We start from the raw sequence: 114,586 nt of genomic DNA, 5'->3' as shown, positions 1-114,586 counted from the left end.
ATTCGCCGCCGCCGGCACCGTCGTCGTCGCCGTCCTCGTCGCACTCACCCTGATCCCCGCCCTGCTCGGCATCGCCCGGCGCCGGGTGCGCCCCGCAGGCGCCAAGAGCAAGCGCAAGGAACACAAGGCCCAGCGCACGGCGCAGGAACAGGGCCACGTCCACGGGGAGCACGCCGAACCCAAGCCCGCCCTGGGCACCCGCTGGGCGCGCCTCGTCGTGAAGCACCCGGTCGCCGTGCTGCTGCTCGGCGTGATCGCCCTGGGCACGGCCGCCGTACCGGCGCTGGACCTCGAACTCGGCCTGCCCGACGACGGGTCGCAGCCCACCGACACCACGCAGCGCAAGGCGTACGACCTGCTCTCCGAGGGCTTCGGCCCCGGCTTCAACGGGCCGCTGATGGTCGTCGTCGACGCCAAGGGCAGCGACCAGCCGAAGTCCGCCGTCGCCGATGTCACCAAGACCGTCAAGGGGCTCGGCGACGTCGCCGTGGTGACCCCGGCGACGTTCAACAAGTCCGGTGACACCGCGATGCTCAGCGTCGTCCCGAAGTCGAAGCCGACCTCCACGGACACCGAGGACCTGGTGCAGAACATCCGCGACGCGGGTGACGGCATCAAGGCCGACTCGGGCGCCGAGCTCATGGTCACCGGCTCCACCGCGATGAACATCGACGTGTCGCAGAAGCTCAACGACGCGCTGCTTCCGTATCTCGCGCTCGTCGTCGGACTCGCCTTCCTGCTCCTGATCGTCGTCTTCCGCTCGATTCTGGTGCCCCTGAAGGCCGCGCTCGGCTTCCTGCTGTCCGTCCTCGCCGCGCTCGGCGCCGTCGTCGCCGTGTTCCAGTGGGGCTGGCTCGCCGACCTCATGGGCGTCGAGGTGACCGGCCCGGTCATGTCGATGATGCCCATCTTCATGGTGGGTGTCGTCTTCGGACTCGCGATGGACTACGAGGTCTTCCTCGTGACGCGGATGCGCGAGGCATACGTCCACGGGGAGACGGCCAAGGAGGCGATCGTCACCGGGTTCCGGTACAGCGCCCGTGTGGTCACGGCGGCCGCGGTCATCATGATGGCCGTGTTCGCGGGCTTCATCGGCTCGACCGAATCCATGATCAAGATGATCGGCTTCGGACTCGCCGTCGCCGTCTTCTTCGACGCGTTCATCGTGCGCATGGCGATCGTCCCGGCCGTCCTCGCGCTCATCGGACGCGGCGCCTGGTGGCTGCCCAAGTGGCTGGACCGCGCGCTGCCGAACGTCGACGTCGAGGGCGAGGGCCTGCGCGAGCTCGACGAGGCCCGCTCGGCGCGGCCCGCCGACGCGGTGCCCGACGGCGCGCTGCCCCACCCGACCGAGCCGGAGCGCGAACTCGTGACGGCCTCGGTCCTCGCTCAGGGCGCCGCACCGTCGCAGAAGCACCTGACGACGGCGTCGGCCGCCGAACTCGGCGGCAGCGGGCGCTCGTTCACCCCGACCGGCAACGGCATCCTCGGCACCGTCCGTACCGGCGGCGGCGAGGCCGTGCCCCGCGCCGCGATCACACTGATCTCGACCGGCGGCCGGCAGATCAGCCGCTCCGTCACCGACCCCGCAGGCGCCTACAGCCTCGACGTACCCGGCGCGGGCACCTACGTGCTGATCGTCGCGGCCGACGGCCACCAGCCGCAGGCCTCGACGGTCACCGTGGACGGCGAACTCCTCTCCCACGACATCCTGCTCACCGGCACCGGCGGACTCGCGGGACTGGTGCGCGAGTCCGGCGGCCGCCCGGTGCCCGAGGCACTGGTCGTCGTGACGGACGTCCGCGGCGAGGTCGTGGCCACCGCGCGCACCGGACTGCACGGCGACTTCGCCTGCGGCGGCCTGGTGAACGGCATGTTCACGCTCGCCGTCAACGCGCCGGGCTTCAGGCCCACGGCGCAGCAGGTGGAGACCGGCGCGCAAGGCGTGACCCAGGTCGAGATCGTGCTCGGCGCCGGCAAGCGGGTGCAGGGCGTGGTCCGGGCAGGCACGGAGGACGGCCCGTTGGCCGACGCGCGCGTCACGTTGGTGGACGCGGCGGGCAATGTGATCGCCACGACCACGACCGGCTCGGACGGCGCGTACGCCTTCACCGACCTGGACGCGGGCGACTACTCGGTCATCGCCACCGGCTACCCGCCGGCCGCGCAGACGCTGCGGGTGGGCGACGCGGAGCCGGGCGATCTCGACATCAGGCTGACGCACCCGGAGGCGTAACCCACCTCCAAGGGCTGCCCAGGGGCGGCACCCGCCATGGACGGCGGGTGCCGCCCCTACTGATGCGCTCCCCGGATGTGGGAGCGTGACGATGATCCTTTACTCGATCTCCACGCAAGAGAGAGCGCGCTACCGATGGACCTGGACACCCGCCGCAGACGGACGGCACTGTTTCTCTTCTTCCTGATACCCGGCCTGTCGATGTCGTCATGGGTGACACGCACACCCGACGTACGCGACCAACTGGACGCGTCGACCGCGCAGATGGGGCTCATCCTCTTCGGGCTCTCGGTCGGCTCGATGATCGGCATCCTGTGCTCCGGCACCCTCGTCAGCCGGTACGGCTCGCGGCCCGTCATGGCCGTGGGGACCGTGCTGATCACCTTCAGCATGGCGGTCATCGGCCTCGGCGCGATGGCGTCCTCCGCGCCCCTCGTCACCACCGGACTGCTGCTCTTCGGCGCCGGAATGGGCGGGGGAGAGGTCGCCATCAACATCGACGGCGCCGAGGTGGAACGGATCACCGCGCGCACGATCCTGCCGACGCTCCACGGCTTCTTCAGCCTGGGGACCGTCGTGGGAGCGGCCATCGGCATCCTGTGCACGGCAGTCGAGGTGCCGGTGCAGTGGCACTTGATCGCCGTCGCCGTGGTCACCACCGCCATGTTCGGCTACGCGATCCGGGCCGTCCCCTCCGGCGTCGGAAAGGCAACCAGCGGCTCAACGGCGGAGGGCTCCGCGGACGGCGCGTCCAAGGCGAAGGTGTGGCGGGACCGGCAGTTGCTGCTCCTCGGCGGCATCATCCTCGCGATGGCCCTCGCCGAAGGCGCCGCGAACGACTGGCTGCCGCTGCTCATGGTCGACGGCCACGACATGGACCCCGCGGTCGGCTCGGCCGTCTACACCGGATTCGCCGCCGCGATGACCATCGGCCGGTTCGTCGGCGGGTACTTCATCGGACGGCTCGGCCGCAAGCCCGTCGTGCGAGCCAGCGCCGTGTCGGCGACGCTCGGCATCGCCCTGGTCGTCTTCTCCGACTCCGCGGCCCTCGCCAGCGCGGCCGTGCTGTTCTGGGGGCTCGGCGCCTCGCTCGGCTTCCCCGTCGCGCTCTCGGCGGCCGGCGACTCGGGTGAGAACCCGGCGGCGCGGGTGAGCCTGGTGGCGATGCTCGGCTACGTCGCGTTCCTCGTCGGCCCGCCGTGCCTCGGCTTCCTCGGCGACCACTACGGACTGCGGACGGCCATGCTGGTCGTGCTCGCGTTCACCACGGTGGCCGTCTTCCTCGCTCCGGCCGTAGGGGCACGCTCCTCGGCGACGGTGGCCGCACAGCCCGAAGGGGAGCGGCCGCGGCAGCACTGCGAGTGACCGCCGTGGGCCCCGCCCTTGGCGGCGGGGCCCGTGACGGCTACGGCAGCGTGTGACCCGCCGCGCGGAACAGGCGGTACCACTCCTCGCGGGTCAGCGGGATCTCCGAGCCCGCCGCGGACTCGGCGACCCGCCCCGGGTTGGTGGTGCCGAGCACGACCTGCATGTCGGCCGGGTGCCGGGTGATCCAGGCGACCGCGATGCCGGTCGGTGTCACCTCGTACTTCGCGGCCAGCTCGTCGAGCGCGGTGTTGAGCTCCGCGTAGTTCTCACGGTCGCCGATGAAGACACCGTCGAAGAAGCCCTTCTGGAACGGCGACCACGCCTGCAGGGTCATCTTGTGCAGGCGCGAGTAGTCGAGCAGCCCGTTGTCGCGGCTCACCGACTGGTCGAGCCCGGCCATGTTGGCGGCGACACCGGAGGCGATCAACGGGGCGTGCGTGATGCTCAGTTGCACCTGGTTGGCGACGAGCGGCTGACGCACCGATGCCTTCAGCAGCTCCACCTGGCCGGGCGTGTGGTTGGAGACGCCGAAGTTCACGACCTTGCCCGCAGTGTGCAGCTCGTCGAAGGCCGCCGCGACCTCCTCCGGCTCGACGAGGGTGTCGGGACGGTGCAGGAGGAGCATGTCGAGGTAGTCGGTGCGCAGCGCCGCGAGTGACTCGTCGACGGTGGCCACGATGTGCTCGTGCGAGAAGTCGAAGAAGCCGGGCCGGATGCCGACCTTGCTCTGGATGACGATCGACTCGCGCTCCGCGGCGCCCAGCGTGACCGCCTGCCCGAAGCGCTCCTCGCAGGCGTGCCGTGTCGGACCGTAGATGTCGGCGTGGTCGAAGCTGTTGATCCCGGCGTCACGGGCGCTGTCGTAGAGCGCACGGACGTCCTTGTCGCCGAGCTCGGCGATGCGCATCAGGCCGAGCACGACGTTGGAGGACGGCGCCTTGGCCCCGGGGAAGGAGATCGATTTCATGGGGCCATCCTCGCAGAGCCGGCTACGCGTCGTCCGGATCCGAAAGCGCGTACAGCTTCGGCAGGTTGACCACGATGGCCTCCTGCGTACTGCGGGCGATGACGACCACCGCCTCGTCCGAGGGGTCCGGGTTCTCCTCGCGGTGCGGAACGTAGGGCGGGACGAAGATGTAGTCGCCGGGTGAGGTGCGCAGCCTGACCTCCTCCTCGCGCGTGCCCGAGTCGTCGAGGAACACGAACTCCGGGTGCCCGCTCACCACGTAGATCGCGGTCTCGGACTCGCCGTGGTGGTGATCGGAGGACGCGGTCGACGGCGCGACATGGGTCTGGCCCATCCACAGCTTCTCCGACCCCACCGTGTTCCCGCTCACCGCGGCGAAGCGCCGCATGCCGCCGCTCTGTGCGGTGTCACCGTCCAAGGCGTCGGCGCGGATGTGGTGCAGCCGCGAACGCAGGGGAACGGACGGGGAGTTCGGGGTGTCGTGGAGATGGGGGTGGAAGCCCTCACCGGGTGTCGTCAACGGCTCGGTCATGGTGGCGACGCTAGAGCGGAGACAGAAAAGATGTCAAGAGGTGTCCATTGGCTCTCACCTGCGGCAATGTTCCCGCAATGTTCGGAGAGAGGGGTACGCGGACCTTGCCCCGCCGATGTCTTCGGGCATCATGTGGCCATGCATATCTCCGCGAAGGCGGACTACGCCACGCGCGCGCTCCTGGAGCTTGCCCGCGCCCCCGAACAGCCGCTCACCTGCGAGGCCATCGCCGACGCCCAGGGGATCCCGTTCCGGTTCCTCAAATCGGTGGTGGGCGAGCTGCGCAGGGCCGGGCTCGTGCGCAGCCAGCGCGGCTGCGTGGGCGGGTACTGGCTCGGTGTGCCGGCCGACGCCATCACGCTGCTCGACGTCACCCGCGCCGTCGACGGCGAGCTGATCACCCTGCGCGGCGAACCACTGTCCGGGCTCGGCTACGCCGGCGCGGCGCGCGGGTTGCCGGAGGTGTGGCGGCGGATCGAGGCGGACGCCGCCGCCGTGCTCGGCGGGGTGACCGTGGCGGCGCTCCTGGCCGAGGCTGAAGGCGGGGCGGAGCCCGTCGCCGCGCAGGGCGCCGCGTGAGCGGCGATCCGGCGGCTCCGCGGCTCGAAGTCGTCGAGTACACCGACCCGTTGTGCCCCTGGGCCTGGGGATCGGAGCCGACCTTCCGCCGGCTGCGGCAGGCGCTGGAGGGGCGGGCCCGCTGGCGCCGCGTGTACTGCGTCCTCTTCGACGACGACGATGACCCGGCCCCCGACCCGGCCGCGGAGACCGCCTGGTACGCGCGCTACATCGAGGAGATCGGCGTGCACACCCGGGCCCCGTACGCCGCCCGGCTGAGCCGGGTCGCGGCGAGCTCCTGGCCCGCGTCCCTGGTGGCGAAGGCGGCGGAGGCCCAGGGGGAGGAGGTCGCCGCGCGGGCGCTGCGCCGCTTGCGCGAGACGGTGTTCGTCCTGGGGGAGCCCGCCGACACACTCGACCTCGCCCTGAGCGCCGTACGTGACATCCCCGGGCTCGACCTCGTCCGGCTGTACGGTGACGCCTTGTCAGGAACCGTACGGGAGAAGGTCCTTGCGGACCGCGCCGAGGCCCGGCGGCCGGTGGCCGAGGTGCTTGCGCCGCCGTCCGGTGACTCGCCGCATCCCGGTGCGGCCAAGGAGACGGACGACGGGACGGGGTTGCGGTACGCCCTGCCCACCGTGCTGTTGCGAGGGGAGGTAGGGCATCGGGCGGTGCCGGGATGGCGGCCGTATCACGAGTACCTCGCGGCCGTGGAGGAGTTGAGCCCCGGCCTCACGGAGCCGGTGCGGCCGCTGCCCGCCGGTGAGGCGCTGCGCCGCCACCGCACCCTGACCGAACCCGAGCGGACGGCCCTGGCCTGCGGGCCGTGGCCGCCCCCGGACGCGGTCCGTGCGGACACCGCGAACGGGCCGCTGTGGCTCTGTCCCGGCGAGGCCGAGGTGCATCCGGCGACGCGGGCCGCGACAACTCCGGTTCGCTGACACCGCGTTGACCAGCGACATCGAGGTGTCCCGCGTGATGAGACACCAATTGGTGTCCATTGACAGCCGGGGGCCGGGCAGGTCAGGATGTGCAGCATGCTGACGACGCACCCCGGCGTGGTGTGCCGCTACGTGGACCTGCGGCGCACGTGTAGCGCACTCTGTCGCTGAACACCTTCCTCTCCACGTAGCTCCCCGCGTGCCTGAACCTTCTCCCCGGATCTCCCCGGGAGCCCAGGACGTCCCGGACGCTGCTTCCTGACGGCCGGCTCATCGAGCCCCTCTTCCGTCATGCCTTCCTTCACCGCGTTCCGCCCTGCCCACCGGTGTGCCCACACGCATTCCGCGGGGTGGTGGCCGCGCGTGCCTTGTCCTTCGCTCCTTCGCGCTGCCCTCGATGCGCGGGAGCCGTCGCAGAGAGACACTCATGCCCGGACGCCCCATGCCCAGAACGCGCCGACGACACCTGAAGGCCGCCGCCCCGGCCGCCGGGGCCGCCCTCCTCCTCGTCTCCACCCTCAGCGGATGCGGTGGCGACGGCGCCTCGGCGGCAGCCGGGGGCTCCACCTTGAAGTGGACGTCCACCTACTTCCCGACCCACTGGGACCCGGTGGTCGGCGGCAGCGGCGCCCAGTTCCGTGAACTCTCCATGGTCTACGCCTCGTTGACCCGCACCGACGAGAAGGGCGACGCCGTCCCCGACCTCGCCAAGAGCTGGGACTACAACAAGCGCGGCGACCAGATCACCTTCCACCTGCGCCCGGGACAGAAGTTCAGCGACGGCGAACCCGTCGACGGGGCCGCGGTCAAGGCCGCGATCGAGCGGGCCAAGAAGCAGAAGAACTCCGCGCTGTTCGGTGACCTCACATCGATCGAATCGGTGCGGGCGAAGGGGCTCGACGCGATCGTCGACCTCACACAAGTCGACTACCAGATACCGCAGTTGCTCGGACAGCGCGTCCTCCAGATAGCCAGCCCCAAGGCGGCCGGGTCGCCCGGGAAGCTCGACCAGCGGCCCGTCGGCGCCGGACCGTTCACCGTCACCCAGCTCATCCCCGGCACCAAGGCCGTCCTGAAGAAGAACCCGACGTACTGGGACGCCAAGAACATCCACATCGACCAGGTCGAACTGACCTCGGCGCCCGACACCTCCACCGTCGTCTCCGGCCTGCAGACCGGCGTCTACAACTTCGCCGACATCGAACCCAGCCAGGCCGACGCCGCAAAGAAGGCCGGACTCGACGTCTTCGTACAGCCCGGCTTCAACGCCTCCAACATCAGCCTCAACGTCAACAAGAAGCCGTTCGACAACGACAAGGTCGTCGACGCGGTCCGCCACGCGGTCGACCGCAAGGAGTTCGTGGACAAGCTGACCTTCGGCTACGGGGAGGAGACCGACCAGCCGTTCCCCAAGGGATACACGGCCTATGACCCCACGTCGGCCGACGCCTACCCGTACGACCCGGCGAAGTCGAAGAAGCTGCTCGCCCAGGCCGGCTACGAAGCAGGTGACATCAAGCTCGACCTCGTCATCCCGGAGGAACAGCCCGAGGCAGAGATCGTCCAGTCGCAGCTCGCGAAGGTCGGCATCAGGGTCGACATCAAGATTGACAAGAACTGGGCGACACCGTTCTTCGCCAAGGACCTGACGTTCTCCCTGTACTCGACGACCGGACGCGACTCCGCAGCGCAGACCCTCACCGCGCACTTCGGCCCCGACGGACCGCTCAACCTCAGCACCCCGTACGAGCCGAAGGGCTTCGCGGACGCCATCGCGAAGGTCCGCGAGACCCGCATCGACGACCCGGACTACCCGAAGGTCCTGCGGGCCGCGACCCGCGCAGGGCTGCACAGCAAGGCGCTCGTCTTCACGTACTCGCAGCCGAACCTCATCGCCAAGAGCAAGACGGTCTCCGGCCTCCCGAAGAACCCGGCCCACATCGACTGGACCGGCGTCACCATCAAGCCCGGGGCGTGAGCGGCATGCCTGACACGCGCAAAGAAGCTCACCCGCGCAAAGAAGCCCACACGCACAAGAGGACCGCGCACATCCTGGGCCGCGTCCTGGCCACCGTCGGACGCTCCGTGGCGATCTTCATCCCGGTCTTCGTGGTGGCGACGTTCGTGACGTTCGCGCTGCGTCAGATGAGCGGACTCAGCCCGGCCCGCATCCAGTTGGGGGAGAAGGCGACCCCGGAGGCCATCGCACGCGTCGAGGCCCAGTGGGGACTCGACCGGCCCTTCCTCGCCCAGTACGGCGACTGGTTCAACGGCATCCTGCACGGACAGTTGGGCACCAGCTGGACCAACGGCTCCGACATCTCCACCCTCATCGGGACCGGCCTCGGCGTGAGCCTGTCCGTGGCGGGCGCCGCGCTCGTCATCGGCGTGGTCCTCGGCTTCCTCCTCGGCACGGTGGCCGCGCTGCGCCGCACCACCTGGATCGACCGGGCGGTCACCGGCTTCGTCACCGTGATCTCGGTGATGCCGGCGTTCGTCGTCGGCATCGTCCTGGTCACCGTGTTCGCTGTCGGCCTCGGCTGGTTCCCTTCCGCCGGATACGTACCGCCGGCGCAGGGATTCGGACCGTGGTCCCTGCACATCCTGCTGCCCGCCCTCGCGCTCAGCTGCGACGTCGTCGCCGACGTGGCCCGCCAACTGCGCACCAGCCTGATCGCCGCCGCCCGCGAGAACTACGTCACCGGGGCCGTGGTCCGGGGCCTGAGCCCCCGGCGGATCTTCCTCGGACACGTCCTGCGCAACGCCCTCGGCCCGACGCTCGCGACGCTCGGCCTGAAGTTCCCCGCCCTCGTGGGCGCCTCGGTCGTCACCGAATGGATCTTCGGCCTCCAGGGTTTCGGCCGGTTCGCCAACGACGCCGCGCAGGCCGGCGACGTACCCGCCGTACAAGGAGTGCTCGTGGTGTCGATCGTCCTCGTCGTCGGCTTCAACCTGATCGTCAACCTGGTCCTGGCGCGCGTGACGCCGGCCGCCCAGCGGGGGGTGTGACCGTCCATGACCCGCCGCGTACTCGCCCTCACCACGGGCCGCACCGCCGTCGTCATCCTCGCCGTCGTCGCCCTGCTGGCGGTGTTCGGCCCGCTGCTCGCCCCGCGGAGCCCCCTCGCGACGAGCGGTGACACCCTCGCCGCCGCCTCGGGGGAGCACTGGCTGGGCACCGACTACCTCGGCCGCGACGTACTCAGCCGACTCCTCGACGGATCCCGTGTCAGCGTCCTCGGCTCGCTCGAAGTCGCCCTGACCGCACTGGTCGTGGGGTCGATACCCGGCATCCTGTCGGTGTACCTCGGCCGGGTCTTCGAGTGGCTGACGCTGCGCCTCGCCGACACCCTCGTCGCGCTGCCGTTCCTGCTCTTCGCTGTCGCGGTGATCGCACTGCTCGGCAACGGCATCACCCAGGCGATGCTCGTGACCGGTGTGCTGGTGTCTCCGCTGTTCTACCGGGTGTCCCGCGCCGCTACGCTGGCGGTGGCCCGATCCCCGTACGTAGAAGCCGCGTTGATCTCCGGGGCCTCTATCGGCTGGATCGTGCGACGCCATGTCTGGGCGAAGGTGCTGCCGCCGCTCGCGGTCGCCCTCGCGCAGACCATCGGCACCGGCTTCGTGATCGTGTCCAGCCTGACGTTCCTCGGCATCGGCGTCCAGCCGCCCGAACCCACCTGGGGCGGGCTGCTCGCCTCCGACCTCGGCTACCTCGGCCAGCAGCCCTGGGCGCCGCTCCCGCCCGCCCTCCTGATCATGGCGACCGTCTGGGCCGCGAACCTGCTCGCCGACGCGATCCGCGACGTGTCCGGCACGACCGCGAGCGGCCCGGCCCCCGCCGGCGCCGGCCGGAACCGCCTCGACGAGACCGCCCCCGCCGGAGGTACGACATGACCACAGCGCCCACCGCTCTCGCCCGCGAGCAGCACCACGACGACGACATCCGGGCCGAACCCGTGCTGTCCCTGCGTGACGTACACATCGCCGACACTGCCACCGGCCGGGAGATCGTGCACGGCGTCAGCTTCGACCTCAGGCCCGGCACGACGATCGGCGTCGTCGGCGAGTCCGGCAGCGGAAAGACCCTCACCTGCCGGGCGGCGCTCGGCATCCTGCCACCGAACGTCGAGATCACCGGCGGCCACGTCGCACTCGACGGCACCGACACCGCCACCCTGACCCCGAAACAGTGGACCCGGCTGCGCGGCACCACCATCGCCGCCGTCTTCCAGGACCCGGCCTCCTACCTCAATCCCTCGATCCGCGTCGGCGCACAGCTCGCCGAGGTGCTCCGCGTGAAGAAGGGCCTGAACAGGCGCGAGGCACGGGCGAAGGCGACCGAGCTGCTCCGCACCGTGCACCTGCGCGACCCCGAACTCAGCTACGACCAGTACCCCCACGAACTCTCCGGCGGCATGCTCCAACGCGTCCTGATCGCCACCGCCATCGCCGCGGAGCCCCGCGTCCTCATCGCCGACGAGGCCACGACAGCGCTCGACGTCACGGTCCAGGCGGAGATCCTCGACCTCCTCGCTGACCTGCGCGACCGGGCGGGCCTGGCCCTCGTCGTCGTCTCCCACGACCTCGCCGTGGTGGCCCAGCTGTGCGACGAGGTGCTGGTCATGAAGGAGGGCACCGTCGTCGAACAGGGTCCGAAGAGCGAGGTGTTGCACGCCCCGCGGCACGAGTACACCCGGCTGCTCATCGCCGAACACGAGCTGTACGGCCTCGAACGGTTCCGCACGGCGACGTCGACCGCTTCCGCCAAGGGGGACGCATGAGTGACAACGACCGTACGCAGTCGGCGAGTTCGGTCCTCGACATCGCCTCGCTCGACGTCCACTACGGCCCCCGCAGGCGCCGCCGACAAGCCCTGCGCGGAGTCTCGCTCAACGTCGCGCCCGGCGAGACGCTCGGGCTCATCGGCGAGACAGGATCGGGAAAGTCCACGCTCGCCCGCGCCGTCCTCGGCCTCGTCCCCACCACATCCGGCACGATCACCGTCGGGGGAGAGGACGTCACCTCCCACAGCCGCCGCCAATGGCGCGGCCTGCGCCGCCGAGGCGTCATCCAGTACGTCTTCCAGGACCCGCTGCGCAGCCTCGACCCGGACCTGACCATCGAGGAGTCCCTCAGTGAGCCACTGCGGGTCGGCGGCGTGCCGCGCGCCGAGGCGGCCGAGCGGATCCGCGCGTACCTCGAACGGGTAAGGCTGAGCGAGGAGTTGCTGGGCCGACTGCCCGGCGAGCTCTCCGGCGGACAGCGCCAACGCGTCGCCGTGGCAAGGGCGTTGGTGACACACCCCCGCCTGGTCATCCTCGACGAACCAGTCAGCGCCCTCGACTCCGCCAACCGCGTCCAGATCCTGGAGATCCTCAAGGAACTGCGGGCGGACGGCACGGCGCTGGTGTTCATCTCCCACGACCTGGGCTCCGTCGCGGGCGCCGCCGACCGCGTCGCCGTCCTGTACCGCGGTGAACTCGTCGAGATCAGCGCGACGGACACCGTCGTCAACGAACCGCAACACCCCTACACGCGCCTCCTGCTCGGCTCCGCACCCACCCTGCACGGCGCCCCCGCCGACCGGGCCGAACGCGAGGCACTGCGCGCCCTTCTGCCCGCCTGAGCCACCCGTCGCCCGCCACCACAGAGAGGCACACCCATGCCCCGCAAGAAGATCCACCTCGCGCTGCACCCCTACGGCGTCGGCGGCCCCGGCCAGCACGGCCTGTGGAAGGACCCGCGCGTCGCCAACAACGCCAGCACCGACATCAACTACTACATACGACAGGCCCAGGCCGCCGAACACGCCCTGTTCGACGCCCTGTTCGTCGTCGACAGTCAGTTCATCAACGCCACCTACCCCTCCCACTACCTCAACCGGCTCGAACCCCTCACCCTGCTCTCCGCCGTGGCCACACACACCCGCCACCTCGGCCTCGTGGGCACGGCCAGCTCGACGTACAACTCGCCGTTCAACCTGGCCCGCCGCTTCGCGTCCCTCGACCACATCAGCGGCGGCCGGGCCGGCTGGAACGTCGTCACGAGCTTCGACACCGGCACCTCGCGCAACTACGGATTCGAGGAACACCTCGACTACACCACCCGCTACGGCAGGGCCCTCGAATGCGTCGAGGTCGCCCGCGGCCTGTGGGACTCGTACGAGGACGACGCCTTCCCCGCCGACGTCGAACGCAACGTGTTCCTCGACCCGGCCAAGCTGCACGAACTGAACCATGTGGGCGAGCACTTCAGGGTCGCGGGACCGCTCAACCTGTCGCGCTCCCCGCAGGGCCAGCCGGTCATCTTCCAGGCAGGTGTCTCCGAGGAAGGCCGCGACCTGGCCGCCCGCGTCGCCGAGGGTATCTACGCACCCGGCGGCTCCCTCCAGCAGGCCCAGGAGTACTACGCCGACATCAAGCGCCGCACCGCCGCCCACGGCCGCGACCCCGAACACATCAAGATCTTCATCCACGGCGGCCCGGTCGTCGCCGCCACCGACGAGGCCGCCCGCCGCCGCGAGCGCGAGATCTTCGAGGAGGACAACGAGTTCGACCGCCACCTCGCCCTGCTCGGCCGCTCCTTCGGCGCGTACGACTTCAGCGTCCACGACCTCGACGCCCCCTTCCCCGACGTCGCCCACCTCGCCGAGAAGGGCGGCAGGACAGGGGCGGCCAAAATCATCGAACGGGCACGGACCGAGAACCTCACCCTGCGCCAAGTCGCCCAGTCCCTGGCCGAGTTCCGCCGCTCGCCGTTCGTCGGAGCGCCTGAGACGGTCGCCGACAGGATCCAGGAGTGGTTCGACGCCGGCGCCTTCGACGGCATCAACCTCGCCTTCCGCACCGAGGAGGAACTGGAGCTCTTCGTCGACGGCGTCGTCCCGATCCTCCAGAAGCGCGACCTGTTCCGCACCGCGTACGAGGCCGACACCCTGCGCGGCCACCTCGGCCTGCCGATCCCGGCCAACCGCCACACCACCGAGACCGTCCCCGAGACCGCCCCCCTTGGAGCCCTGCGATGAGCAGCCAGTACACCGACCACCTCGCCCCCGAGGGCCTGCTCACCCGCGGCACCGTCATCGTGGTGCCCGGCCGCGGCGAGACACGTGCCGTGTACGAGCGGTTCGGCAGGCGCCTCGCCGCGGACGCCTACCGCGTACGGGTCGTGGACACCCCGGACCTGAGCGGCGACTCCCTCGACACTGCCCTCGACACCCTGGTCGAGCAGCTCGCCGAAGCGGCCGGAGGAACGGCTTCCGAGCCCGGGGGCACCGCGGTCGCCCCGCTGGTCCTGGTGGGCGCCGACAGCGGCGCCGCCGCGGTCGCCGCCCTCGTCGCGGACCCGGGACGAGCGCGCAGGCTGCGCGCGGACGCCGTGATCCTGGCGGGACTGCCGGGCCGGGCGGCCGCCACCACCGAGGCGTGGGACGAGGAACTCGACGTCCGCACCTCGTGCCCCACACACCGTGGCGTGCTCACGGACGACACCCTCGTACGCCGCGGGGAGCTCAACACACCTGTTCCGGAACCGGTGTTGGAGCTGGCCCACGGCAGCGCGGCGGACCTCCCGCAGCTGCTCCTGGTCGGCGACGCCGACCCGCTGGCGGACCGCGACGCCCTCGCGCTCACGGCCCAGAAGCTGGCGTCCGCCCGCCTGGCGGTGGTCCAAGGCGCCCACCACGACGTACTCAACGACAAGCAGCACCGCTCGGTGGCCGCGGAGGTGGTGGGTTTCCTCGAAGCGCTGCGCGAAGGCCTGACGCCCGCGGTCACGGTCGTGTCGAGCGCGTGGTGAACACCGCCGCCCAGCGGCGACCGTGACCACCCGCCCTCTCCCGCCCCTCACCTCTCACGAAAGGCCCCACCATGGCCACCATCCTTTCCGTGTCCGGCAGTCCCTCCGCCACGTCCCGCACCGCGCGACTCCTGGAACATCTCGACGAACGACTGCGCGGCCAGGGACACGACGTGACCTCGTTGCAGGTACGCACCCTGCCGGCCGACGCGCTGCTGGGCGCGGAGTTCGGGCACCCGGCCATCGTCGAGGCCGTCGCCCGGTTCCAGCGGGCGGACGGCATCGTCATCGGCACACCCGTCTACAAGGCCGCCTACTCGGGCCTGCTGAAGTCGCTCCTGGACCTGCTCCCGCAGTACGCCCTCGCCGGAAAGACCGTGCTGCCCCTGGCGACGGGCGGCACGACGGCCCACGTCCTGGCGCTCGACTACGCCCTGCGCCCCGTCCTGAACTCGATGGGCCCCCACCACATCCTCCCCGGCTGGTTCACCCTCGACCGGGACGTCACGGTCGGCGAGGACGGGGAACTGGTCGTCGCCGACGCGTCCGCCGAGGCACTCGCCGAGGTCACGGACCGCTTCTCCGCGGCGCTCGGCGGACGGACGGTGGCACTCGCTCAGGCGGGGTGACCGCTTCAGCTCTGCAGCGCCGCCTTGCGGTGCCGCTCCGTCAACCGGGACCCGGATTCGCGGCGGGCGGCGCGGCGCAGCAGGGGGATCGCGAGGAGGAAGCCGAGGACGGCCCAGGTGGTCAGGACCAGGGCGACCAGGGGAAGTTCCCAGGAACCCGCGGGCTCGGCGGCCCGTGCCGCATCCGGCAGCAGCGCCGAACGCAGGCCCTGCGCCATCCACTTGAGCGGGAAGACCGACGCCACCTGCTGCACCGGAACGGGCAGCACCGTGATCGGGAACACCGCCCCGGACGTGACAAGGAGTCCCATCACCGGCAGCATGATCAGGGCCAGTGCCTCACGCGGATTGGGCAGCACCGCGCCGATGGCGGCGCCGAGCGGCACGACGGCCAGCAGCCCCAGCGTCGTGACCCACACCAGCGTCAGCCAGCCGGCCGGCCCCTGCGGCACGGGACCGTCGGCCAGCAGCGCGGCGGCCGCCAGCAGCAGGGCAAGGGTGGCGACCGAAACGACCACGATCAGCAGGCACTTGGCGACCAGGTAGGCGGGAATCCCGCCTGGCGTGGCGCGCAGCCGCAGCAGGGCGCCCTCCTCCCGTTCGGTCACGAGGATCTGCGGGAGCGTGACAAGACCGACCTGGAAGAGGAGGTACGCGGCGAAGCCCGCCACCACCAGGTGGGCCATCGGTGTCCGCGTGCCCGGCACGTCACTGCTGATGTACCCGGCGATGAGCAGCGCGACGACCACGTTGGTCAGGTGGCCGGACATCTCCTTGCCGTTGCGCACGAGGTGCCGCAGCTCGATGCCGCCGCGCTGGATCCCGGCACGCCAGCCGTTCGTCATGGGTGTCGTCCTCATGCGACCCGTGCCTCCTCGTCCTTGCCCTTGTCCGTGTCATCCTCCGACTCAGGGGTCATGTCCGTGCCGTCGGCCGCCAGGTTCACCATGTGCAGATACGTGTCCTCCAGCGTCGGCCGCAGGACCTCCAGGTCGGCGATCGGTCCCGGCGCCTGCCGGTGCAGATCCCAGACGAGCTGCGAGGGGTCCGCGGTGCGCTCGCGGCGGGGCGTCCCGTCCTCGGACGTCCAGCGGACCTCGGCGCGTGCGGCGGCCCGCCGGGCCAGTTCCGCGGGTGTGCCGCAGGCCCGGATCCGGCCGCCGACCAGCATGGCGATCCGGTCGGCGAGCCGCTCTGCCTCCACCAGGTCGTGGGTCGTGAGCAGGATGGTGACACCGTCGTCCCTGGCCAGACGCTCGACCAGGGCGTGGAACTCGTACCGCGCCTCCGGGTCGAAACCGGTGGTCGGCTCGTCCAGGAAGAGGAGTTCGGGGCGGCCGACGATGCCGAGCGCCACGTCGAGGCGCCGTCGCTGTCCGCCCGAAAGACGGGCCACCTGCCGGTCGGCCTGGTCGGTGAGTCCCACGAGGGCCAGCAGCTCGGCCGGGTCGCGCGGGTCGGGGTAGTACGTGGCGAAGTGGTTCAGCAGCTCGCCGACCCGCCAGCGTCCGTGATCGCGCCAGGACTGCAGGACGAGGCCGATCCGCGCGCGCCACGCGTCGTCGCCCCGCTCCGGGTCCGTGTCGAGCACGCTCACTTCCCCCGCGGAACGGCGCCGGAAGCCCTCCAGGATCTCGACGGTGGTCGTCTTCCCCGCCCCGTTGGGGCCGAGCAGCGCGAAGACCTCGCCGCGGTGGATGTCGAGGTCCACGCCGTGCAGGACGTCGATGTCGCCGTACGTCATCGTGATGTCGCGGGCGTGGACGACGGGTCGTCCGGATGTGTGCCCTGCCGTCATTGCCGCGCCCCCTGTGTGCTCCGCTGTGTGCTCCGCGGTCATCTCTGCGCCCCCGAAGGTGTGGGTACCGCCGAACCGGCGCCCTCGACGATCGCCCGGAGCGCCGAGACATGACCCTCGAAGGCGGTGCGCCCATGCTCCGTCAGCCGCACCCGGGTGCGGCGATTGCGGCCGCCGCCCTCCTTGTGGAGCTCCAGATACCCGGCCTCCTCAAGAGTGTGCAGCTGCTTGGAGAGCGCGGAGTCGCTGAGCGAGAGACTGTCGCGGACGAAGGAGAACTCCGCCCACTCGGTGGCGGCGAGCAGTGACACCACCGAAAGCCGGGTGGCGGGATGGATCAACTCGTCGAAGCCTGCGGGAACACTCATCGGCCACGCGCCGACCTGGCGGCCCAGCGGCTCGTCGGTCCGACGAACAGCACGAACACCGCAGCCGAGACCGTGGCCTGGATCAGGCTCCCGGACATCGGTTCCAGCGAGTCGACCAAGTGGCCGGAGAGAAGCACCGTCCCGCCGGTCACCACCGCCCCCGCCACAAAGGTGGCGAACATGCGCGGCGTACACCGGGTGTGGTGCAGCCGCACCCGGCTGCGCCGCTGATGGCGCACGGCGAGACCGCCCAGCACCGCGACATACGCGGCCATGACCAGACCCACGCCCCATCCGGGCAGGTCCAGACCCAGGCCCGCCAGGAACAGCCACATGATCGCGGCCGTGGCCCAGGGGCTGCCCGAGCCGGCCGCGGCGGACCGCTCCACCTCGTCGTACACCCGCTCCTGCGGCACGCGAATGCGCTGAAGATCTCTCCATGCCTGTTCGGCATCGACCGGCGTACTCACGCGTCTCGCCCTCCCGTCCCCGCTTTACTTTCCCAGCAGGAAAGTTACGCGAGGAAAGCTACGCGTTACTTTCCTGGTGGGCAAGTCGAACCAGGTAAGTCGAACCAGGTAAGTCGAAGACGTGCCGAAGCCGGTGTCGGTCACCGTGTCACTGGTCAGTCCCCTGTCGGCTCCACCGCGTTGGCCAGCGGTTGGCCGCCCGCCCAGCGTCGTACCTGCTCGACGATCAGGCGCTCGGCGCGTGGCCGGAACGTCGCCGAGCCGCCGCCCACGTGCGGTGTGATGAGGACGCCCGGCAGCGCGCGCAGCGGGTGGTCGGAGGGGAGCGGCTCGGGGGACGTGACGTCGAGGGCCGCGCGGAGCCGGCCGGTGCGGGTCTCGGTGAGCAGCGCGTCGGGGTCGAGGGTGCGGCCGCGGCCGATGTTGACGACGAGCGCGTCGTCGGGGAGCGCGGCGAGTTCGGCCGGGCCGAACAGGCCCACCGTGGACGGGTTCTCGGGCAGCACGAGTACCACGATGTCCACCTGCGGCAGCAGTTCCGGCAGGTCCGTGACCGGGTGGACGTCGCTGTCGGGGCGGGCGCGGCGGGCCACGCGCACGACGGTGGCCTCGCACGCGAGCAGGCGCTGTTCGAGCGCCGCGCCGATGGACCCGTAGCCCACGATCGCCACCCGCGAGTCCGCGAGGGAGCGCGTGAAGTGCGGCTCCCAGCGGCCCCCGTCCTGATCGCGCACCCAGCGCGGCAGGTCACGCTGCGCGGCGAGGGTCAGCGCGAGAGCGTGCTCGGCGGCGCTCGCGTCGTGCAGCCCACGCCCGTTGTGCAGCGCCACCCCCTCGGGCAGCAGCGGCCGCAGCTTCTCCACGCCCGCGCTCAACGACTGCACGGCGCGCAGTCCGGGGAGCTGGGGGAGCAGCTTCTCGGCGCCCGGTGTCGCGTACGGCATCACCCAATAGCCGATCCGGGCGAGCTGCTCCGCGTCGAGGTCGACCGGCGCCACTCCGTCCCACACCTGGACGCGCACCGCGTCCGGCCAGGGGCCGTGCGCGCGGTCGAGGCCGGGCCAGGGCACCAGTACGTCCGGCGCCTCGGAACCGGGTCCGGTTCGGGCGGACATGTGGGTGGAGTCATGGCTGGGCATACATGCACCTCTTTCCGGGCGGCATCGCCCGAAGCGCGGCAATTCACGGACCCGCCACGGCTGTTGACCTGGCGGCGCGACGACCCTAACGTCTTTCCGTCCCGCAGAACACTTTCCACCCCACGGAAAAGTGGCTCGGAAAACCCTCACGGAAACAGGAGGTGTGACGGATGACAGTGACGTCGTCCCGCGCCGCACGCGGCAGTGGATTCTGGTCGTCCACGCGGACCAAGCACATGATCCCGATCGCGTTCGTCACCTATTCGCTGGCGTACCTGGACCGGTCGAACTACTCGATCGGCTCGGCCGGCGGCATGGCCGATGACCTCAACATGTCCAGCAGCATGGACGCGTTGGTCGCCGCCTCCTTCTTCCTGGGCTACTTCCTCTTCCAGATCCCCGGCACCATCTACGCCGAACGCCGCAGCGCCCGCCGCCTCGTCGCGTACTCGACCATCGCCTGGGGACTGCTCGCCGCCGTCCAGGGGCTGCTGCACAGCCCGACGTGGCTGGTCGTCGTGCGCTTCCTGCTCGGTGTGGTCGAGGGCGCCGTCATGCCGTCCATGGTGATGCTGCTCGGCCGCTGGTTCACGCAGCGCGAGCGCGGACGGGCCAACACCTTCCTGATCCTGGGCAACCCGGTCACCGTGATGTGGCTCTCCGCCGTCTCCGGACTGATCATCGAGGCCACCAGTTGGCGCGAGATGTTCATCATCGAGGGCCTTCCCGCGGTGCTGTGGGGCCTGCTCTGCCTCAAGATGATCAAGGATCACCCGGCGGAGGCCACATGGCTCCCCGAGAACGAACGGGCCGCGCTGGACGCCGAGTTGGCGAAGGAGCCGACCGTCGCCGTCGCTCGCACCGCCGAGTACCGCAAGGTGCTCTCCTCGCGTCCGGTGCTCATCCTGGCCGCCCAGTACTTCTGCTGGTCGATCGGCGTGTACGGCTTCGTGTTCTGGCTGCCCTCGATCATCAAGGACGCGTCCGGGCAGGGCATCGGCGCCACCGGCCTCCTCTCGGCGGTCCCGTACCTCTTCGCCTCGATCGCGATGCTCGTCAACTCCCAGCTCTCCGACCGCAGCGGAAAGCGCCGTCTGGCGATCTGGCCGTGGCTGGTGGTCGCCGCCCTCACGCTGTACGGCTCGTACCTCGCGCACTCCTCGTTCGCGATGTCGTTCGTGCTCCTGATCGTCGCCGGACTGTGTCTGTACGCGCCCTACGGGCCGTATTTCGCGCTCGTCGCCGACCAGGCGCCCAAGAACGTCTCCGGCGCGGCCATCGCCCTCGTCAACTCCTTCGGCGCGCTCGGCTCGTTCGTCGGCACGTACCTCGTCGGCTGGATCCGCGGCAGCTCCATGGGTGACATGGGCGCCTTCGCCGTCATGGCGATCGGCACGCTGATCTCCGCCGCGCTGATGGCCTTCGTACGACGGCCATCGGAGCTGGAGACACCGGCGGCCAAGGTCGGCGAACAGCACGCCGCGTAAGCTTCGGCAGCGACCAATCAAGTGAGCAATCAAGCGACTCGGCGACGAAGACACAGGTGGGGGCGGGCGTGAACCATGGGCGATGACATGCTCGGCCGCGGGCTCAGGCTGCTGACCACGCTCTCCCGGCACCCCGAGGGCCTCGGCGTCAGCGCCGCCGCGCGCGCCGCGCGGCTGCCGGTGAGCAGTGCCCACCGGCTGCTCGCCCGGATGGCCGACGAGGGTTTCGTCGTCCACGACCCCACCGCACGCACCTACGCCCTGGGGCTGCGCGCCCTGGAGCTGGCGCACGGCTTCCACCGGACCCCGGCCGGGTTCAACCATCTCCTCGGCCCCATGCGGCAGTTGGCGGAGCGCACGGGCCTGGTCGTCATCGCGGGCATCCTCGACGGCGACCAGGTCCTCCTCGTCCGCTCCGTCCAGGGCAGCCAGCACCTGCAACTGCGCAGCGACGAGGGCACCCGCAACCCCTGGCACGCCACCTCGATGGGCAAGGCCCTCGTCGCGGCCAGGCCCGAGGCCGACCAGGAACACCTGCTGGCCGGTCCGCTGCCCCGCAGCTCTCCCAACACGATCAGCGATCCGGACGAGCTGCGCGCGGAACTGGCCCGCGTCCAAAAGCTCGGTTGGGCGGAGGCCGAGGAGGAGAACGAGCGCGGGGTCCGCTCCATCGCCGTGTGCGTCCCCGCCACCGACCCGGACGGCGGGCCGCCCCAGCTCGCCCTCTCCCTCGGCGCCACCGTCGTCCTCACGGGCCGCGAGGAACTCCACGCCATGCTTCCGCTGTTGCGGACGACGGCGCGGGAGGCGGCGGCGTACGGCAGGTGACCGCGCGAGTCACCCCGCTCGGCGCAGGTCCTTCAACTGGGCCGACTGCGCTCGCAGCTTCCCGAGCATCCAGCCCTGGAAGAGACCGACGGCGAGACCGGCGGCGACCGGACCGTACTTGGCGAGGACAGGCCCCGCGACGAGCGACAGACCGTCGAGTTCGGCGGGCGCGGTGGTGGCGGCCGTGGTTCCCCCCGGCTGTGACGCGGCAGCGGGGGAGGCGGCGCGGGCCGGCCCCTGATCCAGCAGCAGATTCCCCAGGTTCTGCGCGAACTGCTGGAGGATCCTGTCCGAGACCGTGGCGATCGCGCCCTTGCCGAACTGGGCCAGCTTGCCGCGGATCAGCAGATCCGTGCTCAGCTCAAGGCGCGCGCCCTCCGGTGCCTCGACGATGTCCAGGATCACCTCGGCCTCGGCGTCCCCGTTGCCGTGGGTGTCGGCGCCGCTGGCGTGCACGCGCAGGCGGCGCTTCTCGGCGTCGACCTCAAGGAAGCGCACCGTGCCCGCGTACGCGGCGCTGATCGGGCCGACCTTGACCTTCACGGCGCCCCGCCAGGCATCGCCGTCCCGGCCCTCAAGAGCCGCGCCCGGCATGCAGGACGCCACCTTCTCCACGTCGCTGACGAGCGCGAACACCGCGTCCGGAGCGGCGCCTACGACGACGGTGTTGGTCAGCTGCATGCTGTCTCCTCGATTGCGGTACAGGTCTTGGCGCAGCCGGCTCGGCGGGCCGTGGCGCAGGAGTCGATCGCCTCGACGATGGTCTGGTAGCCGGTGCACCGGCACAGGTTCGCGGCCACGACCTCGCGGATCTCCTCCTTGGTGGCCTCCGGGCGCTCGGCGAGGAACCCGTCCGCGAGCATCAGGAAACCGGGAGTGCAGAAGCCGCACTGGAGGCCGTGATGTTCGGTGAACGACCTTTGCAGATCGCTGAGTTCACCGGTCGCCGGGTCCGCGAGGGACTCGACCGTACGGATTCGCGCCCCCTCGGCCTGCGCGGCGAACATCAGACACGCCCGCGCGGGCCGGTCGTCGACCAGGACCGTGCACGCCCCGCAGATGCCGTGCTCGCAGCCGACATGTGTGCCGGTCAGGCGCAGGTCGTGGCGGAGCACGTCGACGAGGGTGCGGCGCGGCTCGGTGATCACCTCGTGCTCCTCGCCGTTGACGTCCAGGGTGAGCAGCAGCAGATTGTCGGAGCTGTTCATGGGGCTGGTCATACGGAGGGCTCCAAGTCCGAGGACTCCAGGTTCAGGGCGCGGTGCACCGTCTCCGGGGTGATCGGGGTGTTGTCGAGTTCCGTGCCGGTGGGGCGCAGCGCGTCGTTGACGGCGTTGAGGACCGCGGCGGGCGCGCCGATGGTGCCGCCCTCACCCGCGCCCTTGGCGCCGGTCTCGTTGAACGTGCACGGCGTCTCGAGGTGGTGGATGAGCACGTCGGGGATCTCGTGGGCGGTCGGCACCTTGTAGTCCATGAAGCTGGTCGCCGAGGGCTCGCCCTGCGCGTCGTACGTCACCTGCTCGAAGAGCGCGCCCGCGATGCCCTGGGCGATGCCACCACGGCACTGCCCCTCCACGACCTGCGGGTTGATGGCGACACCGCAGTCCTCGACGCACACGTACCGCAGGATCTCCACCTGCCCTGTGCCCTGGTGGAGTTCGACGACGACGGCGTGGGTGGCGTTGGAGAAGGTGCCGTCGTTGAACACGTCGAAGGTCGCGGTCGCGCTGAGTCCCGGCTCGATGTCACGGGGCAGCAGGTGCGCGCGCAGGTACGCGACGTCGGCCAGCTCCTCGTACGTGAGGACGCTGCCGTCCGCGCGCCGCACGCCGCCGCGCGCCAGCTCCACCTCGCCCGGGTCGCTCTCCCAGAGCGCCGCAGCGATCCGGCACAGCTTCTCGCCGAGCTTGGCCGCGGCGAGCCGCACCGCGCTGCCGCCGATGGTGACGGAGCGGCTGGCGAACGTCCCGTAGCCGTACGTGATCCGGTCGGTGTCGCCCTGATGCAGCTTCACCTTCCGCAATTCCAGGCCGAGTTCGTCGGCGGCGATCTGCGCGAGGGTCGTCTCGTGGCTCTGCCCGTGGCTCATCGTGCCGCTGGTGACGGTGATGGCTCCGCTGGTGTCCATCCGCACCTCGGAGATGTCGAAGCCGGGGACGACCTGCATCTTTCGCTGGGCGAAGGCCGTGGACCCGTAGCCGGTGCGCTCGCTGAAGCAGGAGTACCCGATGCCGAGGTAGCGGCCCTCGGCCGTGGCGGCGGCCTGCTTCTCGTACCAGCCCTCGTCCTTGACGAGCCGCTCGCACAGGTCGAGCGACTCCAGGTAGGAGCCCGGGTCGTACGTGATGTTGTTGATGCCCGTGTACGGGAACTCGGTGATGACGTTGCGGCGGCGGATCTCCACCGCGTCCAGGTCCAACTCGCGGGCCGCGCGCTCGAAGAGACGCTCCATCACCATCACGTACTGCGGGCGGCTCACCCCGCGATACGGAGCGGTGGGCGCCTTGTTGGTGGTGACCGCCCGGCCGCGCACCCGGTAGGCGGGCACCTTGTAGACACCGGGCATCTCCGCCGAAGCCATCAGCGGCTCGATGCCGGCGGTGAACGGATAGCAGGAGTACGCGCCCATGTCGCACACCACGTCCGCGTCGAGCCCCAGGATGTGCCCGTCCGCGTCGAAGGCGGCCCGCACGTCGTAGTGCTGCTCGCGGGCGAGGAACGAGGCGGAGAGCGCGTCCTTGCGGTCCTCGATCCACTTCACCGGGCGGCGCAGGCGCAGCGCCGCGGCGGCAGCCGCGATCTCCTCGCGGCCCACGACACACTTCTGGCCGAAGCCCCCGCCCATGTCGGGCACGACGACCCGCACCGCCCGCTCGTCCAGGCGCAGACAGCGCGAGGCCACCGTCCTGACCTGGTGCGGGACCTGGGTGCACGTATCGAGGACGAGCTGCTCCTCCCGGTCGTCCCAATGGGCGACAGCGCCGCGTGTTTCGAGGGGGAGAGCGTTCTGCCGGCCGGTCCGCGACTCGACCCGCACGACGCACGAAGCGGCGTCGAAGACCTCGTCGATGCCCTCCGTGGCGAACAGGGACACGTCCACCAAGGTGTTGCGCGCGGCCTCCTCGTGGACGCGCGGGGCGCCGGACGCCAGGGCGTCGGCCTCGGAGGTGACCGGGGGCAGCGTCGTGTAGCGGACCTTGGCCGCCTCCAGGCCGTCCTCGGCGGCGTACGCGTCGCGCGCTACCACGATCGCGACCGGCTCGCCGACGTAACGCACCCGGTCGCGGGCGAGCACCGGCATGGCGGTGGGAACGAACTCCGTTGCTGGGCGGCCGAGTTCGGCGGTGATGTCGGTGAGGTCCAGGTCCTCGGCGGTGAAGGCCGCGACCACGCCCGGCACCTCACGCACCGCCGTCAGATCGACGGAGGCGATCTCGCCGTGCGCGACGGTACTGCGCACGAACTGGGCGTGCAGCATGCCGGGCAGCGCGATGTCGTCGACGAACCGGCCGCGCCCGGACAGCAGCCGCGGATCCTCACGGCGCGCCACCGACCGCCCGGTCAACTGCCCCTCGGTGTCTGCCGAATGTGTCACCGAATGTGTCATCGGCTCATCGCCTCCTCACAGGCACGCAGGACCAGCGTGCGGACAAGCTGCTTGCGGTAGTGCGCGCTGCCCGAGGCGTCCGACGGGGGCTCGATAGCCTCGGACGCCGCCTGCGCGCACTCGGCGAAGGTGCCACCGCCCGCGAGCACCGACTCCGCCTCCGGCACCCGGACCACCGAGGCCGCGACCCCGCCGAGCGCCACCCGGCCACCGCGTACGGAACCGTCCGTCACGTCGAGGTCCACGGCGGCGGCCACCAGCGCGAAGTCGCCCTGGCGCTCGGCGAACTCGGTGAGCGCGGCGTGCGGGGCCGGGCGCGGGAAGACGACCTCGACCAGCAGCTCGTCGGGATCGAGCACGCTCGTGTAGTAGCCGAGGAAGAAGTCTCCGGCCGCGATCCGACGTTCACCGCGTGGCCCGCGTGCGACGAACTCCGCCCGGAGCGCGAGGGCGAGCAGACACCACTCGGCGGTGGCGTCGGCGTGCGCGATGCTGCCGCCGATCGTGCCGCGCGTACGGATGGGCAGGTGCCCGATCCACCGCATGGCCTCGCGCAGCACCGCGAACTCGCGGCCGAGCACACCCTCCGGGTCGCTCTCCACCGTGCGATGGGTGGTGAGCGCCCCGATGTGCAGCGCGCCCGCGGTGTCGCGGTGCATCCCGTCGAGTTCACGCAGGCCGGCGATGTCGACCAGGTGTCCGGGCCGTGCGAGCCGGAAGTTCATCATGGCGACCAGGCTCTGGCCGCCGGCGATGACCTTCGCGTCATCGCCGAGCTCGGCAAGGAGACGCGTGGCGCCGTCGACGTCACGAGCCCTGTGGTAGCCGAAGGGCGCTGGTTTCATGGTTCTCCTGGTCTTTCTGGTTTTCCTGTCCCGGGGGAAGGTCGCCGTCGCTGTCGTGGGCCGGATCGTCCAGTTCCCGCCCCTTCGTCTCCGGCGCCGCCACGGCCATCCAGCCGACGGCGAGGAGCACGGCCGCGCCGAGCACCGCGAACGTCAGCGGAAGGCCCAGCAGGGGCCACAGCACCGAGCCGAAGAACAGCGGGGCGAAACCGGTGAGCGCCCGGCTGACCGAGGACGCCCAGCCGAAACCGCTGGCCCGCAGCTCGGTCGGGTACAGCTCGGAGACGTACGCGTACAGGGCGGGGATGGCGAGTTGGGCGAGGAAGCCGAACACACCGATGGTCACGACCGAGCCCGTCGGCATGTCCCGCACGATCGCGAAGATCACGAGGGCGAGCGAGGCGACCGGGGCCGAGACACCGATCAGCCACTTGCGGCCGACCAGGTCCACGAGGGCCGTCGAGACGAGGACACCGACGATGCCCACGCCGCTCATCAGCGTCGTGCTCATGAAGGCGGCCGTGTCACCCTGCCCCTCCTCCTTGAGGATCGACGGCATCCAGCTCAGCGCCGCGTAGTACACGAGCATGATGGTGGCGAACAACAGCCACGCCGCCGAGGTGATGCGCGGGCTGAACTTCCAGATGTTGCGCAGCTGTTGGGCCGCGGCGGCCACCCCGCGCGGACCGTCGTCAGGGACCGGCTCCGGGATCACGTACGGCTCGACTGTCGCGCCCGTGCGGGCCACCAGGTCGTCGATGACGACCCGTGCCTCGGCCTCGCGGCCCTTCTTCGTCAGGTAGATGGGTGACTCGGGGATGCCGCGGCGCGCCCAGAACAGCAGCAGCGCGGGCAGCACCATGGTGGCGAGCATCCACCGCCAGTTGCCGTCGAGGGACAGCATGCCCGTGCACACGAGCCCGCACAGGGTCACCCCCACCGGCCACCACGCGTCGAGCGCGGTGAGGACCCGGCCCCGGTACTTGCGCGGCGAGAACTCGCCCACCAGCGCGTAGTCGACGGGGATACAGCCACCGAGCCCGACTCCCGCGAGGAAGCGAAGCAGCAGGAAGACCGGGTACGTGGGGGAGAGTGCGCCCAGGACCGAGAACAGGGCGAAGATCAGCAGGGTGACACTGAACGCCTTCTTGCGGCCGATCCGGTCCGCGACCGCTCCCCAGGCGATGGCACCGACGGCCATGCCCACCAGGTTGGCGGTGGCGACGAGCCCTCGTGCGCCGAGGGACAGGTCGAAGTGCTGGCCCAGGAGCGGCATGAGGAAGCCGTTCAGGGCGATGTCGTACGCGTCGAAGAGGTAGCCGAGACCTCCGATGATGAAGATCTTTCCCTGGACGTTCCATCTCCAGGGGAGATCCTGAACGATCTGATCGCCTGTTCTCACGTGCGCTCCACAAGGTCGTGTCGGGGACGAACTGCGACGGGAGGTGCCTGAGTTGCTGATGAGGCGGGGGAGCGGGAATGGAGTTAATCCGAGCACGTACGATTGTGCTTGGCAAGGGGTCGGGCATGGAGTTAACGCGGTGGTTTCACGGCGCGGTCGGGCCGGCCAGCAGGCTGCCCGCGTTCGGCGCCACCGGCGGCAGGCCAAGATCGGACAGGATCCGGAACGCGGTGGCGGTGGCCGCCGACAGGACCGGGAGCCCCAGCTCGTCCTCGACCGGCTGGATCGCCGGCAGGGACGGCATCTGCACGCACGCGGACAGCACCAGCGCCTCCGCGTCGCCGAGCTTCAGGCGCTTGTAGTGCTCACGCAGGTCCTGCGGGTCGAGCCGGGCGACGGCCAGATTGTCCGGCACCTCCAGGCTCAGCGCGTCCACCACCTCGACACCCGCGTCCTCGATGTAGTCGGCGACCTTGCGGGTCAGCGGCTTCATGTACGGCGTGACGATGGCGACCTTCTTCGCGCCCAGCGCGGCGATCCCGTCGAGCAGCGCACCGGCGCTGGACACCACGGGGACCAGCGCATCCTGGGCGCGCAGCACATCCTTGATCTCGTCCTCGGCCGTGCAGTGATGTCCTGGACCCTGCGCCATGATGGCGACGAGGCAAGCAGTGGCCACGACGTCGGGCCGGGCGTCGGCCAGCTCCAGGACGGCGCGCTCCGTCTGCGCGTTCATCGCCCGCAGCTCTTCGGGGGTGACGTGTTTCATGCGCATCCGGCTGCTGTGGAAGACGAAGCGGTCCTCGGGTGAGACGGCCTCGCGCGCCCGCATCAGGCGGGGGAGTTCGGTCTCCATCGTGAGGTTCGAACTGGGGACGATCATCCCTATGTGGTGGTCCGGCACGGTTCGCTCCAAGTTTTGAGGCATGCCTGCTGAAGGCGGGGGCCTGCGGATGCTCTTCGGACGGGTCGGTTACGGAGGTCAGTGCTCCTGGCCGAGCCGCTCCCAGTGATCGGCGAGGACGGCCAGGTGCCGCAGGACGTCCGCGCGCTGCTCCGCCGGGATCGGCCGCAGCAGCTCCTCGTCGAGCTTGCGGGCCCGCAGGTTCGCGTCGTGCACGGTGGCGCGGCCCTCATCGGTGAGGTTGAGGAGCTTGCGCCGGGCGTCGGCGGGGGAGGGGGTACGGGACAGCAGGCCCCGGTTCTCCAGGCGCCGGGCGACATCGGCCATCGTCGAGGTGTCGAGCGCGACCAGGTCGGCGATGGAGCGCTGGTCGCAGCCGGGGTTCTCGCCGGTGATCTGTAGGACGGCGAACTGCGGTCCGGTCAGCGTCGCGTCGACGTCGTGCAGCCAGGCGGCGAGGTAGGCCTGGTACATGCGGCGGGCCAGGAAGCCCGGGGCGTGGGTGAGCTCGTCGGGCGTGGCGACGTCGTCGGCCCGGTCGGGGGTGGAGGGCGAGGTCATGGCACCGCTGTCGTGTGGAGGGGGCATGGCAGGGTCCGGCTCCGGGGCGAGGGTCTGCCGCAGCGCGGTGCGCAGCAGGTCCAGGGCCGGTGCCGGGTTGTCCCAGAAGACCATATGTCCCGCGTCCGGGATGCGGACCATGCGCGCCGCCGGGTTCGCGGCGGCGGCCTCGGCGGCGCCTTCGGCGGTGACGACCGGGCTGTTCGCCCCGTACAGCAGCGTCGTGGGACCCGGCACCCGGGGCCACCAGGTGAAGAAGTCCTCGCTCTCGAAGCCCTGGTGGGCGCGCTCGATCGCCTCCAGGCCGCAGCTCGCGAGCCAGCGGGCCCGCAGCTCCAGCTCGCGGCGCGGCCAGGTCGGCCAGAAGCCGCCGACCTCGTCGGCATCCGTGCCGCGGCGGGCCTGCGAGAGCTGCCGCGTGAACGCCGCGAGCGTCGTCGGGTACGGTCCCCGGCCGGGGCCGCTCATCGGCGGGTCCACCAACAGCGTTCCACCGAGCGGGACATGGCCGCGTACCGCGGTGGCGGCGGCGATCCGGGCACCCATGGAGTGGCCGAACAGGACGGGGTCCGCCAGTTCCAGCTGCTCGATCACGGCTTCCGTGTCGGCGGCGAGGGCGTCCAGGCAGTGGTCATCGGCGTCGTCACTGAGGCCGCGGCCGCGGATGTCGAGGACCAACGGCCGTGCCACATCCGTCAGTTCACGGGCGACGAAGTCCATGGTGACAGCAGGGCTGGTGATGCCGGGCAGGATCAGCAGGGGGACCCCGTCGCCGCCGTAGTCCAGGACGTGCAGCCGCACGTCCCCGCTGCGGGCCCAGCGGCTGACGGCCGGGATGTCGGCGAGGTCGGCGAGGCCGGGCTGCGTCAGGAAACGCTCCGGCCGTCGAGCCTCGCGGTCGTGTCCGGCATCCTGCACGGCTCCGGAAGACGCGTCCATGATCTCAAACTCCCTTCGTCGTCAGGTACTTCACCATGTCCTCGTGGCCCACGACATCCCCGTACTTGGCCTGGATGTCGAAAAGGGCCGCCTCGTGCGGCCCCGCGGCCCGGTCGCCGCAGGCCTCGGCCGGCACGAGCACCGGCCGGCCGTACTGCACCGCGTCCACCGCCGTGGCGCGCACACAACCGCTCGTCGTGGCGCCGCAGACGACCGCCGTGTCGCAGCCGAGGCCGGTGAGCAGGGAGGCGAGCGCGGTGCCGAAGAACGCGGACGCGCCCTTCTTCACGATGAACTGGTCCCCGTCCTCGTACGGCAGTCGGGGGTCGAGCGCGACGGCCTCGCTGCCCTCGCGCAGGGCGCGCATGCCGGGTGCCTTGGCGAGCCAGGTGATCGCGTCGCCCTCCGCCTCGGCCGGTGTGTAGGCGATGACCGTCCACACCACGGGTACGCCGCCTACGCGGGCCGCGCGCACCAGTTCCGCCGTGGCCTCGACGGGGGCGGTCAGATCGCTGCCGGTGGCGAAGCCCGGCTCGGTGAAACCGCGCGTCAGGTCGACCACGATGAGTGCGGGACGACGGCCGCGGGTGACGGCGGCGCCGAATCCGGCGCGCTCGTAGACGCGGTCGGTGGCGGGGTCGTACGGGGTGGGCACGGGACCTCCGAAGGTGGTCGGCTCAGTGGTGGTGGCGGTAGGCGAAGGACTCGTCGTCGGAGGTGTCCAGAGGGGTGCCGCGCCACAGCCAGTCGTAGGAGACGTCGGACTCGCCGTCGTAGCGCTCACCGAGCTGGGTGTCGCGGGCCTGCTGGTCCGGGCCGTCGGGGAAGCGGTAGAAGACCTGGTTGCGCAGCGAGGCCTGCTGGACCATCCCGGCGTGCCGTGCGCGGCGGTTGACGTAGCGCTGTAGCGCCCCGGCGATGCCCTCGCGGGTCACCGCGCCGAGCTCCTCGGCGAGCACGGCCCCGTCCTCCATGGCCTGCGAGGCACCCTGCGCCTGGTAGGGGAGCATCGCGTGGCAGGCGTCGCCGAGGAGGGCCACGCGGCCGTCGACCCAGTTCGGGTCGCGGCGGCGGTGGTAGAGCGGGAAGCAGGTGATGTCACCCTTGGCCTTGGCGAGCATGGCCGGGGCGCGGTCGTCCCACTCGGCGTAGGCGTCGACGAGCATCTCGGTGGTGCCCGAGAAGGTCGCCTTGTCGCCGTACTCGTCCTTCCACGGGACGCAGCCGACGATGTTGAGCCACTCGCCGCCGCGGATCAGGTAGTGGACGAGGTGGCGCCCGGGGCCGTACCAGATGGTGCTCTGGTAGCGGTCGAAGAGGAAGCGGGTCGCCGGATCGGCCTGCAGCAGCTCGCCGGGTATCAGGGTGCGGAAGGCCATGTCACCGGAGAAGACCAGCGTGTCATCGGCACCGATGAGGTCGCGGACGCGGGAGTGGATGCCGTCGGCGCCGACCAGGACGTCCGCCTCGTGCCGGACGCCTTCGTCGGTGACCGCGACGGGACGGTCCGGGGACGTACGGTCCAGTTCCACGACGCGCGCGCCGGTGACGATCTCGACGGTGGGGCCAGGGCCCAGCGGGTCGGTGCAGGCGTCGAGGATGGTGCGGTGCAGATCGGCGCGATGGTAGTGCCAGTAGGGGGCGTTGAACTCCTCCTGGACGCGGCGGCCCAGTGGCGTGAGTCCGATGATGCTGCCGTCCTGCCAGCGGCGGCGCACCTGGTCCTGCGGCTCGGTGCGGATGGCCTCCAGCTGCTTGCGCAGGCCGAGGCGCATCAGGACACGGCTGGCGTTCGGCGCGGTCTGGATGCCGGCGCCCACCTCGCCGAGCTCGGCGGCCTGTTCGAGGACGGTGACGCGCAGTCCCTTGTGGCGCAGGGCCAGGGCGGCGGTGAGGCCGCCGAGACCGCCGCCGACGACGGTGACTTCGTAGGACTGGCTGAGAGGCAAGACTCCTCCAGGGATGCGGCGTTGGGGGTGGGGGACCGGGGGTCAGCCTTCGACGAGGTGTCCTGCGGTGACGACGTCCGTGCCGTCCAGGCTGACCGTGCAGCCGCGCATCGCGATGTCGAGGTGGGCGTAGGAGTCGCGCTGGAGGTGCGGGTGCGGGCCTGTGGACCACAGGAAGTTGCCGGCGAAGGCGCGGGCGTCCATGCCCATCAGCTCGTCCTTGCCGTACATCGCGGTGGCGAACCAGTCGGCGGACTTCATCAGGCCCCAGCCCATGTGGGAGAGGCTGCGGGCCCACTTGTCGTGCGAGTCGTCGAAGAAGGTGTTCAGGAGCTTGGCCTCGGCGCCGCCGGTGACCTCCTGGATGTGTCCGCCCGCGACATGAAGAGTGACGGGACGCTGCACGTACTCCTTGAACGGCAGCAGGATGTCTCCCTCGGCGAGCACGATCCGCCCGTCGGAGATCTCCGGCCAGCACAGCACCATGGTGCTCGGCCAGTGGTCCCAGCGGCCCGGGTCGTCGGCGAAGCCGGTCTGGAACTCCGGGTGGGAATCGGCCAGTTGGACCGTCAGGTCGGTGCCGGCCTCGGAGGTCACACGCATGACGGACGAGGCGCGGACCCGGTCCACGCCCTCTTGGACGCGTACCTTGTCCTGCGCGGTCGGCAGGTTGCGGACGAGGACGTCGGGCGCGTCGCAGACGAAGATGATGCGGGTGCCGGTCTTGAGGATGTCCTGCTGCAACGGGGCGTGGATGAAACCCTCGCGGGTCAGGTCCACGACCAGGTCGGCCGCCTTCAACAGCTCTTGTGCGGCAGTGTCGTTGAGGACGGACACGAGGCCGGGGCCCGCGCCGGTGTGGGTGCTGGGCAGGGGGGCCGGGCTGCCGCCGGGGACCGTGGCGGACACGACGTGGGCGCCGAGGCTCTTGGCGGCGCCGAACGCGGCGGCGACGTAGTCGCCACGGCTGCCGGGCTCGGAGAGCACGACGACGTGCTCTCCCTCGCGGACCTTGCACAGCTGTAGTTCACGGGTGAAGGCGTCGAGGACGTCGACGGACGAGAAGTCGAACATCGGGTGTTCCTCCGGGGTGCGAGCGCGGACGTACATGGCACGTGCGGGTGGTGCGGAGGGTGCGAAGACATGCGGGATCGCTGCGGCGGACGCCTTTCGGGGGCGGCACCGGAGGTTCTCGCGAACCCGCCTGCCGAGATAATCCGAGCACGTACGATCCAGGAAATCAAGGGGTCGGGTGGCGGGGGTGCGGGCTCGGCGACGTCCGGAGGGGCGGCAGGGTGCTTGTCGTAACCCGACAATGTCTCGCAGAGGAATCGGTCGATCCCTCGCCTGAAAGCCGCGGTGGTAACTGGCATGATCGCCGGGAGGTCGGACAGGTCAGACAGATAGCTATGTAGCATCTGAACAATGCAAGGAGGCTCAGATGACTCGGAACGGTCATGTGCAGGTGACGGGCGTCGGCGCCATGACACCGCTGGGAGCCGACGCACCGACGTCGTGGGCGGGGCTCCTGGACGGCACCTCGGGGGTGCGGCTCCTGGAGGAGGAGTGGGCCGCGGAGCTGCCCGTGCACGTCGCGGCCGGGCTCACGGTGGACCCGGCCTCGCTGCTTCCGCGGCCCGAGGCCAGGAAGCTGGACCGCGGCGAGCAGCTGGCCCTCCTCAGCGCGCGCGAGGCGTGGCAGGACGCGGGCGCCCCGCGGGTCGAGCCGGAGCGCCTCGCGGTCGTCATCGGCACCGGGACCGGTGGTGTGCTCACCACGCTGGGGCAGGACGACATCTTCGAAGCCTCCGGGATCCGCCGGCTCTCACCCTTCACCGTCCCCATGCTGATGCCGAACGGACCCGCGGCCTGGGTGAGCATGGACCTGGGCGCGAAGGGCGGCGCACGGACCCCGGTGAGCGCGTGCGCGTCCGGGGCGGAGGCACTCGCCATGGGGCAGGACCTGATCCGCGCCGGGCGGGCGGACGTGGTGGTCGCCGGTGGTGTGGAGGCATGTCTGCACCCCTTCACCCTCGCGGCGTTCGCCCAGATGAAGGCCCTGTCGACGCGGTCCGAAGACCCGGAGACGCTGTCCCGCCCCTTCGACGTCGAGCGGTCCGGGTTCGTCATGGGCGAGGGCGCGGGGATGATGGTGCTCGAACGCCCCGAGTTCGCGCGGGCCCGCGGTGCACGCGCCCACGGCACACTGGCGGGCAGCGCCGTGAGTTCGAGCGCCGGGCACATCACCGCGTCCGACGCGGACGGTCAGTCCTTCGCCATGGAACTGGCGCTGCGCGACGCGGACGTGGCTCCGGCGGACATCGGGGTCGTGCACGCCCATGCCACGTCCACGGAGTCCGGTGACGTGGCGGAGGCCGAGGCGATCGGCCGCGTGATCGGCAGGCACGCCGCGGTGACGGCGACCAAGTCGATGACCGGTCACATGCTGGGCGCCTCAGGGGCGGTGGGCGCCATGGCCGCGCTGTTCGCCCTCAGGGACGGTACGTTGCCTGCCACGCGCAACCTCGACACACTCGACCCGCGAGTGGACCTGGACGTGGTCCGCGGAGAGCGGCGCTCCGGGCAGTGGCCGGCGGCGCTGGCCAACTCGTTCGGCTTCGGCGGGCACAACGTCAGCCTGGTCTTCACCGGTTGAGCGGCTCCCGTGTCATGTGGGATCTCAAGTCCCGTGTCGGAATCTCACGGTCGATGTCGGATGGAAGTCGGATCCGACATCGACCGTGAGACACCGCAGTTCGGCGGGTTGCGCCGTCGCAGCCGCTCGCCATCATCGGAGCTTTCCGACACGGAGCAGAGACGCCGAGCGTCCGACATGGCGTGAGACAGAGGGCGAACCCGCAGGCCACAGGACCGGCATCCGACACAGGCCGCGAGACCCTACATGTCACCCCTGCCGCCGGAGCCACTGTCCGAAGGCCCGGCGCGGGGGACGGACCACCACGCTGCCGTGGGTCTTGTGGCCGACGAGCTGGATGCGCAGGGTGACGGGCCCGCCCGGATCCGCGGGCCGGTGCCGCTGCTTGACCTTGCAGTGCGCGAGTTGAAGGCCGTCGGTGTCGACCACGATGCCCGGCCCCGTGACCAGCGTCAGCCGCTTCCCGACCATCTGCGAGTCGATCACCAACGTGTCGTGGGTGTGGACGGCGTCGGTGAAGTCGAGCGTCACCGCGCAGAAGGTCACCGCGAGTTCCAGCCTGCGCGGCACCACCCAGCGCCCCAGGCGTTCGATCGCGCCGCTGTGCGCCTGCTCGATCCGGACGACGTCCTTGGCCTCGGGCGCGGGCCGCAAGTCGGCGGTGAGCGGGGCCAGTTCCGCGAGCGTCCGCGCCGACAGGGCGACGTCGAGCCGCTCGTCCAGCTCCTCCGCCGTCAGCATGCCGTCCCCCGCCGCGACGCGCAGCACGTCCACGACCCGGTCCCGGTCGGCGTGCGAGGCACGCGGCCCGGACGAGGACGGCCCGGCACCGGAGTTGCCCCCGGCGGACGAGATCTCTCCCGACATGATTCCCTCCTGACGGCAGCCGTGGGTCGGCCGCCGGTGCTCCACCCGTGGCACCGTACCGTGACCTTCGCGAGGCGCCCACTCTCCCGGACACCGCAGACCGCACACCGCGCGCAGCCCTCGCCATTCCCCGCCAGTCCCCGCCAGTGACAGGAGACCTTTCCCATGGCCGACAGAACCGATCCGGTCTGGACCCTGATCCATCAGGAACGCGCCGCGCTCGCCGCCGACCTCGACGGCATCACGAGTGCCCGGTGGGCGACGCCGTCGCTGTGCGCCGGTCTCAGTGTCCGTGAGGTGCTGGCGCACCTCGCCGCGGGCGCGAGCCTCAACACGGTGCGGTGGCTGGCGGGTGTGATCCGCTGCCGGTTCGACTTCGACAAGCAGGTGGCCGTGCGGCTGGCCGAGCAGTTGGGCGGGAGCCCGGCCGAGACGCTGGAGCGGTTCCGCGGCGTCGTCCAGAGCACGACGAAGCCTCCGCTGCCCGTCATCGCGATGCTGGGGGAGACGCTCGTGCACGGGGAGGACATCCGGCGGCCGCTGGGCATCAGTCGCGACTATCCGGTCGAGATGGTGACGAGGGTGGCCGAGTACTACCAGGGTACGGATCAGGTGGTGGTGGCGAAGGGGCGCATCGGCGGACTCGAACTCGTCGCCACCGACGGCCCCTTCACGACCGGCGCCGGGTCACTGGTCACCGGCAGCACCGTGGCCCTCGTGATGGCGATGACGGGACGCGCGGCTCACTGCGACGACCTGGAGGGCGACGGAGTCGAGGTGCTGCGCGGGCGCTGCGGAGCCGCGTGAGGTCGCGGTGCGGCCTCCCGCGAGGGAGAGGCGACACATCCACGTATCTCGCCGGCGTGCCGCCCCGCGCCCTGAACAGCCCCTACGCGAGCTCCGGTTGAGGGTCCGCCGTGCCCGCCTTCGGCCGGGGCGACGGGGGAGGCGGAGGCGTGGCCTTCGGGGCCCACTGCCTCGTCGTCCGTACGTAGAGGAGGACCACGGAACCCGCCAGCAGGAGGAGCAGGGGGCCGAACGCCCAGGGGTGTGCGGCCATGTGGGTCGGCAGGTAGCGGTAGGACACGAGGAGCAGGGTGAGGACGGCCGCCCCGTAGCTCACCATCAGCGTGGCCTGACGGTCCCAGCCTCGGGCGAAGGCGCGCATGGCGGCCTCGATGGACAGGGCGAAGACCGTGCCGGCGAGCAGGTCGACGCCGTAGTGGTAGCCGAAGCCCAGGGTCGCGGTGAGCGTGCCGACCAGCCAGAAGGTGCCCGCCCAGCGCATGGCTCGGGAGCCCTCGCGGGTGTGGATGAAGAGAGAGATGGCCCACGCGGTGTGCAGGCTCGGCATGCAGTTGCGCGGGGTGATCTCGTCGAACGGGACGGGGTGCGGGACGCCCAGTGTCGGAAGCACGTCCGGCCAGATGTCGGCGACCGCCCAATGGCCGCCGTCGGGGCCGAAGGCGTAGAGCGGGCCGACGACCGGGAAGATCATGTAGATGGCCGGGCCGAGGAGGCCGATGGCCAGGAAGGTGCGCACCAAGTGGTGGGCCGGGAAGCGGCGTTCGGCCGCCACGTGGCGCAGCTGGTACAGGCCGACGAGGGCGGCGGCCATGGGGAGCTGGCCGTAGACCACGGTGAGGAGGCCGCTGCTGATCGGCGAGGTCATCTCGACGAGCTGACCCATCAGCCACGAAGGGTTGGCGAGGGCGTGATCGGCGGCGGCCACGTACTGGTCGAGGACCATCGGCCGGGTCTCGGAGGTGATGAGCAGCCAGGTGTCGCCCGTCTTGTGGCCGAAGACCAGCAGAAGGCCGAGGCCCGCGCCCTTGAGGAGGACCGATCTCTCCCGGCCCGTGTGGCGTGCGAGGCCGAGGACCGCGACGCCCAGGATCACCCACAGCGCGCCGTTGCCGAAGTTCATGTCGGCGCCGACGATCAGCCGCACGAGCCAGAACACGATGTCGATGCCGACCGCCGCGCACGCCGCGATCAGCCGCTGCCGCCAGCTGAGCACCACCATCGTCAGCGCCAGGCCGCCGTACAGCAGCGGACCCGAGTGCGGCGCGAAGATCAGCTCTTGCGCCTCTACGGTGATCGGCCCCGGCTGCCCGTAGCGGCGCGCCACGAACTCCAGGGCGATGTGGAACCCGAGCGTGGCCAGGCCTGCCGCGATCCACAGCAGGGTGCGCGGCCGCCGCCAGGCGGGCGGCCGGGGCTCGGCGCCGCGCTGGTGCGGCAGGGGCATGGGAGGTGGTGTGGTCTGCAATTGTCCGACTTGGTGGCTTGGTTCCGACTACGGGCAACTGCGACGATCTGGGTGATCGTCGCAGTTTCGAACATGTTAACGGGGGCAGGGGCCGGGAGGTAGAGGCATATCCGGGACTACTTCGCGGGCAGCACCTTCCCCAACGCCCGGAGCACCGGCTCCCGTCGGATGTCGACGTGCGCGTAGGTGAGCGCCTCGGCGAGCCGGGGGCGACCGTCGCCGATCGCCCGACAGATCTGCTCGTGCTCGGTGCGGTGCTGTGCGGCCCCGTGCTCGGTCGCGGTGAGCCGGAACAGCCAGTGCATCAGGCCGAGCGAGCGCTGGAACGAGGACTGGAGCAGCCTGTTGCCCGTCATCGTGATCAGCTCGGCGTGGAAGGCCGTGTTCGCGGCCGCGATACCGGCCTGGTCCGCGCTCCGGGTCGCCGCGTCGGCCTCGGCCATCACGGTCCGCAGGCTGTCGTGGCTGCCCCCGCCCGCGACGATCTCCGCCGCCCGGCGTGCCGCGAACACCTCCAGACTGAGGCGCAGGTCGAAGAGTTCCTCGACATCCCGGAGGGTCAGACGGCGCACACGGGCGCCCCGGCGCGGCTCCAGCTCGACGAGCCCCTCGGCCGCGAGCCGCATCAGCGCCTCACGGACCGGGACCCGCGAGACACCGAGCGCCTCCGCCAGCTCCCGCTCCCGCAGCCGGGAGTCGGGCGGGTACGTGCCGGAGTGGATTCCGGCCCGGATCAACTCCTCGGTGCGCTCCACTTGCGAGGCGGATCCGGGTCCGGCCGCGGCTCCGGCGTGTTCTGCCGTGAGTGTCACGCGGGCGACTCGCTCTCGGACGCGGCGGAGCCGGGCGCACGGAACGCGGGGAACGTCGGCGGGAACAGCGTGCCCGTGTCACGGCGCTCGGTGTCACGCTCGCTGTAGGCCGCGCGCATCTTCTCGAACAACGCCTGTGCCCTGCGCGCCAGTTGCGGCAGGTCCGTGCCGGGCAGCGCGCCGTCGACCAGGACCGGGTTGCCCGCGACGACGGAGTTCGTGGCCTGCCGCGCCGTGCCGTTGAGGAGGAACGTACGGACCGGGTCGTCCATCACCCCGTCGCGGATGTCGTCCAGGGAGAAGGCGACCAGGTCGGCCTGCGCGCCGACGGCGATCCGGCCCAGGTCCTCGCGGCCGAGGGCGCGGGCCCCGCCCAGCGTGGCCGCCTCCACGTAGTGCTCGGCGGGAGCGGCGTCCGAGCGGCCCTCCGCGATCTTCGCCAGGTGGACGCCGACGTCCATGCCGCGGATCAGGTCCGGCGGGAAGGAGTCGGTGCCCAGGCACAGATTGACGCCGGCCTCGCGGTAGGCGCGGAACGAGTGCAGCATCTCGCTGTAGCGCAGGGACGTCTGCGGGCAGTGGATCACCGTGATGCCGCTGCGGGCGAGCAGCGCCAGATCGCCGCGGTCCTCACCGTGGACGGCCGGGTGCCGGTCGAGCAGCACCGTGTGCGGGATGAGCAGGTTCGGGCCCAACAGGCCGTGCTTGTCGAGCAGTTCGAGGGGTGTCAGGCCGTCGTGCCGACGCTGGATGATCTCGCGTTCGGCGAGGCCCTGGAGCGCGTGGAGTCGGACCAGGGCGCCGCGCTCGCGCGAGATCCGGGCCGTCTCACCGAGCAGCTCCTCGGTGAGTGTCTCGATGCGGCAGGGGAGCAGGACGCCGGTGAGCAGCGGGTCGTTCAGCTCGTCGAGGTGGTCCAGGAAACGGACGGCGTCGCGCAGTCCCGTGCGTCCCTCCTCCTCGTCGAAGGCCACGTCGCGGGTGCCGTCGGGCAGGACGACGTTGACCCCGGAGCGGTAGGCCGGGCCGAGGTAGCCGCGCAGGCCGATGCGGCGCGCGGTCCGGGCCATGTCGACCAGTTCGTCGTAGGGCTCCGCCCAGCGGCTGTGCACCTCGGAGGCGATCGGCATGAACGTGGTGATGCCGTGCAGGGCGAGCTGGGCGAGCGCGTACTCGCGGATGGTGGCCCGTTCCTGGGGGGTGAACACGTCGTGGCGGCGGTGGGTGAAGTAGTCGAGGGACCACTGGAGCCCCTTGCCGCGCTCGGGTCCTGCCCAGGAGTCGAGGACGAGGTGGTCCACGTCGGTGAGCGCGTCGAGGTCGATGAGGCCCGGCATCACCAGGGACTCGCCCAGGTCGCGCTCCTCGTCGACCTCGCCCTCGTACCGCGGTCCGACGTAGATCACGGTGTCGTCCTGCCACACCACCTCGCCGTCCCGCAGCAGCGCGTGGCCGCCGTCCTGGTGGGCGAGGACGTGTCGGGCGCGCCAGCGGGTGCGCATAAGTGCCTCCTGTGGTGGGGGTGTTGCGATCGTGACCGATCGTACGAGTTGGTATACCGGTAGGGGAAGGCGGTGTCCACGAGTGTGTCCGCCGGGTGTCCAGGAGCGGTGAATGGGCGTTGAAATGCCCAGTAATGCGGCTTAGTTCACGCCGCCGGTATACCAAGATGCGATTACCTCTATCGCTGCCCGGCCGAGTTGGTATACCGTCCCGCCAACCTTCCCCCTTGCGCCGAATGGATCACGCGACGTGACGGATTCCCCAGTGCTGCCCGCTCGGCCGCCCTCCGGCACCGACGGCGCTGACGCGCCCAACTCGCCCTCGGTGGCGGCGACTTCAGGTACGCCCGTAGTCGCCGCCCGCTCCCTCCTCGGCACTGCCTGGCTGCGCATCCGCCGCAGCCGGATCGCCCTCGCCGCGCTCGCCGTGGTGGTCCTGATGATCCTCTTCGCGGTGCTCGCCCCGCTGCTCACCGCGATCGAGGGCCAGGACGCGTACACCACGAGCACCAGCCCGGACGTCCTGGACGACTACGGCACACCGGGCCTGCCGCTGTCCTACTACCGCTACCCCTCCGGCGAACACTGGCTCGGGCTCGAACCGGGCCTGGGCCGAGACATCTTCGCGCGCATGGCGCACGGCGCCCAGGTCTCGCTGGTCATCGCGCTGCTCTCGACCGTCGTCTCCGTCGTCCTCGGCACCGTGCTCGGCGCCGCCGCCGGCTACTTCGGCGGCAAGGTCGACATGGTGATCAGCCGCGTCATGGACCTGTTCCTCGCCTTCCCGCACCTGCTGCTCGTGCTCTCGCTGACGCCGATCCTCCAGTCCAGACTCGGTGACACGGCGCTGGGGGACGGGAGCCTGCTGCCGATCGCCTCGCTCGTGATCATCCTCGGCTTCTTCGGCTGGGCCTATCTCGCCCGCGTCGTACGCGGACAGGTGCTGTCCATCAGGGAGCAGGAGTACGTCGAGGCCGCCCGCGCCTACGGCGCCTCGCACGCCTCGATCATCCTCAAGCAGATCGTGCCCAACGTGATGGGCGTCGTCCTCGTCTACGCCACGATGATGATCCCCACCAACATCACGGCCGAGGCCGCGCTCTCGTTCCTCGGCGTCGGCGTCAAGGACCCCACCCCGTCCTGGGGCCAGATGCTCAACGCCGCCCAGCAGGGCAACTGGTACCTCACCGACCCCTGGTTCCTCGCCGTACCGGCCGGCGCCCTGGTGATCACGGTGCTCGCCTTCAACCTGCTCGGCGACGCCGTCCGCGACGCCCTCGACCCCAAGTCCTCCCGTGGCTGACCACGCATCGGAACACCAGGAGCAGCAGTGAATCGACGCACCGTGGCGGCACTCGCCCTGACGGTGACCGCCGCGATGGCCCTCACCGCCTGCGGAGGCACCAAGCCCGCGCCGGGATCGGGTTCCCGTGCCCCCGCCGACGCCTTCGACCCCGTCAAGGTCGGTGACGGTGACACCACCAAGGGCGGCAACGTCAACGTCCTGATGTCCACCGACTTCCAGACCCTCGACCCCGGCAACAGCAACTACGTCCAGACCGCCAACGTGGGCCAGCTCTACTACCGCACACTCACCATGGCGAAGGAAGAGGCCGGCAAGCCGCCGAAGGTCGTCCCCGACCTCGCCACCGACCTCGGCAAGGTCTCCAAGGACGGGCTGACCTGGACCTACACCCTGAAGAAGGGGCTGAAGTTCGAGGACGGCAGGCCCATCACCGCCCAGGACGTGAAGTACGGCGTCGAGCGCACCTACGCCCGCGACGTCTACACCCAGGCCCCGCAGGAACTGAACGCCGCCCTCTCCGACGACGGCTACAAGGGCCCCTACGCCAAGGGAGCGGCCGGGGACTTCAAGGGCATCGAGACACCAGACGACCGCACCGTCGTCTTCAAGCTGAAGCAGCCGTTCGCCGAGTTCCCCGCCCTGGTCTCCCGCTCCAACACCGCGCCCGTGCCACGCGCCAAGGACACCAAGCTCGACTACACCAACCACCCGGTGTCCACGGGCCCGTACAAGATCGAGTCGTACGAGCGCGGGCGCGCCATGAAGCTCGTCCGCAACAAGCACTGGGACCCGGCCACCGACCCGAACCGCAGCGCCCTGCCGCACACCTTCACCTTCAGCCTCTCCACCGCGCAGTCCACCATCAGCCAGCAGCTCCTCGCCGACTCCGACCCCACGGCCATCACCCTCGACAGCGCGGGCGGGCTCCAGGCATCGGACGCGGCCAAGCTCGACCAGCCGAGCATCGCCCGGCGCACCGCCTCCGGGATCATCGGCTGCACCGACGTCCTCGACTTCAACACCGAGACCATCAAGGACCCCGTCGTCCGCAAGGCCCTCGCGCTCGCCATCGACCGCAAGGCCATCCAACTCCAGTACGGCGGCGCCCGCTTCGGCAAGCTCACACAGTCGTACATCAACCCCCAGCAGCGCGGCTACGTACCGCAGCACACCGACCTCGACCCGACGGGCCAGCCCAAGCTCGACGAGGCGAAGAAGCTGCTCAAGGGCCGCTCGTACCCGAAGAAGCTCGTCTACGGCTACGCGGACGCGACGCCCCGCTTCAAGAACATGGGCACCTCCCTCCAGGAGAACCTCCGCCAGCTCGGCATCGACCTCGAACTGCGCCCCATCCCCGCCGCGAACTACTTCACCACCCTCGCCGGCAAGGGCATGCCCGACCTCGCCCGCAGCGGCTGGTGCGGCGGCGCCGACAGCGCCTCGGTGCGCACCACCATCGATCCCAACCTGGGCCCGAGCGTCGACGGCAAGACCTTCGGCTTCTCCAACATCCCCCGCTACCACGACCCGGAGATCTCCAAGGCCATGTACGCGCTGCGCGGTGAGAACGGCACGAGCGAGGAGCTGGGCCGCAAGTGGTCGAAGCTCTTCGACCGCGCCATGCAGGACTATCCGCTCGTCCCGCTGGTCAGGAACGTGACGCGCAGCGTCGTCGGCTCCGACGTCCGGGGCGCGCAGGTCGGCTACTTCTTCGGCGGCATCGACCTGTCGACGGTCGCCGTCGCGTCCGGCTCGGGCTCCGGCTCCGGCTCCGGCTCCGTGGCAAGGAAGGGATGACCTGACATGTTCGCCTTCCTTACTCGGCGCCTGGGTGCCACACTCGCCCTGCTGATCGTCATCAGCTTCGTCACCTTCACCCTGTTCCAGTTCGGGCCCGCCGACCCGGCGGCCGCCGCCTGCGGCCAGGAGTGCACCCCCGAACGCGTCGCCGAGGCGCGGGTCGCCCTCGGCATGGACAAGCCGTTCCTCACCCAGTACGTGAACTACATGTCGGGCCTCTTCCACGGCCGGATGATCGGCGCGCCGGGCGCCGAGTCGCTCTGCGAGTGGCCCTGCCTCGGCAAGTCCTTCCAGACGAACGAGAACGTCGCCGCCGTCCTGGAGCGCGCACTGCCCTACACCGTGTCCGTCGCCGTCGGTGCCATCGTGCTGTGGACCGTCGCCGGTGTCACCCTCGGCACGCTCGCCGCGCTGCGCAAGAACAAGCTCACCGACAAGCTGATCGTCGGCGCCGCGTCCATCGGTGTCTCGCTGCCGATCCCGGTCACCGGCCTGCTCCTGCTGCTCGTCTTCGTCTCGACCTTCGACGTGCTGCCGTTCACCACGAACGCCATCACCTCTCCCTTCGGCCCGGCGGGATTCGGCGGCTGGTTCCTCAACTACCTGCTGCCCTGGGTCGCGTTGGCGGTGCTGTTCAGCGCCCAGTACATCCGCGTCACCCGCAGCTCCATGCTGGAGACCCTCGGCGAGGACTTCATGCGCACCGCCCGCTCCAAGGGCCTGTCGAAGGGGGCCATGGTCGTACGGCACGGCGCCCGCGCCGGACTGACCCCCGTCGTCACCATGCTCGGCCTCGACATCGGGCTGCTGCTCGGCGGCGCCGTCCTCACCGAGCAGATCTTCTCCGTGCCCGGCATCGGCTTCACCGCCGTCCGCGCCGCCCAGGCCGGCGATCTGCCGGTGACCATGGCGATCACACTGCTCGCCGCCTTCTTCATCATCGTCGCCAATGTCGTCGTCGACGCCGTCTACGCCGTCATCGACCCGCGAGTGAGGGCCGCCTGATGACCAGTCAACCGCTGTTGCGGATCCGGGATCTGCACGTCGCCTTCCCCACCGACGACGGTCTCGTGCACGCCGTCAACGGCATGGACCTCAGCCTCGCCAAGGGCGAGACCGTCGGCCTCGTCGGCGAGTCGGGATCCGGCAAGACCGTCACCAGCCAGGCCCTGATGGGCCTGCTCAAGGAGACCCCCGCCCAGGTCGGCGGCGAGATCCTGCTCGACGGCACCGACCTCAACACCCTGCCCGAACACCGGATGCGGGCCCTGCGTGGCAAGAAGATCGCCATGATCTTCCAGGACCCGCTCTCCGCGATGCACCCCTTCCACGCCGTCGGCGACCAGATCGCCGAGGCGTTCCGCGTCCACAACAAGGTGTCGAAGCGGGCCGCGCTCGCCGTCGCCGTCGACATGCTGGGACGCGTCGGCATCCCCGACCCGAAGCGAAGGGCCCGCGCGTACCCGCACGAGTTCTCCGGCGGCATGCGCCAGCGAGCGATGATCGCCATGGCCCTCGTCTGCGAACCCGAACTCCTCATCGCCGACGAACCGACCACCGCCCTCGACGTCACCGTCCAGGCACAGATCCTCGACCTGCTCGGCGAGTTGCAGCAGGAGACCGGGACATCCATCGTCATGGTCACCCACGACCTCGGTGTCGTCGCCGAGGTCTGCCACCATGTCGCCGTGATGTACGGCGGGCAGTGTGTGGAGCGGGGGAGCGTGCGCGAACTGTTCCGCGACCCGCGCCACCCGTACACGCAGGGCCTGCTCGCCTCCATGCCGACACTCGGCGACGACTGCGAGCGGCTGCGCCCCATCCCCGGCTTCCCGCCGTCGCTCACCGCGCTGCCCGCCGGGTGCCTGTTCGCGGACCGCTGCCCGCAGACCCACCTCGTCCCCGACGACCTGTGCCGCGGCGAACGTCCCGCGTTCCTCGCGAGCACCGGCGCCGATCACCCCTCCCGGTGCCACCAGGAGAACCTCGCCACCGCCGAGGAGGCCGCGCGATGACATCAACCTCTGTCCGGACCCCGCTGCTGGAGGTCGAAGGGCTGACCAAGCACTTTCCGGGGCGGGGCGGACTGCTCGGCCGTGGCGGCGCGCCCGTCAAGGCCGTCGACGGCGTGAGCTTCTCCGTCGGGGCCGGACAGACGCTCGGCCTGGTCGGCGAGTCGGGCTGCGGAAAGTCCACCACCGGGCGGCTCCTGATGCGCCTGCTCGACCCCACGGCCGGGCACATCCGCCTCGAAGGTCAGGACCTCGGCTCCATGAACCGGGCCGAAGCGCAGGAGTACCGGCGCCAGGTCCAGATGGTGTTCCAGAACCCGTCCTCCTCCCTCAACCCCCGCCAGTCCGTCGGCAGCGCCATCGCCGCCCCGCTGCACGCCCAGGGCATCAATCCGCCCGGCGGCGTCAAGACACGGGTGCGCGAGCTGATGGACCGCGTCGGCCTGCGCCCCGACCACTACAACCGGTTCCCGCACGAGTTCTCCGGCGGCCAGAAGCAGCGCGTCGGCATCGCCCGCGCCCTCGCCCTCGAACCCCGCCTCATCATCTGCGACGAGCCGGTCTCGGCCCTCGACGTCTCGGTACAGGCGCAGGTGGTGAACCTCCTCCAGGACATCCAGGCCGACACCGGTGTCTCCTATGTCTTCATCGCCCATGACCTGTCCGTCGTACGGCACTTCGCGGAACAGGTCGCCGTGATGTACTTGGGCAAGATCATGGAGAGCGGGCCGACGCGGGAGGTCTTCGACGACCCGCGCCACCCCTACACCCGTGCCCTGCTCTCCGCCGTACCGCAGCCGGACCCGGACGCGGATCGGAGCCGCAGAATCCGCCTCAGCGGCGACCTGCCCACCCCGGCGAACCCCCCTTCCGGGTGCGTGTTCCGCACACGGTGCCCGTTGCGCCCGACCCTGAATGAGGCCCAACAGGCGCGGTGCGCGGGCGAGTTGCCGCCCATGACGGGCGTCGAGGGCCCCGCATGCCACTTCGCGGACAGAACCGTCGCGGCAGCGCACTGACCGAGCCACCCAGCCACCCGCACACCATGATTGACACCACCGAACAGAAGGAAGTCGCACCACATGCTCATCCGTGACGTCCGCCCCTGGGGCGGCGAGCGCAGTGACGTACATCTCGACGGCGCCCGCATCGCCGCGATCCGCCCGCACGACCCGCGGGCCGAGCCCGTCGGGGACGTCGTCGAGGGCCGCGGCCGGCTCCTCTTCCCGTCCTTCAGCGACGTGCACGTCCACCTGGACTCCACCCGCATCGGCCTGCCGTTCCGCCCGCACACCGGAGGCCCCGGCGTGTGGACGATGACGATGAACGACCGCGAGAACTGGCGCGACGCCGAGGTCCCGCTGAACGAGCGGGTGGCCGGCACCCTGGAGCGCATGATCGCGCGCGGGACGACCCGGGTGCGTTCGTACGCGCAGGTCGACGTCGACTGCAAGCTGGAGAAGTTCGAGGCCGTGGTCGCGGCCAAGGAGAAGTACGGACACCTCGCCGACGTCCAGATCATGACGTTCCCGCAGGCCGGCATCCTGCGCGAGGCGGGCACCGCCGACTACCTGGAGGCATCGCTCAAGGCGGGCGCGGACGTCATGGGCGGCATCGACCCCTGCACCCTGGACCGCGACCCCAAGGGCCACCTCGACGTGGTCTTCGGACTCGCCGAGAAGTACGGCGTCGAGGTCGACATCCACCTGCACGAGCCGGGCGAACTGGGCGTCTTCTCGACCGACCTGATCCTGGAGCGGGTCCGCGCGCTCGGCATGCAGGGCAAGGTGACGATGTCGCACGCCTACGAGCTCGGCTCCGTGAACGAGTCCACCAGCCGCCGCCTCATCGAGGAGTTCGCGGAGCTGGACATCGCCATGGCGACGGTCGCCCCCGCGAAGAGCAACCAGCTCTCGCTGGTCCAGCTCACCGAGGCGGGCGTCCGCGTCGGCCTCGGCGAGGACGGCCAGCGCGACTACTGGAGCCCGTACGGCAACTGCGATCTCCTCGACCGCACCTGGCAGTTGGCCTTCACCAACAACTTCCGCCGCGACGACCACATCGAGATGTCCCTCGCGGTGGCGACCATGGGCGGCGCCTCCATCATGAGCCACGAGGTCCCCCGCCTGTCCGGTGTCACCGACCGCCCGGGCCTCGCGGTGGGCGACCGCGCGGACCTCGTCCTGGTCGACGGCGAGACCCCGTCCAGCGCGGTCATGGACCGGGGCAGGGACCGCACGGTCCTGCACGACGGCCGGGTCGTGGCGGAGGGCTTGGAGCTGGTCGCCGGGGTGTGACGGTCCAGGCCGTTCCGGCCCCGGAGAACAGTGGTTGATTCGGGGCCGGTGCCGGGCTCACGCGAACTCGTGCACGGCGTCGGCGCCGTGAGTGTGTGGCACGGCACGTCCGGGCCGGTGGAATTCGTGTGTCCGATGTCAGTGGCGCCCACTATTCTCTTCACATGACCACCACACCGGAGCATGTTGTTGCGCGGTCCGCCGATGAACTCAACGAGCGGATCCGCGACCTGATGCTGCGCTCCGGTGGGCGGTTGAGTGCCGAGCAGCGTCGTGAGTACGAGGTGCTGGTCGCGGAGTGGGCGGCTGCCGAGCGTGGCGGGATTGTGAAGGCGGCGTAGGGGGAGACGCCCTGGGCGTCGGCTAGCCGTGGGCGCGGGGGAGCCGGACGACCGCCGTTCCGCCGTCCAGATTCACCGTCGTCCTGTTCGGCGGCGCCCCGTCGTCCTCGCCGTCCGGCATGACCAGCGCCGACTGCCGCTCCTTGAGTTCGTGCTGCTTGCCGGGTGACAGCGCGCCGTGCAATTGCTCGAACCCGGTCGCCGACACCTGGCCCTGCCGGGTCCCGGGGCGCCACGGCAGCACCCCGGCCCGGCCCGCGCGCAACAGCAGCTGGTCGATGAAGGCCAGCAGCGTCAGCACGATGACCAGCCCCGGCAGCGTCATGAAGAAGATGAACTCCATAAGCGTGACAACCGGCGGTGGCCGCTCAGAGTTCCCGGCGCCACCCCCGCCCACGCCGTGACGAGCGCCCCCACGGTGAGGCGTACAACGTCGCCGGCGTGGTCGACGAGGGTCCCGAGGAGTGCGATGTCCTCGGGTCGGGCCCGCAGGCCCGTCTCCTCGACCAGCTCTCTGACCACGGCCTCCTCGAAGGATTCGCCCGCCTCCACATGTCCGCCCGGCAGCTCCAGCGTCCCGTGCCGGTGCCGGCCGAGCAGTACGTGGTTGTCGTGTACGAGGATGGCGCCGACGCCCACGGTGGCGTGCGGGACGGGTGGCTTCAGCGTGCGGGGTCGGCTGCTGACCCGACGGGTGCCGTCCGCGACGCGCCGCGCCCGGATGAGCTGGTGCACGACCGGGCCGTCGGCCTCGGTGTCCGGACCGCGGATGAGGTCGATCGCCTCCACGCGGAAGCCGTGCTCGGTCGGCACGTCCTCCCACAACTGAGGCGACAGCACGTGTCGGTGACGTGGGCCGCGACATGGCTCCGATGGCGGATTGCACTGCCGTGCGTATCGCCTGCCATCAGCACCTCCAGTGCGCCCCGGACCCGCCTCTGCATCGCGAACCGAACCCTCGCGCACGCCACTGACAGCGGAGCGGAAATGCGGGCGAGTTTCGGCCACCCGCTTCTGCGGACAGCCCAAGCCGTCCGGCTCGACCGGCCGGTGGTCCGCTCTCCGATTGACATGCAGCCATACGGCTGCCTATCGTCGAATACGCAGCCAATCGACTGCATGTCGAGCCGACCGAAAGAGGGCCAGCCCCCGTGGACGCCATATTCAAGGCGCTCGCCGACCCCGGCCGCCGACGACTGCTCGACAGCCTCAACGAACGGGGCGGGCAGACGCTGGGTGAGCTGTGCGGCGAGCTGGACATGGCCCGGCAGTCCGTCAGCAAGCACCTGGCCGTCCTGGAGGTCGCGGGCCTGGTCACGACCGTGCGCCGGGGCCGCGAGAAGTTGCACTACCTCGACGCCGCGCCGCTCAACGCCGTCGCCGACCGCTGGCTCAGCCGCTACGACCGGCACCGTGCCGCCGCCCTCGACGACCTCCGCACCGCACTGGAAGAGGAACCCCCCATGAGTGACACCACCCCCGACAGCTCCGCCGCCACAGCGCCCTTCGTCCACACCAGCTATATCCGGACCACACCGGAGCGGTTGTGGGAAGCGCTGACCTCGTCCGCGTTCACCCGCCGCTACTGGGGCGTGGCCTTCGAGACCGACTGGAAGCCCGGCTCGCCCATGGTGTGGCTGGAGGGTGACAGCCGCATCGAGGACCCCGAGCAGGTCGTCCTGGAGGCCGACCCGCCGCGCCGCCTCGCCTACACCTGGCACACCTTCACTCCCGCGTGGGCGCGGTCGGTCGGCGTCGACGAGGAGCTGCGGCAGCGCATCGCCCGCGAGGGCCGCTCGAAGGTGTCCTTCGACCTGGAGGCGCTGGGGGAGACCGTGAAGCTCACCGTCGTACACGACGGCTTCGAGCCCGACAGCACCGTCCGCGGCATGATCGGCGACGGCTGGCCCGCTCTGCTGTCCAGCCTCAAGACGCTGCTGGAGACCGGGGAGCCGCTCCCGGAGCCGCAGACCCAGGGCTGAGCCGCCGCGACACCACCGGCCCGGAACGCCGTATTCGCCCTTAACCTCCCTACGGGGGTGGGCACTTGAGGCCTGGCGTGAAGCGAGCGGGACACCTCATGCTGCCCGGCGCGGCCGTGGCGCTCGCCGTGGGTGGCGCCTTCCCCTGGTGGAGCGGGCGCACCGGCGGCGACGGTTTCGGGACGGTTCCGTGGTGGCTGCGCGTCCTGTTGGCCGGTGCCGGGATCGCCTGTGTCGTCGGTGTCGTGCGTCGGAGGTGGGCGTGGGGCGCGGCGGTGGCAGGCGCGGCGGCCGCGCTCGGGGGAGGCCTCTCCTTCGCCCTCTGGAGCCGGTCCGGCGAGATCGCCGAGGGGCTCCGCCGGGACCGCGCCGCCGCGACATCGAAGAGCTGGTACTTCGGCCCGTTCGACAACGAGCTGCACGCCCTGCTCACGGCATGGCCCGACGCCGCCCCTCTGGCAGCTGCCATCGCGGGGGCCGGGGTGGCGGTGGTGGCGGTTCTCCTGGCGCGTCGGCGTGGATTCACCATGGACGAACTGGGAGAACTCACGGTTGGGGAACGCGAGTTGGGGCCGTTGGCCCGATCCGCACTGACCTGGAGTCTGGTCGGCGTGCTCCTCGGCGGCGCGCTCTCCGTCGCCACCGTGGAGGGCGCTCGCGCCGTCCGGGACGCACGGGTGGAAGCGCTCGGCCCGTGGTGGACGGAGTTCGCCGATTCCTCGCCGGTACCGCGGGAGCGCCTGCACGACGGCTCGCGCAAGGTCCCCGAGGACACCCGGTCGACCCGGTCGCCCGGCGCCCCCGCGAAGCCGGGAGCGGTTGCCTGGCGGCAGACGTTCGCCGGGCCCGTCGCGCTCAGCACCTGCACCTACGAGGGCCGGGCCCGCGGCACCCTCGTCGCCCTTGAGGAAGGGCGCCGCACGGCACGCGTGTCGGGCCGGGACGCGAAGGACGGGCGGCAGCGCTGGTCGTTCACCGTGCGGCTGTCGAAACGGGTCGAGCTGTCGCAGGTCGCGGTGAGCGGGAGCTGTTCGGTCCTGGTGCTGGTCGGTTCGCTGGTCGTCGGTGTCGACTCGTACACGGGGAGAGTGGGCGGGGCCTCCGTACTGCCGAAGCCGGGCCGGACCGGCTGGCGCTTCGTCACCTCCTACCGGCAGCCCGTGACCAAGGTGCCGCGCATGGTGACGCTGACCGGTGCGGACTTCGCGCACGTCGACGCGGGGGACTCCGGCATCGTCGCGTTGCGGCGCGAGGACGTGAAACCCGTCGGGTGGGGGAGGCCCGTCACCTCCGGGTGCCAGTACCTCGCGGACTACGCCACGGACACCTCGGCGGGCACGCTGTACATGACCGGCTGCCGCAGCCAGGACGTGCTCGTCACGCTCCCGGAGGTCACCGTGCCCGGCGAGGACCGCCGAGATCGTCCCGACTACCGCACCCCGGACCTGCCGCCACTCCTCGCCCCACGGGAACGTCCCGTGCCCTCGCCGTCCGGCTGTGACCGCGGTGCGGTGGAGCGACTGCGGGCCACGACGCCGCGGCACGCGTATGTGATGGGGAGTTGGCGGTGCGGGTCCGGCGCACGCCGTGAGCGGATCCATGCCCGCGCGACCTTCAGCCTCTCCTACGACTGGTCCCGTCGCAGCCCGTGGGTGCGCACCCCGACCGGCCGCTCCCAGCTCGAACCCGTCGTCAACCTCCTGAACGGCGACGCGGGCGCGGTCGGTGACACGGTCCGGCTCGGGTGGGGCGAGGAACTCGACGCGGAGGGCCGCCCCTCGGTGACCCCGGCCCGCGGCGACCGCGTCGCCGCCCTCGTGGGCCCCGGCCGCACGGCCGCCGACGGGGACACCCTCCTCGCGCTCGGCGAGAGCGGCCTGCTGACCGCCGTCCGCTACGAGTACGGACAGCGTGATCCCCTGGAAACCGACGACAGCCCCAGGTCCCGCCTCCGCCGCGCCGGAGCCACCGATGCCGTACGCGACGCCTGCGACGGCACACGGGACGTACTCGTCGACGGGGAGTCGGCGACGGCGCTGGTGCTGTGCCGGGGCGCGGGACAGCGGGCCACCCGGGTCGAGGCGGTGGTGGACGGGGGAGGGTTCCGGAAGGGCTCGTAGCCGGGTGCGGCGCCTATCCTGTAAGTCACCGCGCGGTCATCCGGGGGGAAGGGGCGGTAGATGAACTGGATTTGGGCGGTCCTCATCTTGTTCTGGACGGGAGCGTTCGCCTGGGTGGCGGACACCGCACGCGGCGCGCTGCGCAACCGGCACGAGCGGAAGCTGGAGCGGCTCGAGGCCGCCAAGCAGGCGCGTCTCGCGGTGGAGGCCGCGAACAAGCCGCCGGAACCGGTCTGCGGCTGCTCCCACCACCTCGCCAAGCACGACAAGGCGGGCCGCTGCCACGAACGCGTCGAGGTCCCCACGGCCTGGGACGAGAACAAGAAGCCGGTCCGCTACGAGGCGGGCCAGTGCACCTGCCAGCAGTACGTGGGGCCCCAGCCGCTGTCCCAGGTCTACGCGGAGGAGCTGACGGACCGGATCTAGCTCCAGCCTTGCGGGGCCGGCGGCCCGAAACCGCCGGTGACTCACCGTTCAACTCCTGGTCATGGGCTGCCTGTTGAGGATCCATGGCGTACGGTCGCCAATCGCACCTGAGACAGACCGAATTTGCCAGGAGCAAGGAGCGGAGAGTGACGGACATCTTCAACTCGTGGTGGGACAAGGCGGCCTGCAAGGCCACGGATCCCGAGGACCTGTTCGTGGAAGGCGCGGCACAGTCCCACGCCAAGAGGTTCTGCGACACGTGCGAGGTCAGGACCGAGTGCCTGGCGCACGCCCTGGACGAGCGCATCGAGTACGGCGTCTGGGGCGGCGCAACGGAACGCGAACGGCGGGCCCTGCTGCGCCGCCGCCCCACCGTCACGTCCTGGCGCAACCTCCTGGAGGCGGCCCGGGCGGAGCACGCACAGGACGGCCGCCGGGCCAGGGCCTCGTGAGTTCCGGGCGAAGTTCCAGGGCCTTCTCGCCCGATAGCTGAACATCGCGCGCAGGGGCCGTCGTCCCGATGCCGTTGTGCTGAGCGAACGCCCCTGGCGCGGTGCGGCCTCCCGTTCTGCTCAGAAAACAACAAAGTCCTACGGCGTCATTGTGTCGGTTGTGTTGTCTTCTTAGGGTGGTGCCGGCTCAACAGGCGTCCCGCACCACACCAGTTGCACGTGTCCACCCCGAGAAGGGCACAGCCATGCCGCAAGCCCACCACCCCCACCCCATGCCGCTCAGCCGTCGCCGCCTGCTCCAGGCGGGCGCGGTCGTCGCCGGAGCGCTCGCCCTGCCCATGAGCCTCCCCGCCGCGCGGGCCGGCGCGGCCGACGGCGACGAGTGGAACGGCCGCATCGACCTGTTCCGGATCGGCACCGAGCCGCCGCACACCACCCTGATGCCGTACCAGGACGTGACGCAGGCCCTCGCGGCCGACCGGACCCGCTCCCCGTACCGCCAAAGCCTCGACGGGGACTGGAAGTTCAGTTACGTCGACCGGCCGTCGGAGCGCGACGAGGACTTCTACCGGACCGACCTCGACGACAAGGGCTGGGGCACCATCCCCGTGCCCGCGGTCTGGCAGCTGCACGGGCACGACTTCCCGATCTACACCAACATCACCTACCCGTGGTGGGGCGCCAACGGGCTCGGCGAGGAAGCCCGGCCGCCCGCGTCGCCGACCCGTTACAACCCCGTCGGTCAGTACCGGCGCACCTTCACCGTGCCGAAGGGCTGGAAGGGCAGACGTGTCCTCCTGCACTTCGAGGGCGTCAAATCGGCCCACTACGTGTGGGTGAACGGCAAGCTCGTCGGCTATCACGAGGACTCCTTCACCCCGGCCGAGTACGACATCACCCCGCACCTCACCGAAGGCACCAACCAGCTCGCCGTCGAGGTCTACCGCTTCTCCGACGGTGACTGGCTCGAGGACCAGGACATGATCCGGCTGAGCGGCATCTTCCGCTCGGTGTACCTCTACTCGACGCCCTCCGTGCACCTGCGCGACTTCAAGCTCGACACCCCGCTCGGCGACGGATACTCCACCGCCGAGCTCTCCGTCACCGCCACCGTGCATGACTACGCCGGTGACCGGGGTGCGTACAGCGTCGAGACCCAGCTCTACGACGCCGCCGGCCACCCCGTCTGGTCCCGCCCGCTCACCCAGAAGGCCGACCTCACCGACTCCGAAGTGACGGTGCGGGCCGCCAAGTCCGTTCCCTCGCCGCACCTTTGGTCCGCCGAGAGCCCGTACCTCTACACCGCCGTGCTCCGCCTGCGCGACCCGGCGGGCAAGGTGACCGAGACGCTCTCGCACCGCGTCGGCCTGCGCGAGTTCGCGCTCAAGGACGGGCTGATGCGGATCAACGGGCAGCCGGTGTCGTTCCGCGGCACCAACCGCCACGAGATGCACCCCGACCGCGGCACCGCGCTCACCCGTGCCGACATGGTCAAGGACATCGAGATCTGCAAGCGGATGAACATCAACACGGTCCGCACCTCGCACTACCCCAACAACCCGATCTGGTACGAACTCGCCGACGAGTACGGCCTGTACCTCGTCGACGAGACCAATCTCGAAACGCACGGCGTCCGCGACGACTACCCCGCCAGCCGCCCCGACTGGACGAAGGCGTGCGTCGCCCGCGCCCAGAACATGGTCCACCGCGACAAGAACCACGCCTCCGTCGTCATCTGGTCACTCGGCAACGAGGCGGGCGCCGGCTCCACCTTCACCGCCATGCACGACTGGATCCGCTCCTACGACACCACCCGGGTCATCCAGTACGAGGGCGACGACAGCCCCGGCGTGAGCGACATCCGCTCCGAGATGTACCCGCCGACGAGCCACGTCGAGTCGAAGGCCAAGGACACCTCCGACACCCGCCCGTACGTGATGATCGAGTACTGCCACGCGATGGGGAACTCGAACGGCAACTTCAAGGAGTACTGGGATCTCGTCCGCCGCTACGACGTGCTGCAAGGCGGCTGGATCTGGGACTTCGTGGACCAGTCGCTGAGCTGGCCGACACCGCCGCGGACACTGCTGACCGAGACAGGACCCGTCGGCCTGAAGGGTGAACTGCTCAACCCCGCAGGGAAGTTCAGCCGGGGCAAGGGACTGGGCGGCGCCACCGTCTTCGCCCGCGACGACCGTCTCGACCTGACCGGATCGCTCACCCTCGAAGCCTGGGTGACCCCGCACGTCACCGGCTACCACCAGCCGATCCTGGCCAAGGGCGACACCCACTACGCGCTCAAGCAGAACGACAAGACCCTGGAGTTCTTCATCCACTCCGGTGGCCAATGGATCACCGCGAGCTGGACCACCCCCGCCGAGGGCTGGACGGGCAGCGAACACCACGTCGCCGGTGTCTTCGACGCGAGCGCGGGCACGCTCACCCTGTACGTCGACGGCTCGGCGAAGGCCACGAAGGCGACCACCGCCAAGCCGACCAAGAACACCGCGCCGCTCGCCCTCGGTGTGGACGTCGACAACATGATCCGCGAGTTCAGCGGCACCATTCGCCGCGCCCGCGTGTACTCCCGCGCGCTGAGCGCCACCGAACTGGCCGACGACGGACGCGGCCCGGACGGCGAGGGCGTGCGCTTCTGGTTCGACGCCAAGACGGTCGGCGTCACGGAGAAGCAGCCGCGAGACAAGACCTTCTTCGCGTACGGCGGCGACTGGGGTGACAACCCCAACGACGGCAACTTCGTCGCCGACGGCATCATCACCGCGGACCGCGGCCACACCGGCAAGGCCGCCGAGGTCAAGCGCGTCTATCAGGCCATCCAGGTGGCACCGAAGGAGGGCGACGGGGGAGCGGGAGACATCACCGTCACCAATGAATTCCTGTTCACCAACCTCCGCGAATACGAAGGCCATTGGGAACTGGCCCGGGACGGCGAAGTGATCCAGCGCGGCAACCTGAGCCGCAGTCAGCTGGACATCGCGCCGCTCGCCCGCAAGAACATCACCGTCCCGCTGAAGCTGCCCGGCGCCCCCGCACCCGGCGCCGAGTTCTTCCTGCATCTGTCCTTCCGGCTGAGGGACGACACGGCCTGGGCCGACGCCGGCTTCGAGGTGGCGCGCGCCCAGCTCCCGCTCGACGCGGGCAGCCCGAAGGTGACACCCGTACCGCTGAAGAACGTACCTACCCTGCGCCACGAGGACGGCGACAAGGCCGTCTCGGTGACCGGCGACGGCTTCACACTCACCGTCGACAAGACGACCGGCGTCATCACCTCCTACGAAGCCGGCGGCGTCCGGCTCCTCGACTCCGGCCCCGTCCCGAACTTCTGGCGCGCCCCGACCGACAACGACCACGGCAACGGCCAGCACACCCGCAACCAGACCTGGCGCGACGCGGGCGCACGCCGCAAGGTGACCGCGGTGAGCGTGCGCGGCCTCGACGGCCGGGCCGTGTGCATCGAGGTCAAGGGCACCCTGCCGACCACCACCGAGTCCACCTACGCCACCACGTACACGGTCTTCGGTGATGGCGCCGTCAGAATCGACAACGCCCTGCACCCCGGCGCCGCGACCCTCCCGTACCTCCCCGAGGTCGGCACGATCCTGCGGCTGCCCGCGGCCCTTGAACGACTGCACTACTACGGCCGCGGCCCGGAGGAGAACCACTGGGACCGCAACAACGGTACGGACGTGGGGCGTTGGGACTCCACCGTGACCGAGCAGTGGACCTCGTACATCCGCCCCCAGGAGAACGGCAACAAGACGGACGTGCGCTGGGCGGCGCTCACCGACCGCCGCGGTCGCGGCCTTCTGGTGGCCGCAGACCCCACCGCCGACCGTCCCCTGTTCGAACTCACCGCCTCCCACCTCACCCCGGAGGACCTCTCCGTCGGCGCGCGCCACGACTACCAGCTCGACCGGCACGACGAGGTGATCCTGCGCGTCAACCACCGCCAGATGGGCGTCGGCGGCGACGACAGCTGGGGCGCCCAGACCCACGCCCCGTACAAACTCCTCGCCGACCGGGACTACACGTACACGTACTGGCTGAGGCCGATCACGGACGTGGGGGAGGCGACGAAGCTGGCGCGCAGGCCGGTGGCGGTTCCGGAGTAACGAGGGAGGGGCCCCTTCGTCCCTGCGCGCGGCCCGCCGAGCGAACCGAGGGGGAGCGGCGTACCTTCGGAACTCAGCCATGTCGACGGCGGAGAGCGAAGGGGTCCCTACCACGATGAGCTCCGAATCGGACAAGGACGGCACCACGCCCGCGGGTGGCTACGGGCCCACCCGCGGCGAGCCCGCGCGCAGCCCCTACCACCACCCCACGGCGGGCTGGGGCGCCGCGAAATCCGTCGGCAAGGTGCTGGCCAAGGCCAAGGAGCCGGTCAACAGCATGCGGCTGATGACCGTCATGAACCACGAGGACGGCGGCTACGACTGCCCGGGCTGCGCCTGGCCCGACGATCTGCACGGCCTCACCCTCGACCTGTGCGAGAACGGCATCAAGCACGCCACCTGGGAGATGACACCCAAGCGCGCGGGCAAGGCGTTCTTCGCGGCGCACACCGTCACCGAAATGCTGACGTGGCCCGACTACGACCTGGAGGACCAGGGACGGCTCGTCGGACCGCTCTCGTACGACCCGGAGAGCGACCGCTACGTGCCCGTGTCCTGGGCGGAGGCCTTTGCCCTCATCGGCGACACCCTGCGCGGCCTCGACTCCCCGGACCGGGCGCTGTTCTACACCTCGGGCCGGCTCAGCAACGAGGCGACGTTCCTGTACCAGCTCTTCGCCCGCGAGTACGGCACGAACAACCTGCCCGACTGCTCCAACATGTGCCACGAGGCCAGCGGCCGCGCCCTGACCGCCGCGCTCGGCACCGGCAAGGGCACCGTCGACCTCAACGACATCGACCAGGCCGACGCCCTCTTCGTGATGGGTGTGAACGCCGCGTCCAACGCGCCCCGCATGATCACAGCGCTCGCCGAGGCCTACCGCCGCGACGCACAGATCGTGCACGTCAACCCGATGGTGGAGGCGGCGGCGGGGCGCACCATCGTGCCGCACGAGTTCGCCCGCATGGCCACTCTCAAGTCCACCCCCACCGGAACCATGAACCTTCAGCCGCGTATCGGCGGCGACCTCGCCCTGCTCCGCGGCATCGCCAAGCACGTCCTGGAAGTGGCCGAGAGGGACCCGAAGGCGATCGACGAGGAGTTCCTCTCGCGGTACACCGAGGGCTTCGAGGCCTACCGCGACCTGTGCGCCGCGACCCCCTGGGAGGACCTCACCGCGGCGAGCGGGCTGACGGAGGGCGAGATCCGTGCGGCCGGCGATGTCTACCTCAACTCCTTCCGTACGGTCATCAGTTGGTGCCTCGGCATCACCCAGCAGGAGCACGGCGTCGACACGGTCCGCGAGATCGTCAATGTCCTCATGCTGCGCGGCAACATCGGCCGCGAGGGCGCGGGCCCCTGCCCCATCCGCGGCCACAGCAACGTCCAGGGCAACCGCACCTGCGGCATCGACCACCAGCCCAAGGACGCCTTCCTCGACCGGCTCGCGGAGGCCTGCGGTATCGACCCGCCGCGCGAGCCCGGCCTCGACACGGTGCACGCGCTCGCGGCGATGGAGCGCGGCGAGGCCACGGTCTTCGTCGCGATGGGCGGCAACTTCGTACGCGCCGCACCCGACACCGAGTTCAGCGAACGGGCCCTGCGCAACTGCGAGTTGACGGTGCAGGTGTCGACGAAGCTGAACCGCTCGCACCTCGTCCACGGCCGCCGGGCCCTCATCCTCCCCTGCCTCGGCCGCACCGAGAAGGACGAGCAGAAGAGCGGCCCGCAGGCGGTGTCCGTCGAGGACTCGATGAGCATGGTCCACCTGTCGCGCGGCATGAAGCGCCCCGCGTCGAGGCACCTGCTCTCCGAGCCCGCGATCATCGCCGGGATGGCGCGGGCCACGCTCCCCGGCTCGGCCACGCCCTGGGAGTCGTACGTCGAGGACTACGACCGCATCCGCGACACGATGGAGCACGCCCTGGAGGGCTTCGACGCCTTCAACCGCCGGGTTCGCGGACCGAACGGCTTCCGGCTGCGCCAACCGGCCCGCGAACGCATCTTCCGGACCCCTTCGGAGCGCGCCGAGTTCAGCTTCGCCGCGCTGCCCGACCCGAACCCCGGCGCAGGCCTGCTCACCCTCGCCACGGTCCGCTCCCACGACCAGTGGAACACCACGATCTACTCGTCCGACGACCGCTACCGCGGCGTGCGCAACCTGCGCACCCTCGTCTTCCTCAATGCGGCCGACATGCGCGAGCGCGGCCTGTCCGACATGGACCGCGTGGACATCACGAGCATCGCCAAGGACGGCACGCGCCGCTCGGTGCGCGGCTACCGCGCCCTCACGTACGACGTGCCGCCCGGCTGCGCCATCGGCTACATGCCCGAACTCAACTCCCTGTGCGCGCTCGGCGACTTCAGCCCGCAGAGCGATCAGCCGTTGATGAAGCACCTGACGGTGGAGGTCGTCGCCTCCACGTCCGCGCGCATGTGAGGTCCGGCCGCGCCGACTCCGGGGCGCGCGGGCTCAGTTGAAGATGACCGTGCGGTTTCCGTGCAGCAGAACGCGGTTCTGGCAGTGCCAGTTGACCGCGCGGGCCAGCGCGAGACGTTCGGCGTCGCGGCCCACCAGGACGAGCTCCCCGGCGCTCTGTCGGTGGTCCACACGGATCACCTCCTGCTCGATGATGGGCCCCTCGTCCAGGTCGGCGGTGACGTAGTGGGCGGTCGCGCCGACGAGCTTCACGCCCCGCGCGTGAGCCTGGTGGTACGGCTTCGCGCCGGCGAAGCTCGGCAGGAACGAGTGGTGGATGTTGATGGCCCGCCCCTCCAGCGCCTTGCACAGGCCGTCGGAGAGGATCTGCATGTACCGGGCGAGCACCACCAGGTCGACGGCGTGCTCGTCCACCAGACGCAGCAGCCGCTCCTCGGCCTCCGGCTTGGTGGCCCGGGTGACCGGCAGGTGCAGGAACTCCACGCCCGCCTGCTCCACCTGCTCGCGCAGATCGGGATGGTTGGACACGACGAGGGCGATGTCCCCGTCGAGGGTGCCGCTGCGCCACCGGTACAGCAGGTCGGCGAGGCAGTGGTCGAACTTCGACACCATGACGAGCAGCCGGGGCCTGGCCGCCGCGTCGCGCAGCTTCCAGTCCATCCCGTACGCCTCGGCGGTGGCGGCGAAGCGCTCCTCCAGGCGAGCCGGTTCCGTCCCGGTGGGCGCGGTGAAACTCGTCCGCAGGAAGACGGTGCCGTTGTCGGTGTCGTCGAACTGCTGGTGCTCGGTGATGTCGCAGCCCTCGCCGACCAGGAAGGAGGTGACGGCGTGCACGATGCCGGGGCGGGCAGGGCAGTTGAGGGTCAGGATGTACTGGGCGCTGTCGGTGCGTGCGCCGCGCGTGGCGGTCGTGCTCATCACGTGACCCCCGCGTACTCGGTGCAGGCGTCCGCCAGCCACGCCGCGAGGTATCCGGCGAAGGACGAACGGACGAGCAGCGAGACCACCCGCGGGCCCGCCTCGCGCACCACGAGCGTGACACCGGCCTGCGCGAGCAGCGTGGTGCGGCAGGCGCCCACCCCGGCCTTGTCCGGCGCGAGGTCCAGGGCACAGCCCTGCGACAGGACGTCCGGCAGCAGCGGGCCCGAAAGAGCGAGGACGGTGCGTTGCGCGGAGGTGTCGGTGACGGTGGCGAACTCCTCGCCGATCGCCGACCGCAGCCCGGCCGTCAGTTCCTCGGCGCGCCCGGCGGGTGCGACCAGGAGCCATTCGTCGGGGCCGAGCCACAGTGCCTCGACCGCCGCGTCCAGGTGGGCGCGGCCGGCGCCGGGCAGCGCGTACCCGAGGTACCCCTCGACGGCGGTGGCCGCCGCGCTGCCCGGTGTCACCCGGAGGGTGAGCTGGGTCAGGAACGGGACCTCGCGGGCGTTCAGGCCGGAGGGCAGGCGCGGGTCCCAGTCGGCGAGTGGACTCGTGCGTACGGGGGTGTCAGCCGTCACGGCGGGCTCCTTCCTTGTCGAAGAGGACGGGTTCGGCGACCGTCACCGGCACGGTGACGCCGTCGAGCGGGACGTAGAGGGTCTCGCCGACGCGGGCGGCGCCGGAGCGCACGAGCGCCAGGGCGAAGGTGCGTCGCAGGGCGTCGCTGCGGTAGCTGGAGGTGACATGGCCGAGCATCGGGACCGGCGGCTCGGGCACCGCCTCCGTGGCGATGATCTGCGCACCCTCCGGGAGCAGGGTGCGCTCGTCGGTGGGCAGCAGCGCGACGAGCCGCTTGCGGTCGGGGCGCTGGTTCTCCGGCCGGGCGAAGGAGCGCTTGCCGACGAAGTCCGGCTTCTTCTTGGAGATCACCCAGTTCATGCCGAGGTCCTGCGGGGTGACCGTGCCGTCGGTGTCCTGCCCGATGATCGGGTACGCCTTCTCGGCGCGCAGCACGTGCATGGTCTCGGTGCCGTACGGGGTGAGGCCGAGCGGCTGCCCGGCTTCGTACAGGGCCTGCCAGACGTGTGTCCCGTACCAGGCAGGAACGTTGACCTCGTACGCGAGCTCGCCGGAGAAGCTGATCCGGCACAGCCGGGCGTCGACGCCCGCGATCACCGTGTCGCGCCAACTCATGAACGGGAACGCCTCGTTGGAGACATCCAGGTCGTCGCCGACGACCGCGGCGAGCACCTCGCGTGAGCGCGGGCCCACGAGCGGGATCGTCGCCCAGTGCTCGGTCACCGAGGTGAGGTGGACGCGCAGCTCGGGCCACTCCGTCTGGAGCCACTCCTCCATCCACTCAAGGACCTTGGCGGCGTTGCCCGTTGTGGTCGTGACGAGGAACTCGTCGTCCGAGACGCGGATGACCGTGCCGTCGTCGAGGGCCATCCCGTCGACGCCGCACATGACGCCGTAGCGGATCCGTCCGGGCTTCAGTGTGGCCATCATGTTCGTGTAGAGCCGGTTGAGCAGCTCGCCCGCGTCGGGGCCCTGCACGCTGATCTTGCCGAGCGTCGAACCGTCCATCATGGCCACGCCGTTGCGCGCCGCACGGCACTCGCGCCGCACCGCGTCGTCCATCGTCTCGCCGGGCAGCGGGTAGTACCACGGCCGCTTCCACTGGCCGACGTCCTCGAACAGCGCGCCGTGCCGCTCGTGCCAGGCGTGCAGCGCGGTCACCCGCACCGGGTCGAACAGCTCGCCCCGGTTGCGGCCCGCGAACGCGGCGAACGCGATGGGCTGCACCGGAGGCCGGAAACTGGTGGTGCCGAGGTCCGCCACTTCCTCGCCGAGCGCCTCGGCGACGATGCCCGACGTGAGGATCCCCGACGTACGGCCCTGGTCGTGCGCGGTGCCGATGGTGGTGTAGCGCTTGACGTGCTCGACGGAGCGGAGACCGGCGCGGGTGGCCCGGAACACGTCGCTGACGAGCGCGTCGCGCTGTAGGTCGACGAACTGCGCCGCACCGTCCGCGCCCTCCCGCGGACTGGGCACGCGCCACAACACCACGCTGGGGGACGGGAGTTCCGCGACGGCCGACGGAACACCGACCGGCGCGGCCACGACGCCGAGTGCCTCCAGTGCCCCGGCTGTCGCGGCGATCCCGCTGCCGAGGCACTCGCCGAGCGTGCGCAGACCGTCCGCGGCGCCCGCCGTCCGTACGGTCGGGAGTGCCTCGGTGGGCACGAACGTGGCGAGCTCCGCGTCGTAGCGCAGCTTCCCGCGCGCCTGGCTGAACAGGGCCACGGCCGGGTTCCAGCCGCCGGAGACGAGCAGCACGTCGCAGTCGACACCGTGCCGCCGGGCGCCGTCCGCCGTACGCCGGGCGATGTGTACGCGGGAGATGTGCTCGACGCCGCTGGTGCCGGTGACGACGTGGTCGCGGTGCAGGGGGATCCCGCGTTCGGCCAGCGCCCCGGCGAGCCGCTCGGGCACGGTCGGCCGGGCGTCGACCACGGCGGCGAACTCCACGCCCGCGTCGGCGAGTTCGAGCACCGCGTCGTAGGCGGAGTCGTTCGTCGTGAAGACGGCGGCCCGGCGGCCCGCGAGGACGCCGTACCGGTTGAGGTACGTGCGGGCCGCGGAGGCGAGCATGATGCCGGGGCGGTCGTTGTCGTCGAAGGCGATCGGCCGCTCGGTGGCGCCGGTCGCGTGCACGACCTGCTCGGCCCGGATGCGCCACACCCGCTGGCGGGACACGTGGCTCGGGGCCGCGGCGCCGAGGTGGTCGGTGCGCTTCTCCAGGGCGAGGACCAGGTTGTCGTCGTAGTGGCCGAAGGCGGTGGTGCGGGTCAGGACGGTCACGTTCCCGGACGCCGCGAGCCGGCTCGTCGCCGAGTCCACCCACTCCTGCGCGGGCCGGCCGTCGATGGTCTCCCGTGTGCCGAGCAGGCTGCCGCCGGGCTCCGGCGCGCTGTCGACGAGGACGACCCGGGCCCCCGCGTCGGACGCGGCGAGCGCGGCCGCGAGACCGGCCGGACCCGCGCCCACGATCAGCAGCTCGGTGTGCAGGTGCTTCGCGTCGTAGCGGGCGGGATCGGGTTCGGCGGCGAGCCGCCCCTGGCCGCCCAGCCCGCGTGCCACCAGGCCGTCGTAGAGCTCGACGGTGGTGGCGGTGAGCATCGGCTCGGGGAACGGCGCCTCGATCTGGACGAGGGCGTTGGGCTCCTCGACACCGGCGGCGAGAATGCCGCGCGGACGGCCGTACTTGATGCTCGTCGCGACCCGGTGCACGCCGTTCGCGAGCAGCGCGGAGGCGAGGGTGTCACCAGGGTGACCGGTGCAGGGCGTCCCGTCGAAGACGAAGTCCAGCGTGGTGGAGCGGTCGATGCGGCCGTACGCGGCGGAGGAGGTACGGAAGGGGGTGCTCATGCGGTCGCCTCCTGGCGCTCTCGCGTGCCGGTGCCGAGCGGGTTCGGGGTGCCCACGGGGTACACGGTCAGGAACTCGTAACTCACGGTGTCCCGCACGGCGTTGAACCAGCGGCGGCAGCCCGCCGTGTGCGCCCACCGCTCGGCGAAGGGCCCCTTGGAGTTGTCGCGGAAGAAGACGTACTGGGCCCACTGCTCGTCGTCGAGGGAATGCGGGTCCTCGGGGTGTTCGACGTGTGCCTGGCCGCCGTAGTGGAACTCGGCCTCCTCGCGCGGGCCGCACCAGGGGCAGGGAATCAACTGCATCTCACGGTCTCCTCAGGACTCGGCAGTGCTCAGTGCTCAGTGCTCAGTGCGCGACGGCGGCCGCGCCGTGCTCGTCGACGAGGGCGCCGGTCGTGAACCGGTCCAGGGTGAACGGCGCGGTGGTGTCATGCGGTTCGCCGGTCGCGATGGTGTGCGCATACGCCCAGCCGACACCCGGCGTCGCCTTGAAACCGCCGGTTCCCCAGCCGCAGTTGAGGTACAGGTCCTCGACCGGAGTGCGGCCGACGATGGGGGAGGCGTCCGGGGTGGTGTCGACGATGCCGCCCCACGTGCGCAGCATGTGGGCGCGCGCGAACACCGGGAACAGCTCCAGGGCGGCGGCCATCTGCCGCTCGATGATGCGGAAGGCGCCGCGCTGCCCGTACCCGTTGTAGCTGTCGATGCCCGCGCCCATGACGAGTTCGCCCTTGTGGGCCTGCGATACGTAGACGTGCACCGCGTTGGACATCACGACGGTCGGGTGCACGGGTTCGAGGAGTTCGGACACGAGTGCCTGGAGCGGATGGCTCTGCAGCGGGAGCCGCAGACCCACCATCGAGGCGAGTACGGAGGTGTGTCCGGCCGCCGCGAGCGCGACCTTCCCGGCGGCGATCCGGCCCCGTGTCGTCCGTACCCCGGTGACCCGGCTCCCGCTCACGTCGATGCCGGTGACCTCGCAGTTCTGGATGAGGTCGATGCCGTACGCGTCCGCGCGGCGGGCGAAGCCCCACGCCACGTAGTCGTGCTTGGCGATGCCCGCGCGCGGCTGGTACGTGGCGCCGTGCACCGGGTAGCGCACGTCCGGGCTGGTGTTGACGATCGGACACACCTTGGCGACCTCGTCTGGCTCCAGCCACTCGGCGTCGATGCCGTTCAGCTGGTTCGCGTAGACCCGACGCTTGCTGTCGCGGACGTCCTGGAGGTTGTGCGCGAGGTTGAGGACACCGCGCTGGCTGAACAGGATCGGGTAGTCGAGGTCCTGCTCCAGCGTCTCCCACAGCTTGAGCGAGCTCTCGTAGATGCCGGAGCTCTCTTCCAGAAGGTAGTTGGAGCGGATGATGGTGGTGTTGCGGGCCATGTTCCCGCCGGCGAGCCACCCCTTCTCCAGGACGGCGATGTTCGTGATGCCGTGGTTCTTTGCGAGGTAGTACGCGGTCGCCAGACCGTGTCCGCCGCCGCCCACGATCACGACGTCGTAGGACTTCTTCGGGTCGGCGTCGCGCCACAGGAAGTCGGGGTGGTCGGGCAGGGCGTCGCCGTGGGCGGCGGCCGGATCGCGTGCGTCGGGGGTCATGAGGACTCCTTGAAAACCGACTGGGGACGCTCTGATATATCAGTGGCGGGTCGTCGTCACGGTAGCCAGCGCCTCAGGGGCGCGTCAATGGTGACCTGAGGAGGAAAACAAGCCGCTGATCGCCGGGGGGAGACGGCCAGTTGGGGCGGCGGGCTCTCAGCCCGGCAGCACGTCCAGGACGGTGTGCATCCGCGAGGCGCGGGCCAGGTCCGCGAGCGCCTGCTCCATCACCGACAGCGGATCGCGAGGCGGCAGCAGCAGACCGATCCGCGCGCTGCGCCGCGGACCGTGCAGCGGCACGGCCTCCATCCCGGCGGGGATCCCGAAGACGTGCAGCCACGTGTGCGGGATGATGCTCGACCACTGGCCGGTGCGCACATGCGCGATCAGCGAGGCGATGGAGTCCGTCTCCACACGCGGCGCCACCGACAGGGACAGCTCCGCGAACACGTCGTCCAGAACCCGGCGGCCCAGCATCCGCGGATGCAGCAGACACAGCGGCAGCGCGGCCGCCTCGGCCCAGCTGATCTCCTGCGCCGTCCGCTCAGGGGCCTCCTGGGTGAGCACGACATAGCGCTCCCGGTACAGCGGCACGAACGGCAGATCCAGGCTCCGGCTGTGGTACGAGACCGCCCCGTGCAGCTCGAACGCGCGCAGCCGGCGCACGATCTCGTCCCCCTGGAGATCGGCCTGCACGTTCACCGTGGTGTGCGGATTCGCCGCACAGAACGGCTGCGTCAGCAGGGCCACCGCGCCGACCGCCGTGGGCACGGCGCCCAGGCGCAGCTCCCCGCTCAGCCCCTCACGCAGCGCCGCGAGCCCCGACTCCATGGCGTCCCGGTCCGCGAGCATCCGGCGGGCCCACAGGACGACCTGCTCGCCCTCCGCCGTAAGCCCCTCGAAGCGCCGGCCGCGCCGCACCAGCGGCACACCCAGCTCGGTCTCCAGCTTGCGGATGCCCTCGGACAGCGTCGGCTGCGACACGAAGCACTGCTCGGCGGCCTTCGCGAAGTGGCCGGTGCCGGTCAGCGCGACGAGATATTCGAGCTGGCGCAGGAGCACGGTCCCACCCCCTTCCCGGCCGACTTCGGTGGACAACGCCCGCCGATGATCGTAGCTGCCTATCAACGATCGGATCTTCCGCTTTGACCGTGGGGCGAACGCGGACGAATGCTGGGCGGCGGGGGCGTGCCTGCTCCCGGTGAGCCGGAAACACAGAGGTGATGGGCGTGCGCGCGATCGAAGAGCCCGAAGAGGATCTTTCCCTGAGCAAGCCCAAGACCTGGGCCACGGGAGCGCCTGCGGTCGCCCACGCCCTCCAGTACGCCCTGAGCCAGACCTCGCCCAAGCGCACCGCCCTGACCCTGCTCAACATCAACCAGGACGGCGGCATCGACTGCCCGGGCTGCGCCTGGCCCGAGGGCGCGCCGGACAAGCGGCACCGCAACGAGTACTGCGAGAACGGCGCCAAGCACATCGCCGACGAAGCCACCACACGCCGCGTCACGCGCGAGTTCTTCGCCGAGCACCCGGTCAGCGAGCTCGCGGAGCGCTCCGACTACTGGCTCAACCAACAGGGCCGGCTGACCGAGCCCATGGTCAAGTACCCGGACAGCGACCACTACGAGCCGATCGGCTGGGACGGCGCGCTCGGCCTGCTCGCCGACGAGCTGAACGCCCTGGACACCCCCGACGAGGCCCTGTTCTACACCTCGGGCCGGCTCGCCAACGAGCCCGCCTTCCTGCTCCAGCTCTTCGCGCGTGCCTACGGCACCAACAACCTGCCCGACTGCTCCAACCTGTGCCACGAGTCCAGCGGCTCCGCCCTCAACGAGACGCTGGGCATCGGCAAGGGCAGCGTCAGCCTCGACGACCTGCACAACAGCGACCTGGTGTTCGTCGTCGGCCAGAACCCCGGCACCAACCATCCCCGGATGCTCACGGCCCTGGAGGAGACCAAGCGGCGCGGCGGAAAGATCGTCGCGGTCAACCCGCTGCCCGAGGCGGGGCTGCTGCGCTTCAAGCACCCGCAGAAGGCGCGGGGTGTCATCGGCCGGGGTACCGAGATCGCCGACCAGTTCCTGCAGATCCGTCCCGGCGGCGACCTCGCCCTCTTCCAGGCGCTGAACCTGCTGCTCCTGGAGGCCGAGGACAAGGCACCCGGAACGGTCCTCGACCGCGAGTTCATCGACGCCCACACCTCGGGCCACGAGGTCTTCACCGACAACATCCGCGGGCTCGACTGGGCGGAGGTCCTCAAGGCCACCGGACTCACGCGCGAGGAGATCGAGGAGGTCCACCAGCGGGTGCTCGGCGCCAAGAACGTCATCGTGTGCTGGGCCATGGGCCTGACCCAGCACAAGCACGGCGTCCCCACCATCCGCGAAGTCGTCAACTTCCTTCTGCTGCGCGGAAATATCGGCAGGCCCGGCGCAGGAGTCTGCCCGGTGCGCGGCCACAGCAATGTGCAGGGCGACCGCACCATGGGCGTGTGGGAGCGCATGCCACAGTCGTTCCTCGACGCCCTGGAGAAGGAATTCGACTTCGCCCCGCCCACCCGGCACGGCGCCGACGCGGTCGACGCGATCCGCGCCATGCGCGACGGCCGGGCCCAGGTGTTCGTGGGAGTGGCGGGCAACTTCGTCCGCGCCACCCCCGACAGCGACGTGACCGAACGCGCCCTGCGCAATTGCCGGTTGACGGCCCACATCTCGACGAAACTCAATCGCTCGCACGCCGTGTGCGGACGCACCGCGCTGATACTCCCCACGCTCGGACGCAGCGACCGCGACATGCAGGCGGGCGGTGAGCAGTTCATGACGGTCGAGGACTCGATGAGCGATGTGCACGCCACCCGCGGCCGACTCGCTCCCGCATCACCCGCGCTGCTCAGCGAGGTGTCCATCATCAGCCGTCTCGCCCGCAGGACCCTCGGCGAGCGGCACGGGATCACCTGGCAGGCGTTCGAGAACGACTACGACACCGTTCGCGAGCACATCGCGAACGTGGTGCCGGGATTCGACGACTTCAACCGGCGCGTCCGGCAACCGGGCGGCTTCAACCTGCCCAACCCCGTCAACAGGCGCGTCTTCCAGACGGCGAGCGGCACCGCCGTCTTCACCGCGAACACCTTCACCGGGCTCACCGCGCCGCCCGGCCACCTGATCCTGCAGACGCTGCGCTCGCACGACCAGTGGAACACCATCCCGTACGCGATGGACGACCGGTACCGCGGCGTCAAGGGCGCGCGGCGCGTCGTCCTGGCCAACGCCGATGACCTCACCGAGCTCGGCATCGCGGAGGGGAGCCTGGTCGACCTGATCAGTGTGTGGACCGACGGCAGCGAGCGCCGGGCACCCGCGTTCCGCGTCGTCGGCTATCCGACGCCCCGGGGCTCCGCGGCGGCCTACTACCCGGAGACCAATGTCCTCGTGCCGCTGGACAGCGTCGCCGACAACAGCAACACCCCCACGTCCAAGGCCGTCATCATCCGGATGGAACCGGCCGAGGGGGACGGCGCCGGCTCCGGCCCCGGTCAGTCCAGGTAGCCCATCTTGCGACTGACGTCCTGCGCGCTGCGCAGCAGCGTGGGGGAGAGCTCGTGCATCCGCTCCTCGGTGAACCGGTAGGCGGGACCCGAGGCGCTGATCGCGGCAATGACCTGACCCTGGGCATTTCTGATGGGCGCGGCCATTCCGTGCAGCCCGATCTCCAATTCCTCCAGTGTCACCGCGTATCCGCGCTCCAGGGTCTGCGCCAGATCCTTTTCGAGCTTTCCCTTGGCGGTCAGGGTGTGCGGTGTCATCTTTTTCATGTGGGAGGCCGCGAGCATTTCCGTCCGCTCCTCCTCCGGTACATGAGCGAGCAATATCTTTCCGCTCGATGTGGCATGCATCGGGGTGAGTTGGCCGACCCAATTGTGTGTGCTGACCGCCATCGGTCCGCGCACCTGGAGCACGTTCACCGCGTAATGTTCTTGCAGGATCGCGATGTTGACGGCCTCGCCGAATTCCTCCGCGAGCTGCTCGCAGAACGGGCGGGCCTGCTGTGTCACATCGAAATTGTCGGTGACCGAGCTGGCCAGGCGTACGATGCCGAAACCGATCCGGTACTTTCCCCGGTCGGCCGACTGCTCGACCAAGTCGCGCGCCTCCAGCGCGCCCAGCAGACGGAAGGCCGTCGACTTGTGCACGTCGATTTCCGCGGCGATCTCGCTGACGCCCGCTTCCCCGCGCCGGGCGAGAATCTCCAGAACGCTCACGGCGCGGTCGACGGACTGCACCCCGGCGCCCGACGAGCCTGTTGTCTCCCTGTCTGCGTCATGCTTTCTCATGGCGCGACTATAGGCGCTGCCCGCGGGCGGGCGGCAGGGAGAAGCGGAAGCGGATCTTCGACTCCTGCTCCGCCCAGGGGCGGCCGGATGGAGCGCTCAACACCCGTACGCTGCACCGTTGTTGACAGCGCCCTGCAGTGCCGTTGACCGGTGCGGGGCGCGGGTTTTCGGCGTGACGAGACAGTTCCCAGATCCCCCTTGACACACGCCTTCGGCGAAGACGACAGTTTGGGCGTTGCGTAGAACGCGTCAAGGTTCTTCATGCGCAACAGAGTTCGCGCTCGGCCGTCCTCCGCAGCAAGGAGTTCAACCGTGACTCACGAGGTACGCGCAGTGGTCGCCCACAAACAGGGCGCCCCCGTCTCCGTGGAGACGATCCTGGTCCCGGAGCCCGGACCGGGGGAGGCGCTGGTGCAGGTGCGGGCCTGCGGCGTCTGCCACACCGATCTGCACTACCGGGAGGGCGGGATCAACGACGCGTTCCCGTTCCTCCTGGGCCACGAGGCCGCAGGCACCGTCGAGTCCGTCGGCGACGGCGTCACCGACGTGGCGCCCGGCGACTTCGTGATCCTCAACTGGCGTGCGGTGTGCGGCAGTTGCCGGGCATGTCGGCGCGGCCGGCCCTGGTACTGCTTCGCCACACGCAACGCGACGCAGCCCATGACCCTCCTCGACGGCACTGCGCTTTCGCCGGCCCTCGGCATCGGCGCCTTCGCCGAGAAGACCCTCGTCGCCGCCGGGCAGTGCACCAAGGTCGACCCGACCGCTCCGGCCGCCGCCGCGGGCCTGCTCGGCTGCGGCGTCATGGCGGGCTTCGGCGCGGCGGTCAACACCGGTGGCGTCGGCCGCGGTGACTCGGTGGCCGTCATCGGCTGCGGCGGCGTGGGCATCGCGGCCATCACCGGGGCGAAGGTGGCAGGCGCCGCCCGCATCATCGCCGTGGACATCGACGAGCGGAAGCTGGCGAAGGCCGAGCGGTTCGGCGCCACCGACACCGTCGACTCCTCCAGGACCGACCCCGTCGAAGCGGTGCGCTCCCTCACCGGCGGCTTCGGCGCGGACGTCGTCGTGGAGGCCGTGGGCCGCCCCGAGACCTACCAACAAGCCTTCTACGCCCGTGACTTGGCGGGCACCGTCGTACTCGTCGGAGTGCCCACCCCCGAGATGAAACTGGAACTCCCGCTCGCCGACGTCTTCGGTCGCGGCGGCGCCCTCAAGTCCTCCTGGTACGGCGACTGCCTGCCCTCCCGCGACTTCCCCGCCCTCATCGACCTCTACCTCCAGGGCCGCTTCGACCTCGGCGCGTTCGTCAGCGAGGAGATCGGTCTGGACGAGGTGGAATCCGCGTTCGACGCCATGCGCCGCGGAGACGTACTGCGCTCAGTGGTGACGCTGTGAGCGCGGGGACCGTCTGAAGCCGGTCTGAAGACTGTCTGAAGTCCCCACACCACACACAACTCGCATCGCTTCGGCACCTGCCGCATGTCCGTACGACATCTACCGAGGTGACACCTGATGAGCGTCACGAGCCTGCCCCCGAGCCTGATCTCCACTCTCCCCGGCGACTACTACACCGACCCGCGAATCTTCGCGCGGGAGCAGGAGCACATCTTCGAGTCCATGTGGTTCTGCGTGGGCCGGGCGGCCGACCTCACCAAACCGGGAAGCTTCCGCACCTACCAGGTGGGCCGGGAGAGCGTCCTCGTCTCACGCTCCCGCGACGGCTCCGTCCGCGCGTTCCTCAACATCTGCCGGCACCGCGGCGCCAAGCTGTGCACCGAGGAGTCCGGGGAGGTCAGGCGCACCTTCCAGTGCCCTTACCACGCCTGGACGTACGGACTCGACGGCAAGCTGATCGCCGCACCCAACCTGACGTCCATGCCCGACATCGACCGCACCGAATACGGCCTGGTCACCGTACACGTCCGGGAGTGGCTCGGATACGTGTGGGTGTGCCTGGCCGAGCAGCCGCCCTCCTTCGAGGACGAGGTGATCGGCGCGGTGAGCGAGCGCCTCGGCGGCGCCGACGCCATCGACAACTACGCGATCGAGGACCTCGACCTCGGCCGACGCATCACGTACGACGTCCGGGCCAACTGGAAGCTCGTCATCGAGAACTTCATGGAGTGCTATCACTGCGCCACCATCCACCCCGAACTCACCGAGGTGCTCCCGGAGTTCAAGGACGGCCTCGCGGCCCAGTACTTCGTCGGCCACGGCGCCGAGTTCGCCGACGAGGCGAGGGGCTTCACCGTCGACGGATCCGAGGGACTCGACCGCATCCCCTCCGTCGCCGACGAACAGGACCGGCGCTACTACGCGATCACTGTGCGGCCCCAGGTGTTCATCAACCTCGTCCCGGACCACGTGATCCTCCACCGGATGTACCCGATCGCCCACGACCGCACGATCGTCGAGTGCGACTGGCTCTACCTGCCGCACGTCGTGGACGGCGGCGGGGACGGCAAGGACATAGAGCGCTCCGTCGAACTGTTCCACCGCGTCAACCAGCAGGACTTCGACGCCTGCGAACGCACCCAGCCCGCCATGAGCTCGCGCGCCTACGTCAAGGGCGGCGTCCTCGTCCCCAGCGAACACCACATCGGCGAGTTCCACGCCTGGCTCCAGGCCAGGCTCGGCACCCAGCGCACCACTTGACCGTCCATTTGTTTCCTGGAGGTTCCCCATGATCCCGGTGTGCCGCATCGACGATCTGCCCCCTGGTGAGTCCATCCGCGTGACCGAGGGCGTGCCGGCCCCCGTCGCAGTCTTCAACGCGGACGGCACGGTGTACGCCATCGACGACACCTGCACCCACCAGGACGCCTCGCTCGCCGACGGCTTCCTGGAGGGCTGCTTCGTCGAATGCCCCCTGCACGAGGCCTCGTTCGACCTGCGCGACGGCCGCCCGACCTGCCCGCCCGCGAAGACACCCGTCCGCACCCACCACGTCACCGTCGAAGACGGTCAGGTCATGCTTCACGTCACCGTTGGGGAGCCCGCATGAAGCACATCACTGTCGTCGGAGCCTCGCTCGCGGGCCTCAGCGCCGTCCGGTCGCTGCGCACCGAGGGCTACGACGGAGGGATCACCGTCGTAGGAGAGGAACTGCACCGGCCCTACGACCGCCCGCCCCTGTCCAAGGCCTACCTCAAGGGCGACATCACGGCCGATGCCCTCGCGCTCGGGGACGCCGAGGAGTACGAAGAGCTCGGCGTCCAATGGGAGTTGGGCCAACGCGCCGTACACCTGGACTGCTCCACCACCTCCGTCATCCTCGCCAACGGGCGCAGGATCGACACCGACGGCGTCGTGGTCGCCACCGGCTCGACCGCCCGCCGCCTCCCCGGCACGGAGGGCCTCGCCGGTGTGCACACCCTGCGCACCCTGGACGACGCCCGGAGCCTGCGCACCGAGCTGGTGAGCGGGGCGCCTCGGATGGTGGTCATCGGTGCCGGGTTCATCGGCGCCGAAGTCGCCGCCACCGCCCACCACTTGGGCCTCGACGTCACCGTGGTCGAAGCCCTCGCCACCCCGCTGGAACGCCAGCTGGGCGCCGAGATGGGCCGCGTCTGCGCCGCCCTCCACACCGACCACGGCGTACGCCTGCTGTGCGGCACCGGAGTGGCGGAACTGGAGAGCGGCGGCGGCCGGGTCACCGGGGTGCGGCTCACGGACGGGCGGCTGCTGCCCGCGGACATCGTGCTCGTCGGAGTGGGGGCCCGGCCCGTCGACGACTGGCTCGCCGACTCCGGTGTGTGGGTGGACAACGGCGTGGTGTGCGACGCGGGCGGCGCCTCCAGCGTCCCGAACGTCGTCGCCGTCGGCGACGTGGCCCGCCGCCCGCACCCCTTCACCGGCCGGCACGCCCGCATCGAGCACTGGTCGAACGCCGCGGAGTCGGCCGCCACCGCGGCCCGCACGCTGCTCACCGGCCACTCCGCGACCCCGCGGGCCACCCCGCCGTCCTTCTGGTCAGACCAGTACGACGTCCGCATCCAACTCGCGGGCCGCGTGAACCCCGGCGCCGAGCTCGAACTCGTCGAGGGCACCTACGAAAGCCGCTCCTTCGCTGCCCTCTACAGGGAGGACGGCGCACCCACCGCGGTCCTCGCCATGAACCGCTCCAAGATCTTCAACCGCCTGCGCCGCACCCTGATCCCCGCCACGGTCCCCTCTACAGAAAGGATCGCGCCCGCCGCCTGACGGGCCCGCCATCATGCCTACGCCGCTCCCGCCCCGCCGCACCCCTGATATATCAACGCATGGGTGCGGTACGGTGAGGTCCGATCGCGGACACGTCACGGGAGGGGCGAGATGGCATCTGTGCCTGCCGCCGGGGACCAGTCGAACGGCGCGACACTGGCCGACCAGGCGTACCAGGAAATCACAGACCGGCTCGTCACCCTTCAGATCCGCCCCGGCGAACCCGTCCACGACGGGCGCCTCGCCGCCGACCTCGGCCTCGGCCGCACCCCGGTCCGCGAGGCCCTCAAGCGCCTGGAAACCGAGCGGCTCATCGTCGCCTTCCCCCGGCGCGGCACCTTCGCCACCGAAGTACAGATCGCCGACCTCGGCCACATCTCCGAAGTGCGCCAGGAACTCGAACCCCTCGCCGCCGCGTGCGCCGCCAAGCGGGCCACCGCGGCGGACCGGGACCGGCTGCGCGAGCTGCTCACCCGCGTGGAGGAGGAGTCGCAGGGCGCGCCGGAGCACGGCGAGATCGGTCTGCTCCGCCTCGACATGGCGGTGCACCGCGCCGTGTACGCGGTCACGTACAACCCGTACCTCGAAGCCACGCTGGTCACCTACGACAACCTCGCCACCCGCATCTGGTGCCTGTTCATCGACCGCCTGGCCGGGCTGGAGCAACACGTCCACGAACACGGGCAGTTGCTGCGCGCCGTCATCGACGGCGACGAGGCCAAGGCCTCGGCCGTGGCCGCCGAACACGTGGAGAACTTCGAGCGCGCGATCCGCTCGATCATCTGAGGCTCTCGATCATCTGAGCTGCCGGCCGCCCCTCCTTCGAGGCGGCCGTCGGCGGACCCGCACTGCCTCGGCGAGGTGCCGCGCCCGGTCGTCCGCCTGCGACGACACACCACCACCGCCCCTCCCGCATCACCTTCGCGCACCCTTGAACTCCCGGAGGATCCACCATGACCTCACAGTCTTCGCAGCCCAAGGTGGTCATCATCGGAGCCGGCATCGTCGGCTGCTCCCTCAGCGACGAACTCACCGCACTCGGCTGGACGGACGTCACCGTCCTCGAACAGGGCCCCCTCTTCGCCACCGGCGGATCAAGCTCGCACGCCCCCGGACTCGTCTTCCAGACCAGCCCCTCCAAGACCATGACCGAGTTCGCGCGCTACACCGTCGAGAAGACGAGCGCCCTCGACCTCGACGGCCGCTGGTGCTACCGGCAGGTCGGCGGCCTGGAAATCGCCACAACTCCCCAACGCATGAAGGAACTTGAGCGCCGACACGGCTGGCTCACCTCCTGGGGAGTCGAGAGTCACCTCCTCGACGCCGAGGAATCCGCCAAGCTCCACCCGCTGCTCGACCCCGACGCCATCCTCGGCGGATACCACATCCCCAGCGACGGCCTCGCCAAGGCGCTGCGCATCGGCGAGGCACAGGCCCGCCGAGCCCTCGCCCGCGGCGCCACCTTCCTCGGCCACCACACCGTCACCGACATCGAGACATCCGGCGGAGCCGTCAGCGCCGTCGTCACCGACCGCGGCACCTTCCCCGCGGACGTCGTCGTCTCCTGCGCGGGCTTCTGGGGCCCCCGCATCGGCCGCATGGTCGGCCAGGTCGTGCCGCTCGTCCCCATGGGCCACCAGTACGCCACCACCACACCCATCACCGAACTCAGGGGCCGCAACAGCGAGTTGGACGAGGCGAACCTGCCGATCCTGCGCAACCAGGACGCCGGCCTCTACTACCGCGAACTCGTCGACCGGATCGGCATCGGCTCCTACGCCCACCGCCCCATGCCCCTGTCGCCCGACGACGTCGTCCACCCCGCGGACAGCCCGGACCAGCCCTCGAAACTGGACTTCACGAAGGCCGACTTCGAGGGCGCCTGGACCGACACCCGCAGGCTGCTGCCCGCGCTCAACGACGCGGACATCGCCGACGGCTTCAACGGCCTGTTCTCGTTCACGATCGACGGCATGCCCCTGATCGGCGAATCCCCGACGGTGCCCGGCTTCTGGCTGGCCGAAGCGGTCTGGGTGACCCACTCGGCCGGTGTCGCCAGGGCCGTCGCGAAGTGGATGGTCGAGGGCCGCCCTGGCGTCGACGTCCACGGCTGCGACATCAACCGCTTCGAGGAGGTGCAGCTCGCCCCCGACTACGTACACGAGCGCAGCTGCCAGAGCTTCTCCGAGGTCTACGACATCATCCACCCGCTCCAGCCGCCGAACCGCCCCCGCCCGCTGCGCGTGAGCCCCTTCCACATACGCCATCAGGAACTCGGAGCCGTGTTCCTGGAGGGCGCGGGCTGGGAACGCCCGCACTGGTACGAGGCCAACGCCGACCTGCCCGAGGTGTCCCGGATCGGCGACCGGAACGAGTGGGCCTCCCGCTTCTGGTCACCCATCGCGGGCGCGGAGGCACTGGTCACCCGCGAGCGGGTGGCGATGTACGACATGACCCCGCTCAAGCGCCTGGAGGTCACGGGCCCGAACGCGCTGCCCTTCCTGCAGGGCCTCTCAACGAACCAACTGAACAAGCCAGTTGGCGCTGTGACGTACACACTCATGCTCGACGCGGCGGGCGGCGTGCTCAGCGACCTCACCGTCGCCCGACTCGCCGAGGACCGCTTCCAGGTCGGCGCCAACAGCAACCTCGACCTCACCTGGCTGCGCCGCCACCTGCCCGCCGACGGCACCGTGCAGGTCCGTGACATCACGGCCGGCACCTGCTGCGTCGGTGTGTGGGGCCCGCGCGCCCGCGACCTTGTGCAGCCCCTCACCGACGCCGACTTCTCGCACGAGAACTTCGGCTACTTCAAAGCGAAGCAGGCCTTCATCGGCGACGTCCCGGTGACCGCGATGCGCCTGTCCTACGTCGGTGAACTGGGCTGGGAGCTGTACACCACCGCCGACCTGGGGCTGCGCCTGTGGGACACACTCTGGCGGGCCGGACAGGACCACGGTGTCATCGCGGCGGGCCGCAGCGCCTTCAACTCCCTGCGCCTGGAGAAGGGTTACCGCGCCTGGGGCCACGACATGACCAGCGAGCACAACCCCTACGAGGCGGGTGTCGGCTTCGCGGTCCGCAAGAAGAAGGCCGACTTCCGGGGCCGCGACGCGATCGTCGACGTCACCAAGGACACGGTGGACCGCCGCTTGACCGCCCTCCTCATCGAGGACGACCGCTCGGTGGTCATGGGCCACGAACCGGTCTACGTGAACGGCCACCCCCGCGGCTACGTCACCAGCGCCGCGTACGGCTACACCCTCGGCCGCCCGATCGCCTACGCCTGGCTCCCGGCCGAACACACCGAGCCCGGAACCCGCGTCGAGATCGGCTACTTCGGCGATCGGGTGGCGGCGACCACGGCGGCGGAGCCGCTGTTCGACCCGGAGATGACCCGGATCCGAAGGTGACGCGGGTGCAGTCGCCGACGCGGCCGTCTTCGGGCCGCGGCCGATTCCCTCGCCCGTGTTCCCTTGCCCGTGTGAAAACATCGCGTGGTCAAGACGCCTTGCGGCACGACGTGTTGCGGCGCGCACACCACGAGCGAGGGGGACGGTTTGCGGTTCGGTGGCGGGGTCGGTTGGCCCGCAACACTGGCGGCGGGTTGGGCGACGGCCTTCGCCTGTCTGCACTTCTTCTGGGCGCTCGGAGGGGAACGGGGGCTGGCGGTCTCCGCCGGCGAACAGCTCGCTTCCGAACGGCCGGCGTGGTTCGTGGCCGGTGGTCTGTGGGGCGTGGGCCTGGTGTGCTTGCTCGGCGCCGTGATGGCGCTGGCCCTGCGGTCGCGCGGCGTACGCGGCTGGAGCCGACGCGCGCTGTACCTGCTCGGCCTGTCGATCTCCGTGCTGCTGTTGGCCCGCGGTGTCCTGATCGAAGTGCTGCTGATCACCGGGGCGTCGGCGACCTCGGGCGTCAGCTCCGCCCAGAAGTTCTGGTCGCTCACGGTGTGGAACCCGTGGTTCATCCTGGGCGGCGTCCTGTTCGGCCTGGCGGCGCGTGGCTTCGGACGGGCAACGGTGGACCGGAACTGACCCGGCAGCGGCGAGGCTGCCGGACCGCGCGGGGAGGGCGGACCGGGTCGGTCGGTCAGGCCGATGAGCTGGCCAGTACGCGCTCGGCCTTCGCCAGCGCCTTGTGCTGCAGCCGCACACGTGTCGCGTACGGCTCCCGGTAGCGGCCCGCCGCGTACTCGCCGCGGTACGTGCGCTCAAGGGCTCGTGCGATGCGCCCAAGCCCGCTGTCGCGCGCACACGCCGCCTCGGCGGTCGCGAGCCGGACCTCGACCGCGTGCGCCCGGGGGTCGTTCAACCCATGAGTCAGCGCGGGGACGCGTTCGCGCAGCGAGGTGGGATTCGTGTAACGGTGCCCCTTGTCGCGCATGCACCGGGACCAGGAGTCCACGGCGCTCACGAAGCGCTTGCTCCGCTTGATCCGGGGCTCATACAGGGAGCCGAGCCCGGACACCGTCTTGTCTGCCGCGAACCAGGTCCCGAGGTCCCCGTACAACGCGCGCAGCGCCTCGGCGTTGCAGCCGCCCGTGGCCATGCTCACGGTGCCACCGCCGGGGGTGCGCGCCTCGACCGTCCCGGACTCGGGTCCGCCGAACAGTGCGTTGTTCCAACGGAGTTGACCGTCACGCGAGAGAGTCCGGTAGCGCGCGACGTTGGGGTCGGCCTTGCGCGCCGAGTTCCGCTCGCGCTGGAGCTGCCCGCCGTAGCCGTACTCGCGTGCCCAGCGCGGATCGTCGAGTACGTAGCCGGGGGTGCGGAGTTCGTCGGCCGTCGGCGGCTTCGCCACCCCGTACCGGAAGCCCCGGCCGGCCATGCACTGCTGGGTGAGCAGCTCCTGGGCGTGGGCCACCTTGGCCCGCTGCGCGTCGCTGAGTTCGGTGTGCCTCGGCCGATCGTCATGGCCGCCGCTCGAACCGCAGCCCGTGGCAGTGACGGCGAGCGCCGCGCACATCGCGATCAGACACCCTCCGGCACTTCGCCCAGTACGCATCTTCGACCTCCCGTTGCCCTGTGGCCCTCAGGGTGTCGGGAGGAGACGGCGGGGCGCGCCTTGGTTCGGCCGTGCCCGAAACAGCCCGCTCACGGGGGCTCAACCCACCAACGCCCCGCTGAGCAGATGGCTCCCGAGCTGGGTGAGGCTGTGATGCATCCGGTGACGCTCCCGGGTGCTCGCGATGAGCCCGGCGCGCCGCAGCACCGCCGCGTGCTCGCTCGCCGACGACAGTGAAACTCCCGCCAGGCGCGCCAACTCCGTTGTCGTACACGGCTCTTGGAGCGCCTGAAGCACCGCGGCGCGCGTGTGCCCGAGCAGCGGCGCGAGCCTCGGACCCGGCCCGTCGACCACCTCCGGGCTCAGCGGCCGGGCCGGATACACCAGGACCGGCCACAGCGCCTCGTCCAGCAACGCGACCGGCGTACGGCGACAGAAGTACGAGGGCACGAGGAGCAGTCCGCGGCCCTGGAGGTGGATGTCCCGTTCGACGGGGTAGTCGGCGACCAGCACGGGTGCCTGCCAGCGCAGTATCGGCGCGAAGGTGCGCAGCATCTCCTCGGTGCCGAGCCGCCCCTGCGCCCCGGTCCTGTGCCGCCGGTCTCCCTCGACACGGGCCGCGATCTGCGGCCAGGCCGGCGCGAGCACGGACGCGTGGTAGATGCGCAGGGCCTGGCCAAGCCGGTGAACCGAACCCAGGTCACCTGCGGCCAGCGGCCGGGTCCACGCGGGCAGCGTGCTGTTCTGCGCCGCCAGCAGCGTCATCTCCGCGCGTAGCTGACGGCGGGGAGTGGAGAGTACGGCATCAATTCCGCACTCGAGCCCGGCGAGGCCCGCGGCGGGCGTCAGGAAGTCCGGGAAGTAGCCGCGCGGCGGCATCAGCGGCGACAGCATCCGCAGTGCGCTCATGTCGCGCGGGCACTGCCGCCTCCGCCACGCGTTGAGCACCGGCTCGCGCCGCATCTCCCGGAGTTGGTGCAGGCTCAGCACGATCTCCCAGAGCGGGTCCGGTTCCTCGGCGATCCTGGTGCGGGCCAGATCCCCGGCACTGAAGTGAATACGCAGCACGGCTTCCCCCGAATCCGCCACGGCGTTGGGTGGTGCTCGAGTGGTGCCAGACGGTGTGAACACCCGCTCCGGGGTGGTCAGTTGAACCGGAGCGCGCGCCGCCTTGATGTGTCCTATGCTGGGACCATAGTGGCGAGAACAGCGGTTCTCAAGGCGGCGCGCGAGGCGCGTCGGGCGCTCAAGGGGCGCGCGTGGACCGTGGGTTGGCAGCGAGCTGTTTGGAGGAGACGTCCAGTTGATACCGGACGACCTGCGCGTTCACGTGGTCGAGGTGGCGGACGACCTGTTCTACACCCACGGCGTCCACACGGTGACGATGCACCGCATCCGGGACGAGGCGGGGGTCCCGCTGAAGCGGCTCTATCAGATGTTCCCCTCCAAGGACCTGCTCCTCGCGGCCTGCCTCGACCGGCGCGACCAGGTGGCGCGCTCGGCGATAGGGCAGCGCGTCAGCACGACCGAGGACCCCGTCGCGAGAATCCTCAGCCCCTTCGACTTCCTGAACGACTGGTTCCACCAACCCGGCTTCCACGGTTGCGTGTTCGCGGGCGCGTTCGGGGAGGTCGGCGCCGCCGCACCGATCGTCGTGACCGCCGTGCAGACCCACAAGCTCGCCCTGCGCGCGCTCCTGACCGAACTGGCGGAGGGCGCGGGCGTGCGCGACGCGGTCGCGGTGGGCGCCCAGCTGGCCGTGCTGTTCGACGGGGCGATGGCCCTCGCGACGTTCGCCGGGGACGCGGACGCGGCGCTGCACGCGCGCAAGGCGGCGCAGGCGGTGCTGGCCGCCGAACTGTGACGGCTGACCACGACGTATTCGAAGTCAGGCGTCACAGTCCCGAACCGCCGGGGGGCTGAGGTGCGGGTGCGGGCCGCGTACAGGGCATCCAGTGCGATGTGCAAGACTCACACCCTGCTGGTGCGAGGCGCCTGCCCCACCCCACCTCGCGCGACGGAACGACGGAACCAAGCCACATGACACAACTGGATGAGATGGCCGCGGCCACGAGCGCCGCACGCCCGGTGGACGGCGCGGATGGCGCCGGTGGCGCGCATGGCGCGGACGGTGGTGACAAGCCCAGCCGCTACGCGAAGAAGGCCGTGTTCGCCTCCTCCCTCGGCTACGCGATGGACGGCTTCGACCTGCTGATCCTGAGCTTCGCCCTCTCGGCCATCTCCGCCGACCTGGGCCTGGACAAGGCGCAGGGCGGCTCGCTCGCCACCATCACGCTCATCGGCGCCGTCGTCGGCGGACTCGTATTCGGGATGCTCGCCGACCGGATCGGGCGGGTGAAGGTCCTCACGTACTCGGTGATCTTCTTCGCCGTCTTCACCGGCCTCTCTGCGCTCGCGACCTCGTACGGAGAGCTGTCCGCGTTCCGGTTCCTGGCCGGCGTCGGTATCGGCGGCGAGTTCGGCATCGGCATGACGCTCGCCGCCGAGGCGTGGCCGAGCAAGAAGCGGGCGCGCGCCACGTCGCTGGTCGCGCTCGGCTTCCAGGCGGGTGTCCTGGCCGCCGCGCTCATCTCGGCGCCGGTACTCGCCGCCTGGGGCTGGCAGGGGCTCTTCGTGATCGGCGCGGTGCCCGCGGTGGTCGCCATCGCGCTGCGCTCCCGGCTGCATGAGCCCGAGCACTTCACGCGCACCCGCAGCGAGGCCGCGCGACTGTCGACGCTCGCCTCGCTGAAGCTGCTGGTGAAGGACGGGCCGACGGCCCGCGCCAGCGTCGGCGTCCTGGTCCTGACCTCGGTCCAGAACTTCGGCTACTACGGCATCATGACGTGGCTGCCGACCTACCTGAGCGAGCGGTTCGGCTACAGCCTCACCAAGTCCTCCGGCTGGACCGCCGTCACCGTCGTCGGCATGGCCCTCGGGATCTTTCTCTTCGGTGAGCTCGCCGACCGGCTCGGTCGCCGCAGGGCCTTCTGGCTCTTCCAGGTCGGCGCGGCCGTCTCCGTCCTCGCGTACAGCCAGCTCGTGTCGCCCTGGGCGCTGCTCGTCGGCGGCGCGGTGATGGGCCTCTTCGCCAACGGCATGACCGGCGGCTACGGCGCGCTGATGGCCGAGCTGTACCCGACGCAGGTGCGGGCCACCGCGCAGAACACCCTGTTCAACCTCGGCCGGGCGGTGGGCGGCTTCGCGCCGGTCGTCGTGGCCCTGTGCGCGGACCGGTGGGGCTTCGCGGTCGCCATCGGCCTGCTGTCCGCGATCTACGTCGCCGACATCCTCGCCATGTTCGTCATCCCGGAGCGCAAGGGCGCGCGGCTCGCCTGACGGCCTGTGACAGCACCCGCGCAGGGTGCTCGCCTTCGGCGCGGTCGGGCCGCATGCTGGGACCGGATGCCCGCGCCGAAGGGGAGGCCGCCGTGACCACTCGCGATCAGGACCTGCGTACCCAGAAGATCTGGGCCCGCGACGCACCCCGCTACGACGGCTTCATGCGCCGCTTCGACCGCCACATGCTCCGCGGTGGGCGAGCCCGGCTGTGTGAGCGGGCCCAGGGGCGGGTCCTCGAGGTCGCCGTCGGCACCGGGCTGAACCTGCCGCACTACCCCAAGGGCACCGATCTGACCGGGGTCGACCTCTCCCCGGACATGCTGGCCCGCGCCCGGGTTCGGGCCGCCGACCTCGGCGTCGACGCGACACTCAGCGAGGCGTCCGCGACACGGCTCCCGTTCCCCGACGACTCCTTCGACACGGTCGTCTGCGCGCTCGCCCTGTGCTGTATCCCGGACGACCGCGCGGCCGTTGCCGAGATGCACCGCGTCCTCGCACCGGGCGGCACGCTCCTGCTGATCGACCATGTCATCAGCCACCGATTCGCCGTACGTACGCTTCAGCGGGCCATCGAGCCGCTGATGCTGGCACTTGCCGACGACCATCAGCTGCGCCGCCCCCTGCATCTGGTACGGGAGGCGGGTTTCGACGTCGTGGAGCGTGAGCGCTACAGCTTCGGCGTGATTGAACGGATCGTCGCGGTCAAGCCCGAGCCCCATCCCGAGTGAGGGAGTCCAGGGTCGCCGCCAAGTCGGCGCCCGCGCGCAGGAGTTGTACCGAGCGTGCGGCGATGTCGTCGAGGCGTTTCAGGAGGATGTGCCGGGCGCGCTCCGTCCCGGCGCCCTCCTCCAGTGAGTGCAGCGAGTCGATGATGTCCCGCACCGCGGGGATGCCGTATCCGCTGCCGCGCAGCGCCGCGACGATCCTGGCCGCGCCGATCGCCGACGGGTCGTAGCGGCGCGCCCGCAGCGAGGTCACACGGTCGGGCGCGACGAGTCCCTCCCGCTCCCAGAAACGCAGCGTCGAGGTGCGGACGCCGAGCGCGGCGGCGAGTTCGGTGATGGTCATGGTGTCATCGACGGTGTCACCACCCTCGGCCGCGTCGTGGTGTGCCGCCTCGGACTCGATCGCCCACAGCGCCTGCTGGGCGCGCACCACCTCCTCGCGTTCGCGCGCGAGGCCGGCATGCACGGCGTTGATCGCGGCGGCCGCCTCCGCGACCGTTCGCGTCCACAGCTCCGCCATCAGCTGCCGGGCGGCGACGGGCCCGATGGCTCCGGCGAGCCCCCGGTAGGCGCGCAGTGCCCGCACATGAACGGGTGCGTAGGCCCGGTAGCCATTGCTCGACCGGGCGGCCGCCGGAACGACCCCGAGCCGTTCCAGGTCGCGTACCTGTTGCACGGAGTACCCCGACTCCCTGGAGACATCGACGGTCCTGAGGACGCTCTCGTCGGCCATCGATCCCCTCAACCCCACATAAGCACTTCAAGATGATGCTTGAACCATGAGCAGCAATACGAGTATGGAACAGATCATCGCGACCGTGCGCGGCTTCGACGGCGCGCTCGTCCTCGCTCCGGAGCCCGGCGGCGACTTCCCCGAGATCGCGTGGGGCGACGCGTTCTTCTACTACGCGCCTGACGGTGAGGTACCGCAGGCCGTGCAGCCGTACGCGACGATCGTCACCAAGGACTATCCCGGCGACGCGCTGTCGGACCTGGACGCCCCAGGCCGTCTGCGTGTGAACATCCAGACCGACCGGGCCATGTTTCAGCAGCTCACTGGAGAGTCCTCTGTGGGCTACGCGGCCGTCGACACCGTGCTGCCCCACCCCGTGTACGGCTCCCAGAGCTGGATCTGCGTCGTCAACCCCGGCGAGCGGACCTACGACACGGTCCTGCGGCTGCTGCGCGCCGCGCACGACGCGGCGCACGCCCGCTTCGAGCGCCGTCGGCAGGCGTGATCAGCAGACGGCGCCCGGCCGTGCGGCCGTCGCCCGCAGCAGCTCACGTACGAGCTCGAAGTCGACGGCGGCCGCCTTCCGGAACCGTAGACACCCCTTGCCCATGTCCTGCCCGGCGAGCCGCTCGGTGAAGGCCTCACGCACGTCGCTGCGCATCAGATAGAAGGAGATGTACTGCTTCTGGCTCGCGAACGCGATCTCGGCGACACCGTCCCGCTCGTAGGCGGGCATGCCGTACGCCATGACCTCCGTGAACCCGGCCAGCTCGGCACGGCACAGCCGCCGGAGCTCGGCGAGCGCGGGCCCGCGCTCCTCGGGCAGCTCGGCGAGGTAGTCGTCCACGGTCGGGGCGGAGCTTTGCACCATGGCGGGATGCTACGTCGCCGGGGCCGAGGACGCTCAGTAGCTGTCGTAGCTGGGCTCGCCGTTCGGCCGGTAGACGCCGACGACGGTGCCGCCCTTCGTCGTCGAGACGCTGACCGGCTCCAGGGCGGTGGGGATCGCCCCGTCGGCGAACAGCCGCTTTCCGGTGCCGATGATCACCGGGTGGACGGTCAGCCGGTACTCGTCGACGAGGCCGTTGCTCATCAGGGTCTGGGCGAGGTCGCCGCTGCCGACGACGTTGATCTCACCGCCACCGGACGATTGCAGCTTGCGCACCGCGTCGACGACGTCGCCCTCCAGGAGCGTGGAGTTCTGCCAGTCGACCGACGTCAGGGTCCGGGACGCCACGTATTTGCGCATGCTGTTCATCCGGGCGGTGAACGGGTTGCCGGGATCGGCGGTCGGCCAGTACGAAGCGAAGAGCTCGTACGTCTTGCGGCCCAGCAGCATCGCCTCGGCGTGCTCGTACCAGCCGGCGATGGCCGCGCCGACCTCCTCGTCGTCGGTCGGCTTCTGCCAGCCGCCGTGCTCGAACCCGTCCTCGACGTCCTCGTCCGAGGCGCCCGGCGCCTGCATGACGCCGTCCAGCGTCAGGAACGTACAGACAATGATCTTGCTCATGGTGTGCTCCCTTCGTCGACGGGTAGACCCGACAACCGCCGGAAACTCATCGGCGCCGCCTGCCAGGAGCACACCGCGCGGCCCCGCCCGAAGGCCTTACAAGCCGTACGTCTTGCCGATGATGTCCCGCTGGATCTCGCTCGTCCCGCCGTACACCGTCGACACCACCGTCGCGCGCAGCAGTGCCTCCATGCCGTACTCGGTGGCATAGCCGTAGCCACCCATCATCTGCATGCCCTCCAAGGTGATGTGCTTCGCCAGCTCCGTGCACTTGAGCTTCGCCATCGAGGCCTCGCGGGGGAACACCTTGCCCGGCTCCGCGTCGATCGTCGCGGCGGTGTCGTCCAGGAGGAGCTGCGCGCACTCCAGTTCCGTCGCCATGTCCGCGATGCGGTGCTTGAGTGCCTGGAAGGAGCCGATGGGGCGGCCGAACTGCTCGCGCTGGCGGACGTACGCCAAGGTGTCGTCGAAGGCCCGGCGTGCCACGCCCAGCATCATCGCGGCGAGGATCATGCGCTCCAGGTTGAGGCCCGCCATCAGCTGCGTCCAGGCCTTCCCCGGCGTACCGACCACCGCCGAGTCAGGGACGAAACAGTCCGTGAAGTAGAGGTCGTTGACCTCCTTGCCGCCCATCGTGTCGATGCCGCGGATGGTCAGACCCGCGGCGTCCGTCGGCACCATGAACTGGGTCAGGCCCTCGTGCTTCGCCGAACCCGGTTCCGTACGGGCGATGAGGAGGATGTGGTCCGCGAAGTGCGCGTTGGAGCACCACGTCTTCTGGCCGTTGACCAGATAGCCGCCCGCGGTGCGCTCCGCACGGCAGGTCAGCGCGCCCACATCGGAACCGGCCCCCGGCTCGGACATCGAGACCGACTCGACCCGGCCGTTCACCACGCCTTCGAGGATGGTGCGCTTCTGCTCCTCGGTGCCGAACTTCTCGTACGCCGCCGCAGTGATGATCGTCGTGCCGAAACCGCTGATGGGGGCCCGGCCGTAGGACGTCTCCTGGAGGAAGAGGGAGAGATCCACCATGCCGCGGCCCGCGCCGCCGTACTCCTCGGGGACGGCGATGCCGAGCCAGCCGAGCTTCGCCATCTTCTCGTACAGCTGCTGGTTGTGGTGCTCCACGCCGTTGGACGTCAGCTTGTCGCGCTGTTCCTTCGTGCCGCATTCGCGACCGCAGAAGTCCGCGATGGCCTTGACCAGATCGCCGCGTTCGTCGGACAGGACTCGGGGCATGGTGTGTCTCCTGGGGAAGAAGAAGGGTGTGTACGTGGCGGGTGGCCGCCGTCAGTGGTCGCGGACCGCGGGGAAGACCGTGTGCAGCAGGTGGAGCACTGAGCGGGTGAGCATCACGTGGAGGTCGTCGCGGGTGAGCGTGCCGCGCTCCAGCCACTCGTGGGACGCGGACTTGAGCATGGCGCTGTGGGCACGGATCATCGCGCGGAGCTTCTCCCGGCCCGCGTCCTCGGTGACCTCCGTCATCATGGCGGCTTCGAGGATCCGGTCGGTGGCGATCTCGTCGGCCTCCAGCATGATCCGGTCGACCTCCGGGTCGCCGAGGGACTCCATGCCGATGGCCGCGAGCCACATCTCCCGGTTCCGCTCGACGACTTCGAGCCAGCGGTCCACGCAGACGGCCAGCCGTTCCTCGGCCGTGGTCCGCGGCAGCCGCTGTGACACCGAGGCCGGGATGACCATCATCTGCCGCACCACTTCCAGGTACAGCTGCCGCTTGTCGCCGAAATAGTGGTTGACCAGGGCCCGGGCCACGCCGGCCTCGGCCGCGATGTCCGAGATCGACACCGAGGCGTAGCCGGCGGACCCGAACCGCCGGCGGGCGACGGCGAGGATCTCGGCGCGGCGCGCGTCCGGTTCCATCCGGCGCCGCCGGGTGGCCTGGGCCTTGCCTTCCATGGGTGCATTACTCCTTGTCGGCGGACGCGGGGGACTCATCCGGCTCGTCCGACGCGTACATCGACTCGATCGTCGCCGCGTGCAGGTCGTCGATGGCCCGGCGGCGCAGGCTCAGCTTGGGCGTCAGCTCGCCGGTCTCCGTCGTCCACGGCCCCGGGACGACCCGGTACCGCTTGACCTGTTCCACCCGTGACAGCACCGCGTTGGCCTCCTCGACCGCGGAGTCGAGCGCCGCCAACACCTCGGCGTGCACGGCCAGTTCGTCGAGTTCGGTCGTGGTGAGGCCGGCCGCCCGCGCCCACTGCGGGGCCGCCTCCTCGTCGAGGACGAGCAGCGCCGTGACATAGCGGCGCCGGTCGCCGAGCGCGACGGCCTGGCCGATCAACGGGTGGGCGCGCAACAGGGATTCGATCTTCGTCGGGGCGATGTTCTTGCCGCCGGCGGTGATGATGAGTTCCTTCTTGCGGTCCGTGACGGTGACGATGCCCCGGGAATCGACAGTTCCGACGTCGCCGGTCGCCAGCCAGCCGTCGGCGTCCGTACCGGTCGCGACGGCGCCGTCCGCCTGGAGATACCCGGAGAAGACGACGGGGCCGCGGACGAAGAGCTCGCCGTCCTTCGCCTCCCTGACCTCGATCCCGGGCCCCGGACGGCCGACCGAGCCGAGGGCGAACACGTCGGGCGTACTGACCGTGGCCGCGCCCGTCGTCTCGCTCAGGCCCCACACCTCGTACACCGGCAGGCCCACACTCGCCAGGAACTCCAGGACGGCCGTGGGGATCGGCGCGGCGCCGCTGAACGCCCGCAGGCAGTCGTCGAAGCCGATCGCGGCGCGCAGCGGACGCAGGGCGAGTTCGTCCAACTTCTGAAATTGCTCGGCCAGTTCGGGCGGTACGTCCTTGCCGGCGGAGCGCAGCCGGAAGACTTCGAGGGCCGTCTTCTGGGCCTGCGCCAGGGCCGTCGCCTGCTGCTCGGGGAGCGCCGCGAGCTGGGCGCGCAGGCCGGTGGTGAGCTTCTCCCACACCCGTGGCACACCGAAGAAGCCATGCGGGCGGACCTTCTGGAGCGCGGGCAGTAGCTGGTCGGGGGAGGGGCAGATGGTGACATGGCCGCCGCTGCAGATCGGCATGTAGATCCCGAGGACCCGCTCCGCGATGTGCGCCATCGGCAGGTACGCGACCGAGCGCGGATGCGGCGGCAGCGGCACCAGCTGCTCCTGCATCACGGACTCGTGGATCACGTTGCGGTGCGAGAGCACCACGCCTTTGGGGTCACCGGTGGTCCCCGAGGTGTAGACGAGGGCCAGCGGCTGGTCCGTGGTCACGGCGTCGGTGAGCGACTCGAACGCCGCGTCGTCGGGCGGCAGCGCGTTGCGCACGGCCGCGTAGCTGACGAACCGCGGGTCGTCGGCGGGCGCGGCCGACCAGTCGAGGACGACGACGGCGCGCAGCCGCGGCAGGTCGTCGAGGACGGGCGCCCAGCGCCGCATCTGCTCCTCGCCCTCCAGGACCAGCACGGTGGCCGCGCTGTGCCGGGCGATGACACCGATCTGCTCCGTGCTCAGGGTGTCGTACGTGCTGCAGGGCAGCGCGCCGATGTGGGCGGCGGCCAGGTCGGTGACCCAGTGCTCGGCCCGCTTCGACATCGCGATGAGCAGGCGATCGCCGCGGCTCAGGCCGAGCCCGGCGAGACCGCGGGTGAGCGCGGCGGTCTCGGCACGCAGTTGGGTCCAGGTCAGGGTGCCCGCGTCCGGCCCGATGCCGGTGGTGAGGGCGGGCCGCTCCCCGCACTCCTGGGCGTTGCGGCGCAATAGCTTGGTGATCGTCAGACCGTCAACGGACGTGCGTAGCTGCTCTGTTGGCGTCACGGCGGCTCCCGGGAACGTACGACGTGGAACGTGCGGGGTTGGGTGGACTGTGCGCGAGCGGTGCCCACCGTGGACCGTTATTGGCGCTGTGTCAATAAGTCGCGTCGTCGTATCCGGGAGACCAGGTCCGTCGACAGGGTCTACGTCGGCGGGCCCAGCATCGGCACCAGGAACTGCCGGGCCACCTCCCGCATCCGCCCGTCGTCGTCCAGGTCGATGACATGGCTGGGCACGACCAGGAACGACGTGCAGACACGCACCATCATCTCCGCCACCACATCCACGTCCACCCCGGCGGAGACCTGCCCCGCCCGCTGCTCCTCGCGCAGCCGCGCGGCGACGAACTGCTGCACCACGTACTGGGTACGGCCCCCGTCGGTGGTCATCGACGGCACCACGGAGTCCGGCTCGACCGCCATGAGGCCGCCGATGAGCCGGTTGTGGCGGATGGCGCGCAGCGAGCTCACGAAGCCCAGGACGACCCGGTCGGCGACCGTGTCCGCGCCTCGGATCTCGGTCGCGAACTGCTCGAAGTAGCGCCGGAATTCACGTCGCACGACATGCTCGACCAGCGCCTCCTTGGTGTCGAAGCGGCGGTAGACGGTGATCCGGGAGACGCCCGCGAGCCGGGCCACGTCGGCCATCGTCGAGCGCTTGATGCCCATGCGGCAGAACTGCTCGTACGCGGCGTCGAGCAGCCGGACGGTCACCTCGTCCGCGGTGTCGTCCGCGATGGCGCCCTCGACGGTGGATTCGCTGAAGGCCAGCTCGAGCACGTTCGGTTCCACAGATGCCTCCCTGATTGCGTTCAGCCTCTGGCGTTCATGCCTTGCCTGTGCTCCCCTGTGGTACTGATACAGAGATGCTCAACGTGTTTCATCGTACCAAGGCAACTGCCGTTCAGGCAGGGCCTGTTGTCGGTCGAGAGAGTCACGGAACTCAAGGAGGAGTTCGGAGCAATGGATGGCTTGAGCAGGCGGAACATGTTGCTCGCGGGCGGCGCCCTCGGTGCGTTGGGAGCACTGGGCGCGGCGTCCCCCGTGAGCGCCCGGTCCCTGTGGACGTGGTCACCGGGTGACTCGGTCGCCGGGGCGGGCGCCGGCGTCGACCCCGAGTGGGTCTGGGACGAAGAGGTGGACCGGCTCGTCGCCTCGGTCATCGACCGCGGCGACGTACCGAAGGTGAACGAACAGCTGCGCACGTGGACCCGCAACGACCAGGCGGCACCGGCCGGACTCCCGCAGGACGTAAGGGAGTTCATCGACAAGGCGCGCCAACTCCCTTCCTGGGCCGACCGGGAGAAACTGGAGACGGCGGCCGCGTTCAACAAGACGCGTGGCTTCTACCTCAACGTCCTCAACGGGGTCGGCGGCGGCATGCTCAGCACCGCCATCCCCCGGGAGGCGCGCGCCGTGTACTACTCCAAGGGCGGCGCCGACATGGAGGACCGCGTCGCCAAGACGAGCATGCTCGGCTTCGCCGTCGGCGACCTCAACGCGTACCGTGCCGACGGCGACTGCGTCGTGCAGGCCGTCAAGACCCGCATGGTGCACGCCGCCGTCCGTCATCTGCTGCCCAAGTCACCTGCCTGGTCGCAGGTCAGCGGCGGCCAGAAGATCCCGATCAGCCAGGCCGACATCCTCGTCACCTGGCACAGCCTCGCCACGTACGCGATGGGCAAGCTGCTGGAGTGGAAGGTGCCGGTGAGCCCGGCCGAGTCCGATGCCTATCTGCACCTGTGGCAGGTCACCGTGCACATGCTCGGCGTCCAGGACCAGTACATCCCCAAGACATGGGACGCGGCCAACGCCCAGTCCAAGCAGGTACTCGACCCGATCCTCACCTCCACGAAGGAAGGCGTCGAGCTCACCGACATCCTGCTCGGGCAGCTCGCGGAGCAGACCAGCCCCGGCGGGATCGACCGGCCGCTGTGCAACGCGCTGGCCCGCTATCTCGTCGGTGACCGGGTCGCGGACATGGACCGCATCCCGGAGGAACCGTTCTGGGAGAAGACGATCGCGACGGTCTGGCCGAAGCTCGTCGCCTTCCGCGAAGGGCTCCTGCCACTGCCCCTCGTGCCGCCGCTCGCCTGGACGGTCGACGAGGCGGCACGCCAGTACATCCTCGCCTTCCTCACGAAGGGCAAGGGCACCGCCATCGAGATCCCCGACACCAACCGGCCCAGCGGCCGTTGAGGAGACGAGACCAGCGATGAACGGAAACGACGGACAACACGGGCTCAGCAGGCGGAACATGCTGTTCGCGGGCGGAGCGTTAGGCGCCTTCGGCGCGATCGGGCTCGCGTCACCGGCGAGCGCCCGCTCCCTGTGGACCTGGTCACCGAAGAACTCGATCGTCGGCTCCGGCGCGGGCATCGACCCCGAGTGGGTGTGGGACGAGCAGGCCGACCCGGTGATCGCCGGAGTCATGAAGCGCGGTGAAGTCGCCAAGGTCAACGGCCTTCTCGCGCAGTGGAAGCGCAACGACCAGCCGCTGCCCGACGGGCTCCCGGCGGACCTGCGGGAGTTCATGGAGAACGCGCGCGAACTGCCCTCCTGGGCGGACCCGGCCAAGCTCGACCGCGGCTCCAAGTTCAGCAAGACCAAGGGCATCTACGTGGGCGCCCTGTACGGCCTCGGCAGCGGCCTCATGAGCACCGCCATACCTCGCGAGTCACGCGCCGTGTACTACTCCAAGGGCGGCGCGGACATGAAGGACCGCATCGCCAAGACCGCCAAACTCGGCTACGACATCGGGGACTTGTACGCCTACAAGCCCCAGGGCTCGATGGTCGTGACCGCGGTCAAGACGCGCATGGTGCACGCGGCGGTCCGGCATCTGCTGCCGCAGTCCCCGGCGTGGACACAGGTCAGCGGCGGCCAGAAGATCCCGATCAGCCAGGCCGACATCCTCGTCACCTGGCACAGCCTCGCCACCTTCGTCATGCGCAAGCTGAAGGACTGGGGTGTGCGCGTCAGTTCCGCCGACGCGGACGCGTATCTGCACGTGTGGCAGGTGAGCGCGGCCATGCTCGGCGTCGACGAGGAGTACATCCCGAAGACCTGGGACGCCGCCAACGCCCAGTCCAAGCAGGTCCTCGACCCGATCCTCGCGCACACCAAGGAGGGCGAGGAGCTGACCGATGTCCTCCTCGGCATCGTGGCCGAACTGGACTTGGGTCTCACCCGCCCCCTGATAAGCGCGTTCTCCCGGTATACGCTGGGCGGCCGGGTCGGCGACATGATCGGCCTGTCCAAGGAACCGATCCTGGAACCGCTCGTCGCGGGCGCGTGGCCACTGCTCGTGGCCTTCCGCGAGGGGCTCATCCCCATACCGGGGGTGCCGGCGGTCATGTGGACATTGGAAGAGGCGATCCGTCGGTTCGTGCTCCTGTTCCTGGCCGAGGGGCAGCCGATCGCCATCAATCTTCCGGACACGAACCGGCCGGAGTGAGAGGGAGCATGCGCAGACGACAGTTGCTCGGCTACGTACTGGCGGCACCTACGCTGGTGGCCGCGGCCGAACTCGCACCGGCGAAGGAAGCCGTGGCCTCGGGGGCGGCGGCCAAGGATGTGGCGGGGGCCGGCGGCCTGCCGTCCCTCGACATCACGGAAGTCGTCGACCTCAACGACGCCATGACCCTGGCGGCCGCGCCGACTTCGGCACTCATCACGGTCCAGGTCAACAAGGACGGCACGGTGTCCTTCGAGCTGCCGCGCGCGGAGGTCGGCCAGGGCATCACCACGTCCACGGCGATGCTGATCGCGGAGGAGATGGACGTCCCTCTCGACCGGGTGCACGTCACGCTCGCCGACGCCCGCCCCGAACTCCTCTTCAACCAGCTCACCGGTGCCTCCAACACGACGATCGCCACCTACACCCCGGTGCGGGTGGCGGCCGCCATCGCGCGCGGCAGGCTCCTCGACGCCGCGGCGCTCGAACTGGGTGCGCTGGTCACTGAGTTGACGGTCAAGGCGGGCGTCGTCCTCAGCTCGGCGGGCAAGAGTATCGGCATCGGGGAACTGGCGGAGAAGGCCGCAGCGACGACGACGCAGAAGGCCATGGCACAGCTCAAATCGGCCGATCGGTTCACCGTCATCGGCACGCCCCAGGGCCGCGTAGACGCCCGAGCCGCCGTCACCGGCGCCAAGAAGTTCGCCATGGACCTCGCCGTCCCGGACGCGCTGCCCACCATGGTGTGCCGCGCTCCCACCATCAACGGCAAGGTCGGCTCGGTGGCCAACCTCGACGCGGTGCGGGCCATGCCCGGTGTCACCGACGCCGCGGTCGTCTCCACCGGCGTCGCCGTGCGGGCCCGCACCTTCGGCCAGTGCATCGACGCCGTACGCGCCCTGGAGGTGTCGTGGCGAGGCGGCACTGCGGAGGGCAAGTCCGACGACACGGTCCTGGCCGAGCTGAAGAAGGCCGAGCCTTCCATGGGGCTCCCGTCGTTGGCCCGCACCGTGGAAGAGCGCTTCACCTTCCACTTCCGCGGCAACAGCGCACTGGAGCCCAACTGTGCGATAGCCGACGTCCGTTCGGACAAGGCGGAGATCTGGGGCGGCCTCAAGTCTCCCATCGTCGCCAAGCAGACCATCGCGGCCCGCCTCGGCCTCCCGGTCGGAGCCGTCACCGTCCATGTCACCGAGAGCGGCGGCTCCTTCGGCCGCAAGCTGTTCTTCGACGCGGCCCTCGAAGCCGCCGAGATCTCCCAGAAGATGGGCAAGCCCGTCCGCCTCATGTGGCACCGCGCCGACGACGCACGCCAGGGCCGCGCCCACCCGATGGCCACCTCGCGTGTACGCGCCTCGTACGCCGGCGACAAAGTACTCAGCTTCAAGCAGCGGCACACCAGCGTCTCCACCGACCTCTCCATGGGCTTCGGCGAGGCCCTCACCGCCGTGGCCGCGAAGCTGCCGGTCGCCGACCTCGCCTTCTCCGAGACGTTCTTCCAGCTGTCGCAGTCGATGCCGTACGAGTTCGGGGCCTACAGCCGGCTCCTCAACGAGACGGACAAGGGCTTCAACACCGGCAGCATGCGCAACGTCTACTCGCCCGACGTGACCTGTGCCCGCGAACTCATCGTCGATCGGCTCGCCGCGAAAATGGGCAAGGACCCGCTCGCGTTCCGCCGGGACTTCCTCCACGACAAGCGGGCCCGCGCGGTCCTCGACAAGGTCGCCGAGGCCGGCCAGTGGGGGAGGAGCCTCCCCGACGGGGTGGCACAAGGTGTGGCCGTGCACACGGAGTACCACGCGGTCAACGCGGTCCTCGTGGAGATCGACTGCCGCCCGGAGACGGTGAAACGGCCGATCCGCGACGGCGTCACGGGACCCCGTGTCACCAAGGCGGTGTGCGCGGTGGACGTGGGCCTCGCGGTGAACCCCCGGGGTCTGGAGGCGCAGATGATGGGCTGCCTCATGGATGGCATCGCGCAGACCCTGACCTCCAGCCTGCACCTGAAGGACGGCCACTTCCTGGAAGCGAGCTGGGACAACTACCTCTACACACGCCAGTGGAACACCCCGCCCGAACTCGACATCATCGTCATGCCCAACACGAGCGAGAAGCCGGGCGGGGCAGGGGAGTTGGGTGTCGCGGCGTCCATGGCCGCCGTGGCGTGCGCGTACGCGAGGGCGACCGGCAGGATGCCGACGACGTTCCCCATCAACCACGACACCCTCTCCTTCACCCCCAAGCCGACCGTCCCGCCGGTCCCGCAGTCACCGACAGACGGCCGCGACCACGCCATCTGACCCACTGGCATCCGACCCACCGACGAATCAGGGAGACTGGAACCCCCGTGCCCAAGCACACTTTTCGCGTCAACGGCGAGCAGGTGACGGTCGACGTAGAGGACGACGTGCGCCTGTTGTGGGTGCTGCGCGACATCCTGGGCGTCACAGGCCCGAAGTACGGCTGCGGCATCAACGTCTGCAAGGCCTGCACCAGCCACCTCAACGGCAAGGCCGTCAACCCCTGCTCGATACCCGTCGAGGAGCTGGCCTCCGACGACGAGGTGACGACCATCGAGGGCCTCGCCGACACGGTGGACGCCGACCTGCACCCGATGCAACAGGCCTGGCTCGACCAGGACGTCGCCCAGTGCGGCTACTGCCAGCCCGGCCAGATCATGGCCGCGGTGGCGGTGGTCCGCCGGGCGAAGGAGGAGGGCCGCGCGATCACCGACGCCGACCTCGACGGCATCCGGAACGTGTGCCGGTGCGGCACGTACTTCCGGATCCGGGAGGCGATCCGGGAGGGGGCGAAGGGGATGTGAGGGGCGAGGGCGGCGGCGCGCTCACTCCGCGAGGAGTTCACGCGCCGCCCCGACGTCCGTGATCAGGATGTTGATCCACTCGCCGCGCAGCGCACCGCGGATGGCCGCCACCTTCTCCGGGCCGCCCGCGACACCGACCCGCCGCTCCACCGCGTGCAGTTGGTCCCGTTCGATGCCGAGGACACGGTCGTTGAACGGGGCGTCGACCGGTTCGCCCGCGCTGTCGAAGTAGCGGGCGCAGACGTCGCCGACCGCGCCGAGCTTCTTCAGGGCGCGCTGGTCCTCGGGCGGGATCGCGTTGCCGGAGCGGCGCAGCAGCGGGGAGGGTTCGAGGGTGCCGATGCCGAGGAGGGCCAGGGTCAGCCGCGACCAGGCCTTGATGGCTTCGGCCATGGCGGGCTCCCGCACCAGGAGGTCCCGCAGCTCGCTGCTGCCGACGAGGGCCGCGGAGGGCGCGAACACCGGTCTGGCGCCGGTGAGTTCGGCGAGGCGACTGGTGAGGCGGGTGGCGTGCAGCTGCACTTCCGGGCTGCCGGTGCCACCGAGCAGCTGGACGACCTCCTGGGCAACGGACGGTGTCTTGGCGCGCATCACGTTGACCGCCTCCAGGAGCGTGGCGCTCCAGGACGAGATGCCGATGACATCACCGCCGGTGAGGGTGGCGTCGAGGTAGGTGGCGGTGGCGGAGGCGAGCGCCGGGATCACCTCGGGGCCCGCGCCCTCCACCTCCACCACCAGCGCGTCGCGCAGCCCGTACCGCTCGACCAGTGCGTCTTCCAGTTCCGCGTGCACACCTTCCGGAGACATCACGACGGTACGCACCACGCCGCGGTCCACCGCCTCCTTCAGGAGACGCGAGACCCGTGGCTGCGACAGGTTGAGGCGGGCCGCGATCTCGGGCTGCCGCAGGCCGCTTTCGTGATAGAGCCGGGCCACCTTGACCAGCAGCCGGACATGATCCGGGCTCGGCGTCGTCGCTCCCGCCACCTTGCGGCCTCCTTCAGTGTGCCTGCCCCGACAAGGGTGATGTCCCGACAAGGACGATGTCCCGACCGGGGTTCGTCATGCTATCGCCGCAGATGAGCGGCGGGTGAAGAGGCCGAGCCCGTCGCCGTCGGCTGTGGTGGCCCACTCGTCCCGAGGTCGCGGGCGGCTGCGAGGTGCCGGCGCCAGTGCGTGACGGCGGCGCGGCGTCGGGTGTCGTCCCAGGCGGGGGAGAAGACCGTCAGGTCGTCGTCCGCCCGTCGTTCCAGCGTTTCGCCCGTCCACAGGCCGAGGCGGAGGCCGGCGAGGTGTGCGGCTCCGACGGCGGACAGCTCGTGGTGCCGCGCGCGGGCCACCGCGACGTTCGACAGGTCCGCCTGCAACTGCATGACGGTGTCGCTGCGGCTCAGGCCGCCGTCGGCTACCAGGCGCGTCGCGGGCGGCATGGCGGCCAGCACATCGGCGACCTGATGGGCCACCGACTCCACTGCGGCGCGGGCGAGTTGGGCACGACCGGTGCCGAGGCCGAAGCCCGCGAGCAGGGGCACGGCCGCCGGATCCCACCAGGGGGCGCCGAGACCGCCGAAGGCGGGGACGAGTGTCACGCCTTCCGCGCCCTCGCCGGTACTGCCCGCCAGCTCGATGAGCTGCTCCGCGGTGGTGCCGAGGAGGTCGGCCAGCCAGGTCAGGGTGCGGCCCGAGGATCGGATGTTCGCCTCGTGCGCGTACGTGGGCTTCCCGGCCGCCTTCGTCGACCACGCGATGGTGGTGCACACGCTGCCCGCGACGTCCGGTGTCCCGGCCACTGTCATGACCGAGGAGCCGGTGCCGTACGTCGCCTTGACGATGCCGGGCCGCCAGCCCGCGTGGGCGAACAGCGCGGCGTGCGAGTCGCCGAGGACGGCCAGGACGGGCACGCCGCCGAGGCCTGCCACCCCCTTCACCTGGCCGAACGGCCCGTCGGACGGGACGACGCGGGCCAGTGTCGCCCTCGGTATACCGAAGAGCCCGAGCAGTTCCTCGTCCCAGTCTCCGGTCGTGAGGTCGAGCAGCTGGGTGCGTGAGGCGTTCCCGATCTCCGTGACGGCCTGACCGGTGAGGTGATGGAGCAGAAACGCGTCGACCGTGCCCAGCCGGAGCCGGCCGGCCCGGCTGAGCGAGCGCGCCGGATCGTGTGCGTCGAGGAGCGCGGCCATCTTCAGGGCGGAGAACATCGGGTCGAGCGGAAGGCCGGTGCGCCGCCGCACCTCCCCGCTCATCCCCGCCCGCTCGATGCGGGCCGCCCGCCCCGTGCCACGCCGGTCCTGCCAGCTGACCAGCGGGGCGACGGGCAGCCCGGTGGCGGCGTCCCACAACACCGCCGACTCGCGCTGGGTGCTGAGCGCGACACCGGCCACGGTGGCGGGCTCAACTCCCGCCGTGCAGGCGGTGATTGCCGTTCGGACACTGTCGAGGATCGCCGACGCGTCCTGCTCCACCAGGCCGGGGCCCGGATGAGTCTGGGTGAGAGGCGCGCTCGCCCGTGCGACCACGGCACCGGACGCGTCGAGCAGCAGGGCTTTGGTGGAGCTCGTGCCCTGGTCGACGGCGAGTACGTGTCCGTTTTCCTGTCCCTGTCCGGCCATCGTGCTCACGCCCGCCCCAGGACCTGACGCACGGCGGCGCCGATGCCCTGCGCGGTCAGCCCGAAGTGCTCCAGCAGGAACGCGGCGCTGCCCGTCGGTGCGAAGGACGGCACACCCAGCATGCGGAAGGGGACGGGACACCGCTCGACGACGACGCGCGCCACCGCGGCGCCGAGACCGCCGGACAGCAGCCCTTCCTCTGCGGTGACGATGCCACCGGTCTCCCGGGCGGCGGCCACCACGGCCTCGGCGTCGAGCGGCTCCACGGACGCCATGTTGAGCACCCGCGCCGAAATCCCCTCCTCGGTAAGGAGCTTGGCCGCCTCCAGCGCGCGCGAGACCATCGTGCCGACCGCGATGACGGTGACGTCCGTACCGTCCGCGAGGCGCGTGGCCCGGCCGATGGTGAACGACGTGGCGGCCGGCGTCACGGCAGGCACCTTGAAACGCGGGATCCGCAGATACGCCGGTGTGCCGGAGGCGGCCGCCCAGCGTACGGCGGCGCGGGTCTCGGCGGGATCGGCCGGTACGACGATCCCCAGGCCCGGCACCGCCCGCAGCCACGACAGGTCCTCGATGGAGTGGTGTGTGGGGCCCAGCTCCCCGTAGGCCATGCCGGGGCTCTGCCCGCACAGCACCACGTGCCGGTGGGTGTAGGCGATGTCGGCCTTGATCTGCTCCAGGGCGCGGCCCGTCAGGAAGGGTGCCGCGGCCGACACGAAGGGGATGAACCCGGCGTTGGCGAGGCCCGCCGCGACCCCGACCATGTCCTGCTCGGCGATGCCGACGTTGACGAGCCGGTCGGGGAACTCCTCGCGGAACGCCATGAGATTGCTGGAGCCGACCGAGTCGTTGCAGACGGCCACGATGCGCTCGTCGGCGCGGGCGAGCGCGGCGAGTTCGTCCGCGAAGTCCGCGCGACAGTCGTACGTCGGCGCCTGCTCGGCCACGGCAGTCATCGGGCCAACTCCCGTATTGCAAGCGCAACTTGTTCATCGGTCGGTACCTTGTGGTGCCACTCGACGCGGTCCTCCATGAACGACACACCCTTCCCCTTCACGGTGTTGGCGATCACCGCGACCGGGCGTCCCGTGGTGGACGGCGCGTAGGCCTCCTTGATGGCCCGGTGGTCGTGACCGTCGATCACGCGCACCTCCCAACCGAAGCTCGCCCACTTCTCGTGCAGCGGCTCCAGCGTCTTGGTGTCCTCGGTGCGGGCGCCCTGCTGCAGCCGGTTGCGGTCGACGACGGCCGTCAGGTTCGACAGACCGTAGTGGGCGGCGGTCATCGCGGCCTCCCAGTTGCTGCCCTCCTGCATCTCGCCGTCGCCCAGGACGACGAGTGTGCGCCAGTCCTCGCCGCGAATCCGGGCGCCGAGCGCGCAGCCGGTGGCGACCGGGAAGCCGTGCCCCAGTGGGCCGGTGTTGGTCTCGACGCCAGGCACCTTGAGCCGCGCCGGATGGCCATTGAGCGGCGACAGCGGCGCCATGAACTCGCTCAGCCGTTCCCGCGGGAAGAAGCCACAGGAGGCGAGCGTCGAGTACAGGGCGGCGGCGCAGTGCCCCTTGCTGAGGACGAACCGGTCCCGCAGCGGTGCGCCGGGGTCGGCCGGTTCGACCCGCAACGTTCCCCACAACGCGGTCACCAGCAGATCCGTCACCGACAGGTCGCCGCCCACATGCCCCATTCCGGCGGCCTGAATGGTGGTGAGGATGTCGCGGCGTACTCCGGTGGAGATCTCGGCGAGTTCGGCGGCGGCCGCCTGCGGCGAGGCCGCGCGCAGTAGTGCGTTGCGCTGCCGGTAGGTGTCGGCAGCGGGCTCGTCGACCCGCAGCGGCGCGGCGGCCTCCAGGGTCGCCGTCACTGCGCCTCGCTCTCCGCCAGGGCCCGGAACAGGGCGCGCTTCGCGACGCGTTGGGCACCGAGCCCGTCCTGCGCGGCCTGGCGTGCGGCGAGCTCCTCCCGGTCCAGATAGCCCAGCGCCCGGTGGAAGGCCCGCATCGTACGAATGCCGGTGCGCGCCGCCTCGACGGGGTCCTCCCGGAACGGGAACTGGTCCAGCTGCCACACTCCTTCCCAGCCCGCGTCGTGCAGCGCGTAGAAGAACTCGAACGTCTCCAGGAGGTGTACGGAACCGACGACCATGTCGTCGTCCCAGCCACGGAAGTTGTCGTTGACGTCGATCGCGAAGAGCTTGTCGCGGGCGATCGCCAGGCGCGCGGCCTCCGCGGGCGTCTCGCCCCCGTACAGCGAGTGCCCGAAGTCGAGCAGCACGCCGACGTTGTCGACGCCCATGTCCTCGATGGCGAGGAGGGTCCGCGCGACGGACGAGAACACCATCCTGTTGCGCGGCTCGCGCGGTTTGTACTCGATGGCGAAGTTCAAGTCCGGGTGAGCGTGGGCGAGTTCGCGGATGGCGTCCACCGACTTCTCCCACAGGTCGGTGTAGTCGGCCTGGAACGGATAGTCGTAGCCGTCCTGCCCCGGCCACAACTTGACGTACTCCACGTCGAGTTCACGCCCCACCTCGGCCGCGCCGGCGACCAGGTCGATGGCCTGGCGGCGCACGGCGGGGTCAGGGTTGGTGAAGCCGCCCTTGGCGAACTTGCCCGTATAGAACTCCGGGGTCACGGCGATGGCCCGCAGACTCTGCTCGGCGAGCGCGTCCTTGACCTCCTTGGTGCTGATGTCACCGGGTGGGAAGGGCCAGTTGAGGTCGAGCACCGACAGGTCACCGACGGCGCCGGCCAGCTTGATGGCGTCGAGGACGGTACGGGGTTCGCCGTATCCGTCCGTGGCGTAGCGGTCGACATAGGTGGCGAAGTGCCAGACGCCCGCGCCGTACACCGGTTCGGACGCATCGTTGTGAATGTCTATGCGCTCACGATTGGACATGTAGCGGACCGTACGGAGGGGCGTGGAGTGGTGTCAAGGCGTGTGCAGACCCTCATCTCCACGCCCTGGACGGCCAGTTGGGTAGACCTGGCTGCGGACCCGGACGCCGATCCCGCCCCGCCCCGTGAGCTGCCGCTGCGGCTGGTCCCGAGGGCGTCGACGGTGTTGTCGGGGCGTTGAGGGGACCCGCTCCTTCACCCCGCCGCCCCGTCGAGCAGCCGGCTGTACCGCAACCGCAGTGCCCGCTCCGTGCTGGCCGCCGCTGTGGCGAGGCCGATCGCGATGTTGCCCCACTTCGGCAGGTCGACGGGGGAGTGGAACCGACCGGTGTGCTGCGCGATGGCGGCCGGTGCCGTGATCTGTTCGACGAGTTGCGGCACGAGGACGGCCACGGCGGCGACGAGGATGCCCGCCGAGAGGGCCGCGACGCGGCGGCTCAGCGAGGGGTGTGACCGGTCGAGGCGCGCCCGGCGGCCCTCGGCCGAGGCGGGGTCCGGGGTGAGTTGGAACTCGCCCCCGTCATCGGTGACGTAGTGGCAGCGCTTGAGTCCGAAGCCGCTCATCCGGACCTCGATGACGCCGCCGGTAACGGGCAGCACGGCGGGGAGCCGGGACTGCGAGTGGAGTCTGCCGCCGAGGTAGAGGCGGGCCCTGACGTTGCCGGACGACTGGTTCTGGCCGTGTCTGACATCGACGGAGTACACCTCCTGCCGCCCGTCGATATGCGTCAGCCGAAGGTGGAAGAGCGCCCGGAACGGAAGCTGCCACCAACGGAATCGCTTCAGCGGACGTCCGTCCCCCGGCTCCACGCGCCGCACCGCCCGGCGCCGCCGCCATTCCCACATCATGTCCTGGACCCCCCGTCAGTTGGCCGGCTCGGCCGCGCACGCGACGTCCCGCGACGGGCGCTGTCCGGTGGTCAGGAACGAGGTCACCGTGTCGTTCGCGCACGTGTTGCGGCCGAACGGATAGACACCGTGCCCGCCCTGATCGGCCGTCACCATCGTGGCCCGCTTGCCGAAGACCTCGCGCAGCTTCCTGGCCCCGGCCGACGGTGTGCCGGGATCCCGTTCGTTCTGTGCCATGAGGACGTTCGCGGGGCCTCGGTCGGTGATCCGTACCGGCGGCTCGGCGCGCTCGTCCGGCCAGAAAGCGCACGGCCCGATGCTCCCCGTGGACCCGCCCACCATGGGGTACCTGAGACGGTCGAGCGCCGCGGCGCGCTGGTAGTCACGGACCTTCCTCGGCCAGGGCGTGTCATTGCAGAGCACGTGAAGCCAGCCCGCCATGAGGTTCTCCGGAACCGACGGGTTGGGCGGCAGCGGTCTGCCCTGGTCGAGCGACTGCCAGGCCTTGGCCAGCGTGGGCATGAGGGCGTCGCTGTAGAGGCGGTCGAAGGTCAACCCGCGAAACGCCGTCCCGTCGATGCCGTCGACCGGGTCCGCGTCCAGCCGCTTCGCGAGCCGGAAGAACGTGGCGGTCACCTGCCGCGGCGTGCTGCCGAGACCGTACGCGGGGTGCGCGGCGGCGAACGCGGCGAAGTCCGGGAACCGGTCCTGCATCCCACGGCCCAGCATCCGGAAGGCGGTGCGGTCATAGCCGCCGGGGCCCAGGTTGCTGTCGAGCACGATCCGGTCGCTGCGCTCGGGGAACAGCGTCGTGTACACCGCGCCGAGGTGGGTGCCGTAGGAATGACCGAGGTAGGACAGCTTCGGCGCGCCCAGCGCCGTCCGGACGCGGTCCATGTCACGCGCCGTGTTCGCGGTGGTGATGTGCGGCAGCGTCCACGCGGTGCGCGAGTCGGCGCACTGGCGGGCGACGGTCCGTGCGTGCTTCGTCTCCCGGAGGACGTCGGCCGCGGTGTGCGCGTACCGCGGGAAGTTGCCGCGTTGACGCTGTTGTGGTGTGAGGTCGCAGGTCACGGGTGTGCTCCGGCCGACACCTCGGGGGTCGAAGCCGATCACGTCGTAGGAGTCGAGCACGCCCTGCGGCAGCGAACGCGCGAGCAGGGACGGGTAGGCGAGTCCCTCGCCACCGGGGCCGCCGGGGTTGAGGAACAGGACGCCGCGGCGTTTGGAGGGGTTGTCGCTCGCGAGGCGGGAGATCGCGATCTCGATCCGCCGGCCGTCGGGTTCGCCGTAGTCGAGGGGGACTTGGAGCGTCGAGCATTGGAGGCGCGGTGACGCCTCCGGCTGCGGGCACGCGCCCCAGTGCGGGGAGCCCGCAGTGCGCATCCCGGTGTCCGGCGTCGCAGCCGACGCTCCGGTCGTCGCGGTCGCGGTCGCCGTGACCGCGAGGATGGCGAGGGCGAGGGACAGGGGCCTGCTGCGCATCTGCTTTCCTCCTGAGGACGTGGCACGGGGAGTGATTGGTGGTTCCGGCCGGCACGGCGTGTGAACGACTCTGGCCGCCGGGCGCGGCCCGCACATCGGCCCGGCGGCTCGGACCGTCTTGGACCTGGGGCATAGGCACACCCGCCTCAGGTCGGACGTACCGGCCGAGGGCCCTGGCGATAATTGCCGGGTGAACACGGACATCTCGCCACGCCCCGGAGCGTGGCAGCAGACCTGGCGGCTGCTGGCGGCAGCCGCCGTGGGCGTGGTCGCCTGGCTCTACACCGGTGTGGCGGTGCATTGGCAGGGCGACGGGACGGGGGCGTGGTTCCTCGTCGGCGATCCGCTGGTGGCCCTCGGATGTCTGGCGGTGCTGCTGTGGCGAAGGCGCTTTCCCGTCGCGGTCGCCGTCACGGTGGTCGTTGCCGGGACGGTCTCGGCGGCCGCCGCCGGAGCGGCGCTGTGGGCGCTGGGCTCGGTCTCCGTCCGGCGCCGTCCGATGGAGATCGGGGCCGTCGTACTCGCCTACGTGACCATGGCGCAGTTCACCGGCCGGGTCTACGCGATCCGGACGCCGCAGGACTCGTGGTGGCTACAGATCGTGTCCCCGGCGCTGGCCGCGGGGATCGCGGTGGCCGTGGGCATGGCCATCGGCGCACGACGCGTCGAAGTACGGTCCCTGCGGGATCGGGCACACAGCATGGAGCGCGAACACGCCGCCCGCGTGGCCCAGGTACGGGCGGTGGAGCGCAACCGGATCGCCCGCGAGATGCACGACGTGCTCGCGCACCGGATCTCCCTGGTCGCCATGCAGGCCGGAGCCCTGGACCACCGCGGCGACCTTCCGGCGGAGGAGAACCGCACGCTGGTCCGCGGCATCGCCGAAGGCTCCCGACAGGCACTCGAGGAACTACGTGATGTGCTCGGGGTGCTCCGCGCCGACCCGGCGGAACCGGAACCACCGCAGCCCTCCCTGGACCGGATGCCGGACCTTGTGGCGGACGCCCGGTCGTCCGGAGTGGATGTCACCTGCACCACCACCGTGACAGGCGATCCCCCTGACGCCCTGGGGCGCACCTGCTACCGCTTCGTCCAAGAAGGCCTCACCAACGCCGCGAAACACGCCCCGGGTGCCCGTGTGCACATCACGCTGGACGGAACGGCCGGCGACACACTGCACGTCAGCGTCCACAACTCCCGGCCCACCACGAGCATCGAACCACCACCGCGCTCGGGATACGGCCTGCTCGGCCTCGGCGAACGCATCACCCTCGCCGGCGGCGAACTCGACCACCACCCCACGTCCGACCATGGCTACGTCCTCACGGCACACCTACCCTGGCCGCACGCGAAGCACCACGGCGAAAGAGAGCACGAGTGAACACCCGCCAGGAGTCGGTTCGCGTCCTCATCGTCGACGACGAGGAACTCGTCCGGATGGCGTTGCGGCTCGTGATCGACGGCGAACCCGACCTGACCGTCGTCGCGGAAGCGGCTGACGGAGACAGCGCGCTCGCGGCGGCCGAGAAACTGCGGCCCGACGTCGTGCTGATGGACGTACGGATGCCGGGACGCGACGGGCTCAGCACGACCCGGGAACTGCTCGGCCGACCGGCACCTCCGCGGGTGCTCATGCTGACCACCTTCGACTCCGACGAGCTGGTGCTGGGCGCGCTGCGCTCGGGAGCCCTCGGATTCGTCCTCAAGGACACCAGGCCGGCGCAGCTCGTCGACGCGGTGCGCACCGTCGCGGACGGCCACCCCGTGCTGTCCCCGGCGGCCACGGCACGGGTCATCGCGGCAGCCACCGCACCGGACTCCGCGCACGCCCGCGACACCTCACGCGAGGCGGCACGGACACGGCTGTCCGCGCTGACCGCACGCGAACTCGACACCGCCAGGGCGATCGCGGACGGGCTCGGCAACCCGCAGATCGCCGAGCGGCTGCGCATCAGCGTCGGAACCGTCAAGGCGCACACCGGCAGCCTGTTCGCCAAGTTGGGGGTCGAGAACCGCGTCCAGATCGCCCTCCTGGTCCGCGACGCCGAGCACTGACGGACCGATGACCCGAGGGTTCTCCGGCCTCGGCGGGTAAGCGAGGAACCGGTCCGCCATGGTGTCCGGCGCCCCTGTCGGCGCCGACGTCATGGCGGGCCCGCACATGTCCGAGCCGCCCACGCCGGCTCTAGCCTCCGAGTCGTCCGCACCACGTCACTTGGAGGAACGGATGCCCCAAGGCCGGACCGAAACGGAATCCACCCCGCCCCGCGGACGAACCGCACGCGCGGCACTCTCCCTCGCGGGAGTCTGCTCACTGGTCCTCGCGTCCGCCGCGACGGCACCCGCGGCCGACACAGCCACCCCCGGTGGCCACTGCGCCGCCCGCGCCCACCTGCGCGTACCCGGCGCGGAGCGCCAACAGGCCGACTGTCTCGACGAGTTGACAACCGCAGGCACGGTCCACTCCGGACACACGGACCCGGCCGACTACAACGGTCTCACCCCCAAGGACCTGCCTACACCCACCGGCGTCCCCGGCATCCAGATCGACGGCTACTTCCCCGACACCTCCACCACGAACACCAACCATGGGTGGAACCACGACGCCCAGTTCGTGATCCGGCTGCCCGACCACTGGAACGGCGGGCTCGTCGTCGCCGGCACGCCGGCCAACCGCGAGCAGTACGCCAACGACCGCGCCATCGCCGACTGGGTCCTCAAGCGCGGCTACGCCTACGCCGCCACGGACAAGGGCAACACCGGCCTGAGCTTCTACCGGGACGGCCGCAAGCCGGGCGACGCCATCGCCGAGTGGAACGACCGCGTCACCCAACTCGCCCGCGCGGCCAAGCGAGTTGTGGCCCAGCGTTACCACCGCCCACCCGCCCGCACCGTCGCCACCGGCATGTCCAACGGCGGCTACCTGGTGCGCTGGCAGCTGGAGAACCACCCCGAGCTCTACGACGGCGGAGTCGACTGGGAAGGCACCCTCTGGCGCACCGAGGGCCCCAACCTGCTCACCTTCCTGCCTCCGGCCCTGCGCACCTACTCGTCGTACGCCGCCGGCGGCGAGGGGGCCGAAGCCGCACAACAGGCCATGCACAAGGCCGGTTACCCGGCTGGTTCCGAGTTCCTGTGGCCCTACCACCACAAGGTCTACTGGGACCTGACCCAGCGCATCTACCGCGAGGAACTCGACCCGGACTTCGACGGCGCGACCGACGCCGGCACTCCCTACTGCGCCCCGGGGACGCCCGCCTGCGACGCCGACTACGACTACGCGGGCCGCCCCAAGGCAGTCCAACGGGCCGTCGACCGCATCGCGTTGACAGGACGTATCGGCAAACCCCTGATCACCCTCCACGGAACCCTCGACGTCCTGCTGCCCATCAGCAAGGACTCCGACGTCTACGCGAAGATGGTGCGGGAGTCCGGACGCGGCGCGCTCCTGCGCTACTACCGCATCGAGGACGGCACGCATGTCGACTCCCTCGTCGACACGTTCCCCGACAGGCTCCGCCCGATCGTGCCGTGCCACCGAGCCGCGTTCGAGGCCTTGGAGGAGTGGGTCGCCGGAACGGGGCGGCCCCCGGCCGATCACACCGTCCGGCGCCCCGCCGGTGCGGACACCGCGACGCTGCTCACCAGGTGCCCGCTGGAGTAGCGTCCCGCCGACCGTCAGCCCTTCAGATCGCGCAGATACTTTCCGAACTTCTCCAGGCCGTCGATGTTGCGCGGTCCGCTGATGCCCTCGTTGTAGTCGAGGACGAAGAAGTTGTCCTTCTTGACCGCCGGCAGGTCCCGCGTGTGCGGTGAGCTCTTCAGGAACTCGATCTTCTTCTTGGCGGGCTGGTCGCCGTAGTCCAGGATGATGATGACCTCCGGCCGACTGGCGGCGACGGCCTCCCAGTTGACCTGGGTCCAGCGCTGATCGACACCGGCGAAGACATTGCGGCCGCCGGCGCTCTTGATGATGTCGGTGGGTGGGACCTGGGCGCCCGCCGTGAACGGCTGGTCGGTGCCCGAGTCGTAGAGGAAGACCGGGACGCGCTTGCCCTTGGGGGCCTTGGCCTCGACGGCGCGGACGCGCTGTTTGAGGTCGCCGACGACGTTCTTCGCCCGCTTCTCCACTCCGAAGATCCGGCCGAGTCGGTCGAGGTCGGAGTAGAGGGCCTTGAACGGGGTCAACTTCTGCGGATACGTGGGGTAGTTGAAGCAGCTCTCGGTGTGCATGAAGCTCTGCACACCCAGCTTGTCCAGGATCTCGGGCGTGATGCCCCGCTGGTCGCTGAAGCCGGAGTTCCACCCCGCGACCACGAAGTCGGCCTTGGCGTCGACCACGATCTCCTTGTTGAGGAGGTCGTCGCTGAGCTTCTTGACCTTCGCGTACTCCTTCGCCCAGGGCGACTGCTCCACCGGCGGGTTCGCGGGTGGCATGACGTAGCCGAGTACGCGGTCGGTCAGGCCCAGGCTGAAGAGTTTGTCGGCGCTGCCGCCTTCGTAGGCGACGGTGCGCTTCGGTTTCGTGTACGAGACGCTCTCGCCGCACCGCTTCACGGCGGTCTTCTCGGCAGAGGCCGCCTTGGAGTCGGGGTCGACGGAGGCGCCGCAGGCGGTGGCCAGGAACGTGGTGGCCACGGCTGCGCTCACGGCGGCCCGTCTACGGAACGCGGCGCGGGGCGGGAGGAGTTGCGGCATGGGTGGGTGCACCTTTCAGTGTGTGGCGAGTGGGTGGGGTCAGGGAGTCGGGTCAGGCGTGGGGACGAGCGAGTAGAGGAGCTGGGGATCGCCGGTCAGAGGGTGCGGGACGACGCTGGCCTCGACCCCGAACACGTCCTGGACGAGCTCAGGTGTGAGGACGTCCTTGGGTGTTCCGGCAGCCACCAGGCAGCCCTGCGACAGCACACCGATCCGGTCGCAGGCGGCCGCGGCGAGATTCAGGTCGTGCAGGACGATCAGCACGGTGAGTCCCGACTCCCGGAGGAGGGACAGGAGTTGAACCTGGTGGCGTACGTCGAGGTGGTTGGTCGGCTCGTCCAGGACGAGGATCTCGGGGTCCTGCACGAGTGCGCGGGCCAGCAGGACACGTTGACGTTCGCCGCCGGACAGGGTCAGGACTCCGCGGTCCGCGAGATGGCGGATGCCGAGGCGCTCCATGGTCGCGGCGCACACCTCGCGTTCGTGCCGGCTCAGGCGCTGGTTGCCGCGCAAGTGGGGCGCGCGGCCCAGGGCCACGGCCTCCTCGACGGTGAAGTCGAGGTCGACGGAGCCGTCCTGGGTCATCGCCGCGATCAGCTGCGCGCTGCGCCGGGGCGGCAGCCGGGACAGATCGTCGCCGCCCACCCGTACGGCACCGGAGGTGGGGCGCAGGGCCCGGTAGACGCAGCGCAGCGCGGTGGACTTGCCGCTGCCGTTGGGGCCGACGAGACCGACGACGTCGCCCTCGGGAACGTCGAGGGACAGGTCACGCACCAGGCTCTTGCCGTCGGTGACGACCGAAAGTCCGTCAAGGCGCAGATCCATCTCAACGGCCCCCGAAAACATAGCCGTTGCGGCGCATCAACGTGACGAAGACCGGCACGCCCACGAGCGCGGTGATGACACCGAGGGGCAGTTCACGCGGGGCGGCCAGGGTGCGGGAGACCAGGTCGACCCAGACCATGAACACGGCTCCGGCGAGCGGCGCGACGGTCAGTACCCGGGCGTGGGTGGCTCCGACCACTATGCGCACCAGATGCGGCAGCACCAGACCGACGAAGGCGATGGCGCCGCTGACCGAGACCAGGACACCCGTGACGAGCGAGACCAGGAGGAGCAGTGCCTTGCGGTGCCGGTCGGGGTCGATGCCCAGGCTCGTGGCGGACTCGTCGCCGAGCGCGAGCAGGTCGAGGGCGCGGGCGTGCCGGTGCAGGACGGCCACGCCGACCACCACCACGGAGGTCACCAACGGCAGCACACCCCAAGTGGCGGCGCCGAAGCCGCCGAGCGTCCAGTGCAGGACGGTGCTGGTGGCCTCGCTGTCGGGGGCGAGGTAGACGATGACGCTCATCAGCGCCTGGAAGCCGAACGACAGGGCCACGCCGGTCAGCACGAGGCGCAGCGGTGAGAGGGTGCCGCGGCGCGCGGAGGCCACGTACACCAGGACGGACGCGGCCAGCGCGCCGAGGAACGCCCCCGCCGACACCGCGTAGATGCCGAGCGCGGCGAGCCCACCGGTGACGGTGACGGTGACCGCTCCGACCGAGGCTCCGGACGAGACGCCGAGGACGAACGGATCGGCGAGCGCGTTGCGCACCATGGCCTGGACGGCGACGCCGATCGCGCTCAGACCGGCGCCGACCAGCGCGGCGAGCAGGACTCGCGGCGTACGGATCTCCCAGATGATCTGGTACGTGGTGACCTCGTCGGCGCGGATCGTCCCGCCGGTCAGCGCGGCCCACAGGTAGTGGGCGGTCTCGCCTGGGGTGACCACGGCGGCCCCGAGGCCGATCGCGACGATGACGGAGACGACGAGGAGCGCGCCGAGAACCGCGCATGTCAGGGCCAGGCCCGGGAGGGTGGCCAGGAGCCTCTTCTTGCCGGGCGCCGGCTCCGTGGTCGTAGACGGGGCCTTAGACGGGTCCGTAGCCGGGTCCGGCGGGGAGGCACCGGTCCGCGCCTTCGGGGCGGAGGTGAGGGGCGGGGGCATTTGGCCACCCTTTCCATGGAGAGGAACGGTCGTGGGGGTCGTCGGGTCGGCGCTCGGCTACGCCACCGCGGCGGCGGGCGCGTCCGCTCCGTCCCAGCTCATCCGGCACCAGGGCAGGGCGAGTTCGTCGAGGGACGTGACGGGACGCGGCGCGAGGTCCTCCACGCGGGCCGCCTCGTCGTGGCGGGCGAAGACACTGTCCACGTAGCGGTGGCCGGTGTCGGCGGCGATGAACAGCACGGTGCGCCCCGGGTCCTGGTCCCGTTCCCAGCCCGCCGTGAGGTGTCCGGCCCCCGTGGACAGGCCCGCGAACACGGCATGGCGGCGCAGCAGGTCGACGCTGCCGGCGAGCGCGGCGTCGAACGAGACCCAGTGGACGACGTCGTACCACGCGTGGCGGACATTGCCGAAGGGGATGGAGCTGCCGATCCCGGCGATGATGATGTCCGGATCGGCGACATGTTCGCTGCCGAAGGTGATGCTGCCGAAGGGCTGCACACCGACGAGGCGGACATCGCCGCCCGACTCCCGCAGATAGCGGGCGAGCGCCCCGGTCGAGACACCGGATCCGACGCCGCCGACGACCGTGAGCGGCTCGCTCGCGCCGAGTTGCCCGCGTACGTGGTCGGCGACCGCGCGGTAGCCGAGGTAGTGGATGTCGTCGTGGTACTGCCGCATCCAGTGGTAGTCGGGGTGCTCGGTGAGGATCTCCTGGATGCGGGCGACCCGTCGCTTCTGGTCCAGCTTGAGGTCGGCGCACGGCTCCATCTGCTCGAAGGTGGCGCCCAGCAGGGTGAGTTGAGTGCGCAGTGTGTGGTCGACGGTGGTGGAACCGACGATGTGGCAGCGCATGCCGTGCCGGTGGCAGGCCAGCGCGAGCGCGTAGGCGTAGATGCCGCTGGAGCTGTCGAGGAGGGTGTCGCCGCGGCGGACCGAGCCGGTGGTGAGCAGGTGCTCGACCGCTGTGAGGGCGGAGACCACCTTCATGGTCTCAAAGCGCAGACAGACGAGCCGGTCGTCGAGGCGTATCAGGTCCGGTCGGCCGATCGCCTCGGCGATGTGCTGCTCCATGGGCGAACTCCTCAGGGGTGGGGAAGGTCGTGAAGGTCCGGGTGACGGGCAGGCCCTCACGTTCCAGGTCCTGTGCGCAGCGGCGGATGCGCCGCCGGGCGCCTGGGGTCGTGGGGTCGAAGAGGACACCGGCCACGCAGCCGCTGTGCGCGATCTGTACGCCGACGGCGCCCGAGCTGTCGGCGAGGGCGGTGAGCGTGTCGAACTCCGGGTGCCGAAGGCGCAGTTGACCGCGGCGGGCGCTTGCCGTGGCGACGCTTCCGAGCAGGGCGGGGTCGCGGTCACGGACGGCGCGACGCAGTAGCGCGCGCAGTGTCTCGTAGGCGTCGACGTCGCTGTCGGCGCAGGCGGGGGCCGGCAGGCCGAGGGTGTCCACCGCGGCGCCGCCGGCCAGGGCGCAGCCCACGACGACCACCGGGGGCAGCGCCTCGCCGAGCACTTCGAGGACCCGGCCGTGCCGTTGGGCGAACAGGCGCGGTCGGCCGTCGAGCATCAGCGGGTCGCAGGCCAGCTCCGCGCTCAGGGCGATCCGGGTCACCACGGAGGGAGTGAGGCACAGCCCGAACGCGTCGGCCACGGCTCGTACGGAGGCGAGCACATCGCTCGTCGAACTGCCCATGCCGAGGCCGACGGGGATGTCCCCGACAAGCGTCAACGAGCCGCCGCACGGCTCCCGTTCACACTGTGCGGCACACTCCTCGACGGTGAGAGCGGCGGCGCGCAGCGCCTTCGTGCGGTCGGCGGGGACGACGGTGAGCACGCCGGGCCCGGGGGTGAACCGGGCGTGCGTTCCCGGCTCGCTCATCGGGAGCGTGACAAGCCCCGGGCGACATCGCCCGTGGTCGTCCCGGAAGACACCTTGCAGGATCTCGCCGTGGTGACAGGGCGCGTACCCGGTGCCGGTGCGGACGGCACCGGGGGCGGCCCGGCGGGTTCCTGCCGTCACGAGCCGCTCGCGGCACGGTAGCGGTACAGGGGCGTCGGATCGGCGCTGAACTGCGAGAACGGGAAGGGCTCCGCGGACAGCGCGGTCACCCCGTCCCCCAGGAAGGCGCGGGCGACGGCGCTCCCGGACTGCGCGTAGACGATCAGCGGCACGGCGCGGGCGCGGCAGCGCTCCAGGATGGTGTCGAAGCTGCCGTTGCCGAGTGTCATGCCGGTGGCGACCACCGCGTCGGCGGTGTCGAGGACCTGATGCATGTCGTCGGTGACCTCGTCGCCCCACTGCGTGGCGCGCAGGTTGAAGTCGCAGGGGAGCGGTACGCCACCGTGCTCCCGGATCGCCGCGACCAGCGGGTTGACGACGCCGATCAGTCCGACGCGGGCGCCCGCCGGGAGGTCGAGCAGCCCGGCGATGGCGGTGTCCCGGGCGACGGCGCGCACTTCGGGCGGCCCCGCGGGAAGTGTCACCGGCTCGGCGTCGGCCGCCTCGCGGTGCGGTCGCAGTTCGGCGAGATACGCGTCGAGGGCGGCGATCCGCAGCGGGCGCGGCCCCTCCCGGAGCAAGGTGTCGAGAGGGCTGCCGGACACCTCCCGGCACAACTCGGGCCCGATCTCGCCCGCTTCGAAGGCGCACCCTCCGAAGGAGCCGCCGAGCCGGACGAGAACGTACTGGTTGAGATACGTCACGTCACCGCCCGAGAGTCGCGTGCCGTGGTGGATCCAGAACACGCTGGTGGCCGTCAACGTCGAGGGATCGGGGCCGAGTTCGCCGCCGAGCGCCGCGGCGAACAGCTCGTCGGTGTGCTTCACGCGGAGGCCCCTTCGGCGGTACGGGTCGATTCGGTGGTGCGGGTCAGACGGAACAGGAAGGTGAGAACGCCGTCCTGCCAGTCGTGCAGATGGGCGACCTCCGCCTCGAACCCGTGGTCCAGGGCCTGCCGCACGATGGTGCGCAGATCCGCCGTGTTGGAGGCGATCACGAACACCTCGCCGCCGGGCGCGAGCAGGTCACGCCGGGCCAGCTGTGCGAAGAACCGGTCGAGCAGCGGAGCGCCGACACACGTGTTCCGTACGACGTGGGGGTCGTCGCTGACCGGTTGGCTGACCGCGGGCGGATTGAATGTGACGACATCCAGCCGCACTCCCGGGGGCAGGCCGTCGAAGAGGTCGCCGACGACCGGCGTGAACGCGCCGCCCGCGCTCCCGCCCACCAGTCGTTCGTAGTGGCGTGCGGCGGCGGCGACGCTCTCCTCGTGGACGTCGATCGCGTAGACCTCGTCGGCGCCGCGCACTCCGGCGGTGACGGCCTCGACGCCGAGTCCCGCGCCCATGGCGGCGTAGCGGCGGCCCTTGACCTCGATGCGGCCGTCGAGCAGCCACTCGTGAATCATGCGGCTCGTCCATCCGGGCAGGAAGACACCCGGCGGCACATCGAAGGTCCAGCCGTTCCACTCGTACGTACGGGAGGTGTGCAGGTCCAATTTGGGCTGATTGAGGGCGATGATCTGCTCGGCGGGCAGCGGCGGCGGCAGCTGGTCGAGCAGTGCGGTTCCGGTGGCGGTGCGGTGCAAGGGGTGTGCTCCTCAAGGGGCGTGGCGGCGGGCAGGGGTAAGCGCGGGAGCCGGCACCCCGTTGCGGAATGCCGGAACCCGAGGGGTACTGTAACGACAATCGTTTTCACTAAGCTAGTCCGTGTTCGACATCCGGACCGGCGGCACACCTGCGCGACATGGGTCAATGCCGCCCGATCGCCCGCCCGTTGGGCGACATCACCCGCTGATCACCGCGGATCCCCGCAGATCGCCGACCCACAGGAGTCGCCAACCGTGACCATCTCGCCACCCCAGGACCCCGCCACCACCGGGCCGCCGCGCCCCGTCCTGCTCGACCCCGCCTTCCTGCGCCTGTGGACCGGGACCACCGCATCCGGGCTCGCGACCTGGGCCCTGCCGTTCGTCCTCGGGCTCGCCGTACTCGAACGCGACCTCACGGCGGCGGGCCTGGGCCTCGCCCTGGCGGCACGCACCGCCGGCTTCCTCGGTGCGGTCGCCATCGGCGGAGTCCTGGCCGACCGGCACTCCCGCCGCGCCGTAGTGCTGTGGTCAGCCCTGGCCGCGGCCGTGGCCGCGCCACTGCTGGCCGCGGGCCTGGGCCGCTCGTCGCTCCTGATGGCCGGGGCCGCGCTGCTCGCGGGCGCCGGACAGGGGGCGTGCCGCCCGGCGTTCCAGGCGCTCGCGGCGGAGGTCGTCGAGGACGGACGGCGTCAACAGGCCAATGCCGCCATGACGTTGGCGGTCCGCGCGAGCACGTTGATGGGCCCCTCGCTCGCCGCCCTGCTCGCCGCCGTGCTCGACATCAAGGCCCTGCTGCTGGGGATCGGGGTGCTCTGGCTGGTGGCGGCGTTCGTGCCCGGCCGTGGCGCGAAGACACCCGGGGCGGGGGCTGGAGTCGAGCCGCGGGCACCCCAACGTGCCTCGTTCCGCCGCGAGTTCATGGAAGGCGTGCAGGAGGCCCGCCGCCACCCGTGGTTCGTCGCAGGCCTCGGCGCCCTCACCGCCGTCATCGCCACCGGCTACTCCGCCACCGGGGTGGCCCTGCCGTTGATCAGCCGCGACCGCTACGACACCGAGATGGTGCTCGCCGCGGCCACCACCGCGTACGCCGTCGGCGCGCTCGTCGGCGCCCTGGTCATCGCCCGCTGGCGCCCACGCTCCCAGGGGTGGTCGGCGCTCGCGGGCCTGGCGGTCTACGGTCTCGCCCCGCTGAGCCTGACACTGCCGGTGCACCCCGCGGTGATCGTCGCGGCCTACGCGGTGGCCGGAGTGGGCATCGAACTGTTCAACGTGCCCTGGTTCACGGCCACGCAGCGCGAGATCGTCCCCGACAAACTCGCCCGCGTCTCGTCCCTCGACTTCCTGCTCTCCTACGGCCTGGCCCCGCTCGGCCTCGCCCTCATCGCCCCCGCCATCACCGCCTTCGGAGCCCAACCGGTCCTGCTCACCTGCGCGTTGATCTGCTTCCTCGCCCCGGCGGCGGCCGCTCTCGCTCCCACGGCGCGGCGCTTCACGCGAGCGGCGGCGCCGTCCGACAGCCCCGGTACGTAGCTCAGCGGGAAACCCCCGCCTCCAGGTGTAGGAAACTCCACCCCACTGACGGGCACTGCGCCCAATGTGCCCGCACCCGTCGCTCCATAGCGTCGTAGCCGGGGCACAACCGGTGCCCCACGTGATGACGTGGAGGTGCCGACGATGTTCGGTCGTACGAGTCGTGCGCGCAGGAAGGCCCGACCAGCACGGAGCGCGGAGGCACTGAGGCTCGACAGGGTGCGCAAGGTGTACGGGACGGACGAGGCCGCGGTGACCGCGCTCGACGGGGTGTCGCTGAGCCTGCCCGCCGGGAGTTTCACCGCGGTCATGGGGCCGTCCGGCTCCGG

The 114,586-nt window shown here is 70.6% G+C and carries 101 protein-coding genes and 2 pseudogenes (2 of these 103 only partly in view); 51 read left to right on the top strand and 52 right to left on the bottom strand.

Annotation, left to right across the window (positions count from 1 at the left end; translation table 11 throughout):
• The 3 genes and pseudogenes from ACFYWS_RS02230 to ACFYWS_RS02220 all read left to right on the top strand — a co-directional run.
• Positions 1–1,282, top strand: a pseudogene (locus ACFYWS_RS02230) (MMPL family transporter) (its annotated part extends 911 nt beyond the left edge of the window); the annotation flags it as partial.
• A gap of 39 nt (positions 1,283–1,321) precedes the next feature.
• Positions 1,322–2,236, top strand: a complete 915-nt coding sequence (locus ACFYWS_RS02225) for a collagen binding domain-containing protein (protein WP_389269455.1) — start codon at positions 1,322–1,324, stop codon at positions 2,234–2,236.
• A 135-nt stretch (positions 2,237–2,371) separates the two neighbouring features.
• A complete protein-coding gene (locus ACFYWS_RS02220; protein ID WP_389268558.1) occupies positions 2,372–3,601 on the top strand; it encodes an MFS transporter in 1,230 nt (409 codons plus the stop codon).
• Between the two features lie 40 nt (positions 3,602–3,641).
• On the opposite strand, the gene ACFYWS_RS02215 is transcribed toward ACFYWS_RS02220, so the two are convergent.
• Together ACFYWS_RS02215 and ACFYWS_RS02210 are read right to left on the bottom strand one after the other, a co-directional pair.
• A complete protein-coding gene (locus ACFYWS_RS02215; RefSeq protein ID WP_389268556.1) occupies positions 3,642–4,571 on the bottom strand; it encodes an aldo/keto reductase family oxidoreductase in 930 nt (309 codons plus the stop codon).
• Positions 4,572–4,593: 22 nt separating this feature from the next.
• Complete coding sequence (locus ACFYWS_RS02210) at positions 4,594–5,103, bottom strand: cupin domain-containing protein (RefSeq protein ID WP_389268554.1); 510 nt, start codon at positions 5,101–5,103, stop codon at positions 4,594–4,596.
• 138 nt (positions 5,104–5,241) lie between these two features.
• Between ACFYWS_RS02210 and ACFYWS_RS02205 the strand changes: the two genes are divergently transcribed.
• The 10 genes from ACFYWS_RS02205 (at position 5,242) to ssuE (ending at position 15,031) form a co-directional block, all read left to right on the top strand.
• Complete coding sequence (locus ACFYWS_RS02205; RefSeq protein ID WP_389268552.1) at positions 5,242–5,682, top strand: RrF2 family transcriptional regulator; 441 nt, start codon at positions 5,242–5,244, stop codon at positions 5,680–5,682.
• Complete coding sequence (locus tag ACFYWS_RS02200; protein WP_389268550.1) at positions 5,679–6,602, top strand: DsbA family protein; 924 nt, start codon at positions 5,679–5,681, stop codon at positions 6,600–6,602. Before ACFYWS_RS02205 ends, ACFYWS_RS02200 begins: the two co-directional genes overlap by 4 nt.
• 442 nt (positions 6,603–7,044) lie before the next feature.
• Complete coding sequence (locus ACFYWS_RS02195; protein ID WP_389268548.1) at positions 7,045–8,580, top strand: ABC transporter substrate-binding protein; 1,536 nt, start codon at positions 7,045–7,047, stop codon at positions 8,578–8,580.
• 5 nt (positions 8,581–8,585) lie between these two features.
• Positions 8,586–9,611: an ABC transporter permease gene (locus tag ACFYWS_RS02190; protein WP_389268546.1), complete on the top strand. Its 1,026-nt coding sequence runs from the start codon at positions 8,586–8,588 to the stop codon at positions 9,609–9,611.
• A gap of 6 nt (positions 9,612–9,617) precedes the next feature.
• On the top strand, positions 9,618–10,499 hold the full coding sequence (locus ACFYWS_RS02185; RefSeq protein ID WP_389268544.1) for an ABC transporter permease: 882 nt from the start codon (positions 9,618–9,620) through the stop codon (positions 10,497–10,499).
• Positions 10,496–11,386, top strand: a complete 891-nt coding sequence (locus ACFYWS_RS02180) for an ABC transporter ATP-binding protein (RefSeq protein WP_389268542.1) — start codon at positions 10,496–10,498, stop codon at positions 11,384–11,386. The genes ACFYWS_RS02185 and ACFYWS_RS02180 overlap by 4 nt, the downstream gene beginning before the upstream one ends.
• Entirely contained in the window at positions 11,383–12,231 is an 849-nt protein-coding gene (locus ACFYWS_RS02175) for an ABC transporter ATP-binding protein (protein WP_389268540.1), read from the top strand. The genes ACFYWS_RS02180 and ACFYWS_RS02175 overlap by 4 nt, the downstream gene beginning before the upstream one ends.
• Before the next feature lie 36 nt (positions 12,232–12,267).
• Positions 12,268–13,629 carry an LLM class flavin-dependent oxidoreductase gene (locus ACFYWS_RS02170; protein WP_389268538.1) on the top strand — a complete coding sequence of 454 codons (1,362 nt, stop codon included), beginning with the start codon at positions 12,268–12,270 and terminating at the stop codon, positions 13,627–13,629.
• Entirely contained in the window at positions 13,626–14,402 is a 777-nt protein-coding gene (locus ACFYWS_RS02165; RefSeq protein WP_389268536.1) for an alpha/beta hydrolase, read from the top strand. The genes ACFYWS_RS02170 and ACFYWS_RS02165 overlap by 4 nt, the downstream gene beginning before the upstream one ends.
• 71 nt (positions 14,403–14,473) lie before the next feature.
• A complete protein-coding gene (gene ssuE, locus ACFYWS_RS02160) occupies positions 14,474–15,031 on the top strand; it encodes an NADPH-dependent FMN reductase (RefSeq protein ID WP_389268534.1) in 558 nt (185 codons plus the stop codon).
• 5 nt (positions 15,032–15,036) lie between these two features.
• On the opposite strand, the gene ACFYWS_RS02155 is transcribed toward ssuE, so the two are convergent.
• From ACFYWS_RS02155 to ACFYWS_RS02135, 5 genes are all read right to left on the bottom strand, one after another.
• Positions 15,037–15,876 (bottom strand): ABC transporter permease, encoded by an 840-nt coding sequence (locus ACFYWS_RS02155; RefSeq protein ID WP_389269453.1) that lies wholly within the window; start codon positions 15,874–15,876, stop codon positions 15,037–15,039.
• Between the two features lie 11 nt (positions 15,877–15,887).
• Positions 15,888–16,829 (bottom strand): ABC transporter ATP-binding protein, encoded by a 942-nt coding sequence (locus tag ACFYWS_RS02150; protein ID WP_389268532.1) that lies wholly within the window; start codon positions 16,827–16,829, stop codon positions 15,888–15,890.
• A 38-nt stretch (positions 16,830–16,867) separates the two neighbouring features.
• Positions 16,868–17,197, bottom strand: a complete 330-nt coding sequence (locus ACFYWS_RS02145; protein WP_389268530.1) for a transcriptional regulator — start codon at positions 17,195–17,197, stop codon at positions 16,868–16,870.
• Positions 17,194–17,667, bottom strand: coding sequence for a hypothetical protein (locus ACFYWS_RS02140; RefSeq protein ID WP_389268528.1), 474 nt, complete (start codon positions 17,665–17,667; stop codon positions 17,194–17,196). The genes ACFYWS_RS02145 and ACFYWS_RS02140 overlap by 4 nt, the downstream gene beginning before the upstream one ends.
• Before the next feature lie 155 nt (positions 17,668–17,822).
• Entirely contained in the window at positions 17,823–18,806 is a 984-nt protein-coding gene (locus ACFYWS_RS02135; protein ID WP_389268526.1) for a 2-hydroxyacid dehydrogenase, read from the bottom strand.
• A 170-nt stretch (positions 18,807–18,976) separates the two neighbouring features.
• Between ACFYWS_RS02135 and ACFYWS_RS02130 the strand changes: the two genes are divergently transcribed.
• Entirely contained in the window at positions 18,977–20,293 is a 1,317-nt protein-coding gene (locus tag ACFYWS_RS02130; RefSeq protein ID WP_389268524.1) for an MFS transporter, read from the top strand.
• Positions 20,294–20,368: 75 nt separating this feature from the next.
• On the top strand, positions 20,369–21,121 hold the full coding sequence (locus ACFYWS_RS02125) for an IclR family transcriptional regulator (RefSeq protein WP_389268522.1): 753 nt from the start codon (positions 20,369–20,371) through the stop codon (positions 21,119–21,121).
• 9 nt (positions 21,122–21,130) lie between these two features.
• Here the strand turns inward: ACFYWS_RS02125 and ACFYWS_RS02120 are convergent, their stop codons facing one another.
• The 10 genes from ACFYWS_RS02120 to ACFYWS_RS02075 form a co-directional block, all read right to left on the bottom strand.
• On the bottom strand, positions 21,131–21,802 hold the full coding sequence (locus ACFYWS_RS02120; RefSeq protein WP_389268520.1) for an SRPBCC family protein: 672 nt from the start codon (positions 21,800–21,802) through the stop codon (positions 21,131–21,133).
• Positions 21,793–22,341: a (2Fe-2S)-binding protein gene (locus tag ACFYWS_RS02115; protein WP_389268518.1), complete on the bottom strand. Its 549-nt coding sequence runs from the start codon at positions 22,339–22,341 to the stop codon at positions 21,793–21,795. The genes ACFYWS_RS02120 and ACFYWS_RS02115 overlap by 10 nt, the downstream gene beginning before the upstream one ends.
• Entirely contained in the window at positions 22,338–24,728 is a 2,391-nt protein-coding gene (locus ACFYWS_RS02110) for a xanthine dehydrogenase family protein molybdopterin-binding subunit (protein ID WP_389268516.1), read from the bottom strand. Before ACFYWS_RS02110 ends, ACFYWS_RS02115 begins: the two co-directional genes overlap by 4 nt.
• On the bottom strand, positions 24,725–25,573 hold the full coding sequence (locus ACFYWS_RS02105; RefSeq protein ID WP_389268514.1) for an FAD binding domain-containing protein: 849 nt from the start codon (positions 25,571–25,573) through the stop codon (positions 24,725–24,727). The genes ACFYWS_RS02110 and ACFYWS_RS02105 overlap by 4 nt, the downstream gene beginning before the upstream one ends.
• Positions 25,536–26,975 (bottom strand): MFS transporter, encoded by a 1,440-nt coding sequence (locus tag ACFYWS_RS02100; protein WP_389268512.1) that lies wholly within the window; start codon positions 26,973–26,975, stop codon positions 25,536–25,538. The genes ACFYWS_RS02105 and ACFYWS_RS02100 overlap by 38 nt, the downstream gene beginning before the upstream one ends.
• Before the next feature lie 145 nt (positions 26,976–27,120).
• Positions 27,121–27,879: an aspartate/glutamate racemase family protein gene (locus tag ACFYWS_RS02095; protein ID WP_389268510.1), complete on the bottom strand. Its 759-nt coding sequence runs from the start codon at positions 27,877–27,879 to the stop codon at positions 27,121–27,123.
• A 78-nt stretch (positions 27,880–27,957) separates the two neighbouring features.
• Positions 27,958–29,379, bottom strand: a complete 1,422-nt coding sequence (locus ACFYWS_RS02090; RefSeq protein WP_389268508.1) for an alpha/beta fold hydrolase — start codon at positions 29,377–29,379, stop codon at positions 27,958–27,960.
• Between the two features lie 4 nt (positions 29,380–29,383).
• Complete coding sequence (locus ACFYWS_RS02085; protein WP_389268506.1) at positions 29,384–30,034, bottom strand: isochorismatase family protein; 651 nt, start codon at positions 30,032–30,034, stop codon at positions 29,384–29,386.
• Between the two features lie 22 nt (positions 30,035–30,056).
• The gene (locus ACFYWS_RS02080) at positions 30,057–31,328 is read right to left on the bottom strand and encodes an FAD-dependent monooxygenase (RefSeq protein ID WP_389268504.1); all 1,272 of its coding nucleotides are present in this window, start codon (positions 31,326–31,328) and stop codon (positions 30,057–30,059) included.
• Positions 31,329–31,370: 42 nt separating this feature from the next.
• Positions 31,371–32,402 carry a hypothetical protein gene (locus ACFYWS_RS02075; RefSeq protein ID WP_389268502.1) on the bottom strand — a complete coding sequence of 344 codons (1,032 nt, stop codon included), beginning with the start codon at positions 32,400–32,402 and terminating at the stop codon, positions 31,371–31,373.
• A gap of 367 nt (positions 32,403–32,769) precedes the next feature.
• Between ACFYWS_RS02075 and ACFYWS_RS02070 the strand changes: the two genes are divergently transcribed.
• On the top strand, positions 32,770–33,984 hold the full coding sequence (locus ACFYWS_RS02070; RefSeq protein ID WP_389268500.1) for a beta-ketoacyl-[acyl-carrier-protein] synthase family protein: 1,215 nt from the start codon (positions 32,770–32,772) through the stop codon (positions 33,982–33,984).
• A gap of 249 nt (positions 33,985–34,233) precedes the next feature.
• Here the strand turns inward: ACFYWS_RS02070 and ACFYWS_RS02065 are convergent, their stop codons facing one another.
• On the bottom strand, positions 34,234–34,851 hold the full coding sequence (locus ACFYWS_RS02065; protein ID WP_389268498.1) for a DUF1707 domain-containing protein: 618 nt from the start codon (positions 34,849–34,851) through the stop codon (positions 34,234–34,236).
• 165 nt (positions 34,852–35,016) lie between these two features.
• Between ACFYWS_RS02065 and ACFYWS_RS02060 the strand changes: the two genes are divergently transcribed.
• Positions 35,017–35,658: a maleylpyruvate isomerase family mycothiol-dependent enzyme gene (locus tag ACFYWS_RS02060; RefSeq protein ID WP_389268496.1), complete on the top strand. Its 642-nt coding sequence runs from the start codon at positions 35,017–35,019 to the stop codon at positions 35,656–35,658.
• A gap of 82 nt (positions 35,659–35,740) precedes the next feature.
• Here ACFYWS_RS02060 and ACFYWS_RS02055 read toward each other — a convergent pair whose 3' ends face one another.
• The 3 genes from ACFYWS_RS02055 to ACFYWS_RS02045 all read right to left on the bottom strand — a co-directional run bounded on the left by ACFYWS_RS02055 (position 35,741) and on the right by ACFYWS_RS02045 (position 39,437).
• Positions 35,741–37,039, bottom strand: coding sequence for a phosphatase PAP2 family protein (locus ACFYWS_RS02055; RefSeq protein ID WP_389269451.1), 1,299 nt, complete (start codon positions 37,037–37,039; stop codon positions 35,741–35,743).
• Positions 37,040–37,239: 200 nt separating this feature from the next.
• Complete coding sequence (locus ACFYWS_RS02050; protein ID WP_389268494.1) at positions 37,240–37,935, bottom strand: GntR family transcriptional regulator; 696 nt, start codon at positions 37,933–37,935, stop codon at positions 37,240–37,242.
• On the bottom strand, positions 37,932–39,437 hold the full coding sequence (locus tag ACFYWS_RS02045; RefSeq protein ID WP_389268492.1) for a chlorohydrolase family protein: 1,506 nt from the start codon (positions 39,435–39,437) through the stop codon (positions 37,932–37,934). The genes ACFYWS_RS02050 and ACFYWS_RS02045 overlap by 4 nt, the downstream gene beginning before the upstream one ends.
• Before the next feature lie 265 nt (positions 39,438–39,702).
• Between ACFYWS_RS02045 and ACFYWS_RS02040 the strand changes: the two genes are divergently transcribed.
• The 7 genes from ACFYWS_RS02040 (at position 39,703) to ACFYWS_RS02010 (ending at position 47,193) form a co-directional block, all read left to right on the top strand.
• Positions 39,703–40,740, top strand: a complete 1,038-nt coding sequence (locus tag ACFYWS_RS02040; protein WP_389269449.1) for an ABC transporter permease — start codon at positions 39,703–39,705, stop codon at positions 40,738–40,740.
• Between the two features lie 27 nt (positions 40,741–40,767).
• Entirely contained in the window at positions 40,768–42,540 is a 1,773-nt protein-coding gene (locus ACFYWS_RS02035) for an ABC transporter substrate-binding protein (protein ID WP_389268490.1), read from the top strand.
• Positions 42,541–42,546: 6 nt separating this feature from the next.
• Positions 42,547–43,548 (top strand): ABC transporter permease, encoded by a 1,002-nt coding sequence (locus ACFYWS_RS02030; RefSeq protein WP_389268488.1) that lies wholly within the window; start codon positions 42,547–42,549, stop codon positions 43,546–43,548.
• A complete protein-coding gene (locus tag ACFYWS_RS02025) occupies positions 43,548–44,558 on the top strand; it encodes an ABC transporter ATP-binding protein (protein ID WP_389268486.1) in 1,011 nt (336 codons plus the stop codon). The genes ACFYWS_RS02030 and ACFYWS_RS02025 overlap by 1 nt, the downstream gene beginning before the upstream one ends.
• On the top strand, positions 44,555–45,574 hold the full coding sequence (locus ACFYWS_RS02020) for an ABC transporter ATP-binding protein (RefSeq protein ID WP_389268484.1): 1,020 nt from the start codon (positions 44,555–44,557) through the stop codon (positions 45,572–45,574). Before ACFYWS_RS02025 ends, ACFYWS_RS02020 begins: the two co-directional genes overlap by 4 nt.
• Positions 45,575–45,637: 63 nt before the next feature.
• Positions 45,638–46,852, top strand: coding sequence for an amidohydrolase (locus ACFYWS_RS02015; protein ID WP_389268482.1), 1,215 nt, complete (start codon positions 45,638–45,640; stop codon positions 46,850–46,852).
• A 164-nt stretch (positions 46,853–47,016) separates the two neighbouring features.
• Positions 47,017–47,193 (top strand): hypothetical protein, encoded by a 177-nt coding sequence (locus tag ACFYWS_RS02010; protein WP_389268480.1) that lies wholly within the window; start codon positions 47,017–47,019, stop codon positions 47,191–47,193.
• A gap of 22 nt (positions 47,194–47,215) precedes the next feature.
• Here the strand turns inward: ACFYWS_RS02010 and ACFYWS_RS02005 are convergent, their stop codons facing one another.
• Complete coding sequence (locus tag ACFYWS_RS02005) at positions 47,216–47,536, bottom strand: DUF6191 domain-containing protein (RefSeq protein ID WP_389268479.1); 321 nt, start codon at positions 47,534–47,536, stop codon at positions 47,216–47,218.
• Positions 47,515–48,006, bottom strand: coding sequence for an NUDIX domain-containing protein (locus ACFYWS_RS02000; RefSeq protein ID WP_389268477.1), 492 nt, complete (start codon positions 48,004–48,006; stop codon positions 47,515–47,517). The genes ACFYWS_RS02005 and ACFYWS_RS02000 overlap by 22 nt, the downstream gene beginning before the upstream one ends.
• A 338-nt stretch (positions 48,007–48,344) precedes the next feature.
• On the opposite strand from ACFYWS_RS02000, the gene ACFYWS_RS01995 reads away from it, so the two are divergent.
• The 6 genes from ACFYWS_RS01995 (at position 48,345) to ACFYWS_RS01970 (ending at position 58,746) form a co-directional block, all read left to right on the top strand.
• Entirely contained in the window at positions 48,345–49,175 is an 831-nt protein-coding gene (locus ACFYWS_RS01995) for an ArsR/SmtB family transcription factor (protein WP_389268475.1), read from the top strand.
• A 77-nt stretch (positions 49,176–49,252) separates the two neighbouring features.
• The gene (locus ACFYWS_RS01990) at positions 49,253–51,295 is read left to right on the top strand and encodes a hypothetical protein (protein WP_389268473.1); all 2,043 of its coding nucleotides are present in this window, start codon (positions 49,253–49,255) and stop codon (positions 51,293–51,295) included.
• A gap of 60 nt (positions 51,296–51,355) precedes the next feature.
• On the top strand, positions 51,356–51,721 hold the full coding sequence (locus ACFYWS_RS01985) for a hypothetical protein (protein WP_389268471.1): 366 nt from the start codon (positions 51,356–51,358) through the stop codon (positions 51,719–51,721).
• A gap of 155 nt (positions 51,722–51,876) precedes the next feature.
• Positions 51,877–52,173, top strand: a complete 297-nt coding sequence (locus ACFYWS_RS01980; RefSeq protein ID WP_389269447.1) for a WhiB family transcriptional regulator — start codon at positions 51,877–51,879, stop codon at positions 52,171–52,173.
• 245 nt (positions 52,174–52,418) lie between these two features.
• Positions 52,419–56,306 carry a glycoside hydrolase family 2 TIM barrel-domain containing protein gene (locus tag ACFYWS_RS01975; protein WP_389268469.1) on the top strand — a complete coding sequence of 1,296 codons (3,888 nt, stop codon included), beginning with the start codon at positions 52,419–52,421 and terminating at the stop codon, positions 56,304–56,306.
• A gap of 79 nt (positions 56,307–56,385) precedes the next feature.
• Positions 56,386–58,746 carry an FdhF/YdeP family oxidoreductase gene (locus tag ACFYWS_RS01970; protein ID WP_389268467.1) on the top strand — a complete coding sequence of 787 codons (2,361 nt, stop codon included), beginning with the start codon at positions 56,386–56,388 and terminating at the stop codon, positions 58,744–58,746.
• A 33-nt stretch (positions 58,747–58,779) separates the two neighbouring features.
• Here the strand turns inward: ACFYWS_RS01970 and purU are convergent, their stop codons facing one another.
• From purU to ACFYWS_RS01945, 5 genes and pseudogenes are all read right to left on the bottom strand, one after another.
• On the bottom strand, positions 58,780–59,664 hold the full coding sequence (gene purU / locus ACFYWS_RS01965) for a formyltetrahydrofolate deformylase (RefSeq protein WP_389268465.1): 885 nt from the start codon (positions 59,662–59,664) through the stop codon (positions 58,780–58,782).
• Entirely contained in the window at positions 59,664–60,245 is a 582-nt protein-coding gene (locus ACFYWS_RS01960) for a sarcosine oxidase subunit gamma (RefSeq protein WP_389268463.1), read from the bottom strand. Before ACFYWS_RS01960 ends, purU begins: the two co-directional genes overlap by 1 nt.
• A pseudogene (locus tag ACFYWS_RS01955) lies at positions 60,235–63,404 on the bottom strand (sarcosine oxidase subunit delta family protein). Before ACFYWS_RS01955 ends, ACFYWS_RS01960 begins: the two are co-directional and overlap by 11 nt.
• Before the next feature lie 43 nt (positions 63,405–63,447).
• The gene (locus tag ACFYWS_RS01950; protein WP_389268461.1) at positions 63,448–64,698 is read right to left on the bottom strand and encodes a sarcosine oxidase subunit beta family protein; all 1,251 of its coding nucleotides are present in this window, start codon (positions 64,696–64,698) and stop codon (positions 63,448–63,450) included.
• Positions 64,699–64,854: 156 nt separating this feature from the next.
• Positions 64,855–65,760: a LysR family transcriptional regulator gene (locus ACFYWS_RS01945; RefSeq protein ID WP_389268459.1), complete on the bottom strand. Its 906-nt coding sequence runs from the start codon at positions 65,758–65,760 to the stop codon at positions 64,855–64,857.
• A gap of 167 nt (positions 65,761–65,927) precedes the next feature.
• On the opposite strand from ACFYWS_RS01945, the gene ACFYWS_RS01940 reads away from it, so the two are divergent.
• Entirely contained in the window at positions 65,928–68,246 is a 2,319-nt protein-coding gene (locus ACFYWS_RS01940; RefSeq protein ID WP_389268457.1) for an FdhF/YdeP family oxidoreductase, read from the top strand.
• Here the strand turns inward: ACFYWS_RS01940 and ACFYWS_RS01935 are convergent.
• Positions 68,234–69,031 carry an IclR family transcriptional regulator gene (locus ACFYWS_RS01935; RefSeq protein ID WP_389268455.1) on the bottom strand — a complete coding sequence of 266 codons (798 nt, stop codon included), beginning with the start codon at positions 69,029–69,031 and terminating at the stop codon, positions 68,234–68,236. The genes ACFYWS_RS01940 and ACFYWS_RS01935 overlap by 13 nt on opposite strands.
• Positions 69,032–69,343: 312 nt before the next feature.
• On the opposite strand from ACFYWS_RS01935, the gene ACFYWS_RS01930 reads away from it, so the two are divergent.
• The 7 genes from ACFYWS_RS01930 (at position 69,344) to ACFYWS_RS01900 (ending at position 77,271) form a co-directional block, all read left to right on the top strand.
• On the top strand, positions 69,344–70,429 hold the full coding sequence (locus ACFYWS_RS01930) for an S-(hydroxymethyl)mycothiol dehydrogenase (protein WP_389268453.1): 1,086 nt from the start codon (positions 69,344–69,346) through the stop codon (positions 70,427–70,429).
• Positions 70,430–70,546: 117 nt separating this feature from the next.
• Entirely contained in the window at positions 70,547–71,689 is a 1,143-nt protein-coding gene (locus ACFYWS_RS01925) for an aromatic ring-hydroxylating dioxygenase subunit alpha (protein ID WP_389268451.1), read from the top strand.
• Between the two features lie 28 nt (positions 71,690–71,717).
• Positions 71,718–72,038 carry a bifunctional 3-phenylpropionate/cinnamic acid dioxygenase ferredoxin subunit gene (locus ACFYWS_RS01920; protein ID WP_389268449.1) on the top strand — a complete coding sequence of 107 codons (321 nt, stop codon included), beginning with the start codon at positions 71,718–71,720 and terminating at the stop codon, positions 72,036–72,038.
• The gene (locus tag ACFYWS_RS01915) at positions 72,035–73,237 is read left to right on the top strand and encodes an NAD(P)/FAD-dependent oxidoreductase (RefSeq protein WP_389268447.1); all 1,203 of its coding nucleotides are present in this window, start codon (positions 72,035–72,037) and stop codon (positions 73,235–73,237) included. The genes ACFYWS_RS01920 and ACFYWS_RS01915 overlap by 4 nt, the downstream gene beginning before the upstream one ends.
• 111 nt (positions 73,238–73,348) lie before the next feature.
• On the top strand, positions 73,349–74,023 hold the full coding sequence (locus ACFYWS_RS01910) for a GntR family transcriptional regulator (RefSeq protein WP_389268445.1): 675 nt from the start codon (positions 73,349–73,351) through the stop codon (positions 74,021–74,023).
• Positions 74,024–74,190: 167 nt separating this feature from the next.
• Complete coding sequence (locus ACFYWS_RS01905; protein ID WP_389268443.1) at positions 74,191–76,650, top strand: FAD-dependent oxidoreductase; 2,460 nt, start codon at positions 74,191–74,193, stop codon at positions 76,648–76,650.
• 84 nt (positions 76,651–76,734) lie between these two features.
• Positions 76,735–77,271: a DUF3995 domain-containing protein gene (locus tag ACFYWS_RS01900; RefSeq protein ID WP_389268441.1), complete on the top strand. Its 537-nt coding sequence runs from the start codon at positions 76,735–76,737 to the stop codon at positions 77,269–77,271.
• A 55-nt stretch (positions 77,272–77,326) separates the two neighbouring features.
• Here ACFYWS_RS01900 and ACFYWS_RS01895 read toward each other — a convergent pair whose 3' ends face one another.
• On the bottom strand, positions 77,327–78,241 hold the full coding sequence (locus ACFYWS_RS01895) for a hypothetical protein (RefSeq protein ID WP_389268439.1): 915 nt from the start codon (positions 78,239–78,241) through the stop codon (positions 77,327–77,329).
• Between the two features lie 99 nt (positions 78,242–78,340).
• A complete protein-coding gene (locus ACFYWS_RS01890; protein WP_389268437.1) occupies positions 78,341–79,309 on the bottom strand; it encodes a helix-turn-helix domain-containing protein in 969 nt (322 codons plus the stop codon).
• Positions 79,310–79,544: 235 nt separating this feature from the next.
• Here ACFYWS_RS01890 and ACFYWS_RS01885 point away from each other — a divergent pair, with 235 nt between their 5' ends.
• The 3 genes from ACFYWS_RS01885 (at position 79,545) to ACFYWS_RS01875 (ending at position 82,311) form a co-directional block, all read left to right on the top strand.
• A complete protein-coding gene (locus ACFYWS_RS01885; protein WP_389268435.1) occupies positions 79,545–80,105 on the top strand; it encodes a TetR/AcrR family transcriptional regulator in 561 nt (186 codons plus the stop codon).
• Between the two features lie 176 nt (positions 80,106–80,281).
• Positions 80,282–81,580 (top strand): MFS transporter, encoded by a 1,299-nt coding sequence (locus ACFYWS_RS01880; protein WP_389268433.1) that lies wholly within the window; start codon positions 80,282–80,284, stop codon positions 81,578–81,580.
• 92 nt (positions 81,581–81,672) lie between these two features.
• Positions 81,673–82,311, top strand: a complete 639-nt coding sequence (locus ACFYWS_RS01875) for a class I SAM-dependent methyltransferase (protein WP_389268431.1) — start codon at positions 81,673–81,675, stop codon at positions 82,309–82,311.
• Here the strand turns inward: ACFYWS_RS01875 and ACFYWS_RS01870 are convergent.
• Positions 82,286–83,041, bottom strand: a complete 756-nt coding sequence (locus ACFYWS_RS01870; RefSeq protein WP_389268429.1) for a MerR family transcriptional regulator — start codon at positions 83,039–83,041, stop codon at positions 82,286–82,288. The genes ACFYWS_RS01875 and ACFYWS_RS01870 overlap by 26 nt on opposite strands.
• A 64-nt stretch (positions 83,042–83,105) precedes the next feature.
• Between ACFYWS_RS01870 and ACFYWS_RS01865 the strand changes: the two genes are divergently transcribed.
• Positions 83,106–83,546, top strand: coding sequence for a DUF6194 family protein (locus ACFYWS_RS01865; protein ID WP_389269445.1), 441 nt, complete (start codon positions 83,106–83,108; stop codon positions 83,544–83,546).
• On the opposite strand, the gene ACFYWS_RS01860 is transcribed toward ACFYWS_RS01865, so the two are convergent.
• The 6 genes from ACFYWS_RS01860 to ACFYWS_RS01835 form a co-directional block, all read right to left on the bottom strand.
• Positions 83,547–83,912 carry an iron chaperone gene (locus ACFYWS_RS01860; protein WP_389268427.1) on the bottom strand — a complete coding sequence of 122 codons (366 nt, stop codon included), beginning with the start codon at positions 83,910–83,912 and terminating at the stop codon, positions 83,547–83,549.
• A gap of 33 nt (positions 83,913–83,945) precedes the next feature.
• The gene (locus ACFYWS_RS01855) at positions 83,946–84,551 is read right to left on the bottom strand and encodes a dihydrofolate reductase family protein (RefSeq protein ID WP_389268425.1); all 606 of its coding nucleotides are present in this window, start codon (positions 84,549–84,551) and stop codon (positions 83,946–83,948) included.
• A gap of 96 nt (positions 84,552–84,647) precedes the next feature.
• Entirely contained in the window at positions 84,648–85,790 is a 1,143-nt protein-coding gene (locus ACFYWS_RS01850) for an acyl-CoA dehydrogenase family protein (RefSeq protein ID WP_389268423.1), read from the bottom strand.
• A 51-nt stretch (positions 85,791–85,841) separates the two neighbouring features.
• On the bottom strand, positions 85,842–86,468 hold the full coding sequence (locus tag ACFYWS_RS01845) for a TetR/AcrR family transcriptional regulator (RefSeq protein WP_389268421.1): 627 nt from the start codon (positions 86,466–86,468) through the stop codon (positions 85,842–85,844).
• Positions 86,469–86,475: 7 nt separating this feature from the next.
• Complete coding sequence (locus ACFYWS_RS01840) at positions 86,476–88,335, bottom strand: AMP-dependent synthetase/ligase (RefSeq protein ID WP_389268419.1); 1,860 nt, start codon at positions 88,333–88,335, stop codon at positions 86,476–86,478.
• Between the two features lie 140 nt (positions 88,336–88,475).
• Entirely contained in the window at positions 88,476–89,123 is a 648-nt protein-coding gene (locus ACFYWS_RS01835; protein WP_389268417.1) for a TetR/AcrR family transcriptional regulator, read from the bottom strand.
• 171 nt (positions 89,124–89,294) lie between these two features.
• Here ACFYWS_RS01835 and ACFYWS_RS01830 point away from each other — a divergent pair, with 171 nt between their 5' ends.
• The 4 genes from ACFYWS_RS01830 to ACFYWS_RS01815 are packed head-to-tail and all read left to right on the top strand — an operon-like array spanning position 89,295 to position 94,615.
• The gene (locus tag ACFYWS_RS01830; protein ID WP_389268415.1) at positions 89,295–90,530 is read left to right on the top strand and encodes an oxygenase MpaB family protein; all 1,236 of its coding nucleotides are present in this window, start codon (positions 89,295–89,297) and stop codon (positions 90,528–90,530) included.
• A gap of 16 nt (positions 90,531–90,546) precedes the next feature.
• On the top strand, positions 90,547–91,788 hold the full coding sequence (locus tag ACFYWS_RS01825; protein ID WP_389268413.1) for an oxygenase MpaB family protein: 1,242 nt from the start codon (positions 90,547–90,549) through the stop codon (positions 91,786–91,788).
• Between the two features lie 8 nt (positions 91,789–91,796).
• Positions 91,797–94,091 carry a molybdopterin cofactor-binding domain-containing protein gene (locus ACFYWS_RS01820; protein WP_389268411.1) on the top strand — a complete coding sequence of 765 codons (2,295 nt, stop codon included), beginning with the start codon at positions 91,797–91,799 and terminating at the stop codon, positions 94,089–94,091.
• Between the two features lie 47 nt (positions 94,092–94,138).
• Positions 94,139–94,615 (top strand): (2Fe-2S)-binding protein, encoded by a 477-nt coding sequence (locus ACFYWS_RS01815; RefSeq protein ID WP_389268409.1) that lies wholly within the window; start codon positions 94,139–94,141, stop codon positions 94,613–94,615.
• 21 nt (positions 94,616–94,636) lie between these two features.
• Here ACFYWS_RS01815 and ACFYWS_RS01810 read toward each other — a convergent pair whose 3' ends face one another.
• The 7 genes from ACFYWS_RS01810 to ACFYWS_RS01780 form a co-directional block, all read right to left on the bottom strand.
• The gene (locus ACFYWS_RS01810) at positions 94,637–95,602 is read right to left on the bottom strand and encodes a sugar-binding transcriptional regulator (protein ID WP_389268407.1); all 966 of its coding nucleotides are present in this window, start codon (positions 95,600–95,602) and stop codon (positions 94,637–94,639) included.
• Between the two features lie 80 nt (positions 95,603–95,682).
• Complete coding sequence (locus tag ACFYWS_RS01805; RefSeq protein ID WP_389269443.1) at positions 95,683–97,224, bottom strand: glycerol kinase; 1,542 nt, start codon at positions 97,222–97,224, stop codon at positions 95,683–95,685.
• Between the two features lie 5 nt (positions 97,225–97,229).
• Positions 97,230–98,183, bottom strand: coding sequence for a transketolase family protein (locus tag ACFYWS_RS01800; RefSeq protein WP_389268405.1), 954 nt, complete (start codon positions 98,181–98,183; stop codon positions 97,230–97,232).
• The gene (locus ACFYWS_RS01795) at positions 98,180–99,088 is read right to left on the bottom strand and encodes a transketolase (protein ID WP_389268403.1); all 909 of its coding nucleotides are present in this window, start codon (positions 99,086–99,088) and stop codon (positions 98,180–98,182) included. Before ACFYWS_RS01795 ends, ACFYWS_RS01800 begins: the two co-directional genes overlap by 4 nt.
• Entirely contained in the window at positions 99,085–100,119 is a 1,035-nt protein-coding gene (locus ACFYWS_RS01790) for a TIM barrel protein (RefSeq protein WP_389268401.1), read from the bottom strand. The genes ACFYWS_RS01795 and ACFYWS_RS01790 overlap by 4 nt, the downstream gene beginning before the upstream one ends.
• Positions 100,120–100,313: 194 nt before the next feature.
• The gene (locus ACFYWS_RS01785; protein WP_389268399.1) at positions 100,314–100,967 is read right to left on the bottom strand and encodes a hypothetical protein; all 654 of its coding nucleotides are present in this window, start codon (positions 100,965–100,967) and stop codon (positions 100,314–100,316) included.
• A 15-nt stretch (positions 100,968–100,982) separates the two neighbouring features.
• Positions 100,983–102,452 carry an alpha/beta hydrolase gene (locus tag ACFYWS_RS01780; RefSeq protein WP_389268397.1) on the bottom strand — a complete coding sequence of 490 codons (1,470 nt, stop codon included), beginning with the start codon at positions 102,450–102,452 and terminating at the stop codon, positions 100,983–100,985.
• A gap of 190 nt (positions 102,453–102,642) precedes the next feature.
• On the opposite strand from ACFYWS_RS01780, the gene ACFYWS_RS01775 reads away from it, so the two are divergent.
• From ACFYWS_RS01775 to ACFYWS_RS01765, 3 genes are all read left to right on the top strand, one after another.
• Positions 102,643–103,833 carry a sensor histidine kinase gene (locus ACFYWS_RS01775; RefSeq protein WP_389268395.1) on the top strand — a complete coding sequence of 397 codons (1,191 nt, stop codon included), beginning with the start codon at positions 102,643–102,645 and terminating at the stop codon, positions 103,831–103,833.
• Positions 103,830–104,507 carry a response regulator gene (locus ACFYWS_RS01770; protein WP_389268393.1) on the top strand — a complete coding sequence of 226 codons (678 nt, stop codon included), beginning with the start codon at positions 103,830–103,832 and terminating at the stop codon, positions 104,505–104,507. Before ACFYWS_RS01775 ends, ACFYWS_RS01770 begins: the two co-directional genes overlap by 4 nt.
• Positions 104,508–104,679: 172 nt before the next feature.
• The gene (locus ACFYWS_RS01765) at positions 104,680–106,116 is read left to right on the top strand and encodes a 3-hydroxybutyrate oligomer hydrolase family protein (protein WP_389268391.1); all 1,437 of its coding nucleotides are present in this window, start codon (positions 104,680–104,682) and stop codon (positions 106,114–106,116) included.
• A 14-nt stretch (positions 106,117–106,130) separates the two neighbouring features.
• Here the strand turns inward: ACFYWS_RS01765 and ACFYWS_RS01760 are convergent, their stop codons facing one another.
• The 7 genes from ACFYWS_RS01760 to ACFYWS_RS01730 form a co-directional block, all read right to left on the bottom strand.
• Positions 106,131–107,150 (bottom strand): ABC transporter substrate-binding protein, encoded by a 1,020-nt coding sequence (locus ACFYWS_RS01760; RefSeq protein ID WP_389268389.1) that lies wholly within the window; start codon positions 107,148–107,150, stop codon positions 106,131–106,133.
• A gap of 39 nt (positions 107,151–107,189) precedes the next feature.
• A complete protein-coding gene (locus tag ACFYWS_RS01755; RefSeq protein WP_389268388.1) occupies positions 107,190–107,975 on the bottom strand; it encodes an ABC transporter ATP-binding protein in 786 nt (261 codons plus the stop codon).
• Between the two features lies 1 nt (position 107,976).
• The gene (locus tag ACFYWS_RS01750; protein ID WP_389268386.1) at positions 107,977–109,140 is read right to left on the bottom strand and encodes a FecCD family ABC transporter permease; all 1,164 of its coding nucleotides are present in this window, start codon (positions 109,138–109,140) and stop codon (positions 107,977–107,979) included.
• A gap of 57 nt (positions 109,141–109,197) precedes the next feature.
• Positions 109,198–110,211 carry a pyridoxal-phosphate dependent enzyme gene (locus ACFYWS_RS01745; protein WP_389268384.1) on the bottom strand — a complete coding sequence of 338 codons (1,014 nt, stop codon included), beginning with the start codon at positions 110,209–110,211 and terminating at the stop codon, positions 109,198–109,200.
• Positions 110,132–111,016, bottom strand: a complete 885-nt coding sequence (locus ACFYWS_RS01740; protein ID WP_389268382.1) for a GHMP kinase — start codon at positions 111,014–111,016, stop codon at positions 110,132–110,134. Before ACFYWS_RS01740 ends, ACFYWS_RS01745 begins: the two co-directional genes overlap by 80 nt.
• Before the next feature lie 137 nt (positions 111,017–111,153).
• Positions 111,154–111,963, bottom strand: coding sequence for a Rossmann-like domain-containing protein (locus ACFYWS_RS01735; protein ID WP_389268380.1), 810 nt, complete (start codon positions 111,961–111,963; stop codon positions 111,154–111,156).
• Positions 111,960–112,724: a methyltransferase gene (locus ACFYWS_RS01730; protein WP_389268378.1), complete on the bottom strand. Its 765-nt coding sequence runs from the start codon at positions 112,722–112,724 to the stop codon at positions 111,960–111,962. Before ACFYWS_RS01730 ends, ACFYWS_RS01735 begins: the two co-directional genes overlap by 4 nt.
• A gap of 255 nt (positions 112,725–112,979) precedes the next feature.
• Between ACFYWS_RS01730 and ACFYWS_RS01725 the strand changes: the two genes are divergently transcribed.
• Together ACFYWS_RS01725 and ACFYWS_RS01720 are read left to right on the top strand one after the other, a co-directional pair.
• Entirely contained in the window at positions 112,980–114,257 is a 1,278-nt protein-coding gene (locus tag ACFYWS_RS01725) for an MFS transporter (RefSeq protein WP_389268376.1), read from the top strand.
• A gap of 144 nt (positions 114,258–114,401) precedes the next feature.
• Positions 114,402–114,586, top strand: partial view of an ABC transporter ATP-binding protein gene (locus ACFYWS_RS01720; protein ID WP_389268374.1) — the start only. Its footprint extends 655 nt past the window's final position; only the first 185 of its 840 coding nucleotides appear in the window; its start codon is at positions 114,402–114,404; its stop codon lies beyond the right edge, outside the window.

It is taken from the genome of Streptomyces sp. NPDC002795, assembly GCF_042888725.1.
GTDB lineage: Bacteria > Actinomycetota > Actinomycetes > Streptomycetales > Streptomycetaceae > Streptomyces.
Note: the sequence above shows the minus strand (reverse complement) of the source record. Positions and strands in the feature narration are given on the sequence as shown.

What these genes read in the sequence shown, in the direction of transcription:
- ACFYWS_RS01785 (WP_389268399.1), bottom strand. Translation starts at nt 100,967, where the DNA reads ATGATGTGGGAATGGCGGCGGCGCCGGGCGGTGCGGCGCGTGGAGCCG.
- ACFYWS_RS02125 (WP_389268522.1), top strand. Translation starts at nt 20,369, where the DNA reads ATGGGCGATGACATGCTCGGCCGCGGGCTCAGGCTGCTGACCACGCTC.
- ACFYWS_RS02130 (WP_389268524.1), top strand. Translation starts at nt 18,977, where the DNA reads ATGACAGTGACGTCGTCCCGCGCCGCACGCGGCAGTGGATTCTGGTCG.
- ACFYWS_RS01745 (WP_389268384.1), bottom strand. Translation starts at nt 110,211, where the DNA reads ATGGAGCAGCACATCGCCGAGGCGATCGGCCGACCGGACCTGATACGC.
- ACFYWS_RS01870 (WP_389268429.1), bottom strand. Translation starts at nt 83,041, where the DNA reads ATGGCCGACGAGAGCGTCCTCAGGACCGTCGATGTCTCCAGGGAGTCG.
- ACFYWS_RS02220 (WP_389268558.1), top strand. Translation starts at nt 2,372, where the DNA reads ATGGACCTGGACACCCGCCGCAGACGGACGGCACTGTTTCTCTTCTTC.
- ACFYWS_RS02030 (WP_389268488.1), top strand. Translation starts at nt 42,547, where the DNA reads ATGTTCGCCTTCCTTACTCGGCGCCTGGGTGCCACACTCGCCCTGCTG.
- ACFYWS_RS01925 (WP_389268451.1), top strand. Translation starts at nt 70,547, where the DNA reads ATGAGCGTCACGAGCCTGCCCCCGAGCCTGATCTCCACTCTCCCCGGC.
- ACFYWS_RS02020 (WP_389268484.1), top strand. Translation starts at nt 44,555, where the DNA reads ATGACATCAACCTCTGTCCGGACCCCGCTGCTGGAGGTCGAAGGGCTG.
- ACFYWS_RS02105 (WP_389268514.1), bottom strand. Translation starts at nt 25,573, where the DNA reads ATGAAACCAGCGCCCTTCGGCTACCACAGGGCTCGTGACGTCGACGGC.
- ACFYWS_RS01905 (WP_389268443.1), top strand. Translation starts at nt 74,191, where the DNA reads ATGACCTCACAGTCTTCGCAGCCCAAGGTGGTCATCATCGGAGCCGGC.
- ACFYWS_RS02045 (WP_389268492.1), bottom strand. Translation starts at nt 39,437, where the DNA reads ATGCGCACCCGCTGGCGCGCCCGACACGTCCTCGCCCACCAGGACGGC.
- ACFYWS_RS01985 (WP_389268471.1), top strand. Translation starts at nt 51,356, where the DNA reads ATGAACTGGATTTGGGCGGTCCTCATCTTGTTCTGGACGGGAGCGTTC.
- ACFYWS_RS02015 (WP_389268482.1), top strand. Translation starts at nt 45,638, where the DNA reads ATGCTCATCCGTGACGTCCGCCCCTGGGGCGGCGAGCGCAGTGACGTA.
- ACFYWS_RS02165 (WP_389268536.1), top strand. Translation starts at nt 13,626, where the DNA reads ATGAGCAGCCAGTACACCGACCACCTCGCCCCCGAGGGCCTGCTCACC.
- ACFYWS_RS02180 (WP_389268542.1), top strand. Translation starts at nt 10,496, where the DNA reads ATGACCACAGCGCCCACCGCTCTCGCCCGCGAGCAGCACCACGACGAC.
- ACFYWS_RS02065 (WP_389268498.1), bottom strand. Translation starts at nt 34,851, where the DNA reads ATGTCGGGAGAGATCTCGTCCGCCGGGGGCAACTCCGGTGCCGGGCCG.
- ACFYWS_RS02120 (WP_389268520.1), bottom strand. Translation starts at nt 21,802, where the DNA reads ATGCAGCTGACCAACACCGTCGTCGTAGGCGCCGCTCCGGACGCGGTG.
- ACFYWS_RS01825 (WP_389268413.1), top strand. Translation starts at nt 90,547, where the DNA reads ATGAACGGAAACGACGGACAACACGGGCTCAGCAGGCGGAACATGCTG.
- ACFYWS_RS01780 (WP_389268397.1), bottom strand. Translation starts at nt 102,452, where the DNA reads ATGCGCAGCAGGCCCCTGTCCCTCGCCCTCGCCATCCTCGCGGTCACG.
- ACFYWS_RS01850 (WP_389268423.1), bottom strand. Translation starts at nt 85,790, where the DNA reads ATGCCCCGAGTCCTGTCCGACGAACGCGGCGATCTGGTCAAGGCCATC.
- ACFYWS_RS01865 (WP_389269445.1), top strand. Translation starts at nt 83,106, where the DNA reads ATGGAACAGATCATCGCGACCGTGCGCGGCTTCGACGGCGCGCTCGTC.
- ACFYWS_RS02070 (WP_389268500.1), top strand. Translation starts at nt 32,770, where the DNA reads ATGACTCGGAACGGTCATGTGCAGGTGACGGGCGTCGGCGCCATGACA.
- ACFYWS_RS02210 (WP_389268554.1), bottom strand. Translation starts at nt 5,103, where the DNA reads ATGACCGAGCCGTTGACGACACCCGGTGAGGGCTTCCACCCCCATCTC.
- ACFYWS_RS01910 (WP_389268445.1), top strand. Translation starts at nt 73,349, where the DNA reads ATGGCATCTGTGCCTGCCGCCGGGGACCAGTCGAACGGCGCGACACTG.
- purU (WP_389268465.1), bottom strand. Translation starts at nt 59,664, where the DNA reads ATGAGCACGACCGCCACGCGCGGCGCACGCACCGACAGCGCCCAGTAC.
- ACFYWS_RS01920 (WP_389268449.1), top strand. Translation starts at nt 71,718, where the DNA reads ATGATCCCGGTGTGCCGCATCGACGATCTGCCCCCTGGTGAGTCCATC.
- ACFYWS_RS02190 (WP_389268546.1), top strand. Translation starts at nt 8,586, where the DNA reads ATGCCTGACACGCGCAAAGAAGCTCACCCGCGCAAAGAAGCCCACACG.
- ACFYWS_RS01880 (WP_389268433.1), top strand. Translation starts at nt 80,282, where the DNA reads ATGACACAACTGGATGAGATGGCCGCGGCCACGAGCGCCGCACGCCCG.
- ACFYWS_RS02205 (WP_389268552.1), top strand. Translation starts at nt 5,242, where the DNA reads ATGCATATCTCCGCGAAGGCGGACTACGCCACGCGCGCGCTCCTGGAG.
- ACFYWS_RS01805 (WP_389269443.1), bottom strand. Translation starts at nt 97,224, where the DNA reads ATGGCCGGACAGGGACAGGAAAACGGACACGTACTCGCCGTCGACCAG.
- ACFYWS_RS01765 (WP_389268391.1), top strand. Translation starts at nt 104,680, where the DNA reads ATGCCCCAAGGCCGGACCGAAACGGAATCCACCCCGCCCCGCGGACGA.
- ACFYWS_RS02170 (WP_389268538.1), top strand. Translation starts at nt 12,268, where the DNA reads ATGCCCCGCAAGAAGATCCACCTCGCGCTGCACCCCTACGGCGTCGGC.
- ACFYWS_RS01820 (WP_389268411.1), top strand. Translation starts at nt 91,797, where the DNA reads ATGCGCAGACGACAGTTGCTCGGCTACGTACTGGCGGCACCTACGCTG.
- ACFYWS_RS02090 (WP_389268508.1), bottom strand. Translation starts at nt 29,379, where the DNA reads ATGGACGCGTCTTCCGGAGCCGTGCAGGATGCCGGACACGACCGCGAG.
- ACFYWS_RS02025 (WP_389268486.1), top strand. Translation starts at nt 43,548, where the DNA reads ATGACCAGTCAACCGCTGTTGCGGATCCGGGATCTGCACGTCGCCTTC.
- ACFYWS_RS01860 (WP_389268427.1), bottom strand. Translation starts at nt 83,912, where the DNA reads ATGGTGCAAAGCTCCGCCCCGACCGTGGACGACTACCTCGCCGAGCTG.
- ACFYWS_RS02195 (WP_389268548.1), top strand. Translation starts at nt 7,045, where the DNA reads ATGCCCAGAACGCGCCGACGACACCTGAAGGCCGCCGCCCCGGCCGCC.
- ACFYWS_RS01845 (WP_389268421.1), bottom strand. Translation starts at nt 86,468, where the DNA reads ATGGAAGGCAAGGCCCAGGCCACCCGGCGGCGCCGGATGGAACCGGAC.
- ACFYWS_RS02145 (WP_389268530.1), bottom strand. Translation starts at nt 17,197, where the DNA reads ATGAGTGTTCCCGCAGGCTTCGACGAGTTGATCCATCCCGCCACCCGG.
- ACFYWS_RS02135 (WP_389268526.1), bottom strand. Translation starts at nt 18,806, where the DNA reads ATGCCCAGCCATGACTCCACCCACATGTCCGCCCGAACCGGACCCGGT.
- ACFYWS_RS02115 (WP_389268518.1), bottom strand. Translation starts at nt 22,341, where the DNA reads ATGACCAGCCCCATGAACAGCTCCGACAATCTGCTGCTGCTCACCCTG.
- ACFYWS_RS02175 (WP_389268540.1), top strand. Translation starts at nt 11,383, where the DNA reads ATGAGTGACAACGACCGTACGCAGTCGGCGAGTTCGGTCCTCGACATC.
- ssuE (WP_389268534.1), top strand. Translation starts at nt 14,474, where the DNA reads ATGGCCACCATCCTTTCCGTGTCCGGCAGTCCCTCCGCCACGTCCCGC.
- ACFYWS_RS01950 (WP_389268461.1), bottom strand. Translation starts at nt 64,698, where the DNA reads ATGACCCCCGACGCACGCGATCCGGCCGCCGCCCACGGCGACGCCCTG.
- ACFYWS_RS02010 (WP_389268480.1), top strand. Translation starts at nt 47,017, where the DNA reads ATGACCACCACACCGGAGCATGTTGTTGCGCGGTCCGCCGATGAACTC.
- ACFYWS_RS01755 (WP_389268388.1), bottom strand. Translation starts at nt 107,975, where the DNA reads ATGGATCTGCGCCTTGACGGACTTTCGGTCGTCACCGACGGCAAGAGC.
- ACFYWS_RS01740 (WP_389268382.1), bottom strand. Translation starts at nt 111,016, where the DNA reads ATGAGCGAGCCGGGAACGCACGCCCGGTTCACCCCCGGGCCCGGCGTG.
- ACFYWS_RS01895 (WP_389268439.1), bottom strand. Translation starts at nt 78,241, where the DNA reads ATGCGTACTGGGCGAAGTGCCGGAGGGTGTCTGATCGCGATGTGCGCG.
- ACFYWS_RS02185 (WP_389268544.1), top strand. Translation starts at nt 9,618, where the DNA reads ATGACCCGCCGCGTACTCGCCCTCACCACGGGCCGCACCGCCGTCGTC.
- ACFYWS_RS02005 (WP_389268479.1), bottom strand. Translation starts at nt 47,536, where the DNA reads ATGGAGTTCATCTTCTTCATGACGCTGCCGGGGCTGGTCATCGTGCTG.
- ACFYWS_RS01915 (WP_389268447.1), top strand. Translation starts at nt 72,035, where the DNA reads ATGAAGCACATCACTGTCGTCGGAGCCTCGCTCGCGGGCCTCAGCGCC.
- ACFYWS_RS02110 (WP_389268516.1), bottom strand. Translation starts at nt 24,728, where the DNA reads ATGACACATTCGGTGACACATTCGGCAGACACCGAGGGGCAGTTGACC.
- ACFYWS_RS01975 (WP_389268469.1), top strand. Translation starts at nt 52,419, where the DNA reads ATGCCGCAAGCCCACCACCCCCACCCCATGCCGCTCAGCCGTCGCCGC.
- ACFYWS_RS01830 (WP_389268415.1), top strand. Translation starts at nt 89,295, where the DNA reads ATGGATGGCTTGAGCAGGCGGAACATGTTGCTCGCGGGCGGCGCCCTC.
- ACFYWS_RS01855 (WP_389268425.1), bottom strand. Translation starts at nt 84,551, where the DNA reads ATGAGCAAGATCATTGTCTGTACGTTCCTGACGCTGGACGGCGTCATG.
- ACFYWS_RS01935 (WP_389268455.1), bottom strand. Translation starts at nt 69,031, where the DNA reads ATGAGAAAGCATGACGCAGACAGGGAGACAACAGGCTCGTCGGGCGCC.
- ACFYWS_RS02060 (WP_389268496.1), top strand. Translation starts at nt 35,017, where the DNA reads ATGGCCGACAGAACCGATCCGGTCTGGACCCTGATCCATCAGGAACGC.
- ACFYWS_RS02150 (WP_389268532.1), bottom strand. Translation starts at nt 16,829, where the DNA reads ATGACGGCAGGGCACACATCCGGACGACCCGTCGTCCACGCCCGCGAC.
- ACFYWS_RS01790 (WP_389268401.1), bottom strand. Translation starts at nt 100,119, where the DNA reads ATGTCCAATCGTGAGCGCATAGACATTCACAACGATGCGTCCGAACCG.
- ACFYWS_RS01750 (WP_389268386.1), bottom strand. Translation starts at nt 109,140, where the DNA reads ATGCCCCCGCCCCTCACCTCCGCCCCGAAGGCGCGGACCGGTGCCTCC.
- ACFYWS_RS01760 (WP_389268389.1), bottom strand. Translation starts at nt 107,150, where the DNA reads ATGCCGCAACTCCTCCCGCCCCGCGCCGCGTTCCGTAGACGGGCCGCC.
- ACFYWS_RS02075 (WP_389268502.1), bottom strand. Translation starts at nt 32,402, where the DNA reads ATGTTCGACTTCTCGTCCGTCGACGTCCTCGACGCCTTCACCCGTGAA.
- ACFYWS_RS01800 (WP_389268405.1), bottom strand. Translation starts at nt 98,183, where the DNA reads ATGACTGCCGTGGCCGAGCAGGCGCCGACGTACGACTGTCGCGCGGAC.
- ACFYWS_RS01970 (WP_389268467.1), top strand. Translation starts at nt 56,386, where the DNA reads ATGTCGACGGCGGAGAGCGAAGGGGTCCCTACCACGATGAGCTCCGAA.
- ACFYWS_RS02215 (WP_389268556.1), bottom strand. Translation starts at nt 4,571, where the DNA reads ATGAAATCGATCTCCTTCCCCGGGGCCAAGGCGCCGTCCTCCAACGTC.
- ACFYWS_RS02155 (WP_389269453.1), bottom strand. Translation starts at nt 15,876, where the DNA reads ATGACGAACGGCTGGCGTGCCGGGATCCAGCGCGGCGGCATCGAGCTG.